This is a genomic window from Streptomyces sp. NBC_00078, from assembly GCF_026343335.1.
Taxonomy (GTDB): Bacteria; Actinomycetota; Actinomycetes; order Streptomycetales; family Streptomycetaceae; genus Streptomyces.
Window position 1 is genome coordinate 8,044,655 of record NZ_JAPELX010000001.1, and the last position, 111,677, is coordinate 8,156,331.

Annotated in this window: 114 protein-coding genes, 2 tRNA genes, 7 pseudogenes and 1 riboswitch (2 of these 124 running past the window's edge); of the genes and pseudogenes, 83 read left to right on the forward strand and 40 right to left on the reverse strand. The window is 70.7% G+C overall.

Annotated elements, in window-relative coordinates:
• Positions 1-474, reverse strand: partial view of an FAD-dependent oxidoreductase gene (locus OOK07_RS37340; RefSeq protein ID WP_266800876.1) — the start only. The gene continues 489 nt to the left of window position 1, outside the view; the window shows 474 of its 963 coding nt (coding positions 1-474); its start codon is at positions 472-474; its stop codon lies beyond the left edge, outside the window.
• 66 nt (positions 475-540) lie between these two features.
• Here OOK07_RS37340 and OOK07_RS37345 point away from each other — a divergent pair, with 66 nt between their 5' ends.
• The 3 genes from OOK07_RS37345 (at position 541) to OOK07_RS37355 (ending at position 3,882) form a co-directional block, all read left to right on the forward strand.
• Entirely contained in the window at positions 541-1,572 is a 1,032-nt protein-coding gene (locus tag OOK07_RS37345; RefSeq protein WP_266800878.1) for an oxidoreductase, read from the forward strand.
• Positions 1,573-1,619: 47 nt separating this feature from the next.
• Complete coding sequence (locus OOK07_RS37350) at positions 1,620-3,260, forward strand: ABC-F family ATP-binding cassette domain-containing protein (protein WP_266800879.1); 1,641 nt, start codon at positions 1,620-1,622, stop codon at positions 3,258-3,260.
• 151 nt (positions 3,261-3,411) lie between these two features.
• On the forward strand, positions 3,412-3,882 hold the full coding sequence (locus OOK07_RS37355; RefSeq protein ID WP_266800880.1) for a DUF1003 domain-containing protein: 471 nt from the start codon (positions 3,412-3,414) through the stop codon (positions 3,880-3,882).
• Positions 3,883-3,925: 43 nt separating this feature from the next.
• Here OOK07_RS37355 and OOK07_RS37360 read toward each other — a convergent pair whose 3' ends face one another.
• The 3 genes from OOK07_RS37360 to OOK07_RS37370 all read right to left on the reverse strand — a co-directional run bounded on the left by OOK07_RS37360 (position 3,926) and on the right by OOK07_RS37370 (position 7,904).
• Positions 3,926-4,489 (reverse strand): putative glycolipid-binding domain-containing protein, encoded by a 564-nt coding sequence (locus OOK07_RS37360; protein WP_266800882.1) that lies wholly within the window; start codon positions 4,487-4,489, stop codon positions 3,926-3,928.
• 110 nt (positions 4,490-4,599) lie between these two features.
• Complete coding sequence (locus OOK07_RS37365; RefSeq protein ID WP_266800884.1) at positions 4,600-7,050, reverse strand: Tex family protein; 2,451 nt, start codon at positions 7,048-7,050, stop codon at positions 4,600-4,602.
• Between the two features lie 266 nt (positions 7,051-7,316).
• On the reverse strand, positions 7,317-7,904 hold the full coding sequence (locus OOK07_RS37370) for a TetR/AcrR family transcriptional regulator (protein WP_266686609.1): 588 nt from the start codon (positions 7,902-7,904) through the stop codon (positions 7,317-7,319).
• Between the two features lie 105 nt (positions 7,905-8,009).
• Here OOK07_RS37370 and OOK07_RS37375 point away from each other — a divergent pair, with 105 nt between their 5' ends.
• Positions 8,010-8,825 (forward strand): oxidoreductase, encoded by an 816-nt coding sequence (locus OOK07_RS37375; protein ID WP_266800885.1) that lies wholly within the window; start codon positions 8,010-8,012, stop codon positions 8,823-8,825.
• Positions 8,826-8,872: 47 nt separating this feature from the next.
• Complete coding sequence (locus OOK07_RS37380; RefSeq protein ID WP_266686610.1) at positions 8,873-9,583, forward strand: SDR family oxidoreductase; 711 nt, start codon at positions 8,873-8,875, stop codon at positions 9,581-9,583.
• A gap of 336 nt (positions 9,584-9,919) precedes the next feature.
• Here the strand turns inward: OOK07_RS37380 and OOK07_RS37385 are convergent, their stop codons facing one another.
• Together OOK07_RS37385 and OOK07_RS37390 are read right to left on the reverse strand one after the other, a co-directional pair.
• Positions 9,920-10,051: an LPFR motif small protein gene (locus OOK07_RS37385; RefSeq protein ID WP_266800887.1), complete on the reverse strand. Its 132-nt coding sequence runs from the start codon at positions 10,049-10,051 to the stop codon at positions 9,920-9,922.
• 73 nt (positions 10,052-10,124) lie between these two features.
• Positions 10,125-10,994, reverse strand: coding sequence for an SCO6745 family protein (locus OOK07_RS37390; RefSeq protein WP_266800889.1), 870 nt, complete (start codon positions 10,992-10,994; stop codon positions 10,125-10,127).
• A 137-nt stretch (positions 10,995-11,131) separates the two neighbouring features.
• Here OOK07_RS37390 and OOK07_RS37395 point away from each other — a divergent pair, with 137 nt between their 5' ends.
• Both OOK07_RS37395 and OOK07_RS37400 read left to right on the forward strand, forming a co-directional pair.
• Positions 11,132-12,085, forward strand: coding sequence for a GlxA family transcriptional regulator (locus OOK07_RS37395; protein WP_266800892.1), 954 nt, complete (start codon positions 11,132-11,134; stop codon positions 12,083-12,085).
• A gap of 44 nt (positions 12,086-12,129) precedes the next feature.
• Complete coding sequence (locus OOK07_RS37400; RefSeq protein WP_266800894.1) at positions 12,130-12,780, forward strand: DJ-1/PfpI family protein; 651 nt, start codon at positions 12,130-12,132, stop codon at positions 12,778-12,780.
• On the opposite strand, the gene OOK07_RS37405 is transcribed toward OOK07_RS37400, so the two are convergent.
• Entirely contained in the window at positions 12,752-13,507 is a 756-nt protein-coding gene (locus OOK07_RS37405) for an enoyl-CoA hydratase/isomerase family protein (protein WP_266800897.1), read from the reverse strand. The two genes, OOK07_RS37400 and OOK07_RS37405, sit on opposite strands and share 29 nt — an antisense overlap.
• Before the next feature lie 300 nt (positions 13,508-13,807).
• On the opposite strand from OOK07_RS37405, the gene OOK07_RS37410 reads away from it, so the two are divergent.
• The gene (locus tag OOK07_RS37410) at positions 13,808-14,323 is read left to right on the forward strand and encodes an ATP-binding protein (RefSeq protein WP_266802193.1); all 516 of its coding nucleotides are present in this window, start codon (positions 13,808-13,810) and stop codon (positions 14,321-14,323) included.
• Positions 14,324-14,329: 6 nt separating this feature from the next.
• Here the strand turns inward: OOK07_RS37410 and idi are convergent, their stop codons facing one another.
• The 3 genes from idi to galE all read right to left on the reverse strand — a co-directional run bounded on the left by idi (position 14,330) and on the right by galE (position 17,264).
• Complete coding sequence (idi, locus tag OOK07_RS37415; protein ID WP_266800898.1) at positions 14,330-14,923, reverse strand: isopentenyl-diphosphate Delta-isomerase; 594 nt, start codon at positions 14,921-14,923, stop codon at positions 14,330-14,332.
• A 255-nt stretch (positions 14,924-15,178) separates the two neighbouring features.
• Positions 15,179-16,120, reverse strand: a complete 942-nt coding sequence (locus OOK07_RS37420) for a cation diffusion facilitator family transporter (protein WP_266800900.1) — start codon at positions 16,118-16,120, stop codon at positions 15,179-15,181.
• A 178-nt stretch (positions 16,121-16,298) separates the two neighbouring features.
• Entirely contained in the window at positions 16,299-17,264 is a 966-nt protein-coding gene (gene galE / locus OOK07_RS37425; RefSeq protein ID WP_266686621.1) for a UDP-glucose 4-epimerase GalE, read from the reverse strand.
• A 279-nt stretch (positions 17,265-17,543) separates the two neighbouring features.
• On the opposite strand from galE, the gene OOK07_RS37430 reads away from it, so the two are divergent.
• From OOK07_RS37430 to OOK07_RS37520, 20 genes are all read left to right on the forward strand, one after another.
• Positions 17,544-19,331, forward strand: coding sequence for a DUF5941 domain-containing protein (locus OOK07_RS37430; RefSeq protein WP_266800902.1), 1,788 nt, complete (start codon positions 17,544-17,546; stop codon positions 19,329-19,331).
• The gene (locus OOK07_RS37435) at positions 19,328-20,080 is read left to right on the forward strand and encodes a phosphocholine cytidylyltransferase family protein (protein ID WP_266686623.1); all 753 of its coding nucleotides are present in this window, start codon (positions 19,328-19,330) and stop codon (positions 20,078-20,080) included. Before OOK07_RS37430 ends, OOK07_RS37435 begins: the two co-directional genes overlap by 4 nt.
• Positions 20,068-21,129 carry an iron-containing alcohol dehydrogenase family protein gene (locus OOK07_RS37440; RefSeq protein ID WP_266686624.1) on the forward strand — a complete coding sequence of 354 codons (1,062 nt, stop codon included), beginning with the start codon at positions 20,068-20,070 and terminating at the stop codon, positions 21,127-21,129. Before OOK07_RS37435 ends, OOK07_RS37440 begins: the two co-directional genes overlap by 13 nt.
• On the forward strand, positions 21,107-21,886 hold the full coding sequence (locus OOK07_RS37445) for a CDP-alcohol phosphatidyltransferase family protein (protein ID WP_266686626.1): 780 nt from the start codon (positions 21,107-21,109) through the stop codon (positions 21,884-21,886). The genes OOK07_RS37440 and OOK07_RS37445 overlap by 23 nt, the downstream gene beginning before the upstream one ends.
• Before the next feature lie 32 nt (positions 21,887-21,918).
• On the forward strand, positions 21,919-22,764 hold the full coding sequence (locus tag OOK07_RS37450) for a glycosyltransferase family 2 protein (protein ID WP_266802195.1): 846 nt from the start codon (positions 21,919-21,921) through the stop codon (positions 22,762-22,764).
• A 122-nt stretch (positions 22,765-22,886) separates the two neighbouring features.
• The gene (locus OOK07_RS37455) at positions 22,887-23,816 is read left to right on the forward strand and encodes an ABC transporter permease (RefSeq protein ID WP_266686627.1); all 930 of its coding nucleotides are present in this window, start codon (positions 22,887-22,889) and stop codon (positions 23,814-23,816) included.
• Positions 23,698-24,606: an ABC transporter ATP-binding protein gene (locus OOK07_RS37460; RefSeq protein WP_405670298.1), complete on the forward strand. Its 909-nt coding sequence runs from the start codon at positions 23,698-23,700 to the stop codon at positions 24,604-24,606. The genes OOK07_RS37455 and OOK07_RS37460 overlap by 119 nt, the downstream gene beginning before the upstream one ends.
• A 357-nt stretch (positions 24,607-24,963) precedes the next feature.
• On the forward strand, positions 24,964-25,896 hold the full coding sequence (gene hpnC / locus OOK07_RS37465) for a squalene synthase HpnC (protein ID WP_405670297.1): 933 nt from the start codon (positions 24,964-24,966) through the stop codon (positions 25,894-25,896).
• A complete protein-coding gene (gene hpnD, locus OOK07_RS37470) occupies positions 25,893-26,843 on the forward strand; it encodes a presqualene diphosphate synthase HpnD (RefSeq protein ID WP_266686630.1) in 951 nt (316 codons plus the stop codon). The genes hpnC and hpnD overlap by 4 nt, the downstream gene beginning before the upstream one ends.
• Positions 26,843-26,983, forward strand: a complete 141-nt coding sequence (locus OOK07_RS43530) for a DUF6380 family protein (RefSeq protein ID WP_353962332.1) — start codon at positions 26,843-26,845, stop codon at positions 26,981-26,983. The genes hpnD and OOK07_RS43530 overlap by 1 nt, the downstream gene beginning before the upstream one ends.
• Positions 26,980-28,488 (forward strand): hydroxysqualene dehydroxylase HpnE, encoded by a 1,509-nt coding sequence (gene hpnE / locus OOK07_RS37475; RefSeq protein WP_405670296.1) that lies wholly within the window; start codon positions 26,980-26,982, stop codon positions 28,486-28,488. The genes OOK07_RS43530 and hpnE overlap by 4 nt, the downstream gene beginning before the upstream one ends.
• Positions 28,489-28,547: 59 nt before the next feature.
• The gene (locus tag OOK07_RS37480) at positions 28,548-29,615 is read left to right on the forward strand and encodes a polyprenyl synthetase family protein (RefSeq protein ID WP_266800909.1); all 1,068 of its coding nucleotides are present in this window, start codon (positions 28,548-28,550) and stop codon (positions 29,613-29,615) included.
• A 116-nt stretch (positions 29,616-29,731) separates the two neighbouring features.
• Positions 29,732-31,741 (forward strand): squalene--hopene cyclase, encoded by a 2,010-nt coding sequence (gene shc / locus OOK07_RS37485; protein ID WP_266800911.1) that lies wholly within the window; start codon positions 29,732-29,734, stop codon positions 31,739-31,741.
• Positions 31,741-32,382, forward strand: a complete 642-nt coding sequence (locus tag OOK07_RS37490) for a phosphorylase family protein (protein ID WP_266800913.1) — start codon at positions 31,741-31,743, stop codon at positions 32,380-32,382. Before shc ends, OOK07_RS37490 begins: the two co-directional genes overlap by 1 nt.
• 5 nt (positions 32,383-32,387) lie before the next feature.
• On the forward strand, positions 32,388-33,410 hold the full coding sequence (gene hpnH / locus OOK07_RS37495) for an adenosyl-hopene transferase HpnH (protein WP_266802199.1): 1,023 nt from the start codon (positions 32,388-32,390) through the stop codon (positions 33,408-33,410).
• A 4-nt stretch (positions 33,411-33,414) separates the two neighbouring features.
• Positions 33,415-34,590, forward strand: coding sequence for a flavodoxin-dependent (E)-4-hydroxy-3-methylbut-2-enyl-diphosphate synthase (gene ispG, locus OOK07_RS37500; protein ID WP_266800915.1), 1,176 nt, complete (start codon positions 33,415-33,417; stop codon positions 34,588-34,590).
• Between the two features lie 31 nt (positions 34,591-34,621).
• Complete coding sequence (dxs, locus tag OOK07_RS37505; protein ID WP_266800916.1) at positions 34,622-36,556, forward strand: 1-deoxy-D-xylulose-5-phosphate synthase; 1,935 nt, start codon at positions 34,622-34,624, stop codon at positions 36,554-36,556.
• A complete protein-coding gene (locus OOK07_RS37510) occupies positions 36,553-37,938 on the forward strand; it encodes an aspartate aminotransferase family protein (RefSeq protein WP_266800917.1) in 1,386 nt (461 codons plus the stop codon). The genes dxs and OOK07_RS37510 overlap by 4 nt, the downstream gene beginning before the upstream one ends.
• 92 nt (positions 37,939-38,030) lie before the next feature.
• Positions 38,031-38,705 (forward strand): helix-turn-helix domain-containing protein, encoded by a 675-nt coding sequence (locus tag OOK07_RS37515; RefSeq protein ID WP_266800919.1) that lies wholly within the window; start codon positions 38,031-38,033, stop codon positions 38,703-38,705.
• A complete protein-coding gene (locus tag OOK07_RS37520) occupies positions 38,702-38,827 on the forward strand; it encodes a DUF6126 family protein (RefSeq protein ID WP_266686640.1) in 126 nt (41 codons plus the stop codon). The genes OOK07_RS37515 and OOK07_RS37520 overlap by 4 nt, the downstream gene beginning before the upstream one ends.
• Before the next feature lie 37 nt (positions 38,828-38,864).
• Here OOK07_RS37520 and OOK07_RS37525 read toward each other — a convergent pair whose 3' ends face one another.
• Entirely contained in the window at positions 38,865-39,662 is a 798-nt protein-coding gene (locus OOK07_RS37525; protein WP_266800921.1) for a tyrosine-protein phosphatase, read from the reverse strand.
• Between the two features lie 169 nt (positions 39,663-39,831).
• Here OOK07_RS37525 and OOK07_RS37530 point away from each other — a divergent pair, with 169 nt between their 5' ends.
• The 4 genes and pseudogenes from OOK07_RS37530 to OOK07_RS37545 all read left to right on the forward strand — a co-directional run bounded on the left by OOK07_RS37530 (position 39,832) and on the right by OOK07_RS37545 (position 44,844).
• Positions 39,832-41,910, forward strand: a complete 2,079-nt coding sequence (locus OOK07_RS37530; protein ID WP_266800923.1) for an alpha-galactosidase — start codon at positions 39,832-39,834, stop codon at positions 41,908-41,910.
• A 395-nt stretch (positions 41,911-42,305) separates the two neighbouring features.
• Positions 42,306-42,466, forward strand: a riboswitch (cyclic di-AMP (ydaO/yuaA leader).
• A gap of 2 nt (positions 42,467-42,468) precedes the next feature.
• On the forward strand, positions 42,469-43,395 hold the full coding sequence (locus OOK07_RS37535) for a M23 family metallopeptidase (RefSeq protein ID WP_266686646.1): 927 nt from the start codon (positions 42,469-42,471) through the stop codon (positions 43,393-43,395).
• Positions 43,396-43,475: 80 nt separating this feature from the next.
• Positions 43,476-43,915 (forward strand): annotated as a pseudogene (locus OOK07_RS37540) (hypothetical protein).
• Between the two features lie 143 nt (positions 43,916-44,058).
• On the forward strand, positions 44,059-44,844 hold the full coding sequence (locus OOK07_RS37545; protein ID WP_266802201.1) for an SGNH/GDSL hydrolase family protein: 786 nt from the start codon (positions 44,059-44,061) through the stop codon (positions 44,842-44,844).
• A 118-nt stretch (positions 44,845-44,962) separates the two neighbouring features.
• Here OOK07_RS37545 and OOK07_RS37550 read toward each other — a convergent pair whose 3' ends face one another.
• The 5 genes and pseudogenes from OOK07_RS37550 to OOK07_RS37570 form a co-directional block, all read right to left on the reverse strand.
• Positions 44,963-45,583: a TetR/AcrR family transcriptional regulator gene (locus tag OOK07_RS37550; RefSeq protein ID WP_323178156.1), complete on the reverse strand. Its 621-nt coding sequence runs from the start codon at positions 45,581-45,583 to the stop codon at positions 44,963-44,965.
• A 378-nt stretch (positions 45,584-45,961) separates the two neighbouring features.
• Positions 45,962-47,140: a glutamate dehydrogenase gene (locus OOK07_RS37555; protein WP_266800924.1), complete on the reverse strand. Its 1,179-nt coding sequence runs from the start codon at positions 47,138-47,140 to the stop codon at positions 45,962-45,964.
• A complete protein-coding gene (locus tag OOK07_RS37560; protein WP_266800925.1) occupies positions 47,137-47,319 on the reverse strand; it encodes a thiamine pyrophosphate-dependent enzyme in 183 nt (60 codons plus the stop codon). Before OOK07_RS37560 ends, OOK07_RS37555 begins: the two co-directional genes overlap by 4 nt.
• Complete coding sequence (locus tag OOK07_RS37565; RefSeq protein WP_266800926.1) at positions 47,316-47,438, reverse strand: hypothetical protein; 123 nt, start codon at positions 47,436-47,438, stop codon at positions 47,316-47,318. The genes OOK07_RS37560 and OOK07_RS37565 overlap by 4 nt, the downstream gene beginning before the upstream one ends.
• 9 nt (positions 47,439-47,447) lie before the next feature.
• Positions 47,448-47,549, reverse strand: a pseudogene (locus tag OOK07_RS37570) (thiamine pyrophosphate-dependent enzyme); the annotation flags it as partial.
• A gap of 284 nt (positions 47,550-47,833) precedes the next feature.
• On the opposite strand from OOK07_RS37570, the gene OOK07_RS37575 reads away from it, so the two are divergent.
• Both OOK07_RS37575 and OOK07_RS37580 read left to right on the forward strand, forming a co-directional pair.
• Complete coding sequence (locus OOK07_RS37575) at positions 47,834-47,965, forward strand: hypothetical protein (RefSeq protein ID WP_266686651.1); 132 nt, start codon at positions 47,834-47,836, stop codon at positions 47,963-47,965.
• A gap of 122 nt (positions 47,966-48,087) precedes the next feature.
• Complete coding sequence (locus OOK07_RS37580) at positions 48,088-49,365, forward strand: MBL fold metallo-hydrolase (RefSeq protein WP_266800927.1); 1,278 nt, start codon at positions 48,088-48,090, stop codon at positions 49,363-49,365.
• 138 nt (positions 49,366-49,503) lie between these two features.
• Here the strand turns inward: OOK07_RS37580 and OOK07_RS37585 are convergent, their stop codons facing one another.
• The gene (locus OOK07_RS37585) at positions 49,504-49,818 is read right to left on the reverse strand and encodes a cupin domain-containing protein (RefSeq protein ID WP_266686653.1); all 315 of its coding nucleotides are present in this window, start codon (positions 49,816-49,818) and stop codon (positions 49,504-49,506) included.
• A gap of 303 nt (positions 49,819-50,121) precedes the next feature.
• Here OOK07_RS37585 and OOK07_RS37590 point away from each other — a divergent pair, with 303 nt between their 5' ends.
• From OOK07_RS37590 to OOK07_RS43850, 9 genes are all read left to right on the forward strand, one after another.
• Positions 50,122-51,447 (forward strand): IS4 family transposase, encoded by a 1,326-nt coding sequence (locus tag OOK07_RS37590; RefSeq protein ID WP_266800929.1) that lies wholly within the window; start codon positions 50,122-50,124, stop codon positions 51,445-51,447.
• 96 nt (positions 51,448-51,543) lie between these two features.
• The gene (locus OOK07_RS37595) at positions 51,544-51,936 is read left to right on the forward strand and encodes a helix-turn-helix domain-containing protein (protein ID WP_266800931.1); all 393 of its coding nucleotides are present in this window, start codon (positions 51,544-51,546) and stop codon (positions 51,934-51,936) included.
• A 75-nt stretch (positions 51,937-52,011) separates the two neighbouring features.
• Positions 52,012-52,422 (forward strand): VOC family protein, encoded by a 411-nt coding sequence (locus tag OOK07_RS37600; protein ID WP_266529600.1) that lies wholly within the window; start codon positions 52,012-52,014, stop codon positions 52,420-52,422.
• Between the two features lie 383 nt (positions 52,423-52,805).
• On the forward strand, positions 52,806-54,917 hold the full coding sequence (locus OOK07_RS37605) for an ATP-binding protein (protein ID WP_266800933.1): 2,112 nt from the start codon (positions 52,806-52,808) through the stop codon (positions 54,915-54,917).
• Positions 54,918-54,991: 74 nt separating this feature from the next.
• Positions 54,992-55,426, forward strand: a complete 435-nt coding sequence (locus OOK07_RS37610; protein WP_266686657.1) for a roadblock/LC7 domain-containing protein — start codon at positions 54,992-54,994, stop codon at positions 55,424-55,426.
• Between the two features lie 2 nt (positions 55,427-55,428).
• Positions 55,429-55,800: a DUF742 domain-containing protein gene (locus tag OOK07_RS37615; protein ID WP_266686658.1), complete on the forward strand. Its 372-nt coding sequence runs from the start codon at positions 55,429-55,431 to the stop codon at positions 55,798-55,800.
• A complete protein-coding gene (locus OOK07_RS37620; protein WP_266686659.1) occupies positions 55,778-56,377 on the forward strand; it encodes a GTP-binding protein in 600 nt (199 codons plus the stop codon). Before OOK07_RS37615 ends, OOK07_RS37620 begins: the two co-directional genes overlap by 23 nt.
• 60 nt (positions 56,378-56,437) lie before the next feature.
• Positions 56,438-57,019 carry a GAF domain-containing protein gene (locus tag OOK07_RS37625; protein WP_266800935.1) on the forward strand — a complete coding sequence of 194 codons (582 nt, stop codon included), beginning with the start codon at positions 56,438-56,440 and terminating at the stop codon, positions 57,017-57,019.
• A gap of 361 nt (positions 57,020-57,380) precedes the next feature.
• Positions 57,381-57,572, forward strand: a complete 192-nt coding sequence (locus OOK07_RS43850; protein ID WP_524540330.1) for a hypothetical protein — start codon at positions 57,381-57,383, stop codon at positions 57,570-57,572.
• On the opposite strand, the gene OOK07_RS37635 is transcribed toward OOK07_RS43850, so the two are convergent.
• Positions 57,569-58,174: a GOLPH3/VPS74 family protein gene (locus tag OOK07_RS37635; protein ID WP_266800937.1), complete on the reverse strand. Its 606-nt coding sequence runs from the start codon at positions 58,172-58,174 to the stop codon at positions 57,569-57,571. The two genes, OOK07_RS43850 and OOK07_RS37635, sit on opposite strands and share 4 nt — an antisense overlap.
• A gap of 448 nt (positions 58,175-58,622) precedes the next feature.
• Between OOK07_RS37635 and tdh the strand changes: the two genes are divergently transcribed.
• From tdh to OOK07_RS37665, 6 genes are read left to right on the forward strand one after another with little or no spacing between them, the layout of a single operon-like run.
• A complete protein-coding gene (gene tdh / locus OOK07_RS37640; RefSeq protein ID WP_266800938.1) occupies positions 58,623-59,651 on the forward strand; it encodes an L-threonine 3-dehydrogenase, zinc-binding type in 1,029 nt (342 codons plus the stop codon).
• Positions 59,652-59,670: 19 nt separating this feature from the next.
• On the forward strand, positions 59,671-60,864 hold the full coding sequence (gene kbl, locus OOK07_RS37645; protein ID WP_266802205.1) for a glycine C-acetyltransferase: 1,194 nt from the start codon (positions 59,671-59,673) through the stop codon (positions 60,862-60,864).
• A 36-nt stretch (positions 60,865-60,900) separates the two neighbouring features.
• Positions 60,901-61,803: a LysR family transcriptional regulator gene (locus OOK07_RS37650; protein WP_266800940.1), complete on the forward strand. Its 903-nt coding sequence runs from the start codon at positions 60,901-60,903 to the stop codon at positions 61,801-61,803.
• 41 nt (positions 61,804-61,844) lie between these two features.
• Positions 61,845-62,435, forward strand: coding sequence for a helix-turn-helix domain-containing protein (locus OOK07_RS37655; RefSeq protein WP_266800942.1), 591 nt, complete (start codon positions 61,845-61,847; stop codon positions 62,433-62,435).
• A complete protein-coding gene (locus OOK07_RS37660) occupies positions 62,432-62,965 on the forward strand; it encodes a GNAT family N-acetyltransferase (RefSeq protein ID WP_266800944.1) in 534 nt (177 codons plus the stop codon). Before OOK07_RS37655 ends, OOK07_RS37660 begins: the two co-directional genes overlap by 4 nt.
• Before the next feature lie 30 nt (positions 62,966-62,995).
• The gene (locus OOK07_RS37665) at positions 62,996-63,355 is read left to right on the forward strand and encodes an MmcQ/YjbR family DNA-binding protein (RefSeq protein ID WP_266800946.1); all 360 of its coding nucleotides are present in this window, start codon (positions 62,996-62,998) and stop codon (positions 63,353-63,355) included.
• A gap of 98 nt (positions 63,356-63,453) precedes the next feature.
• Here OOK07_RS37665 and OOK07_RS37670 read toward each other — a convergent pair whose 3' ends face one another.
• Both OOK07_RS37670 and OOK07_RS37675 read right to left on the reverse strand, forming a co-directional pair.
• Positions 63,454-64,380 carry a transketolase family protein gene (locus OOK07_RS37670; protein ID WP_266800947.1) on the reverse strand — a complete coding sequence of 309 codons (927 nt, stop codon included), beginning with the start codon at positions 64,378-64,380 and terminating at the stop codon, positions 63,454-63,456.
• 84 nt (positions 64,381-64,464) lie between these two features.
• Positions 64,465-65,184 (reverse strand): thiamine pyrophosphate-binding protein, encoded by a 720-nt coding sequence (locus OOK07_RS37675; protein ID WP_406313006.1) that lies wholly within the window; start codon positions 65,182-65,184, stop codon positions 64,465-64,467.
• A 64-nt stretch (positions 65,185-65,248) separates the two neighbouring features.
• On the opposite strand from OOK07_RS37675, the pseudogene OOK07_RS37680 reads away from it, so the two are divergent.
• The 3 genes and pseudogenes from OOK07_RS37680 to OOK07_RS37690 form a co-directional block, all read left to right on the forward strand.
• Positions 65,249-65,464 (forward strand): annotated as a pseudogene (locus tag OOK07_RS37680) (phosphotransferase); the annotation flags it as partial.
• Between the two features lie 169 nt (positions 65,465-65,633).
• A tRNA-Pro gene (locus tag OOK07_RS37685) sits at positions 65,634-65,707 on the forward strand.
• A gap of 89 nt (positions 65,708-65,796) precedes the next feature.
• Positions 65,797-65,925, forward strand: coding sequence for a hypothetical protein (locus tag OOK07_RS37690; RefSeq protein WP_266800949.1), 129 nt, complete (start codon positions 65,797-65,799; stop codon positions 65,923-65,925).
• A 206-nt stretch (positions 65,926-66,131) separates the two neighbouring features.
• Here OOK07_RS37690 and OOK07_RS37700 read toward each other — a convergent pair whose 3' ends face one another.
• Positions 66,132-67,154 (reverse strand): DNA-directed RNA polymerase subunit alpha, encoded by a 1,023-nt coding sequence (locus tag OOK07_RS37700; protein WP_266800950.1) that lies wholly within the window; start codon positions 67,152-67,154, stop codon positions 66,132-66,134.
• Between the two features lie 594 nt (positions 67,155-67,748).
• Here OOK07_RS37700 and OOK07_RS37705 point away from each other — a divergent pair.
• Together OOK07_RS37705 and OOK07_RS37710 are read left to right on the forward strand one after the other, a co-directional pair.
• On the forward strand, positions 67,749-68,906 hold the full coding sequence (locus tag OOK07_RS37705; protein ID WP_266802209.1) for a serine hydrolase domain-containing protein: 1,158 nt from the start codon (positions 67,749-67,751) through the stop codon (positions 68,904-68,906).
• Positions 68,903-70,471, forward strand: a complete 1,569-nt coding sequence (locus OOK07_RS37710) for an alpha/beta hydrolase (protein ID WP_266800952.1) — start codon at positions 68,903-68,905, stop codon at positions 70,469-70,471. Before OOK07_RS37705 ends, OOK07_RS37710 begins: the two co-directional genes overlap by 4 nt.
• Positions 70,472-70,525: 54 nt before the next feature.
• On the opposite strand, the gene OOK07_RS37715 is transcribed toward OOK07_RS37710, so the two are convergent.
• Positions 70,526-70,738, reverse strand: coding sequence for a hypothetical protein (locus tag OOK07_RS37715; RefSeq protein WP_266800953.1), 213 nt, complete (start codon positions 70,736-70,738; stop codon positions 70,526-70,528).
• 306 nt (positions 70,739-71,044) lie between these two features.
• Between OOK07_RS37715 and OOK07_RS37720 the strand changes: the two genes are divergently transcribed.
• Complete coding sequence (locus OOK07_RS37720) at positions 71,045-71,737, forward strand: M24 family metallopeptidase (protein ID WP_266800954.1); 693 nt, start codon at positions 71,045-71,047, stop codon at positions 71,735-71,737.
• Between the two features lie 270 nt (positions 71,738-72,007).
• On the opposite strand, the pseudogene OOK07_RS37725 reads toward OOK07_RS37720, so the two are convergent.
• Positions 72,008-72,226, reverse strand: a pseudogene (locus tag OOK07_RS37725) (maleylpyruvate isomerase N-terminal domain-containing protein); the annotation flags it as partial.
• 167 nt (positions 72,227-72,393) lie between these two features.
• Between OOK07_RS37725 and OOK07_RS37730 the strand changes: the two are divergent.
• Together OOK07_RS37730 and OOK07_RS37735 are read left to right on the forward strand one after the other, a co-directional pair.
• On the forward strand, positions 72,394-73,299 hold the full coding sequence (locus OOK07_RS37730) for a hypothetical protein (RefSeq protein WP_266800958.1): 906 nt from the start codon (positions 72,394-72,396) through the stop codon (positions 73,297-73,299).
• A gap of 127 nt (positions 73,300-73,426) precedes the next feature.
• Positions 73,427-73,612, forward strand: a pseudogene (locus OOK07_RS37735) (helix-turn-helix domain-containing protein); the annotation flags it as partial.
• A 161-nt stretch (positions 73,613-73,773) separates the two neighbouring features.
• Here the strand turns inward: OOK07_RS37735 and OOK07_RS37740 are convergent.
• Together OOK07_RS37740 and OOK07_RS37745 are read right to left on the reverse strand one after the other, a co-directional pair.
• Entirely contained in the window at positions 73,774-74,964 is a 1,191-nt protein-coding gene (locus tag OOK07_RS37740) for a flotillin family protein (RefSeq protein ID WP_266800960.1), read from the reverse strand.
• 12 nt (positions 74,965-74,976) lie between these two features.
• Positions 74,977-75,228, reverse strand: coding sequence for an NfeD C-terminal domain-containing protein (locus OOK07_RS37745; RefSeq protein WP_266802210.1), 252 nt, complete (start codon positions 75,226-75,228; stop codon positions 74,977-74,979).
• Between the two features lie 316 nt (positions 75,229-75,544).
• Here OOK07_RS37745 and OOK07_RS37750 point away from each other — a divergent pair, with 316 nt between their 5' ends.
• Positions 75,545-76,462, forward strand: a complete 918-nt coding sequence (locus OOK07_RS37750) for an SGNH/GDSL hydrolase family protein (RefSeq protein ID WP_266800962.1) — start codon at positions 75,545-75,547, stop codon at positions 76,460-76,462.
• Between the two features lie 134 nt (positions 76,463-76,596).
• Positions 76,597-77,751, forward strand: a complete 1,155-nt coding sequence (locus tag OOK07_RS37755; protein ID WP_266800963.1) for an acyltransferase family protein — start codon at positions 76,597-76,599, stop codon at positions 77,749-77,751.
• 246 nt (positions 77,752-77,997) lie between these two features.
• On the opposite strand, the gene OOK07_RS37760 is transcribed toward OOK07_RS37755, so the two are convergent.
• Entirely contained in the window at positions 77,998-78,465 is a 468-nt protein-coding gene (locus OOK07_RS37760; protein ID WP_266800965.1) for a winged helix-turn-helix transcriptional regulator, read from the reverse strand.
• A 101-nt stretch (positions 78,466-78,566) separates the two neighbouring features.
• On the opposite strand from OOK07_RS37760, the gene OOK07_RS37765 reads away from it, so the two are divergent.
• The 6 genes from OOK07_RS37765 (at position 78,567) to OOK07_RS37790 (ending at position 83,881) form a co-directional block, all read left to right on the forward strand.
• The gene (locus OOK07_RS37765) at positions 78,567-79,061 is read left to right on the forward strand and encodes a PaaI family thioesterase (RefSeq protein ID WP_266800966.1); all 495 of its coding nucleotides are present in this window, start codon (positions 78,567-78,569) and stop codon (positions 79,059-79,061) included.
• Between the two features lie 377 nt (positions 79,062-79,438).
• Positions 79,439-79,693: a hypothetical protein gene (locus tag OOK07_RS37770; protein ID WP_266800967.1), complete on the forward strand. Its 255-nt coding sequence runs from the start codon at positions 79,439-79,441 to the stop codon at positions 79,691-79,693.
• Positions 79,690-81,141, forward strand: coding sequence for an alpha-amylase family protein (locus tag OOK07_RS37775; protein WP_266800968.1), 1,452 nt, complete (start codon positions 79,690-79,692; stop codon positions 81,139-81,141). The genes OOK07_RS37770 and OOK07_RS37775 overlap by 4 nt, the downstream gene beginning before the upstream one ends.
• A gap of 57 nt (positions 81,142-81,198) precedes the next feature.
• On the forward strand, positions 81,199-81,861 hold the full coding sequence (locus OOK07_RS37780) for an NUDIX domain-containing protein (protein ID WP_266800969.1): 663 nt from the start codon (positions 81,199-81,201) through the stop codon (positions 81,859-81,861).
• 86 nt (positions 81,862-81,947) lie between these two features.
• Positions 81,948-82,931 (forward strand): aldo/keto reductase, encoded by a 984-nt coding sequence (locus OOK07_RS37785; RefSeq protein WP_266800971.1) that lies wholly within the window; start codon positions 81,948-81,950, stop codon positions 82,929-82,931.
• A 119-nt stretch (positions 82,932-83,050) separates the two neighbouring features.
• Entirely contained in the window at positions 83,051-83,881 is an 831-nt protein-coding gene (locus OOK07_RS37790; protein ID WP_266800973.1) for a DUF427 domain-containing protein, read from the forward strand.
• Here OOK07_RS37790 and OOK07_RS37795 read toward each other — a convergent pair.
• The 6 genes from OOK07_RS37795 to OOK07_RS37820 form a co-directional block, all read right to left on the reverse strand.
• Positions 83,844-84,371 carry an NUDIX hydrolase family protein gene (locus tag OOK07_RS37795; RefSeq protein ID WP_266802212.1) on the reverse strand — a complete coding sequence of 176 codons (528 nt, stop codon included), beginning with the start codon at positions 84,369-84,371 and terminating at the stop codon, positions 83,844-83,846. The two genes, OOK07_RS37790 and OOK07_RS37795, sit on opposite strands and share 38 nt — an antisense overlap.
• A gap of 24 nt (positions 84,372-84,395) precedes the next feature.
• Positions 84,396-85,535: an amidohydrolase family protein gene (locus OOK07_RS37800; protein WP_266800975.1), complete on the reverse strand. Its 1,140-nt coding sequence runs from the start codon at positions 85,533-85,535 to the stop codon at positions 84,396-84,398.
• A 1-nt stretch (position 85,536) separates the two neighbouring features.
• Positions 85,537-86,940, reverse strand: a complete 1,404-nt coding sequence (locus OOK07_RS37805) for a glutamine synthetase family protein (RefSeq protein ID WP_266800977.1) — start codon at positions 86,938-86,940, stop codon at positions 85,537-85,539.
• A gap of 40 nt (positions 86,941-86,980) precedes the next feature.
• Positions 86,981-87,790, reverse strand: a complete 810-nt coding sequence (locus OOK07_RS37810; RefSeq protein ID WP_266800979.1) for an SAM-dependent methyltransferase — start codon at positions 87,788-87,790, stop codon at positions 86,981-86,983.
• A 184-nt stretch (positions 87,791-87,974) separates the two neighbouring features.
• Entirely contained in the window at positions 87,975-88,826 is an 852-nt protein-coding gene (locus tag OOK07_RS37815) for a hypothetical protein (RefSeq protein WP_266800980.1), read from the reverse strand.
• 128 nt (positions 88,827-88,954) lie between these two features.
• Positions 88,955-89,206: a hypothetical protein gene (locus OOK07_RS37820; protein WP_266800981.1), complete on the reverse strand. Its 252-nt coding sequence runs from the start codon at positions 89,204-89,206 to the stop codon at positions 88,955-88,957.
• 148 nt (positions 89,207-89,354) lie between these two features.
• On the opposite strand from OOK07_RS37820, the gene OOK07_RS37825 reads away from it, so the two are divergent.
• The 10 genes and pseudogenes from OOK07_RS37825 to OOK07_RS37870 form a co-directional block, all read left to right on the forward strand.
• Positions 89,355-89,822 carry a potassium channel family protein gene (locus OOK07_RS37825; protein WP_266800982.1) on the forward strand — a complete coding sequence of 156 codons (468 nt, stop codon included), beginning with the start codon at positions 89,355-89,357 and terminating at the stop codon, positions 89,820-89,822.
• A 137-nt stretch (positions 89,823-89,959) separates the two neighbouring features.
• Positions 89,960-91,369 (forward strand): cytochrome P450, encoded by a 1,410-nt coding sequence (locus OOK07_RS37830; RefSeq protein ID WP_266800984.1) that lies wholly within the window; start codon positions 89,960-89,962, stop codon positions 91,367-91,369.
• 302 nt (positions 91,370-91,671) lie between these two features.
• A complete protein-coding gene (locus tag OOK07_RS37835; RefSeq protein WP_266800985.1) occupies positions 91,672-92,349 on the forward strand; it encodes a helix-turn-helix domain-containing protein in 678 nt (225 codons plus the stop codon).
• Between the two features lie 94 nt (positions 92,350-92,443).
• Complete coding sequence (locus OOK07_RS37840; protein ID WP_266800987.1) at positions 92,444-93,781, forward strand: M24 family metallopeptidase; 1,338 nt, start codon at positions 92,444-92,446, stop codon at positions 93,779-93,781.
• Positions 93,781-94,761 (forward strand): thiamine pyrophosphate-dependent dehydrogenase E1 component subunit alpha, encoded by a 981-nt coding sequence (locus tag OOK07_RS37845; RefSeq protein ID WP_266800989.1) that lies wholly within the window; start codon positions 93,781-93,783, stop codon positions 94,759-94,761. Before OOK07_RS37840 ends, OOK07_RS37845 begins: the two co-directional genes overlap by 1 nt.
• Entirely contained in the window at positions 94,749-95,729 is a 981-nt protein-coding gene (locus OOK07_RS37850; protein ID WP_266800991.1) for an alpha-ketoacid dehydrogenase subunit beta, read from the forward strand. The genes OOK07_RS37845 and OOK07_RS37850 overlap by 13 nt, the downstream gene beginning before the upstream one ends.
• Before the next feature lie 28 nt (positions 95,730-95,757).
• Positions 95,758-97,173, forward strand: a complete 1,416-nt coding sequence (locus tag OOK07_RS37855; protein ID WP_266800993.1) for an amidohydrolase family protein — start codon at positions 95,758-95,760, stop codon at positions 97,171-97,173.
• Positions 97,170-98,045: a cupin domain-containing protein gene (locus OOK07_RS37860; protein WP_266800994.1), complete on the forward strand. Its 876-nt coding sequence runs from the start codon at positions 97,170-97,172 to the stop codon at positions 98,043-98,045. Before OOK07_RS37855 ends, OOK07_RS37860 begins: the two co-directional genes overlap by 4 nt.
• Entirely contained in the window at positions 98,042-98,731 is a 690-nt protein-coding gene (locus OOK07_RS37865; protein WP_266800995.1) for an SDR family NAD(P)-dependent oxidoreductase, read from the forward strand. The genes OOK07_RS37860 and OOK07_RS37865 overlap by 4 nt, the downstream gene beginning before the upstream one ends.
• A gap of 23 nt (positions 98,732-98,754) precedes the next feature.
• Positions 98,755-98,919: pseudogene (locus OOK07_RS37870) on the forward strand (NAD(P)-binding domain-containing protein); the annotation flags it as partial.
• Positions 98,920-98,931: 12 nt separating this feature from the next.
• Here the strand turns inward: OOK07_RS37870 and OOK07_RS37875 are convergent.
• The 3 genes and pseudogenes from OOK07_RS37875 to OOK07_RS37885 form a co-directional block, all read right to left on the reverse strand.
• Entirely contained in the window at positions 98,932-99,264 is a 333-nt protein-coding gene (locus OOK07_RS37875) for a DUF3140 domain-containing protein (protein WP_266800997.1), read from the reverse strand.
• A gap of 49 nt (positions 99,265-99,313) precedes the next feature.
• Positions 99,314-99,566: pseudogene (locus OOK07_RS37880) on the reverse strand (hypothetical protein).
• Between the two features lie 137 nt (positions 99,567-99,703).
• On the reverse strand, positions 99,704-100,519 hold the full coding sequence (locus OOK07_RS37885) for an alpha/beta hydrolase (RefSeq protein ID WP_266800999.1): 816 nt from the start codon (positions 100,517-100,519) through the stop codon (positions 99,704-99,706).
• Between the two features lie 210 nt (positions 100,520-100,729).
• Here OOK07_RS37885 and OOK07_RS37890 point away from each other — a divergent pair, with 210 nt between their 5' ends.
• From OOK07_RS37890 to OOK07_RS37915, 6 genes are all read left to right on the forward strand, one after another.
• Positions 100,730-101,917, forward strand: a complete 1,188-nt coding sequence (locus OOK07_RS37890; protein ID WP_266801000.1) for a thiolase family protein — start codon at positions 100,730-100,732, stop codon at positions 101,915-101,917.
• Positions 101,918-102,039: 122 nt separating this feature from the next.
• Positions 102,040-102,813: a sulfite exporter TauE/SafE family protein gene (locus OOK07_RS37895; RefSeq protein ID WP_266801001.1), complete on the forward strand. Its 774-nt coding sequence runs from the start codon at positions 102,040-102,042 to the stop codon at positions 102,811-102,813.
• 140 nt (positions 102,814-102,953) lie between these two features.
• The gene (gene rpmG, locus OOK07_RS37900) at positions 102,954-103,118 is read left to right on the forward strand and encodes a 50S ribosomal protein L33 (protein ID WP_266801003.1); all 165 of its coding nucleotides are present in this window, start codon (positions 102,954-102,956) and stop codon (positions 103,116-103,118) included.
• Positions 103,119-103,164: 46 nt separating this feature from the next.
• The gene (locus OOK07_RS37905) at positions 103,165-103,422 is read left to right on the forward strand and encodes a type B 50S ribosomal protein L31 (protein ID WP_266801005.1); all 258 of its coding nucleotides are present in this window, start codon (positions 103,165-103,167) and stop codon (positions 103,420-103,422) included.
• 12 nt (positions 103,423-103,434) lie between these two features.
• Positions 103,435-103,557: a type B 50S ribosomal protein L36 gene (ykgO, locus tag OOK07_RS37910; protein ID WP_266801006.1), complete on the forward strand. Its 123-nt coding sequence runs from the start codon at positions 103,435-103,437 to the stop codon at positions 103,555-103,557.
• 120 nt (positions 103,558-103,677) lie between these two features.
• Positions 103,678-104,421 (forward strand): cobalt-precorrin-6A reductase, encoded by a 744-nt coding sequence (locus tag OOK07_RS37915; protein ID WP_266801008.1) that lies wholly within the window; start codon positions 103,678-103,680, stop codon positions 104,419-104,421.
• Between the two features lie 49 nt (positions 104,422-104,470).
• Here the strand turns inward: OOK07_RS37915 and cobF are convergent, their stop codons facing one another.
• Together cobF and OOK07_RS37925 are read right to left on the reverse strand one after the other, a co-directional pair.
• A complete protein-coding gene (gene cobF, locus OOK07_RS37920) occupies positions 104,471-105,244 on the reverse strand; it encodes a precorrin-6A synthase (deacetylating) (protein ID WP_266801010.1) in 774 nt (257 codons plus the stop codon).
• Positions 105,245-105,359: 115 nt separating this feature from the next.
• Positions 105,360-105,902, reverse strand: a complete 543-nt coding sequence (locus OOK07_RS37925; protein WP_266801012.1) for a DUF309 domain-containing protein — start codon at positions 105,900-105,902, stop codon at positions 105,360-105,362.
• Positions 105,903-106,001: 99 nt separating this feature from the next.
• Here OOK07_RS37925 and OOK07_RS37930 point away from each other — a divergent pair.
• Positions 106,002-106,075 (forward strand) — tRNA-Pro (locus tag OOK07_RS37930).
• A 668-nt stretch (positions 106,076-106,743) separates the two neighbouring features.
• Here the strand turns inward: OOK07_RS37930 and OOK07_RS37935 are convergent.
• Positions 106,744-108,216, reverse strand: coding sequence for an APC family permease (locus OOK07_RS37935; protein WP_266801014.1), 1,473 nt, complete (start codon positions 108,214-108,216; stop codon positions 106,744-106,746).
• Between the two features lie 76 nt (positions 108,217-108,292).
• Positions 108,293-109,027 carry a FadR/GntR family transcriptional regulator gene (locus OOK07_RS37940; RefSeq protein ID WP_266801015.1) on the reverse strand — a complete coding sequence of 245 codons (735 nt, stop codon included), beginning with the start codon at positions 109,025-109,027 and terminating at the stop codon, positions 108,293-108,295.
• A gap of 274 nt (positions 109,028-109,301) precedes the next feature.
• Here OOK07_RS37940 and OOK07_RS37945 point away from each other — a divergent pair, with 274 nt between their 5' ends.
• Positions 109,302-110,741, forward strand: a complete 1,440-nt coding sequence (locus tag OOK07_RS37945) for an amino acid permease (protein ID WP_266801017.1) — start codon at positions 109,302-109,304, stop codon at positions 110,739-110,741.
• A gap of 192 nt (positions 110,742-110,933) precedes the next feature.
• On the opposite strand, the gene OOK07_RS37950 is transcribed toward OOK07_RS37945, so the two are convergent.
• Positions 110,934-111,677 carry the end of an RICIN domain-containing protein gene (locus OOK07_RS37950; RefSeq protein ID WP_266801018.1) on the reverse strand. Its footprint extends 2,310 nt past the window's final position, so 744 of the gene's 3,054 nt are visible here — the last part of the coding sequence; its start codon lies beyond the right edge, outside the window; it ends in the stop codon at positions 110,934-110,936.

The window sequence follows — 111,677 nt, forward strand, 5'->3', positions numbered from 1 at the left end:
GGACACCGCCCGCTCCTCGACCACGCCGCCCGCCGTCAGCAGCCTCTCCCGCAGCCACGGCAGATGGGTCGACATGTCGATGAGCGGGAGCCGTGCCCACAGCCCTGACCCGGCGTACTCCTCGGGCGTGGAGGCCCGCAGCCCCGGGAGCCGGGCGACCGCCCACTTCACACCGTCGTCCAGGTCGGTTTCACCCAGTACGCCCTCGGCCATGCGTACGCCGGTGGTCTCGGGCCGCGCCGCCAACTCCTCGTAGAGAGCGAGGGATCGCAGCGCCCACGCGCGCGCCGCCCGGACCGGCTCGATCCGGTACGGCCACCACAGTGCCCCCGCAACGGCCGAGGTAGTCCGCTCGACGGGATCCCGCGTCCACACCCGCACCCGTACGCCGCGCTCGGCGAGAACGACGGCCGTCGTCAGCCCGACGACCCCGCCGCCGACCACGACGACATCGTTGTTCCGTGCGTTCTCCACGCAGGGACGTTAGCGGAATATGTCATGCCGTGCTCAGAGTGCTCCCACTCTGGGGATACTCACAGCATGTCTGCCGAGTACGCGACCTTCGGCCTGGCACCGGCGATGCGTGCCGGTGGAGTTCTCACCAACGGTGACTACCAGGTTCACCGGGACTTCGTGGACTTCATCGTCGAAGGACGCCCGCTGCTGTTCCAGCTCTCCGACCTCGACGCCGTCTCCCCACTCGCCTCCGACGTCCCACCCGCGATCTTCACCGAACAGGTCCGCGGCCTCCTCCTGGAGACGGATCCACCGCTTCCGGACGGCCGTTACATCATCTACGGCTGCCCCGAGTGCGCGGACCTGGCCTGCGGCGCGGTCACCGCGGTCATCGAGAGGGATGGCCAGGAAGGGGAGGACTACATCTGGCGGGACTTCGCCTGGCAGACCGCCGAACACGCCGACCCGGAACTCAACGGCTACCACGGGATAGGGCCCTTCCGTTTCCGGGGCGCCGAGTACCGCGAGGCGCTGTCGGCCCTGCTCGACGGCCCTTCCCGGGGCACGCGCCGCCGGGTCCTGCTGATCGGCGCCCGGGTCGCCCTGCTCGCCAAGCTCGCCGCCGCCCTGCGCACCATCGGCATCGGCGCCGACATCGCCCACGACGTGAACGGCGTCCACGCCGACGAACTGCGCGGCTACGGCGCGGTCGCCTTCGGCCGTGCGGTCACCCAGGAGGAACGTGCCGCCGTACGCCGCTCCTTCGAGCAGGCCGGCGTCGAGGTGGCGTACGTCGAAGGCCTCGCCCCGATCGTCCCCCTACTCGTGGCCCAGATCGAACACGCCGTGGACCGCAGCCCGGTGGAGCTGCGCCGACTGACCCGGCTGGTGGCGGCCGACGGCGAGGCGGGCGTCGAGGTCACCTCGCCCTGCCGGGTCCGCCTGACCGCGTACCGGCTGGACCGCCTCTACCGCAGCCATGCCCACGAGGTCTTCGACGGCGTCCTCGAACCGGGCCGCCATCGCATCGCCCTGGACGCCAGGGCGGTGAAGGGAGAGGCCTTCGTGGTGGCGCGGACGGCGGGGAGTGTGCTGGTGGAGGCCATGGCACGCTGAAACGCCGAGGCGGAGAGCGTGCGGCGGCCGTTAGGATCGACGTCCTGATGACTGCCACCCTCGTCGCCAAGAACCTCGCCGCCGGACACGGCGACCGCTCTCTCTTCGCCGGGCTCGACCTCGTCGTCGCGCCCGGCGACGTGATCGGGCTGGTCGGTGCCAACGGCGCGGGCAAGTCCACGCTGCTCAGGATGCTCGCGGGACTGCTCGCGCCCGAGCAGGGGGAGCTCAGGCTCTCCCCGCCGACGGCGTCCGTAGGCCACCTCCCGCAGGAGCCGGACCGCCGCCCCGGCGAGAGCGTCCGTGAGTTCCTGGCCCGCCGCACCGGCGTCGCCGAGGCCCAGCGCGTGATGGACGAGGCCACGCAGGCCCTGGTCGACGGCGCACCCGGCGCCGACGACGCGTACGCGACGAGCCTGGAGCGCTGGCTCGACCTCGGCGGCGCCGACCTGGAGGAGCGGTCGGAGGAGGTCGCGGACTCCCTGGGCCTGGCCGTCGGCCTGGACCAGCCGATGACGTCCCTGTCCGGAGGCCAGGCGGCCCGCGCCGGTCTCGCCTCCCTCCTCCTGTCCCGCTACGACGTCTTCCTCCTCGACGAGCCGACCAACGACCTCGACCTGGACGGCCTGGAGCGCCTCGAACGCTTCGTCTCCGGCCTCCGCGCCGGCACCGTCGTCGTCAGCCACGACCGCGAGTTCCTCACCCGCACGGTGACCAAGGTGCTCGAACTCGACCTGGCCCAGCAGCAGATCACCCTCTACGGCGGCGGATACGAGGCCTACCTGGAGGAGCGGGACGTGGCCCGTCGGCACGCCCGCGATGACTTCGAGGAGTACGCCGACAAGCGCGCCGCCCTCCAGGACCGGGCCCAGATGCAGCGCTCCTGGATGGACAAGGGCGTCAAGAACGCCCGCCGCAAGGCGAACAACGACAACGACAAGATCGGCCGCAAGTTCCGCAGCGAGGCCAGCGAGAAGCAGGCCGCTAAGGCCCGCCAGACCCAGCGCATGATCGAACGGCTCGACGTGGTCGAGGAGCCCCGCAAGGAGTGGGACCTGCGCATGGAGATCGCGTCGGCCCCGCGCTCGGGCGCCGTCGTGGCCACCCTGCGGGACGCGGAGGTACGACGCGGCGACTTCACCTTCGGCCCGGTCTCCCTCCAGATCGACTGGGCGGACCGGGTGGCGGTGACCGGGGCGAACGGCGCAGGCAAGTCGACCCTGCTGGGCGCCCTGCTCGGCCGGGTCCCGCTGGACGCGGGCCACGCCACCCTCGGCTCCGGCGTCCTGGTGGGCGAGGTCGACCAGGCCCGCAAGCTGTTCCACGGCACGGAGGCCCTGCTCGACGCGTTCGGCGACGCGGTGCCCGACACCGAACCGGCCGAAGTGCGCACCCTGCTGGCCAAGTTCGGCCTCAAGGCGGACCACGTCCTGCGCCCGGCGGCGACCCTGTCCCCGGGCGAACGCACCAGGGCCGCCCTGGCCCTGCTCCAGGGGCGGGGCGTCAACCTCCTCGTCCTCGACGAACCGACCAACCACCTCGACCTGCCGGCCATCGAGCAGTTGGAGTCCGCCCTCGACGCCTACGAGGGCACGCTCCTCCTGGTCACCCACGACCGGCGCATGCTGGACGCGGTGCATGTGACCCGCCGCCTGGAAGTCTCGGCAGGAAAAGTGACGGAGCGTTAGTCTCACTCCGGGCGCCCGACTCACCCCTCTCACCCCTCCGCTCGTCGATCTTGGTGCGGCAGGCAGTCGCAGCCGATCGCCCCAGGGACTGCGGTCGTCGGCCGCGTACCCTGACGGCGATTCTTCGTAGGCCATCGGTCAGGGAGTGGTGATGGGCGCCAAGGCGAACCGGTCGGGTGTGCGGATCGTGCACGAGCAGGCCCTCTTCACGCGGATACGCGGGACCCAGGACCGGATCGCGGACGCGATCACCGCCTTCGCCGGAACGATGCAGTTCGTGTATCTGCACGGCCTGTGGTTCGCGGTGTGGATCGTGTGCAACGAAGGGGTGTTCGGCGACGGGGCGGTCTGGGATCCGTACCCCTTCGGACTGCTCACCATGATCGTCAGCCTGGAGGCGATCTTCCTGTCCACCTTCGTGATGGTCAGCCAGAACCGTCAGGCGGCCCGCGAGAACGTACGCGCCGACCTGGACTTCGAGACCAACGTGCGCTCGGAGGTGTGGTCCGTCCACATGGGCCAAGCCCTCGGCGTCGACCCCGCGGAGGTCGAGCGACGTGTTCAGGAGCTCCTCGCGGAGAACCGCGCCCGGATGAACGGCACCGCCCGGCCCTCGGACTGAACATGATCACGCTGCTGTCGCCACCTGGATGTGCGCGCCCGTGTCAGCGTCGGCGCGTGGCCAGGCTCGGGTAGTCGAGGACGAATCCGTCGCCGTCGAACTCCAGGTCACTTCTGAAGGTGCCCGAGGAGTAGCGGACCCGGGTGCCCCGCTCGGTGGGACCGAGGTGGGTGTACGTCTGCTGTGAGGGCTGCACGGCCAGGTCCGGCACCGACACCCACGCCATCAGGAACTCGCGTTCGCCGGGCGTCTGATGGAGGCCGTGTCGCAGCACCGGCATGGTGTTGGTGAGCGGGCACAGACCCAGGTCGCAGTCGAGCGCACCGTCGACGCCCGGCAGCGGCTCGCCGTCCGCGGCCCACCGGCCATGACCGTCGTGCCGCAGGTCGAGGGTGCGGGTGCTGGTCCCGGTCTCTGCCGTGACGCTCAGCCGACGGGTCACGAAGTCCTCGCCCGCCTGGAGTTCGTACGAGATCCAGTACGGCTCCGGCACGACCCCGACCGCCCGTCCGCGGGCCCGCAGGGAGCCGTCGGAGAGTTCGGCCCAGGCGGTCTCGTATCCCTTGCTCTCGATGACGTCCCAGGTGATGACACGGGAGATGGCCATGCCGATCACTCTAGGCCTGAAAGGGCGCTGCACGCCCTTTCAGGGGTGCGGGGAACCGCGCGACCGGCCACAACCGGCCCGCGGTTCCCCACGGACTTCCCGCCCAAGGCTCAGCGCTTGCCGTTCTTGGGGTTCAGCAGCCCCGCCTTGCGCAGGGCATCGGCCATCGCACTGTTGGCCGGCGGCGCCGCCTGGCGCGACCCACCGCCCTGTCCACCGCGGCCGCCCTGACGCTGCCCCTGCCCCTGGCTCTGACGCTGCCCCTGGCCCTGGCTCTGACGCTGGCCCTGGCGCTGTTGGGGCGGACGCCCACCGCGCTGCGGACGGTCGTCGCCGCCGCCCTGCTGCTGACCCCGCTCGGCCGCCTCGTCGTCCAGCCGCAGCGTGAGCGAGATCCGCTTGCGCGGAATGTCGATGTCGAGGACCTTCACCTTCACGATGTCCCCGGACTTCACGACGTCCCGCGGGTCCTTGACGAACGTCTTCGACATGGCCGACACATGGACGAGACCGTCCTGGTGGACGCCGACGTCCACGAACGCGCCGAAGGCCGCCACGTTCGTGACGACCCCCTCCAGGACCATCCCGGACGACAGGTCGGCGATCTTCTCCACACCCTCCTTGAAGGTGGCCGTCCTGAAGGCCGGCCGCGGGTCGCGACCCGGCTTCTCCAGCTCCTTGAGGATGTCCGTGACGGTCGGCAACCCGAACGACTCGTCCACGAAGTCACCCGGCTTGAGCGAGCGCAGCGTCGCCGTGTTGCCGATGAGCGCGGCCACATCCTGTCCCGACGTCTTCACCATGCGCCGCACGACCGGGTACGCCTCCGGGTGCACGCTGGACGCGTCCAGCGGGTCGTCGCCGCCGCGGATGCGGAGGAAGCCCGCGCACTGCTCGTAGGCCTTGGGGCCGAGCCGTGCGACGCCCTTGAGCTGCGTACGGGACTTGAACGGTCCGTTGGCGTCGCGGTGCGCCACGATGTTCTCGGCCAGCCCGGAGGTGATGCCGGAGACACGCGCGAGCAGCGGGGCGGAGGCCGTGTTGACGTCCACGCCCACGCCGTTCACACAGTCCTCCACCACCGCGTCCAGCGAGCGCGACAGCTTCACCTCGGACAGGTCGTGCTGGTACTGGCCAACGCCGATCGACTTGGGGTCGATCTTCACCAGCTCGGCGAGCGGGTCCTGCAGCCGGCGCGCGATCGACACGGCGCCGCGCAGCGACACGTCCATGTCGGGCAGCTCCTGCGAGGCGAACGCGGACGCCGAGTAGACGGACGCGCCCGCCTCGGACACCATCACCTTGGTGAGGTTCAACTCCGGGTGCTTGGCGATGAGTTCACCGGCGAGCTTGTCGGTCTCGCGGGATGCCGTGCCGTTGCCGATGGCGATCAGGTCGACCGCGTGCTCCTTCGACAGGCGGGCCAGCCTGGCGATCGCCTCGTCCCACTTGTTCGCGGGCACATGCGGGTGGATGACGTCCGTGGCCACCACCTTGCCGGTGGCGTCCACAACGGCGACCTTCACGCCGGTACGGAACCCGGGGTCCAGGCCCAGCGTCCCGCGCGTGCCGGCCGGGGCGGCGAGCAGCAGGTCGCGCAGGTTGGTCGCGAACACCCGGACGGCCTCGTCCTCGGCCGCCGTGCGCAGCCGCAGCCGCAGGTCGATGCCGAGGTGTACGAGGATGCGGGTGCGCCAGGCCCAACGGACCGTGTCCGTCAGCCACTTGTCGCCGGGGCGCCCGCGGTCGGCGATCTGGAACCTGTGGGCGACGATCCCCTCGTACGACGAGGGCCCGTCCGTCGGCTCCTCCGGCTCCAGGACGAGGTCGAGGACCTCCTCCTTCTCGCCGCGCAGCATCGCGAGGATGCGGTGCGAGGGCAGCTCGGTGTACGGCTCGGCGAAGTCGAAGTAGTCGGCGAACTTGGCGCCCGCCTCCTCCTTGCCGTCCCGGACCTTCGCGGCGAGGCGGCCGCGCACCCACATGCGCTCGCGCAGCTCGCCGATCAGGTCCGCGTCCTCCGAGAACCGCTCGGTCAGGATCGCCCGGGCGCCGTCGAGGGCGGCCTGCGGATCGGCGACGCCCTTGTCGGCGTCGACGAACGCGGCGGCGGCCGCGAGCGGTTCGACGGTCGGGTCACTGAGCAGGCCTTCGGCCAGCGGCTCAAGACCGGCCTCACGCGCGATCTGCGCCTTGGTGCGTCGCTTTGGCTTGTACGGGAGGTAGATGTCCTCCAGGCGCGCCTTGGTCTCGGCGCCCCGGATCTGTGCCTCCAGCTCCTCGGTGAGCTTGCCCTGCTCGCGCACCGACGTCAGGATCGCCGTCCGCCGCTCCTCCAGCTCCCGCAGATAGCGCAGCCGCTCCTCGAGCGTGCGCAGCTGCGCATCGTCGAGCATCTCGGTCGCTTCCTTGCGGTAGCGGGCGATGAAGGGCACTGTCGAACCGCCGTCGAGCAGCTCCACGGCAGCTTTGACCTGCCGCTCCCGCACGCCGAGCTCCTCGGCGATCCTGCCTTCGATGGATCCCACGTTGATGGATCCGCTGGACCCGGGTGTCGTCACGATCCCCTACCGCCTTCTCACTGAGGTTGCGCGGCAATTGTGGCAGGTAGCACCGACAATCGTGGATCAGGGCGGCACCCGGGCGGGCCGGGTGTGACTGGGCGGGATAGTTGTCACCTGGGCGCGGTATCTGTCACCAGTGACCGGCAGCCAGGTCGCGCGCGGGGTGCTTCGCGTCATGCCGTGGTGGGTTCTGGCGGGCAGCAGCGCCTGTGCGCCGCCTTCGATGGCGCAGCCAGGTCCGTCACATGCGGCGAAGAGCAGGGCTACCGCACAGGTCCGACTTTCAGCAGCGCGAGGGCGTTGTGAACGCCTTGGTCGAGGACGTCGTCAGCCAGCCTGGGGTCGGCCAGGGCGCGGGAGAGTTGGAGCGTCCCGAGCATCATGGCGAAGACGCTGAGCGCCTGCGGGCGGGCCGAGGGCGGGTTGTCGGGTGCCAAGCGGGCGGCGATGTCGTCGATGACGGCCAGTACGCCCTCGGTGAACGCCTGCTTGGTCGCGTCCGCGCAACGTCCGATCTCGTCGAGCAGGGCGGCGGTCGGGCAGCCGTTCTCGGGATCGTCGCGGTGCTCGGCGGACAGGTACGCGCGGACGAACTGTTCGAGCCCGGCGCGGCCGGGCGCCAGCGCCTCAAGGTCCGCGTTCTGCGCGCCCAGCTGGTCGGCGACGGCGTTCGCGACGAGGTCCTCCTTGGAGGCGAAGTGGGCATAGAAGGCCCCGTTGGTCAGCCCCGCGTCCGCCATGAGCATGGAGACCCCGGAGCCATCGATGCCGTCCTTCTTGAACCGGCGGCCGGCCGCCTCGATGATCCGCTGCCGCGTCGCCTGCTTGTGGTCTTTCGCGTAGCGCGCCACGCGCTCCTCCTCCTCGCTCCGGCCGAGAGGCCGCTTGCCGCTCGCCCGCTCCTGTCCTAGAGTAATTGAATTACGACCATAATCCAATTGCTGAAGAGGCCCACCATGACCACAAACCAGCCAGTAGCACTCGTGACCGGAGCATCGTCAGGCATCGGCAAGGCGGCCGCGCTCGCGCTCGTCGACGCGGGATTCGAGGTCGTCGGAACGAGCCGCCAAGCCTCCGGGGACGCCCGCCGCGACGGCGTGACGTTCCTCGCCCTCGACGTGGCCAGCGACACCTCGGTCGCCAGCGCGGTCGACCGCGTGATCGAAAAGTTCGGGCGGATCGACGTCCTGGTCAACAACGCCGGCATCGGCTCCGCCGGCGCCGGCGAGGAACGCTCCCTCGCCCAGGACCAGCAGCTGTTCGACATCAACGTCTTCGGCCTGATCCGCATGACCAAGGCCGTCCTGCCGCACATGCGCGCCCAGGGCCGCGGCCGGATCATCAACATCTCGTCCGTGCTCGGGTTCGTCCCCGCGCCGTACATGGCCGCCTACGCCGCGTCCAAGCACGCGGTCGAGGGCTACTCCGAGTCCGTGGACCACGAGGTCCGCCAGCACGGCGTCCGCGTACTGCTCGTCGAGCCCGCCCAGACCAGGACCGCGTTCGAGGCCAACTCCCCGAAGCCCGCCACGCCTCTGCCGGTCTACGAGCACCAGCGGCAGGTCTTCGAGCGCGTGATGGGCGCGGCGATGAAGGACGGCGACGATCCCGCCACCGTCGCCAAGGCGATCGTCGCCGCGGCGACCGACCCGAAGCCGAAGCTGCGCTACCCCGCCGGGCCGACCGCCGGACGCGTCAGCACCCTGCGCCGCCTCGTCCCCTCCCGCGCCTTCGACCGGCAGATCCGCAAGCTCAACCAGCTGCCCGCCTGACCGACACCCCCATCCCCCGACGCCACAACCTGCACCAGGAGCCTTCCGTGGACCTGTCCACCAGCACCGCCCTCGTCACCGGAGCCAACCGGGGCCTTGGCCGCGCCCTCGCCACCGAACTGCTCGACCGCGGCGCCACCGTCTACGCCGCAGCCCGCAACCCCGACCAGGTCGACCTGCCCGGCGCCAAGCCGATCGCGCTCGACATCACCGACCCCGCCTCCGTCGCCGCCGCCGTCCAGGCCACCGGCGACGTCACCGTCCTGATCAACAACGCCGGCGTCTCCACCGGCGCCAACCTGCTCGCAAGCGGCCAGGACGCCATCCGCCTGGAGATGGACACCCACTACTTCGGCACCCTCTCGGTGGTCCGCGGCTTCGCCCCCCAGATCGCGGCCAACGGCGGCGGCGCGATCCTGAACATCCTCTCCGTCCTGTCCTGGCTCAGCTTCCCGCAGGCCGGCGCATACAGCGCCGCCAAGGCCGCGCAGTGGTCGTTGACCAACGCCCTGCGCGTGGAACTCGCCCAGCAGGGCATCCGGGTGGCCGGACTGCATGTCGGCTTCATGGACACCGACATGACCCGGGGGATCACCGAGCCCAAGTCCGACCCGGCCGACATCGCCCGGATCGCGGTCGACGGCATCGCCGCCGACGCCCACGAGATCGTCGCGGACGACCTCAGTCGCCAGGTGCAGTCCGGGCTGGCCGGAGGCGTCGCAGCCCTCTACCCGCAGCTGGCCGGGACTGCCCGCTAGGCAGCACTCAACATGGTGACCACGTGTCAAAGACTCCGCCGCACCGGAGGAAGCGCGACGGTCGCCGGGAACGAACGGCGAACCCGTCGTGCCGCAGGTGACTCTTCTCACCCATTTCAGGCGGGCCGCTCCGGTATCCGAACCCCCGCGGTAGCCGGCACCGCCATCCGCGCTCGCGCTGTCTGGCGTGAGCTCGGATGGCGGTCCTGGCCCGAGCAGGTGACAACTTCAGCGCCCAGATGGTGACAACCATCGCGCCCAACGGGGCGATGAAGTGCAGGCCACCGGAGGCGCTTGATGACAACTATCTCGCTCAGTCACACCGGGGCGGCGGAATCAGGCCCTGCGGCCACCCGCGGAGTCCGAGGCCCCGCCGAAGAGCCGGGCCACGGCCCGGAAGGGCAGGGTGACGACGGTGGCGATCGCGCCACCGATCTGGCGCAGGACGTCGGCTATTGCACGGAACACGAACTTCCCCTTCCCTCTCCCGGCCGCGGTGACCGGCGGAGATCCGGGTACCTCAGCTGCGGCGGAGCAATCTTCAGCCCTTGCCGATCAGGTCGTCGGGGAACGCGCCCGCGACGGCCGCGGCCCGCGCGAACCCCGCCCCCAGCTCCGTCAGACGAGCGACGCCCTCGGCGCCCAGGTGCTCGTACGGCGCCCGGTCCAGCCGGTCCGTCTCCGCCTCGATCTCCGCCCGCAGCGCGACGCCCCGCTCCGTCAACTCGCCCTCCGCGTCCAGCAGCCCGCGCTCCCGCAGCCGCCCGGCGGCGGCGTCCCACTCCTCCTGGCTCCAGCCGCGGCTGCCGAACACCCACTTCGGCGCCATGCCCTTCCCGGTTGCGGTATGGCTCACCATGGCCTCCAGCCCGTCGAGCTCCGCCGACATCAGAACGGCGAGATGTCCGTCGCCCCGGTGCTCGCGCAGCAGCGTGGCGGCGTGGAAGTACGCCAGGTGCGGCTCCTCGGGCACGGGCAGGTCGGCATACGCGGAGTACAGCGGCCGGGCCGGACGCCCACACGCCTCGGCGGCCCGCAGTGCCAGCCGTGCCGCCTCGGCCATCTCCTCGGACGCGACGGCCTCCTCGCCCAGCAGGCGGCGCAGGGTCGCATCGATGGCACGCGCGCGGGCGTCCAGGATCTGCCCGGGCGAGGCGGTCTCCCACACGGCGGGCACGAACCGTGCCACCAGCTCGTACTTGTAGTTGTAGAACGTCGCCGCCACCATGCCCGCCCCGACCGGCCCCAGGGCGGCCGCTCGCGTGGCGAAGTTGACAGCCCTCGGGTGGGTGATGCCGACAGCGCCCATTTCCCTGCTCAGATCAGGCGAGAAGTAGTACGTCGCGTGCAGGGAGTTGAGGGCGTTGTGGCAGCGGCGGCCGGCGTGCGGATCGATGGCGGCAGTAGTCATGACCCGAAGGTTACCGACTGGTTGGTACGGACTCCAGGGGGTCGTTGGATCGTCGTTGGATCGGCAGGGACAGGGTGGCAGGAAAGGTGGGGTCCTCGTCATTGCGGCCATCGGGCGGACCGCCAAGAATCGAGTGCATGCAGACCGTCCTGGTCGTCCTCTTCGACGACGTGCAGAGCCTCGACGTCACGGGCCCGGTGGAGGTCTTCAACGGCGCCGACGCGCACTGCCCGGGGACGTACCGCATCCGCACCGTCAGCCGGGACGGGCGGGCCGTGCGCACCTCCAGCGGCCTCACCCTCGTCCCGGACCACTCCTTCGCGGACGCCCCGCCCGCGCACATCCTGCTGGTCCCGGGCGGTGCGGGCACCCGGCGCCCCGACCCGGGCCTGGTGGTCTGGCTGCGGGAAAACGGCCCGCGGGCCGAGCGCCTCGTCTCGGTGTGCACCGGAGCACTCCTGCTCGCCGAGGCGGGCCTGCTGGACGGCCGCCGGGTCACGAGCCACTGGTCGGTGTGCGAGAAACTCGCCCGCGACCACCCGGCCGTGGAGGTGGACCCGGACCCGATCTTCATCCGTGACGGACAGCTCGCCACCTCGGCCGGCGTCACGTCCGGCATCGACCTCGCCCTCGCGCTCGTCGAGGAGGACGTCGGCCGCGAGATCGCCCTCTCCATCGCCCGCCATCTCGTCGTCTTCCTGCGGCGACCGGGAAACCAGGCCCAGTTCAGCGCCCAGCTCGCCGCACAGACGGCGCAGCGGGAGCCGCTGCGCCAAGTCCAGCAGTGGATCACCGAACATCCCGGCGCGGACCTGTCCGTGGACGTGCTCGCGGCCCGCGCCCGGCTCTCGCCCCGCCACTTCGCCCGGGCCTTCCAGACCGAGACCGGCATGACGCCGGGCCGCTACGTCGACCGCGTCCGTCTGGAACAAGCCCGCCGCCTGATCGAGGACACCTCCGACGGGATCGAGGAGATCTCCCGCGCCTGCGGCTACGGCACCCCGGAGGCGATGCGCCGCGCCTTCGTACGCACCCTCGGCGCGGCGCCCGCCGAATACCGGCGCCGATTCCGCCCGGCGCCCACCCACTGAGCAACGCGCACCCACTGAGCAATGCCCCACCGAAGGGGGAACCCATGCAGTTCGCGATCGTCCTCTACGACGGCTTCACCGCCCTCGACGCGGTCGGACCGTACGAGACCCTCGGCCGTCTGCCCGACTCCGAGACCGTGTTCGTCGCCGAGCGGACCGGCCCGGTCCGTACCGACAGCGGGAACCTCGCGCTCACCGCCGACAGGACTCTGGACGAGGTGGCGAACCCGGACGTCGTGATCGTCCCCGGCGGCCCGGGACAGACCGCGCAGATGCACAACAAGGCGCTGCTCGACTGGATCCGTGCCGCCGACGCCACGAGCACCTGGACGACCTCGGTGTGCACCGGCTCCCTGCTGCTGGCCGCCGCGGGACTCCTCGACGGCCGCCGCGCGACCTCGCACTGGCTGGCCCTCGACGAACTGAGGAAGTTCGGCGTCCGGCCCACGGGCGAGCGGGTCGTCACCGACGGCAAGTACGTCACCGCCGCCGGCGTCTCCTCAGGCATCGACATGGGGCTCGCGCTGCTCGGCCGGATCTCGGGCGACGTGGTCGCCCAGGCCGTACAGCTGGGCATCGAGTACGACCCGCAGCCGCCCTACGACGCGGGCTCCCCGCAGAAGGCGCCCGCGGACGTCGTCGAGCTCATCCGATCGAGGAGCCGGTTCATCCTCGGCCTGGAACCGACCACGTGAACCGCGGCTGACGGCGCTCGAGGAAAGCGGCGACGCCCTCCACGGTGTCGCCGCTGCCGCGCGCCTGCTCCGTCCAGTGCGCGTCCCGGTCGCCGCGCCCGCTCGCGAACTCCTTCGCCGCGGCCTGGGTGAGCTGTGAGCGGGACACCAGGATCCGGGTGAACTCCCCAACCCGCTTGGCGAGTTCGCCCTCGGGCAGCACCTCGTCCAGCAGACCGGTGCGCAGCGCCCGCCCGGCGTCGATCAACTCGCCGGAGAACAACAGGTACTTCGCGGTCGCCGGACCCACCAGCGACACCAGCCGCCGGGTGGAGGACGCCGGATACACGATCCCGAGCTTCGCCGGAGTCACCCCGAACAGCGACCCCTCCTCGGCGAACCGCAGGTCGCAGGCTGCCGCCAGCTGGGACCCGCCGCCGACACAGTGCCCGCGGACCGCGGCCAGCGTCGGCTTCGGGAAGGCGGCAAGGGCCTCCTCGGCACGCACCGCGAGCGTCTGCGCCTCCTCCGGCGACCCCCGCAGCGTGGAGATGTCGGCACCCGCGCAGAACGTCCCGCCCTCCCCGGTCAGCACCAGCGCCCGTACGCCCGGGTCGGCAGCGAGGGAGTGGAGCAGCGGCGGCAGGGCGGCCCACATGGCGGCCGTCATGGCGTTGCGCTTGGCCGGGTGGTGGATGACGACGGTGGCGACCGCGTCGGTGACGCCGTGCAGCAGCTGGGGCTCCATGGGCCGGATGCTAGTGCCCCACCCGGCGAACGCACGATCAAGGAGTCGGCCGCAGGTCCCGCGGATCACGACGACCCCCGGGATGAGGCGGACGAGAAGGCGGCCAAACCCGTACAACCCGAATAGTTCGCGAAGTCGGCTGAAGGGGGACAGGAGTAGTCCCACAACTGACCGTGTCATACGCCAACGGTCATAAGTGCTCGATACCTGCTGACTTCTGGTCAGTCCTCCGGGGTGGAGCGGGTCGTTATCAACACTCGACGGGTGGTGACAATCGAGCGCAAGGGGGGCGACCGGACGATGGACAACCACGGGCGCGGGTCCGGCCCACGCCCAGAAGGCGACGCCTACGCCGACGAGCCCCGTGACCCGGGGCCTGCGGACCCGCTGCCGTACGAAGGTGTCTGGAGGTTCACCGCTCCCGCCGTCGACGCCTCCGTCCCGCAGGCGCGACACGCCGTACGGGACCTGCTGTACCGCCAGGGTGTGCCCGTCTCCGACGACCTCGTCCACGGTCTGCTGCTGATCGTCTCGGAACTGGTCACGAACGCCGTCCGGCACGCGGCCCTGCTGTCGCCGGTACTTGCCGTGGAGGTCGCCGTCGGCGCCGAGTGGGTGCGGGTGTCGGTGGAGGACAACCACCCCTACCGCCCCACCGCCCTGGAGGCCGACCACGGCCAGACCGGCGGGCGAGGACTGCTCCTGGTGAGCGAGGTCACCCGGGAGGCGGGCGGGGTGTGCGACGTCGAGCACACGTCGAGCGGCGGCAAGGTGATCTGGGCCGCCCTGCCGCTCAAACCCGTACGGGTGCTCTGAAGGGGATCACCAGCCCGCCGACTGGCCGGTCAGCTCCTTGACCGCCGGACGGGCGGCGTCCAGCACGGTCATGAACCAGGACGAGAACGTGTCCTTCGCATGCCGCTCGGCCAGCTCCTCGGGGCTCACGAAGGCCGTCGCGCCGACCTCCTCCGGGTCCGGACGCAGCGGGGACTGCACCAGTCCGACGAACAGGTGGTTGTACTCCTGCTCGACCAGGCCCGACTCCGGGTCGGGGTGGTTGTAGCGGACGGTGCCCGCCTCGGCGAGCAGCGAGGGCGACACACCCAGCTCCTCGTACGTCCGCCGGGCGGCTGCCGCGAAGGGCGCCTCGCCCGGGTAGGGGTGGCCGCAGCAGGTGTTGGACCACACGCCGGGGGAGTGGTACTTGCCCTGCGCCCGCTGCTGCAGCAGCAGCCGCCCGCGCTCGTCGAAGAGGAAGACGGAGAAGGCGCGGTGCAGCTGCCCCGGCGGCTGGTGGGCGGCGAGCTTCTCCGCGGTGCCGATCGTGACGCCGTCCTCGTCGACCAGTTCCAGCAAAATCGCGTCTGCGGTGCCGTTCGACGGACTGTGCGTCGCGGTGGCAGGTGTGATCGGCATACCCATCCTTCACATCGGTCTTCGCGCCCCAAGTGTGCCGCACGAATCCGGCACTCCCGGCACTTCACAGCACGCCCGCATGTCCCGCGCGCGGCGCGGGACGCGGCCGTCACCGGTCACATGCCGGAAGAGGGGCCCGGTAGTTGATCGTGCCCGGTGGGATCAGCGGGGAACCGTCCGGGCAGTGCTGTGAGGCTTAACGACGCAGGGTCGCGCCGGAGGGCTGCATTTCGGCCAGGGGGCGCCTCATCTGCCTCAATGACACACCTTCACCTCGTGCTCCGCGTGCCCGCCCGGCTCCAGCTGGAAGGTGCAGTGCGCCACGTCGAAGTGGTCGCCCAGGCACCCCTGGAGCTCGTGGAGCATCTTCTCGTGGCCGATCGCACTGAGGACGTCGGAGTGGACGACCACGTGCGCGGAGAGCACCGGCATGCCGGAGGTGATCGTCCAGGCATGCAGGTCGTGTACGTCCTCGACGCCGTCCAGGGCCAGGATGTGAGCGCGTACGTCCGCCATGTCGACGCCCCTGGGGGCCGCCTCCAGCAGCACGTCCAGGGTCTCGCGCAGCAGCTTGAAGGTACGCGGCACGATCATCAGGCCGATGACCAGCGAGGCGATCGGGTCGGCGGTCTGCCAGCCGGTGGCGAGGATCACCACAGCCGAGATGATCACCGCGAGCGAGCCGAGCGCGTCCGCGGCCACCTCAAGGAAAGCCCCACGCACGTTCAGGCTCTCCGACTGGCCGCGCACCAACAGCGTCAGCGAGATCATGTTGGCGACCAGACCGATCAGACCGAACACGATGGTCAGCCCGCCCTCGGTGTCGGCGGGCGTGACGAACCGCTGGATCGCCTCGTACAGGACATAGCCGCCGACCCCGAGCAGCAGCAGGCAGTTGGCGAGCGCGGCGAGGATCTCGGCGCGGGCGTAGCCGAAGGTGCGGTTCCCGGTCGGGGGGCGGTTGGCGAAGTGGATGGCGAACAGAGCCATTCCGAGGCCGAGCGCGTCGGTCGCCATGTGGGCGGCGTCCGCGATCAGCGCGAGCGAGTCCGCGAGCAGACCGCCGGCGATCTCGACGACCATGACGCTGAGCGTGATCGACAGCGCCACACGCAGCCGCCCGCGGTACGCCGCCGCAGCCGTGCCGGTGGGCGGCGCATGCCCGTGCCCATGCCCATGATCGTGCCCAGCCCCCATGACAGCCGCCCTCCTACGCGTTGATCCGGAACAGCCCGCCCGGGATCACAGTGAACTACGGGTGGGGGGTACTGGGCAACGCGGCACTGAACACCGTTGTCATGTGCCCTGACCTGCGCAAACGATTGCAGGTCAGGGCGCCCTCAGCTCCCTTGCCTCGGTGTCACCGGCCTCGGTGTCACCGGCCGTGGTGCAGCAGCCAGCCCCGCCATGCCGAATCGACCATCTCGCGCACCCCGCGCCGGGCGGCCCAGCCCAGCTCCTCGGCGGCCCGGGCGGCGGAGGCGACCGCGCGGGGTGCGTCTCCCGGGCGGCGCGTCTCGACGAGGGGCGGCCTGCGGTCGCCGCTGACCTCGCCGATGACGGTGATCAGCTCGCGGACGGAGACGCCCTCGCCGCGGCCGATGTTCACGGTGAGGTCACCGCTGCGGTCGGCGAGCCGCCGGGCCGCCGCCAGATGCGCCTCGGCCAGGTCGGCGACATGGATGTAGTCGCGGATGCAGGTGCCGTCCGGTGTCGGATAGTCATCGCCGAAGATCCTGGGGGCCTCGTTCCGGGTGAGCCGGTCGAAGACCATGGGGACGATGTTGAAGACACCCGTGTCGGCCAGCTCGGGCGCGGCCGCCCCCGCCACGTTGAAATAGCGCAGGCAGACCGTCGAGATGCCGTGCGCCCGGCCCGCCGCCCGGACCAGCCACTCGCCGGTGAGCTTGGTCTCGCCGTACGGGTTCACCGGCGCGCACGCGGTGTCCTCCGTGATCAGTCCGACGTCCGGGTTGCCGTACACCGCCGCCGACGAGGAGAACAGGAACTTCCCCACCCCGGCCTCCGCGGCCGTCTCCAGGAGCGTGGCGAGACCGCCGACGTTCTCCCGGTAGTAGCGGGTGGGCTGCGCCACGGACTCGGCGACCTGCTTGCGTGCCGCCAGGTGTACGACGCCACTCACCCCGTACTCGGCGAAGACCCGCTTCAGCAGGTCGCCGTCGAGCGACGAGCCCTCGACGAGCGGGACGCCCGCCGGCAGCCGTGCGGGGTATCCGGCCGAGAGGTCGTCGAGCGCCACGACGCGCTCCCCGGCGTCGGTCATGGCCCGCACCACATGGGCCCCGATGTATCCCGCTCCGCCTGTGATCAGCCATGTCATGGTCGCCCACCCTATGCCGAGGGCGAAAGGCGTTCCTTAATGTCCCCGATGCCTGATGTGGGTATCGCGGTTTGTGGGCGGGACCCCGAATGGCCGATGATGATCGCGGCAAAGGCCAGTGGAGGCGGCGTTGATCAGCCCGTGAACGGGCGGTGAACGGCGCCCTCCGGGCATCCGATAGCCTCTGCCGACATGCCGCCCGACCGGTGCAGCCAACGGGGCGCCCCCACCATGCACATGACCGGCGCCAGCGCGCCGGCACCCAGGGAGTGAGTTCGGTTGTCGACCGCCATCCTCACCGGTCAGCCGGTCCCCGGATCGTCGATCGAGGGTGACCTGCGGTCGCTCGGCTTCGACGTACGGGTGGCCGCCGACGCCGCCGACGCCGAGACGCTCCTCGCCCAGGTTCCGGGCGACCAGCGGGTCGCCGTGGTCGACGCCCGCTTCGTGGGCCACCTGCACGCACTGCGCCTCGGGCTCACCGACCCCCGCTTCCCGCTCTCCGCGATCCCGGGCACCGTCACGGCCCAGGCGGCCGGCCGCCAGGCCCTGACCCGCGCGATGGCCCGCGAGAACTCCGCGGGCGGCGGTACGGCGGTCGCCGTGGACAGCCTCGCCGACCGCATGGTCACCGCCCTCGACGCCGACGGCGCCGACGTCCACCGTCCCGAGCTGGGCAGCCTGGTCGCCGCGGTCCCGGCCGATCCGCAGGCCCGCAACGAGGCACGGCAGGCCGTCGCGAACGTCGACGACGAGGCCGTACGCCTGAAGTCGGCGGTGAAGTCCCGCGACGGCTTCTTCACGACCTTCTGCATCAGTCCGTACTCGCGCTACCTCGCCCGCTGGTGCGCCCGCCGGGGCCTGACCCCGAACCAGGTCACCACCGCCTCCCTGCTCACCGCGCTGATCGCGGCGGGCTGCGCCGCCACCGGCACTCGCGTCGGTTTCGTCGCGGCCGGCATCCTGCTGATCTGCTCCTTCGTCCTGGACTGCACCGACGGCCAGCTCGCCCGCTACTCCCTGCAGTACTCCACGCTCGGCGCCTGGCTCGACGCCACCTTCGACCGCGCCAAGGAGTACGCCTACTACGCGGGCCTCGCGCTGGGAGCGGCCCGGGGCGGCGATGACGTCTGGGCCCTCGCCCTCGGCGCCATGATCCTGCAGACCTGCCGGCACGTCGTCGACTTCTCCTTCAACGAGGCGAACCACGACGCCACCGCCAACACCAGCCCCACCGCGGCCCTCTCCGACAAGCTGGACAGCGTCGGCTGGACGGTGTGGGTACGGCGCATGATCGTGCTCCCGATCGGCGAGCGCTGGGCGATGATCGCGCTCCTCACCGCGGTCACGACCCCGCGCATCACCTTCTACGTCCTGCTCATCGGCTGCGCCTTCGCGGCGACGTACACCACGGCCGGGCGGGTGCTGCGCTCGCTGACGCGCAGGGCGCAGCGCACGGACCGGGCGGCGCAGGCGCTGGCGGACCTCGCGGACAACGGCCCGCTCGCCTCCCTCGTGGCGGGTGCCACCCGCGCCCGCCTCGGCGCCCCGCTGCTGGTGGCGGCGGCAGGGACGGCCGTCCTCGCCGTGTCCCTCTTCTCCGGCGTGACCTGGGCGCCCGTCGCGGGCGCCGTCGTCTACACCCTCGCCGCCGGTCAGGCCCTGTACCGCCCCCTCAAGGGCGCCCTCGACTGGCTGGTCCCGCCGCTGTTCCGGTTCGCCGAATACGGCACCGTCCTGGTCCTCGCGGCCAAAGCGGACGTGAACGGCGCCCTTCCTGCGGCTTTCGGGCTGGTGGGGGCCGTCGCCTACCATCACTACGACACGGTGTACCGCATCCGCGGCAACGCCGGAGCGCCTCCGGCCTGGCTGGTGCGCGCCATCGGGGGGCATGACGGGCGGACGCTGCTCGTCACCGTTCTGGCCGCGGTACTCACCGCCTCGCAGTTCAAGGTCGCGCTCACGGCGCTCGCCGTGGCCGTCGCACTGCTGGTGCTCGTCGAGAGCATCCGCTTCTGGGTGTCCGCTGGGGCGCCCGCCGTACACGATGAAGGAGAACCCGCATGATCGGCCTCGTGCTGGCGGCCGGCGCCGGACGGCGTCTGCGCCCCTACACCGACAGCCTTCCCAAGGCTCTGGTGCCGGTGGGGCCCGCGGGCATAGAGGGCGAACCCACGGTTCTCGACCTGACGCTCGGCAACTTCGCCGAGATCGGGCTGACCGAGGTCGCGATCATCGTCGGCTACCGCAAGGAGGCCGTGTACGAGCGCAAGGCCGCCCTGGAGCAGAAGTACGGCCTCAAGCTCACCCTCATCGACAACGACAAGGCCGAGGAGTGGAACAACGCCTACTCCCTGTGGTGTGGCCGTGACGCCCTCAAGGACGGCGTGATCCTCGCCAACGGCGACACCGTCCACCCGGTCTCCGTCGAGCGGACGCTGCTCGCCTCCCGCGGTGACGGCAAGAAGATCATCCTCGCCCTCGACACCGTGAAGTCGCTGGCGGACGAGGAGATGAAGGTCGTCGTCGACGCCGAGAAGGGCATGACGAAGATCACCAAGCTGATGGACCCCGCCGAGGCGACCGGCGAGTACATCGGCGTCACCCTCATCGAGGGCGACGCCGCCCCGGAACTGGCCGACGCGCTGAAGGCGGTCTGGGAGACCGACCCGCAGCAGTTCTACGAGCACGGGTACCAGGAACTGGTGAACCGCGGCTTCCGGATCGACGTGGCGCCGATCGGCGACGTCAAGTGGGTAGAGATCGACAACCACGACGACCTCGCCAAAGGACGGGAGATCGCGTGCCAGTACTGACCCGGCTCATCCCCTCACCGCTCGTCGTCGACATCCGCCCGGGTGCCCTCGACGATCTGGCCGGGGTGCTCGCCGACGAGCGCATCTCGACCTCCGGCAAGCTCGCCGTCGCCGTCAGCGGCGGTTCCGGCGCCCGGCTGCGCGAGCGGATCGCCCCGACGCTGCCCGGCGCCACCTGGTTCGAGGTCGGCGGCGGCACCCTCGACGACGCGATCCGCCTGGCCGGCGACATGAAGGCCGGGCACTACGACGCGGTCGTGGGCCTCGGCGGCGGCAAGATCATCGACTGTGCCAAGTTCGCCGCGGCGCGGGTGGGCCTGCCGCTGGTCGCCGTACCGACGAACCTCGCGCACGACGGCCTGTGCTCGCCGGTCGCGACGCTCGACAACGACGCGGGCCGCGGTTCCTACGGTGTGCCCAACCCGATAGCGGCCGTCATCGACCTCGACGTCATTCGCGAGGCCCCGGTGCGGTTCGTGCGCGCGGGCATCGGCGACGCGATCTCCAACATCAACGCGATCGCGGACTGGGAGCTCGCGAACCGCGTCAAGGGCGAGAAGATCGACGGGCTCGCGGCCGCCATGGCCCGCCAGGCGGGCGAGGCGGTGCTGCGGCACCCGGGCGGTGTCGGGGACAACCGCTTCCTCCAGGTGCTCGCCGAGGCGCTGGTCCTCACGGGCGTCGCGATGTCGATCTCGGGCGACTCCCGCCCCGCCTCGGGCTCGTGCCACGAGATCAACCACGCCTTCGACCTGCTCTACCCCAAGCGAGCCGCCAGCCACGGCGAGCAGTGCGGCCTCGGGGCTGCCTTCGCGATGTACCTGCGCGGCGCCCACGAGGAGTCGGCCTACATGGCCGAGGTGCTGCGTCGGCACGGGCTTCCGGTGCTGCCGGAGGAGATCGGCTTCACGGTGGACGAGTTCGTCCGGGCCGTGGAGTTCGCCCCGCAGACCCGGCCCGGCCGCTACACGATCCTCGAACACCTAGACCTGAAAACCAACCAGATCAAGGACACCTACGCCGACTATGTCAAGGCCATCGGTAGCTGAACTCCGCCCGGTCGTCCACCCCGCAGGGGTCAAGGACCGGCGCAGCGGTGAGCACTGGATGGGACGCCTCTACATGCGTGAGGTGTCCCTGCGGATCGACCGCTACCTGGTGAACACCAGGGTCACGCCCAACCAGCTCACGTACCTGATGACCGTGTTCGGTGTGCTCGCGGTCCCGGCCCTGCTGGTGCCGGGGATCGCGGGCGCCGTGCTCGGTGTGGTGTGTGTCCAGATGTATCTGCTGCTGGACTGCGTCGACGGCGAGATCGCGCGCTGGAAGAAGCAGTACTCACTGAACGGCGTCTACCTGGACCGGGTCGGCGCCTACCTCACCGACGCCGCCGTCCTCGTCGGTTTCGGGCTGCGCGCCGCCGACCCGTGGGGCAGCGGCCGTATCGACTGGCTGTGGGCCTTCCTCGGCACCCTGGCCGCGCTCGGTGCGATCCTGATCAAGGCCGAGACCGACCTGGTCGGCGTCGCCCGGCACCAGGGCGGACTGCCGCCGGTCAAGGAGGCCGCCGCCGAGATGCGCACCTCCGGCATGGCGCTGGCCCGCCGTGCCGCCGCCGCTTTCAAGTTCCACCGGCTGATCCTCGGCATCGAGGCGTCGCTGCTGATCCTGGTCCTGGCGATCGCCGACCAGCTCCGCGGCGACCTGTTCTTCTCCCGTCTCGGGGTCGCCGTGCTGGCCGGCATCGCACTCCTGCAGACCCTGCTGCACCTGGTGTCGATCCTCGCGTCGAGCAGGCTGAAGTGAGCGCCACGAAGGTCGGCGCGGTGATCATCACCATGGGCAACCGCCCCGACGAGCTCCGCGCCCTCCTCGACTCGGTCGCCAAGCAGGACGGCGACCGCGTCGAGGTCGTCGTGGTCGGCAACGGCTCGCCGGTCCCGGACGTCCCTGAAGGTGTCCGCAGCATCGAGCTGCCCGAGAACCTCGGCATCCCCGGAGGCCGCAATGTCGGCATAGAGGCCTTCGGCCCCAGCGGCCGCGACGTCGACGTGTTGATGTTCCTCGACGACGACGGCCTCCTCGCGGGGCACGACACCGCCGAGCTGTGCCGCCGGGCCTTCGAGACCGATCACGAGCTCGGCATCATCAGCTTCCGCATCGCCGACCCCGACACGGGGCTCACCCAGCGCCGCCACGTCCCGCGGCTGCGCGCGGCCGACCCGATGCGCTCCTCCCGGGTCACCACCTTCCTCGGGGGCGCCAACGCCGTACGCACCCAGGTCTTCGCGGAAGTCGGCGGCCTCCCGGACGAATTCTTCTATGCCCACGAGGAAACCGACCTGGCATGGCGGGCTCTCGACGCGGGCTGGATGATCGACTACCGGTCCGACATGGTGCTGTACCACCCCACAACCGCGCCCTCGCGGCACGCGGTCTACCACCGCATGGTCGCCCGCAACCGCGTCTGGCTGGCCCGCCGCAACCTCCCCGCGCTCCTCGTCCCGGTCTACCTCGGGGTCTGGCTGCTGCTCACCCTCGTCCGCCGCCCCACGCGGCCCGCCCTCAGGGCGTGGTTCGGCGGGTTCCGTGAAGGCTGGACCACCGCGTGCGGACCGCGCAGGCCCATGAAGTGGCGTACGGTGTGGCGGCTGACCCGACTGGGCCGGCCCCCGGTGATCTGACAAGCTCGTTCCTGTGAGCGACTGCCGACCCCTACCCGGGTCGACCGCCGACCCAACCCGGTTCACGAGCTCTTGCCATTGCCCGCACGGGCTGCGCATCCCGAAGACGAAAGTTTCCACCAGTGAGTGAGTCAACGCACGACGGCACGGTCGCCCTGAGCGCGCCCGTATCGCCCGACGAGGGCCTCGTGGCGGAACAGCTCGCCGCCAAGTACGGGCTGACCGTGAGCGGCGCCCGGCCCTCCCTCGTCGAGTACGTCCGCCAGCTCTGGGACCGGCGTCACTTCATCCTCGCCTTCTCGCGGGCGAAGCTGACCGCTCAGTACAGCCAGGCCAAGCTCGGCCAGCTCTGGCAGGTGGCGACCCCGCTGCTGAACGCGGCCGTCTACTTCTTCATCTTCGGCGTCATCCTGAACGCCAGCCGGGGCATGTCGAAGGACGTCTACATTCCGTTCCTGGTCACGGGCGTCTTCGTGTTCACCTTCACGCAGAGCTCGGTGATGGCCGGCGTACGGGCGATCTCCGGCAACCTCGGCCTGGTCCGCGCGCTGCACTTCCCGCGCGCCTCGCTGCCGATCTCCTTCGCGCTGCAGCAACTCCAGCAGCTGCTGTTCTCGATGATCGTGCTGTTCGCCGTGGCGATCGGCTTCGGCAGCATCCCGGACCTGTCCTGGCTGCTGATCGTGCCGGTGCTCGCGCTGCAGTTCCTGTTCAACACCGGCCTGGCCCTGATCATGGCCCGCGCGGGCGCCAAGACCCCGGACCTGGCCCAGCTCATGCCCTTCATCATGCGTACGTGGATGTACGCGTCCGGCGTGATGTTCTCGATCCCCATCATGCTGGCCGACAAGCCGCAGTGGGTGGCGACCGTCCTGCAGTGGAATCCGGCCACCATCTACATGGACCTGATGCGCTTCTCGCTCATCGACGACTATGGCGCCGAGAACCTTCCCGATCACGTCTGGGCGGCCGCCGGCGGCTGGGCCGCGCTGTGTGCCCTCGGCGGCTTCGTGTACTTCTGGAAGGCGGAGGAGAGGTACGGCCGTGGCTGAGCACAACCCCGGGCAGCGGGACGAGCGGATCCCCACCGTCATCGCCGACGAACTGCACATCGTCTACCGCGTCAACGGCGCCAAGACCGGCAAGGGCAGCGCCACCGCGGCCCTCAGCCGCATCATCAAGCGAGGCGCAGACGACTCGGCGCGCGGGGTGCGCAAGGTGCACGCCGTCAAGGGCGTGTCCTTCGTCGCCTACCGCGGCGAGGCCGTCGGCCTGATCGGCTCCAACGGTTCCGGAAAGTCGACCCTCCTGCGCGCCATCGCCGGTCTGCTCCCGGCGGAGAAGGGGCGTGTCTACACCAACGGCCAGCCCTCGCTGCTGGGCGTGAACGCGGCCCTGATGAACGACCTGACCGGCGAGCGGAACGTCATATTGGGCGGGCTCGCCATGGGAATGTCCCGCGAGCAGGTCAGGGAGCGCTACCAGGACATCGTCGACTTCTCCGGCATCAACGAGAAGGGCGACTTCATCACCCTGCCGATGCGCACCTACTCCTCCGGCATGGCGGCCCGTCTGCGCTTTTCCATCGCCGCCGCCAAGGACCACGACGTCCTGATGATCGACGAGGCGCTGGCCACCGGTGACCGCAAGTTCCAGAAGCGCTCCGAGGAACGCATCCGCGAGCTGCGCAAGGAGGCCGGCACGGTGTTCCTCGTCAGTCACAACAACAAGTCGATCCGCGATACCTGCGACCGCGTCCTGTGGCTGGAACGCGGCGAGCTGCGCATGGACGGGCCCACCGAAGAGGTCCTCAAGGAGTACGAGAAGTTCACGGGCAAGTAGTCCACTCCGGCCTGGACGGACAGGCCAGGACGCTTCGCGGGGCCCCGCCGGAACTGTTCCGGCGGGGCCCCGCGTCTGCAAAGGAAACGTCAACTGGCGCCCGCCCCAGGAATCTTGAAGCCAATCGGTGTGTTGTTGTGATGTGCAGGACACCCCAGGGAAGCTCACTGCGTTGTACAACGTAAGCTGTACCGGTCCCGAAACGCGGCAAACCGGGGCGATAATGCGCGACACCCTCAAGCCGGACAGCCGGGCGGGCCGCCGGGCGGCGTGTCCGAAATAGTATGCATTGGGACAACAGTGTAGAACGGGAGATGTGACGGCAATGGCTACGGAAACTCCCCAGCTGTGCGCAGCATGTGCCGTCCCCGCGCCGGGCAGTCACCGGTGACGGGAACCGGCACGCCGCACACCGGTGACCCGGAGCGCGGCACGCTCGACAAGGCCGCGGGTGAGAACTTCCCCGTGGCGCCGTTCTTCCTGCCCAAGGCCTGGCGCGCCGACCTCATGGCCGTGTACGGCTTCGCCCGCCTCGTCGACGACATCGGCGACGGTGATCTGGCCCCCGGCGGCGCCGACGCGCGTCTGCTCGGCGTGTCGGCCGAGGAGGCCGGAAACCGCCTGCTGCTCCTGGACGCCTTCGAGACGGACCTGAACCGGGTCTTCGACTCGGCCCCGCGCCACCCCCTGCTGCGCCGCCTCCAGCCGACCGTCCGGCGTCACGCGCTGACCCCCGAGCCCTTCCTCGGCCTGATCGCAGCCAACCGCCAGGACCAGCTCGTCAGCCGCTACGAGACCTACGACGACCTGCTCGCGTACTGCGAACTCTCGGCCAACCCCGTCGGCCGCCTCGTCCTCTCCGTCACCGGCACGTCGACCCCCGAGCGCATCCGCCTCTCGGACGCGATCTGCACCGCCCTCCAGATCGTCGAACACCTGCAGGACGTCGCCGAGGACCTCGGCCGCGACCGTATCTATCTGCCCGCCGAGGACATGAAGCAGTTCCATGTGCTAGAGGCGGATCTCGCCACGCCGACCGCGGGCGCATCGTTGCGCGCACTGGTCGCATACGAAGCGCAACGCGCCCGCGATCTCCTGAATGAAGGCGCCCCCCTGGTGGGTAGCGTCCACGGCAGGTTGAAGTTGCTGCTTGCGGGGTTCGTGGCGGGGGGGAGGGCGGCGATCCGTGCGATCGACGCCGCGGAATACGACGTACTTCCCGGCCCGCCCAAGCCCGGCAGGGTCCAGCTGCTGCGCGAGGTGGGCGTGACTCTGCGAGGAGAGGGGTGATCCGGACCGTGGAGTCGGAACAACACGTGTCCGCACCGGTACTCGCCGCCTACAGCTACTGCGAGGCCGTCACCGGACAGCAGGCACGCAACTTCGCGTACGGCATCAGGCTGCTGCCGACGCCCAAGCGTCGCGCCATGTCGGCGCTGTACGCGTTCTCCAGGCGCGTCGACGACATCGGCGACGGCGCGCTGGCGGACGACGTCAAGGAGGCACGACTCGAGGGCACCCGTGCGCTGCTGGCCCGGGTGCGCGAGGGGGCGGTCGCCGAGGACGACATCGACCCGGTGGCCGTCGCCCTCACCCACGCCGCCGAAACCTTCCCGGTCCCGCTCGACGGACTGGACGAGCTGATCGACGGCGTGCTGATGGACGTCCGGGGCGAGACCTACGAGACCTGGGACGACCTGAAGGTCTACTGCCGCTGTGTCGCGGGCGCCATCGGGCGGCTCTCGCTCGGCGTGTTCGGCACGGAACCGGGGGCGCGCGGCGCCGAGCGCGCGCCGGAGTACGCCGACACGCTGGGGCTGGCGCTGCAGCTCACCAACATCCTCAGAGACGTCCGCGAGGACGCCGAGGGCGGTCGTGCGTATCTGCCCTCCGACGACCTCGCGAAATTCGGGTGCTCGGCCGGGTTCAGCGGGCCGACCCCGCCGGAGGGCTCCGACTTCGCGGGCCTCGTGCACTTCGAAGTGCGACGGGCCCGCGCTCTTTTCGCCGAGGGCTACCGGCTGCTCCCCATGCTCGACCGGCGTAGCGGCGCCTGTGTCGCCGCCATGGCCGGCATCTACCGCCGTCTGCTCGACCGCATCGAGCGCGACCCCGAGGCCGTGCTGCGGGGCCGGGTCTCGCTGCCCGGGCGGGAGAAGGCGTACGTTGCCGTCCGCGGCCTGTCCGGGCTGGACACCCGGCATGTGACGCGGAGGACCGTCAGGAGGCGGGCCTGATGGACAAACAGGGTCAAGGTGATTCCACCGGAGAAAGGCAGCACGCAACCCTCCGGGCGGGGACGGCGTCCCTGACTGCAACGGCCTGCTGTTGTGCACGGTTCAACCACGGCGGGCGCGCAGGGGAGGACGCACGATGAGCGAGGACATGCGGTCCGACGATTCGCCCGCGGATCCGGCGGGGCGTCCTGCAAGGGACGCCGTCGTGATCGGTGGCGGGCTCGCCGGCATCACCGCCGCGCTCGCGCTCGCCGACGCCGGAGTGCGTGTCACCCTGGTCGAGGGCAGGCCCAGACTCGGCGGCCTCGCCTTCTCCTTCCAGCGCGGCGAGCTGACCGTCGACAACGGACAGCATGTGTACCTGCGCTGCTGCACCGCCTACCGCTGGTTCCTCGACCGCATCGGGGGGACGGCGCTGGCGCCGCTGCAGGATCGTCTCGACGTGCCCGTACTCGACGTCGACAAGCCTGAGGGACGGCGGCTCGGCAGGCTGCGGCGCGACGCGCTGCCCGTGCCCCTGCATCTGGGGCGCAGCCTTGCGACGTATCCGCATCTCTCGCTCGCCGAGCGGGCCAGGGTGGGGCGTGCCGCGCTCGCGCTCAAGGGGCTCGACCTCGCCGATCCGGCCCTGGACACCCAGGACTTCGGCAGCTGGCTGACCGCGCACGGTCAGTCGGCGCGTGCCGTCGAAGCCCTGTGGGACCTGGTCGGGGTCGCCACCCTCAACGCGGTCGCGGGCGACGCCTCGCTGGGGCTCGCCGCGATGGTGTTCAAGACCGGTCTGCTGTCCGACCCGGGCGCGGCCGACATCGGATGGGCGCACGTCCCGCTGGGCGAACTGCATGACCGTCTCGCCCGCAAGGCGCTCGACTCCGCGGGCGTCCGTACCGAGGTCCGTACACGCGTCACCTCCCTCTCTGACGAAAACGGACGTCTGCGCGTTCAGGTTCCCGGCGAGGAACTCGAAGCGGACGCGGTCGTGCTCGCCGTACCCCAGCGCGAGGCCCACGCTCTTCTGCCGGCAGGCGCCCTCGACGCCCCTGACCAGCTGCTCGACATCGACACCGCCCCGATCCTCAACGTGCACGTCGTCTACGACCGGAAGGTGCTGAACCAGCCGTTCTTCGCGGCCCTCGGCACCCCCGTGCAGTGGGTCTTCGACCGCACCGACGCCTCCGGCCTGCGCGAGGGCCAGTACCTGGCGCTGTCCCAGTCGGCCGCCCACGACGAGATCGACGAGCCGGTCGCCGCGCTGCGCGAGCGCTATCTGCCCGAGTTGGAGCGGCTGCTGCCCGGCACCCGCGACGCAGAGGTGAAGGACTTCTTCGTGACCAGGGAGCGCACGGCGACGTTCGCTCCGACCCCAGGCGTCGGGCGGCTGCGGCCCGGCGCCCGCACCAGGACCCCGGGCCTGTACCTGGCCGGAGCGTGGACCGCCACAGGGTGGCCCGCGACCATGGAGAGTGCGGTCCGCAGTGGCGTGAGTGCGGCGGACGCCGCGCTGAGCGCCCTGGGCCGGCCCCGCCCGCGTCACCTCTTCGACTTCGAGGAGGCGGCGTACCGCATCTTCCCGGGGGACAACCCCCGGACTCCCGGCCGAAGGCTGGAGGGGACCGGCGCGTCCTTGCGAGGTGGGCGTCAGTGAAGGTCGATCAGCACGCGGCAGGCCCCCGCACCCCCGGTACCGCAACAAGAGGAGAGACTGTGCCCACTGTGCCCCCGGCCGAGACGGCTGCCGACGCGGTGGACGTGACCGCGCTCCTGGAGCGCGGCCGGACCCTTGCCACACCGGTACTGCGGGCGGCCGTAGACCGCCTGGCACCCCCCATGGACACCGTTTCCGCCTACCACTTCGGCTGGATCGACGCCGAGGGCAACCCCGCGGACGGGGACGGCGGCAAGGCCGTACGTCCCGCCCTCGCGGTGCTGTCCGCCGAGGTCACCGGAGCCGCCCCCGAGGTCGGCATCCCCGGAGCCGTCGCCGTCGAACTGGTCCACAACTTCTCGCTGCTGCACGACGACCTGATGGACGGCGACGAACAGCGCCGCCACCGCGACACCGTCTGGAAGGTGCACGGCCCCGCCCAGGCGATCCTGGTCGGCGACGCCCTGTTCGCCCTCGCCAACGAGGTCCTGCTGGAGCTCGGCTCGGTCGAGGCCGGCCGTGCCACCCGCCGCCTGACCACCGCCACCCGCGCCCTGATCGACGGCCAGGCCCAGGACATCTCCTACGAACACCGCGACCGCGTCAGCGTCGAGGAGTGCCTGGAGATGGAGGGCAACAAGACCGGCGCCCTGCTCGCCTGCGCCAGCTCCATCGGCGCCGTGCTCGGCGGCGCGGACGACCGCACCGCCGACACCCTGGAGAAGTACGGCTACCACCTGGGCCTCGCCTTCCAGGCCGTCGACGACCTCCTCGGCATCTGGGGCGACCCGGTCTCCACCGGCAAGCAGACCTGGAGCGACCTGCGCCAGCGCAAGAAGTCCCTGCCGGTCGTGGCCGCGCTCGCGGCGGGCGGTGCCGCCTCCGAGCGGCTCGGCGAGATCCTCGCCGCCGACGCCAAGAGCAGCGACTTCGAGACCTTCTCCGAGGAGGATTTCGCCTACCGCGCCGCCCTCATCGAGGACGCGGGCGGCCGCCAGTGGACAGCCCAAGAGGCACGTCGTCAGCACACCATCGCCATCGAGGCCCTGCACGCCATCGACATGCCCGACCGGGTACGGGACCGGTTCACGGCGCTCGCGGACTTCGTCGTCGTACGAAAGAGATGATCGTTATCGGTCGCACAAACCTCGCGTAGTCGCCGGCCGGTGTCGCGGGAAGAACGGCACCGGCCGACGGCGGACCCACAGCAGCACGACTCGCACGACTGCACTAAGGGGAAGCCATGACAGCGACGACCGACGGAAGCACCGGGGCCCTGCCGCCCCGAGCTGCCTCGGCCAGCGAAACCGCCAGAACGAACCCCGTGGCGGCCGGGGTGCGCGATGCCGCCGTACGCGCCGTACAACGCTCCACCGGCTTCCTGCTGTCCACGCAGGACGCCGAGGGCTGGTGGAAGGGCGACCTCGAGACCAATGTGACCATGGACGCCGAGGATCTGCTTCTGCGGCAGTTCCTGGGCATCCTGGACGAGGCCACCGCGCGGGCCGCCGCCCTGTTCATCCGCGGTGAGCAGCGCGAGGACGGCGCCTGGGCCACCTTCTACGGCGGGCCGGGCGAACTCTCCGCCACCATCGAGGCGTACGTCGCCCTGCGCCTGGCCGGCGACGAGCCGCAGGCGCCGCACATGGCGAAGGCCTCGGCCTGGGTCCGCGAGCGGGGCGGCATCGTCTCGGCCCGTGTCTTCACCCGGATCTGGCTCGCCCTGTTCGGCTGGTGGAAGTGGGCGGACCTCCCCGAACTCCCGCCGGAGCTCATCTACTTCCCCAAGTGGATGCCGCTCAACATTTACGACTTCGGGTGCTGGGCCCGGCAGACCATCGTGCCGCTCACGATCGTGTCCGCGAAGCGGCCGGTGCGGCCCGCGCCCTTCCCCCTCGACGAGCTGCACGCCGACCCGGACAACCCGAATCCGCCCAAGCCACTTGCTCCGGCGGCCAGTTGGGACGGTGCCTTCCAGCGTCTGGACAAGGCGCTGCACCAGTTGCGCAAGGTCGCGCCGCGCAGACTGCGCAAGGCGGCCATGAACTCGGCGGCCCGCTGGATCATCGAGCGGCAGGAGAACGACGGCTGCTGGGGCGGCATCCAGCCGCCGGCCGTGTACTCGGTGATCGCGCTGTATCTGCTGGGCTACGACCTCGAACACCCGGTGATGCGCGAGGGATTGGCGTCGCTGGACCGTTTCGCCGTGTGGCGCGAGGACGGTGCGCGGATGATCGAGGCCTGCCAGTCGCCCGTCTGGGACACCTGCCTCGCCACCATCGCGCTCGCCGACGCGGGCGTGCCGGCCGACCATCCCCAGCTCGTCAAGGCGGCGGACTGGATGCTCGGCGAGGAGATCGTCCGCCCCGGCGACTGGTCCGTGAAACGGCCCCAACTGCCGCCCGGCGGATGGGCGTTCGAGTTCCACAACGACAACTACCCCGACATCGACGACACCGCCGAGGTCGTCCTCGCGCTGCGCCGCGTCAAGCACCACGACCCGGAGCGGGTGGAGAAGGCGATCGGGCGCGGGGTGCGCTGGAACCTCGGGATGCAGTCGAAGAACGGCGCGTGGGGCGCCTTCGACGTCGACAACACCAGCCCCTTCCCCAACCGCCTGCCGTTCTGCGACTTCGGTGAGGTCATCGACCCGCCCTCCGCGGACGTCACGGCACACGTGGTGGAGATGCTGGCCGTCGAGGGCCTCTCGCACGACCCGCGCACCCGGCGCGGCATCGAGTGGCTGCTCGCCGAACAGGAGCCGGACGGCTCGTGGTTCGGGCGTTGGGGCGTCAACTACGTGTACGGCACCGGGTCCGTCGTACCCGCCCTCGTCGCGGCCGGCTTCCCCGCCTCGCACCCGGCGATCCGGCGGGCCGTCGCCTGGCTGGAGTCGGTCCAGAACGACGACGGCGGCTGGGGCGAGGACCTGCGCTCGTACAAGGACGTCAAGAAGTGGAGCGGTCGCGGAGCGTCCACCGCCTCGCAGACGGCGTGGGCGCTGATGGCCCTGCTGGCGGCGGGCGAGAAGGACTCCAAGGCCGTCGAGCGCGGAGTCGAGTGGCTCGCGGCCACCCAGCGCGAGGACGGTTCCTGGGATGAGCCGTACTTCACCGGGACCGGCTTCCCGTGGGACTTCTCGATCAACTACCACCTCTACCGGCAGGTGTTCCCGCTCACCGCACTCGGCCGTTACGTGCACGGAGAGCCCTTCGCCAAGAAGCCGCCGCTCGCCGAGGTCAAGGGGGGCTGATGACCACACAGCCCGCCCCGGCCCCGCTGCTGATCGCCTGCGCGCTCGGCATCGAGCGTCTCGCCCTGCGCATGAGCGACCGAGGGGGCGCCGGCGGTCCTGTCACCGTCCTGCGCACCGGCATGGGGCCCGAGGCGGCCGAGCGGTCCGTCACCCGGCTGCTGGCCGACCCCGCCCTGCGTGAGGCGGCCGTGCTGGCCACCGGCTTCTGTGCCGGGCTCGCCCCCGGGATGCACCCCGGCGATCTGGTCGTCGCCGAGGAGACCCGGGATCCGGACGGAACCGTTCCGTGCGTCGGGACCGACCTCCTGGTCAAGGAACTCGCACGGGCCCTGCCCGGGCGGGCCGTCCACACAGGGCCCCTGACCGGCTCTGATCACGTCGTCCGCGGTCACGAAAGGTCGGATCTGCTCGCAACCGGCGCGATCGCGGTCGACATGGAATCCGCTGCGACGCTGCTGAGCGCCGTACGCACAGGCGAGCGCCCGGTTGCGGCCGTACGAGTGGTCGTGGACGCTCCTGAACATGAACTCGTCCGGATCGGCACGGTACGCGGTGGAATATCAGCCTTCCGCGTACTTCGCTCCGTTCTTCCAGCCTTTTTCGAATGGCACCGTTCTTTGCTGCTCCCCCGGAGGTGAGCCAGATGGCCATGCCGCTGCGCCAGTCCATCAAGGTCGCTACGTACTTGGCTGAACAGAAGTTCCGCAAGCGGGACAAGTTCCCGTTGATCGTGGAGCTGGAACCTCTCTTCGCATGCAATCTGAAGTGCGAGGGTTGCGGCAAGATCCAGCACCCGGCGGGTGTGCTCAAGCAGCGCATGCCGGTCGCGCAGGCCGTGGGGGCGGTGCTGGAGTCCGGTGCGCCGATGGTGTCGATCGCCGGCGGCGAACCCCTGATGCACCCTCAGATCGACGAGATCGTGCGGCAGTTGGTGGCGAAGAAGAAGTACGTCTTCCTCTGCACCAACGCCATGCTGCTGCGCAAGAAGATGGACAAGTTCAAGCCCTCTCCCTATTTCGCCTTCGCCGTGCACATCGACGGGCTGCGGGAGCGGCACGACGAGTCCGTGGCGAAGGAGGGTGTGTTCGACGAGGCCGTGGAGGCCATGAAGGAGGCCAAGCGGCGCGGCTTCCGGGTGACCACCAACTCGACCTTCTTCAACACGGACACCCCGCAGACCATCATCGAGGTGCTCAACTTCCTCAACGACGACCTCAAGGTCGACGAGATGATGATCTCGCCCGCCTACGCCTACGAGAAGGCGCCCGACCAGGAGCACTTCCTGGGCGTGGAGCAGACCCGCGAACTGTTCAAGAAGGCCTTCGCGGGCGGCAACCGCAAGAAGTGGCGGCTCAACCACTCGCCGCTGTTCCTCGACTTCCTGGAGGGCAAGGTCGACTTCCCCTGCACCGCCTGGGCGATCCCGAACTACTCGCTCTTCGGCTGGCAGCGCCCCTGCTACCTGATGAGCGACGGGTACGTGCCGACGTACCGCGAACTGATCGAGGACACCGACTGGGACAAGTACGGCCGAGGCAAGGACCCGCGCTGCGCCAACTGCATGGCGCACTGCGGCTACGAGCCCACCGCCGTCCTCGCCACGATGGGATCCCTGAAGGAGTCCCTGCGCGCCATGCGCGAGACGGTCTCCGGAAACCGGGAGTGACGTCGTGACCGCCATTTCCTTGGGCGTCCCCGAGGTGCCGGCCCGTCCGATCGCCGAGCGGCGCCTGTCGCGGCAGATCCAGGTCGGGCCGGTGGCGGTCGGGGGCGGGGCACCGGTGTCGGTGCAGTCGATGACCACGACCCGTACGTCGGACATCGGGGCCACCCTTCAGCAGATCGCCGAACTCACCGCGTCCGGCTGCCAGATCGTGCGGGTGGCCTGTCCGACGCAGGACGATGCGGACGCGCTCGCCACCATCGCCCGCAAGTCGCAGATCCCGGTGATCGCCGACATCCACTTCCAGCCCAAGTACGTCTTCTCGGCGATCGAGGCCGGGTGTGCGGCGGTGCGGGTGAACCCCGGCAACATCAAGCAGTTCGACGACAAGGTGAAGGAGATCGCGCGGGCCGCCAGGGACCACGGCACCCCGATCCGGATCGGGGTCAACGCGGGTTCACTGGACCGGCGTCTGCTGCAGAAGTACGGCAAGGCGACCCCGGAGGCGCTGGTCGAGTCGGCCCTGTGGGAGGCGTCCCTCTTCGAGGAGCACGACTTCCGGGACATCAAGATCTCGGTCAAGCACAACGACCCGGTCGTGATGATCGAGGCGTACAAGCAGCTCGCCGCCCAGTGCGAGTATCCGCTGCACCTCGGTGTCACCGAGGCAGGTCCGGCCTTCCAGGGCACGATCAAGTCGGCCGTCGCCTTCGGCGCGCTGCTCTCGCAGGGCATCGGCGACACGATCCGCGTGTCCCTGTCCGCGCCTCCCGTGGAGGAGGTCAAGGTCGGCCTCCAGATCCTGGAGTCCCTGAACCTCAAGCAGCGCGGCCTGGAGATCGTCTCCTGCCCGTCCTGCGGGCGGGCCCAGGTCGACGTCTACAAACTGGCCGAGGAGGTCACCGCGGGCCTGACCGGCATGGAGGTCCCCCTCCGCGTCGCCGTCATGGGCTGCGTCGTCAACGGCCCCGGCGAGGCCCGCGAGGCCGACCTCGGCGTCGCCTCCGGCAACGGCAAGGGCCAGATCTTCGTCAAGGGCGAGGTCATCAAGACCGTCCCCGAGTCCAAGATCGTGGAGACCCTCATCGAAGAGGCCATGAAGCTGGCCGAGCAGATGGAGCAGGACGGGGCCGCATCGGGCGCCCCCACCGTCTCGGGGAAACCGGCAGTGACGGTGAGTTGAAGCAAGGCACGGACCGAGAGGGGGCCCGAGCGTGACGATGCTGGAGAACATCCGGGGACCACGCGACCTGAAGGCGCTGTCCGAGGCGGAACTCGGTGAACTGTCCGAGGAGATCAGGGAGTTCCTGGTGCACGCGGTGGCCAGGACCGGCGGACACCTCGGGCCCAACCTGGGGGTGGTGGAACTCTCCATCGCGCTCCACCGGGTCTTCGAGTCGCCGGTCGACCGCATCGTGTGGGACACCGGTCACCAGAGCTACGTACACAAGATCCTGACGGGCCGTCAGGACTTCTCCAAGCTCCGCGGAAAGGGTGGCCTGTCCGGCTACCCGTCGCGCGAGGAGTCCGAGCACGACATCGTCGAGAACAGCCACGCCTCCACCGCGCTCGGCTGGGCCGACGGCCTCGCCAAGGCCCGCCAGGTGCAGGGCGAGAAGGGACACGTGGTCGCGGTCATCGGCGACGGCGCGCTCACCGGCGGCATGGCCTGGGAGGCGCTGAACAACATCGCGGCCGCCAAGGACCGGCCGCTGATCATCGTCGTCAACGACAACGAGCGCTCGTACGCGCCGACCATCGGCGGCCTGGCGAACCACCTGGCCACCCTGCGCACCACCGACAGCTACGAGAAGGTGCTCGCCTGGGGCAAGGACGTGCTGCTGCGCACGCCCGTCGTCGGCAACACCGTCTACGAGTCGCTGCACGGCGCGAAGAAGGGCTTCAAGGACGCCTTCGCCCCGCAGGGCATGTTCGAGGACCTGGGTCTCAAGTACGTCGGTCCGATCGACGGGCACGACATCGGGGCCGTCGAGTCCGCGCTCCGGCGCGCGAAACGCTTCCACGGCCCGGTCCTCGTCCACTGCCTCACGGAGAAGGGCCGCGGCTACGAGCCCGCCCTCGCCCATGAGGAGGACCACTTCCACACCGTCGGCGTGATGGACCCGCTCACCTGCGAGCCGCTCGCGCCGTCCAACGGCCCCTCCTGGACCTCGGTGTTCGGGGACGAGATCGCCGCGATCGGGGAGGAGCGGGAGGACGTCGTGGCGATCACGGCGGCCATGTTGCACCCGGTGGGCCTCGGCAAGTTCGCCGCACGCTTCCCGGAGCGTGTGTGGGACGTCGGCATCGCCGAGCAGCACGCGGCGGTGAGCGCGGCCGGGCTGGCGACCGGCGGTCTGCACCCCGTCGTCGCCGTCTACGCCACCTTCCTCAACCGCGCCTTCGACCAGCTCCTGATGGATGTGGCGCTGCACCGCTGCGGGGTCACCTTCGTCCTGGACCGCGCCGGCGTCACGGGCGTCGACGGCCCGTCCCACAACGGCATGTGGGACATGTCCATCCTCCAGGTCGTGCCGGGGCTGCGCATCGCCGCTCCACGCGACGCCGACCAGTTGCGCGCCCAGTTGCGCGAGGCCGTCGCCGTCGACGACGCTCCGACGCTGGTCCGCTTCCCCAAGGAGTCGGTCGGTCCAAGGATCCCGGCGATCGACCGGGTGGGCGGACTCGACGTCCTGCACCGCGGCCCGGACACACCCGAGGTGCTGCTCGTCGCCGTCGGCGTGATGGCGCCCGTCTGCCTCCAGGCCGCCGACCTGCTGCAGGCACGCGGGATCTCGTGCACCGTCGTCGACCCCCGCTGGGTCAAGCCCGTCGACCCGGCGCTCCCGGGCCTCGCGGCCGAACACCGACTGGTGGCCGTCGTCGAGGACAACAGCCGTGCGAGCGGGGTGGGAGCCGCGGTGGCGCTGGCGCTCGGCGATGCCGAAGTCGACGTGCCCGTACGGCGGTTCGGCATCCCGGAGCAGTTCCTCGCGCACGCCAAGCGCGGTGAGGTGCTCGCCGACATCGGGCTGACGCCGGTGGAGGTGGCCGGCCGGATCAGCGCGAGCCTCGCCGTCAAGGAGGCCGAGGACACTCTGGTCGTCAAGGAGCAGGCGGACGGCCCAGTCAAGGAGAAAGCTGAATGACCAAGGAGTTCGACCTCGGCGCTCTCCTGGCCGAGCGCGGAGCCGAGCGCTACGAGCTGCACGGCAGGTACCTGAACCACCAGCTCCCGCGCATGCTGCACACCATCGGCTTCGACAAGGTCTACGAGCGCGCCGAGGGCGCCCACTTCTGGGACGCGGACGGCAACGACTACCTGGACATGCTGGCCGGGTTCGGAGTGATGGGCCTCGGGCGCCACCACCCCGTCGTCCGCAAGGCGCTGCACGACGTCCTCGACGCCCAGCTCGCCGACCTCACCCGCTTCGACTGCCAGCCGCTGCCCGGACTGCTGGCCGAGAAGCTGCTCACGCACAGCCCGCACCTGGACCGGGTGTTCTTCGGCAACAGCGGTACCGAGGCGGTGGAGACCGCGCTGAAGTTCGCCCGGTACGTCACCGGCAGGCCGAGGATCCTGTACTGCGACCACGCTTTCCACGGTCTGACCACCGGGTCGCTCTCGGTCAACGGCGAGGACGGCTTCCGGAACGGCTTCGCCCCGCTGCTGCCCGACACGGCCGTCCCGCTCGGTGATCTCGACGCCCTGGCGCGGGAGTTGAAGAAGGGCGATGTCGCCGCCCTGATCGTCGAGCCGATCCAGGGCAAGGGTGTGCACGAGGCCCCGCCCGGCTATCTCCGGGCTGCCCAGGAACTCCTGCGCAAGCACAGGGCGCTGCTCATCGCCGACGAGGTGCAGACGGGCCTCGGCCGCACCGGGGACTTCTACGCCTACCAGCACGAGGACGGCGTCGAGCCGGACCTGGTGTGCGTGGCCAAGGCCCTGTCCGGCGGCTATGTGCCGGTCGGCGCCACCCTCGGCAAGGACTGGATTTTCAAGAAGGTCTACTCGTCCATGGACCGGGTGCTCGTCCACTCGGCCAGCTTCGGCTCCAACGCCCAGGCCATGGCGGCGGGCCTCGCCGTGCTGTCCGTCATGGAGGACGAGCAGATCGTCGCGGGCGCGCGCGTGACCGGGGAGCAGCTGAGGTCCCGGCTTGCGGCGCTGATCGACAAGTACGAGCTGCTCGCCGACGTCCGCGGCCGGGGCCTGATGATCGGCATCGAGTTCGGCAGGCCCAAGTCGCTGAAGCTGCGCAGTCGTTGGACCATGCTGCAGGCGGCGCGCAAGGGCCTGTTCGCGCAGATGGTCGTCGTACCGCTGCTGCAGCGGCACAGGATCCTCACCCAGGTCTCCGGAGACCACCTGGAGGTCATCAAACTGATCCCGCCGCTGATCATCGGCGAGCAGGACGTGGACCGGTTCGTCGACGCCTTCACGGCCGTGATGGACGACGCACACAGCGGGGGTGGCCTGATGTGGGACTTCGGCAAGACACTGGTGAAGCAGGCGGTCGCCAACCGATAGGGCGGTCGCGAACCGATAGGCACAACGGCGGCTCTTTTGCCTCTGAGGCAAAAAATTTGCCGCAGAGGCAAGGCTCCGGCTGAATGGAGAGCATGAGCTCTCCAGAGGCAGAGGCAGAGGCAGAGGCAGAGGCAGAGCCGGAGCCCGGGCGCGCGGCACCGGGCTCGTCGGCCGGGCGGACGGAGTTCCTGCCCGCCGTCGCACCACAGCTTCGCGCGCTGCGCCGCCGGGCCTCCCTCACCCTGGAGACCGCGGCCCGCGCCGCCGGACTGTCACCCGCCCACCTGTCCCGGCTTGAGACCGGACAGCGCCAGCCGTCGCTGCCGATGCTGCTCGCCCTCGCCCGTATCTACGCTACGACCGTCTCGGAACTGCTCGGCGAGACGGTCGCCGACCGGGACGCCGTCGTACGCGCCACCGACATGGAACCGACCGTGGCGGGCGGCTGGACCTACTGGCAGGCCGGCGCGCCCGGCCGCGGCATGCAGGCCCTGCGCGTCCACGTACCGTACGGCTCGCAGGGCGACATCGTGCGCGTGCACCCCGGCGAGGAGTGGCTGTACGTCCTCCAGGGACGCCTGCGGCTGCGCCTCGGGGACACCACGCACCGGCTCACCGCCGGAGACAGCGCGCACTTCGACTCGCTGACCCCGCACCGGATCGCCGCCGAGGACCCCGACGGGGTCGAGCTCCTGTTCGTCCACACCCTTCTGCAGAGCCCCACGGCCACGCTGTGCCTGGGCCCGATCACCGGAGACATGCCATGAGCGACAGGAACATGGAGGAGAAGTTCCCGCGCGCCCTGTGGGTGCGCCTGATCATCTACATCGCGGTGGGGCATCTCTTCGCCGCCTTCATCTACCTGCTGTTCGCGGTGGGGGCGAAGTAGGCGAAGATCAGTGAGGCGGTGACGCCGGCTCACCGGCCTAGTCGAGGAGCCGCTCGCGCAGGCTCTCGCGGATTTGCGGGGTGAGCCCGAGGCCCTGCTCCAGGTAGGTGCCGACGTCGCCCCACGTCTCCTCGATGGTCTCGAAGGCGGCGGCCAGATACTCGGCGCGCGCCTCGAACAGGGGGCTGAGCAGTTCCATGACCTCGGGGGAGTAGCCGGCGGCGGAGCTGCCGCTGCGGTGCACCTTGTAGCGGCGGTGCTTGGCGTTCGACTCCAGGTAGTCCGCGACGATCGCCTCGCGTTCCACGCCCAGGGCGAGCAGCGTCACGGCTATCGACAGGCCCGCACGGTCCTTGCCCGCGGCGCAGTGCATCAGTGCGGGCACGCTGTCCTCGGCGAGTGAGCGCAGTACGTGGGCGTGCTCGGCGGTGCGCTCCCTGATGATCGTGCGGTAGGAGACGATCATGCGGTTGGCCGCCTTGCCGTCGCCGAGGATGCCGCGCAGCTGGTCGATCTCACCGTCGCGGACCATCTTCCAGAACTCGGAGCCGTCCGCCGGATCGGTCAGCGGAAGGTTCACGTTCCGTACGCCCGGCAGTTCGACGTCGGGGCCCTCCAGCTTCTGGTCCGCCGCATTGCGGAAGTCGAAGACCGTGTGCAGGCCCAGGGAGGCCAGGAAGGCAGCGTCCTCCTCCGTCGCGTGTGCGAGGTGGCCGCTGCGGAACAGCACCCCGTACCGCACCCGCCGTCCGTCCGTGGCCGGGAGCCCACCCACATCGCGGAAGTTACGGACTCCGGTCAGCTCCGGCTCGGTCGACGGGATCTGCTGCGTCACGGGGGCTCCTCCCACTCCGCCCGGCCGACGGGCTCGTCGTCGGGCACGCTTTCGACGATACGACATGGATTCCTCAGGCAATGAGTTGTCCACAGGCGTTGCCGAAAGGCCCCGAAGCACTTGATGATGTTGGGCATTGATCGCTCCTGTTCGGATGTGTGAGGGCTTGATGCTGGAGATCTCCGACAACGGCCGTACGTGGCTCCTCTCAGGGCCGACCAGCAGTTACGCCGTCCATCTCACCGAGGGGGACGAACTGCTGCACCTGCACTGGGGCCCCCGGATCGCGCTCGCCGACGCCGAGGCCCTCGCCGTCCGCCCGCTGCCCGACTACCGGCCCTTCGAGGCGCAGCTCGACGGCCACGAGGAGTACCCGGTCGAGGGCGGCCCCCGCTTCGCGCGGCCCGCCCTGTCGGTGCGCACCGACGAGCGGCGCGGCACCGAATGGCACTTCGAGGCGTACGAGGCCGACGGCGGGGACGATGGCGAGCTGCGCCTGCGCTTCCGTGACGGCGGGCTCACGCTCACCCTGCACTACCGCATGCGGCACGACGTCGTAGAACGCTGGGTGACTCTCGACAACGAAGGCACTGCCCTGGAGCTGTTGCGGGCAGACTCCGCCACCTGGACGCTGCCCGAGCGCGAGGACTGGCGGCTGTCCCAGCTGCACGGACGCTGGGCCGCCGAGTCCCGGCTGACCAGTTCCCTTCTCACCTACGGTGAGAAGGTCATCGGCAGCCGCCGCGGCCACACCGGGCACCAGCACCTGCCCTGGGTCGCGCTCGACACCGACGCCACCGAGGAGCGCGGCGAGGTCTACGGCTGCGCGCTCGGCTGGTCGGGTTCCTGGCGGATCACCGTCGCGCACCTCGCGGACGCGCGCGTGCAGATCACCGGCGGCGCCGGATGCGACGACTCAGGGCTGCTGCGCCTGGACGCGGGGGAGTCGTACACGACGCCCGTCTTCGCCGGCCTGTGGAGCGACGGCGGCTTCGGCGGCGCGAGCCGCGCCTGGCACGCCTATCAGCGCGCGCACGTCATCCCGGACGCGGACCGGGACCGGCCGGTGCTGTTCAACTCCTGGGAGGCCACCGAGTTCGACATCTCCGAGGAGCAGCAGGGGACACTCGCCCGGCGGGCCGCGGCGATCGGCGTCGAGCTGTTCGTGGTCGACGACGGCTGGTTCGGCAAGCGCACCAGCGACCGGGCCGGACTCGGCGACTGGACCCCCAACCCCGACCGCTTCCCGAAAGGCCTGAAGCCGCTCGCGGACTACGTGCACGCCCTCGGCATGCAGTTCGGCATCTGGGTCGAGCCCGAGATGGTCAACCCGGACAGCGAGCTCTACCGCGCCCACCCCGACTGGGTACAGTTCCAACCGGGACGAAAGCGGACGGAATTCCGCAATCAGCTCGTACTGAACCTGGCCCGGGAGGACGTCCAGGAGTACCTCTGGGGGCAGCTCGACGGGCTCCTGTCCAGCGCCCCGATCGACTACGTCAAGTGGGACTTCAACCGCTGCTTCACCGACGCTGGCTGGCCTGACGACCCCTACCCGCAGCGGCTCTGGATCGACCATGTCCGGGCGCTGTACGCACTGTTGGACCGGCTGCGCGCGGCCCACCCGGGCGTTGCCTTCGAGTCCTGCTCGGGCGGTGGCGGCCGCATCGACCTCGGGATCCTGAGCCGTACCGACCAGGTGTGGACCTCCGACAACACCGACCCGCTCGACCGGCTCGCCATCCAGCACGGCTTCAGCCAGATCCACCCCGCGCGCGTGATGGCAGCCTGGGTCACCGACAGCCCCAACACCCAGCTCAACGGGCGGGTCAGCTCGCTGCGTTTCCGCTTCGTCAGCTCCATGGCCGGAGTGCTGGGGGTCGGCGGAGACCTCGCCCAGTGGACCGAGGAGGAGCTCGCGGAGGCCGGCGAGTGGGTGACTCTCTACAAGGAGATCCGTCCGCTTGTGCAGCAGGGCGACCTGTACCGGTTGCGGGCGCCGCGGGGCGGGCTCAGTGCGGTGCAGTACGTGCGTGGCGACGAGGCGGTCGTCCTCGCGTGGCTTCAGGCACAGAGCTACGGGGAACCCGTGCCGGCGCTGCGACTGCAGGGCCTCGACCCGACAGCGTCGTATGAATGCCGCGAAACGGGCGAAGTTCACAGAGGTGCCGTACTCCTGCATCACGGACTGCGCACCGGGCTGCGCGGCGACCTCGACGCGGCAGTTTTCCGCCTGCGTCGCATCTGACCCGTCTGTCCGAATTAGTGCCTTGATTGGACTTCCGGCGCCTTCGGTCGCGTTAGCTCACTTTCGCTCATCTTCCTTCCTCTTCACGCCCCTGTGGTCCATTTTGCTTGCCTTCATTCCAACTCGCTCCGGAATGGGGACTCCTGGGCTGAGGGTGCGTGAGGAGCGTCATATTCGTGACCGAGCGTGGCGCGTCATGTCCACGTAATTCACGTGCTTTATAAGGGGGATTGGCCAAAGGAGCGATCTCGAAATTCACGCACGGTTACCGGGATTTCTCTCAAGGGATCAACAGAAACGTATTCGCAGGGAACCATCGCTTGTCCCTTTGCGTCCCGGTCGCTTACGTTCGCCACCAATCCGGACGGACGCCCAATCCTGCCGCCGCCCGGTGCCCGCACAACTCACCCGTGAACGGCAGGAGCGGGGGACCCACAGGTATCACCGCCTGTTCCGGTCTCCGGAACGGCTTGGGGTAAAGCCGCGTCATAAGCGCGGCCGGGCATCTCCAGCCCGCACCCGACAGCTCACCTCGTAGGCGCCGGAGAGGAATTCGTCATGCCCGCGAAGGGTAAGCACCGCCGTCCGAAGCCCCAGCGCTTCACCCGTTCCATCGCCGTCGCCGGTACCGGTGGCGCCGCACTCGCACTCCCGCTCATGGGTGCGACCGGCGCCCATGCCGCAACAACGCAGTCCGTTTCCCAGTCGGTTTCGCAAAAGGCCGTCCAGTCCCTTCCGGTCGTGGAGAAGAAGGCGGCCGAGAAGAAGAGCGCCGCGCACCACGCGGGCGTGCGGACCTATTCGGTGCGGGGCGGCGACTACCTTTCGAAGATCGCCGACGAGCAGCATGTCACCGGCGGCTGGAAGAAGCTCTACTCGGACAACCGCCGGGCCGTAGGCGACGACCCGGCGCTGATCCACCCGGGCCTGAAGCTCACGCTCGGCAAGAAGGCCACCACGACCACCAAGTCGTCGTCCCGGCCGTCTTCTTCGTCTTCTTCTTCCGCGCCCAAGGCGTCCTCGTCCTCGAACAAGACGACCGCCACGCAGACCTCCCAGTCCACCGGCACCTCCACCGGCTTCACCCTCCCGGTGTCCGGCGCCACCATCGGCACCGGCTACCACGTGGCCGGCAGCATGTGGTCCAGCGGGTACCACACAGGCGTCGACTTCGTCGTCCCGACGGGCACCCCCGTCAAGGCCGTCGGTGCGGGCACGGTCGTCTCCGCGGGCTGGGGCGGCGCGTACGGCAACCAGGTCGTCATCAAGCTCGCCGACGGCTACTACGCGCAGTACGGCCACCTCTCCCAGCTCTCCGTCTCGGCCGGCCAGACCGTGACGGAGGGACAGCAGATCGGCCTCTCCGGCGCTACCGGCAACGTGACCGGCCCGCACCTGCACTTCGAGATCCGCACCACGCCGGACTACGGCTCCGACGTGGACCCGGTCGCCTACCTCCGGTCCAAGGGCGTAGCGGTCGGCTGACCCACCGCCGACCACCCCCGCGCGGCTTCGCCAGAGCGTGGGGACGTAGCGCCCGACACGCCGCCGAAGGCCGGACCCCGATCCCCGGGTCCGGCCTTCGGTGCGTCCGGCTCCGCCTCTCCGCCGGAGCTGCCGCCCTCACCCCCGAGCCGACTGTCGGCGCCCCGCCCTGTGGCCGCCTCATCGCCCGCGACGACTTCCCCCGCGGACTCGCGCAGTGGGTCGTCGAGTTGGAGAACGGCGGTGCCGTCACCGCCTTCCGCGAGCTCCTGGACGTGGACGTTCCCGCAGACGCCACGGTCTGGTTCAGGCAGCGGCCACGACCACCTCACGACGTACGACGCCGGCTACGGCACCAACACGAACTCCACGACGCGGCTTAGCCGTTTCGCCGGCGAGGCTGGAGTCCGGTGCCGATCCGCAGCCGTACACGAGCGGGCGCTTCGCCTTCCGGAACACCTGGAGCCACTTCCCGGTCCGCGACTTCAGAGCCTCACGGTTCGCCTCTCAACATCCCTGATCGGAGGGTTATTCCGGGCTTGACCAACACTTAGACGTGGCTTATCTCACCGTCCGTCAACCCTTTATTACGGTCGCGTAGGTCACATTCGAAGGTGAATCATGGTCGATGTGGCAGACGATTCGAAGAATGACAGCAGATCAGTGATCGGGTCGTACGTTGCGGTGGGGGACAGCTTCACCGAGGGCGTCGGCGATCCAGGCCCCGACGGTGCGATGGTCGGCTGGGCCGACCGATTCGCGGTGCTTCTCGCGGACCGGCGGCCCGAGGGCGACTTCGGCTACACGAACCTCGCCGTACGCGGCAGACTGCTCGACCAGATCGTGGAGGACCAGGTTCCGCAAGCCATCGAGCTCGCGCCGGACCTGGTCTCCTTCTGTGCGGGCGGCAATGACATCATCCGGCCCGGGACCGACCCCGACGAGGTCGCCGAGCGCTTCGAGCGGGCGATCATCCGGCTCACCGAAGCCGTCGGCACCGTCATGGTGACGACCGGCTTCGACACCCGTAACGTTCCCGTGCTCAAGCACCTGCGCGGCAAGATCGCCACCTACAACGGTCATGTACGGGCTGTCGCCGACCGGTACGGCTGCCCCGTGCTCGACCTGTGGTCCCTGAAGACCGTCCAGGACCGCCGGGCCTGGGACGACGACCGGCTCCACCTCTCGCCCGAGGGGCACACGCGCGTGGCGCTGCGCGCCGGGCAGGTTCTCGGCCTGGAGGTCCCGGCCGATCCGGACCAGCCCTGGCCGCTGCTCCCGCCGCGCGGCACCCTCGACGTCCGGCGGGACGACGTGCACTGGGCGCGCGAGTACCTGGTGCCGTGGATCGGCCGTCGGCTGCGCGGTGAGTCGTCCGGGGACCACGTCACGGCGAAGGGCGCGCTGTCGCCGGACGACATCAAGATGCGGATCGCCTCGGTCGCCTGAGCGCGGCGGACGGTGGTGTGCGGGTTGTCCGGTCGTTCGGGTCGCTCCATCGTGCGGTTGCCCGAAGGCGCGAGAGTGATTCGTCTGTCGGCAGTGAGCCCCGCCCGGTTCGGGGGGCTCACTGCTCGGAGGTGGTCAACGCCGCCCGCTCCAGGTCCAGTTCCCGCGCCAGCGCCTCCTCCACCCACTCCTGTGCTCGCGCGCGCGACACCGCACCGGCGTACGACGTCATCTGAACGGCGAGCCCGTCCAGCAGGGCCGTCAGACGCAGAGCCGTACCTTGCGGGTCCGGGCAGCGGAACTCGCCCGCGGCCACGCCTTCCGCTATCACCTCGGCGATCGCAGCCTTCCACTCCCTGTCGAGGTCCCGCGTGACCTCCTGCAGCGCGGGCTCGCGCAGCGCAGCCGCCCAGCCCTCGATCCACAGGCGCCAGCCCTTGGCCTGGCCCGTCGGCGCGTACCAGCGAACCGCCGACCGCAGCCGCCGCAGCGCCGTGGTCCGGCGGCCGAGAAGCTTACGCAGATGCCCGAGGTCGTCCTCGGCCGCGAACGTGAACGCCGCGGCGACCAGCTTCTCCTTCGTCGAGAAGTGGTACAGCACCAGCGCGTTGCTCACGCCGAGCGCCGAGGCCACGTCGGCGATCCTGACCGCCGCCACGCCCCGCGCCTCGATCTGCCCGATGGCGGCCCGCAGTAGCTCCTCGCGCCGCTCGGCCACGCTCAACCGCACTCTCGCCACGCGGTCACCCTATTCCGTCGCCGCTCACGGTGCCGCGCGAGGCCATTACTTGGCGAGTTCGGCCGGGTACGGATCAGGCCACGCGATCGCCGCGTCATACTCCCCGCATCCCGCATCCCGCATCCCGCATCCCGCATCCCGCATCCCGCATCCCGCATCCCGCATCCCGCATCCCGCATCCCGCATCCGCTCAGGGCGGTGCGCCGTTCGTCGGCCATGAAGCCGTGGGTTGGTTCGGGCCGGCGGGCAGCGGGCGCACTCACTGCCGGAGTCCTTCACCGGCCAGCGGCCTTTCCTCCCGGTGGAAGGCCTTCCACAGCCGGGGTCTGACAGGGCGGGGGCCGAAGAGGGCCGGGGACCGCGGTTGGCGGGCCGCCGTCATCGGTACCAGCCGAACCGTTCCGCGATCACCGGCAGTCGGTCCGCGACGATGGCGTGCGCTGCCGCGCGCGGGGTCGTTCCGTCGGCCTCCGCGCGGGCCAGCATCTGCTCGATCAGGGCGCGCATCGAGCGGCGGGTGTGAGCGAACGCCTCCTCCGCGTCCGGGCCGATGTCGCCGAACAGGGTCCACCACCACCAGGCGTTCGTACCGGAGTTGACGACCACGTCGGGCAGCACGGTCACCCCGCGCGCGGCCAGCAGCTCCTCCGCCTCGGGCAGGACGGGCATGTTGGCCGCCTCGACGATCCAACGGGCTCTGATCTGCTCCTGGTTGGCGACATCGATCGCGTACGACACCGCCGCCGGCACGAGCACCTCCACCTCGGCCGACAGCCAGGCGTCGCCGGGCAGTTCGCGGTCGTCGGGGCGCAGGACCGTGCGGTCCACGGTGCCGTACGCGTCCCGCGCGGTGAGCAGCGCCTCGATGTCGAGGCCCGCCGGGTTGGCGATCGTGCCCTTGATGTCGGCGACGGCCACGACGGTGAGCCCCGCGCGCGCGAGGAAGCGTGCCGTGGCCCCGCCCATCGTGCCCAGGCCCTGCACGGCGACCCGCGTCCGCGTATACGGCACGCCCGCCCGGTCCAGGGCCGCCAGCGCCGACTCGGCGACCCCGCAGCCGCCGGCCAACTCGTCCAGGCCGATGCCGTCCACCTCGACCGCGAACGCGTCCGCGAGCCGCCGCCGCGCCTTCGCCTCGTCGTCCAACAGCGGATACATGGCCTGGATGGACGACACCAGACCCGCCTCCACGGCCGCCCGGTCCACCAGGTCCTGGGTGAGGCCGAGGTCCTCTCCGGTGGTCCAGAAGCTCTCGATGTACGGCTTCATGGCGCGCAGGTAGCGCACCAGCAGCGCGTACGCCCCCGGGTCCTGGGGATCACAGTCGATGCCACCCTTGGCGCCTCCGAGGGGGACGTAGCGGCCCTCCGGGTTGTAATGCAGCGCCTCCTTCATGGTCATGCCGCGGGCGAGCCCGGTGACCTCGTCCAGGGTGCAGCCCTCGCGCATGCGCAGCCCGCCGCTGGAGACGCCGCGCACCAGCCGGTCGACGACCAGGAATCCCTGGCGGCCGGTGAGGTGATCGGTCCAGGTGAGCGACATCAGGGGGGCGGTCATGCGATCTCCTCGCGGATGGTGACCAGGGTGGGTCCGGGGGTGTCGAGGGCCTCGGTGAGTGCGCGGCGGAATTCCTCGGCGCCGCACGCGCGCGTGCGGCCGCCGTAGGCGCGGGCCAGGGCCGTCAGGTCGACCGGCGGGAGGTCCATCGCGGTGGGGGTGTCCACGACTGCTCTCATCTCATCTCGTCGCGGATCTCGCCGTACTCGCCGTACTCGCCGTACTCGCCGTACTCGCCGTACTCGCCGTACTCGCCGTACTCGCCGTACTCGCCGTTGTCGAACACCACTATGGGCAAGGAGAGTCGGAGCTGTATCGCGGTGGCCGGTTCCTGCGCCGTGAACCGCAGCCCGCCGTCGCCGCTGAGCGCCCGCAGTTGTCGGCCGGGGCGCGCGACCTTGGCGCCGATCGCGGCGGGAAGTGTGTAGCCCGGGGGTGCCGAAGCCGGTCACTCGGAGGCCGGGACCGCGTGGGCGGACCTCCTCGCGTGCGAACACGCACGTCAGCTCCATGATGCCGTGCTGCTCGTCGCTCGTGGCGTCAGATCGGTGAGAAGGGCGGACATGGTGCCTCCATCAGGCCGCGGGGGTTGCTCACCGACTGACGATTACTGAATCGTACTGAATGGCAATTCAGTATCGGAAGCGGGGGCACACCCTGTCAACGTGCTGAACGGATCATCAGCAGCCTTCGGTGCGCATCGAGAAGGGAATGGACACCGACGGTCCGCGGTTCACCAAGCGGTGGGCCCGGTTCCTGCGGGAGGTGGGCACGGCGGTGTGCGGGGTGAGCCGGGAGAGCGGCAAGAGGACCTCTACTTCGTAGAGGCCTTGGTTGCCGCATCTTTGGGCTTTCCTTGGAAAGTGGCCGCCGAGCCCGGACGGCACAGGTGTTGTCGGAGGCGCCGACCATAATGGAATGCCTCACCCACTCCACCTGGAGGTACCGTGTCCGGTTTCCGTTCCCTGAGCTCCGGGCTCCGCGCGCTGCAGCCCGCGGCCTTCGGCGCGGACCCGAGCGGTGAGCGCCTTGCGCGCATCCGCAGATCGCCCCACTTCAAGGACGGGGTCTTCCAGAATCCCGGAGGCACCGCCCGGACGCGGCCCTCCGGTTCGACGGTCGACTTGGCGAAGGTCTTCTTCGACAAGGACGAGCGGCCCCGGCGCGCCCCCAGGGGCACCGTGCCGGTGCACCCCACCACGCTCGCCGACATCACGAAGCCGCCGGCCACCGGACTGCGGCTGACCTGGATGGGGCACTCCAGTGTGCTCGCCGAGATCGACGGTCAGCGGGTGCTCTTCGATCCCGTGTGGGGCGAGCGCTGCTCCCCGTTCTCCTTCGTCGGGCCCAAGCGGCTGCACCCGGTGCCGCTGCCGCTCGCCGCGCTCGGTCCGGTCGACGTGGTCGTCATCTCGCACGACCATTACGACCACCTGGACCTGCCCACCATCAAGGCTCTGGCCGGCATGGACACGCTGTTCGCCGTGCCCCTCGGCGTCGGCGCCCACCTCGAGTACTGGGGTGTCTCGGCCGACCGCGTGCGCGAGCTGGACTGGCACGAGGCGACCAAGGTCGGCGGCCTCACCCTGACGGCCACCCCGGCCCGCCACTTCTGCGGCCGCGGCCTGCGCAACACCCAGCACACCCTGTGGGCCTCCTGGTCCGTCGCCGGCGCCGAGCACCGGATCTTCCACAGCGGTGACACCGGCTACTTCGACGGCTTCAAGGACATCGGTGCCGAGCACGGGCCGTTCGACGCCACGATGATCCAGATCGGTGCGTACTCCGACTTCTGGCCCGACATCCACATGACGCCGGAAGAGGGCCTGCGCGCCCACCTCGACCTCCAGGGCGGTGAGCCGCACGGCGTGATGATGCCGATCCACTGGGCCACCTTCAACCTGGCGACGCACCCCTGGGCCGAGCCCGGCGAGGGCACGGTCGCGGCCGCACACGCCACCGGCTCCCGCGCTGCTCTGCCCCGCCCCGGCGAGCCCTTCGAGCCCACCGCGGAGACCGTCCCGTCCGAGCCGTGGTGGCGCGCCGTGGCACAGGCCCCGGCCGGCGGCTGGCCGGCCGCCAGCGGCCTGACGGAGGCGGCGACAAAGACGGCCGTCGCCTCCGCCGAGCGCGCTCAGACAGCCGCGGACGGCAGCGGGCAGGGGAAGGGGCAGGGGAAGTCGGCAGAGGGTACGGGCGAGCCCGAGACCGTGTCGGCGGGCTGACCTCGTCAGGGCGGGCACCGCTCAGACCGGCGCCCGGGCGGGTGGTGAGTCGCTCCGATGCGCCGGGGGAGCGGTCTGCGTTCCCGCCCTGGCGCGCTGCACGGCGACGCGCCGTCTCGGGGTAGTGAGAGCTGCGTGTCAGTTCGGTGCGGGTCCGTCGACGTTGAACGTGGACTGTCCGGTCCCGGCCCTGGTGACGATGATGTCGGCGGGCTCCGCGGAGGGGTTGCTCTCCCGGTGCACGGCGCCCTTCGGCACGTGGAGGAAGTCCCCGGGACCGGCGTCGACCGTGCGCGAGCCGTCCGGGCCGAACTCCATCCTGAGGGCCCCGGTGACGACGTAGATCACCGACTCGTGGTCGCCGTGATGGTGCCAGCCGGAGACCGCCCCGGGTTCCGTGCGGACGAATCCCGACCACATTCCCTCGGTGGCGAACGCCTCCTGCCGGTCCATCCCCTCAGTGCCCGGTCCGGGCCTTCGGTCACCGGGACGGGCCACGCGAACCTCATCGCGTCCATGATCCATGACCGCTCCTTCCGCGAGGGCCGTCGAGCGGCGGCCACGCCTTGTCGCCAGGCTAGTCCCAAGGCCGTGAAGTTATGGGTCCGGTGGGGTTGTCCAGGGGTCTTTGAGCTGTGGATTCGCCGGACGTGAGGAGCGGAGCCCCGGTAGAACTGGCAGTCGACCAAGACAAGCCGTTCACAAAGACCGGAGGCTCCGCTGTCCGGACAGTCTGCCATCACCCGTGCCGTCCGGGTGGCCGAAGGGCGCTTCGCGCCAGGTCATCTCGGCGAGCTCACCCAGCTTGTGCCCTTCGAGATGGTCGACGAGGCGCTGATGGCGACCAGGACGGTGCAGTCGCGGCTGCGGGACCTGCCCTCCCGGGTCGTGATCTACCTGATCCTGGCCGCGTGCCTGTTCCCGGAGGTGGGATACCCCGGAGTGTGGCGCAAGCTCACCGGCGCACTGGCCGGCCTGCCGCTCGCCGTGCCCTCGGCGAGCGCGCTGGCCCAGGCCCGCCGCCGTGTCGGCAGCAAGCCGGTGCGGTGGCTGTTCGACCTGCTGCGCGGACCGGCCCCGACCACGCACGGCCCCGGGGCCCGCTGGCGCGGGCTGCTGGTGGTCGCACTGGACGGCACCACGGTGACGGTTCCCGACACCCCTGCCGTCCTGACCGGGTTCACCAAGCAGGCGGGCAACCATGGCGGGACCGGCTACCCGCAGGTCCGCCTGCTGGCGCTGGTCGCCTGCGGCACCCGTACCCTCATCGACGCTGTGTTCGGTCCGACGACCTCGGGCGAGACCACCTACGCCCCGCGCCTGCTGTCCAGCCTCCGGCCAGGGATGATCCTGCTGGCCGACCGCAACTTCGCCGCCCAGAAACTGGTGGCCGGTATTGCGGCCACCAAAGCCGAGGTCCTGGTCCGGTTGAAGAACGGCCGCAGGATGCCGGTCCTGACCCGTTACCGGGACGGCTCCTACCTCTCCACCCTCGGCCCGGTGCCGGTCCGCGTCATCGACTGCGAGATCACCATCACCACCACCGCCGGGAAGCACACCGGCCTCTACCGGCTCGCCACCACCCTGCTCGACCACCACCGCCACCCGGCAGCCGGACTCGCCACCTTGTATCACCAGCGCTGGGAGATCGAAACCGCTTACCTGGAGCTGAAGTCGACCATCCTGGGCGGCCGAGTCCTGCGGGCCCGCACCGCCGAAGGCGTCACCCAGGAGATGTACGCACTTCTCGTGGTCTACCAGCTGCTGCGCACCGCCATGGCCGACGCCACCAGCACCCGACCGGGCACCGACCCCGACCGGGCCGGCTTCAGCATCGCTTTCCAAGCCGCCCGCGACCAGCTCATCCTGGCCGCGGGCGTCATTGCCGGCACCGTCATCGACCTGGCCGGCACGATCGGCCGACACGTTCTGGCCGCACTGCTGCCCGCACGGCGACTGCGGGTCAGCCCCCGCATCGTCAAACGCGCCATCTCCAAGTACCAGGCACGCGGCCCTCGCATCGACCGCACCAGCTACAAAGCCACCACCGGCATCGAAATCCTCGCGCCCGCAGGCCCTTGACAACGAAACCCAGCCGCAAACTTCACGGCCTTGAGGCTAGTCCCGGGCTGCCGGCACCGGAGGAGAGGCAGTCGAGAACCATGGTGTGATGGCGGCGTGAGCCGCGCCGCCGAAGAGACCAACCGCCGCATGCTCAGGGCCCGGGACGCGATGGACCGCGCCTACGCGCAGCCGCTGGACGTGCCGGCCCTGGCGCGGATCGCCCAAGTGTCCCCGGCCCACTTCGCGCGCACCTTCCGGGCCACGTTCGGCGAGACGCCCCACCGCTATCTGCAGCGCCGACGCGTCGAGCGCGCCATGTTCCTGCTGAGGGAGACAGACCGCAGCATCACGGACATCTGCTTCGAGGTCGGATTCGGCAGCCCGGGCACCTTCAGCCGCACGTTCCGCGACGTCGTCGGCCGGTCGCCGAGGGAGTACCGCAAGCAGGCCGTCGCCCTGGACGTCCCCACCTGTTTCACGATGGCGTGGATGCGGCCGAGCGCCTGAGAGTCTGCTCGGTCTTCGGCCGGCTGAGCAGTTTTGGATAAGTTTTCGTGGTGCCGGGCTCGTAGCGTGATGCACATGTTCACAGCAATCACGCACTCACAGATCTACGTCCTCGACCAGGACGAGGCGCTCGACTTCTACGTCGGCAAACTCGGCCTGGAGGTCAACACCGACGCCGACCTCGGTTTCATGCGCTGGCTCACGGTCAACGTTCCCGGCCGGCCGGACCGCGAGGTCCTGCTGGAGCGGCCCGGCCCGCCGCGGCTGTCCGAGGAAACCGCGGAACAGGTCCGAGACCTGCTGACCAAGGGCGCGACAGGCGGGTTCCTCATCTTCAGTACCGACGACTGCCGCAAGACGTACGAGACCCTGAAGGCCAAGGGTGTCGAGTTCACCGAGGAGCCCACGGAGCGCCCGTACGGAATCGACTGCGGTCTCCGCGACCCCTTCGGCAACAGCATCCGCTTCACCCAGCCGAAGGGCTGATCGATACTCTGTGTAACGTTCGGGGGTGAATTCCGGGGATGCGGGAGTGTCTTGAAATGGCCCCGGCGGAGCGACGGCGCAGCAGAAAAGGGAACTCGGTGAGGGCCGGGGAGCAATCGCTCCCCGGCCCTCACCGTTTCTCCGTGACCGCTTCTGACCAGCTCTGATCGATCCTTTGCCCGCCGAGATCGCCCGCCCGCTGGATTTATCGGTCTGTCGTACGAAGCCTCATACCAGAGCGGGACGCTTTGCGTGGGACTTTGTCAACTGCCCACCGCACATGTTGGGTTGACGACTACTGTGAGTGTCCATCGGGCGATGCGTGCCCGAACCGCGCAGCCCGCGCCCCAGGCACCGACGGAACCAGTACGACGAGGACACCGATGTCTCACCTTCGCGCACCGGCCGCACGCGCAGACCGCCGCGAGGGCGGGCGGCACGGACGGCCGGTCGCCCGTCCCGTTCCTTCGCTGCCCGAGACCCGCATTCGGCCCCAGCTGATGCGGCTCGCCGTGCTTCCGCCGATCGCGGTCGCCCTCAGCGCCGCAGCGGCGGTCCTGTTCACCGTGCGCTCCACCGGAGCACGGCCCGGCCTCACGCTGTGGGGCGTGCTCGCCGGCGCCGCCTCGGTGACCCTCGCGGGCATCCTGATCGCCACCGTGGCCGCCGACCGAGCCGCCAAGTCCGTGAGCGACCGCATCGGCGCCCTGCGCCGCAGCAGCGCCCGCGGTGAGGCCGATCTGCGCGCCCTGGTCGATTCACTGCGCCACGGCGAGGCCCCGCCCCGGCGCAGGCCGCGCAGCGGTCCGCCCGACGGCGCCGACGACTTCGAACTGCTCGCCGCCGATCTGACCCGAGCGCACGACGGCGCCGTCGCCGCCGTCGTGCAGGCCGCCCAGCTCTCCAGCCAGGCGGGCAGCGAACAGAAGCTCGAGGTGTTCGTGAACCTCGCGCGGCGGCTCCAGTCCCTGGTGCACCGGGAGATCTCGATCCTCGACGAGCTGGAGAACGAGATCGAGGACCCCGATCTGCTGAAGGGCCTCTTCCACGTCGACCACCTCGCCACCCGGATCCGCCGCCACGCCGAGAACCTCGCCGTCCTCGGCGGCGCCGTCTCCCGCCGGCAGTGGAGCCACCCCGTCTCCATGACCGAGGTGCTGCGCTCCGCCATCGCCGAGGTCGAGCAGTACTCCCGGGTCAAACTGGTGCCCCCGATCGACGGCACCCTGCGCGGCCACGCCGTCGCCGACGTCATCCACCTGCTGGCCGAACTCGTCGAGAACGCCACGGTGTTCAGCGCCCCGCACACTCAGGTTCTGCTGCGCGCCAACCTCGTCACCTCGGGACTCGCCGTCGAGGTGGAGGACCGCGGGCTGGGCATGCCGGTCGCCGAACAGAAGAAGATGAACGCCCTGCTCGACGACCCCGACCAGGTCAATGTCGCCAGCCTGCTCGCGGACGGCCGCATCGGACTGTTCGTCGTCTCCCAGCTCGCCCGGCGGCACGGCATCAACGTCCGCCTGCAGACCAACATCTACGGCGGGGTGCAGGCCGTACTCGTCGTACCGCAGGGGCTGCTGGGCTCGAAACCGGGAGTTCCCGCAGTCGCGCCCCAGCCGGAGGGTGTCCCGGGGGTGATGGGCGCGGCTGGTTCGCCCGTGCCGCCGCGATCCCCGCAACCCCACCTCCAGGCGCCGCCCGCACCCGAGGTCGCCACACCGCGCGTCCCGTCCGAGCCACCCGCGCCGCGCCGTCCGCACGGTGAGGCCACGCGCCCCGCGGCTCCCGCACCGAACGGCAATACGTCGGGAAGCGCCGGACCGGCACCGCTTCCCATGCGCGGCGCCCACCAGGAGCGGGTCAACCCTTCGGAGGCCGTGCCCGGCATCAGGCCGGAGGACCGGCGTCTTGTCGCGGACAACGCGGCCGCGCCGCCCACGCCCCGCACCGGCACCGTCCGCGGCACCATGGGCAAGCCCCAACTGCCCCGTCGCCGTGCCCAGGAACACATCGTGCCCCAACTGCGCGACGGCCCGGCACCACGCCAGGACAGCGAGTACCTCGGCGGCCACGACCCGGGTCTGATGGCGGCCTTCCAGCGTGGCATCGGCCTGGCAGAGGCCCAGCAGAACCTGGAGACGGAGCACACGGGGGCGATGTACACAGCGTCGGAGGACACGGTGGCGGTGCACACAGCGTCGGCGTACAGGGAGCCGGAACACACGACGGACTCGGCGCACCTGGAGCCGGAGCCCATGGAACAGGCGCCGCTCATTGACCTGCGTCCCCTCATGGACCCCGCTCACACAGAGCCCTCACCCATGCTCCCGACCTCGCCCCCGGACGCTCGCCACACGGACATCACCTCCACCTCCCGGTCGCTCTCCATCGACGTACCGCACATGGACCCGGCCCACATAGCCGAGGCGCGCCCCGCGTCCGCGCGCGGCACCGACCATCCCACCCGGCACGACGGGAGCGCACCAGCCGGATGACCACCCTCCCTTCCACCCCCGTCCCCACCCCCACCGCTCCCGCAGACCTTCGTACCCCAAGGAGTCGATCCACCATGGCGAGCGATGCGCCGACCGGCCATGTATCCGATCTCGACTGGCTGATGAGCGGCCTCGTGCAGCGCGTACCCCACACAACCAGTGCGGTGCTCCTGTCCTGCGACGGGCTCGTGAAGTCGGTCCACGGCCTCGACCCGGACAGCGCCGACCACATGGCCGCGCTGGCCTCCGGCCTCTACTCCCTCGGCCGCAGCGCCGGAGTCCGCTTCGGCGAAGGCGGAGACGTCCGCCAGGTCGTCGTCGAACTCAACTCGACCCTGCTGTTCGTGACCACCGCCGGCTCGGGCACCTGTCTCGCCGTGCTGGCAGGCCGCGAGGCCGACGCGGCGGTCCTCGGCTACGAGATGGCGATGCTGGTCAAGAGCGTCCGTCCCTACCTGGTCACCGCGCCCCGCCAGTACTCCGTCGAACCCACGGCGATGAGGCCTTGAGCGTGGCGACGGTCGGCGACGGGCCATGGCTCGACGACGCGGCCGGTCGGCTGGTCCGCCCCTTCACGGTCAGCAACGGCCGCACCCGGCCCACCATCGCGCTCGACCTCCTGTCGCACGTGATGGCCACGGGGGCCACCCCTCTCGGCTATCTCGGTCCCGAGCACGCGCAGGCGCTCGACCTGTGCCGCGCGCCCGTGTCGATCGCCGAGGTGGCCGCCCAGCTGAAGTTGCCGGCGGTGGTCACCAAGGTGCTCCTGTCGGACCTCGTCGACTGCGGGGCGCTCACCACGAAGCCCCCCGAGTTCCACCACAACCCGACTGACCGGGCCCTTCTGGAGGCAGTGCTCGATGGACTACGACGACAGCTCTGATCCCTTCCCCACCGCACTCAAGATCCTGGTGGCGGGCGGGTTCGGAGTAGGCAAGACGACCTTCGTGGGCGCGGTCAGCGAGATCGCGCCGCTCAGCACGGAGGAACTGCTCACCACGGTCAGCGCCGCGACCGACAGCCTTGAAGGGATCGAGAACAAGGTCGAGACGACGGTGGCCATGGACTTCGGCCGCATCACCCTCGACCCGGAACACGTGCTGTATCTGTTCGGCACACCCGGGCAGGAGCGGTTCTGGTTCATGTGGGACGAACTCTCCGAGGGCGCGCTCGGCGCGGTGATCCTCGCCGACACCCGGCGCCTGGACGAGTGCTTCGCCGCGGTGGACTTCTTCGAGCAGCGTGGCCTCGGCTTCATCGTCGCGATCAACGAGTTCGACGGCTCCCACCGCTACGACCCCGAGGAGGTTCGTGCCGCCATAGACCTGCCCCCGGAGATTCCCGTCGTGCCCTGCGACGCCCGGATCTCCAGTTCCGGAGTCCAGACCCTGCTCACCCTCGTCCGGCACCTCATCGCCCATGCCCCGGCACACGCGCCGAGCCACGGCGCCCACATGTGATCCCCGCACACCGCCACGGAGCCCGTATATGCCCTGCGTCCACAGTGACGGAGCCCGCCCATGACGTACGACCCGTCGCGCCCGGCCGGTCGTCTGCTGCTCACCCCCGAGGACAAGGAGGCCCCCGCCCGGGCCCGGCGCCTGAGCCGGATGGGCCTGGGAGAACACCCCGACCCCGCCCTCGACGCCTACGCGGACCACCTCGCCGAGCTCACCGGGGCGCCGTACGCCATGGTCAACTTCATCGACGAGAACCGGCAGTTCTTCGCGGGCCTGCACCTTTCGAACGTGGCGCGACCCGTGGTGAAGGCCGACGGCACCACACCGGTCCTGGGCCGTGAGCTGGCCCGCGACCACGGCTTCTGCCCGCATGTGGTCGTGCGGCGCAAGGCCCTGGTCCTGGAGGACGTCTGCGACTACCCGCGGTTCGCGGGCAATCCCGTCGTCGACGAGTTCGGCATCCGCTCCTATCTGGGCGCGCCGCTGATCGACAGCACGGGGATGGCGCTCGGCACCGTGTGCGTCGTCGACATCGAGCCGCGGCCCTGGGGGAAGCCCGGCCTGGAGACCATCAAGTCGTCGGCGGCGGATCTGGTGGCCCGACTGGAGCGCAGGGAGGCGGACGGGCTCCCGCTGCTCTGACGGGGAACCGCCGCCCGCCAGCCGACCGGTCCTGCACTCACGTACACGCGCCTCGTGGGACGTACCAGTGACGCCAGGCAGAAGATCCTCGGTGCCGCTCGCTCGTGCCCGGGGGGCGCTCACCGTCGTCGACGAGCACTGGGCCGCCCAGCAGCGCGACCGGGCCCGCGTCCTGGGCGGCGACGCAGCCGCGGCACCGGCTGCGCACGCTCTTGGAAGGGACGGAGGCTGGCCGGCGCGCCGGTCAGCAGGGCTGCGGCACCGTCTCAGGCTGTCTGTTCGGGAATCTCACCCCGGGCTGAGCAACCAGACCTAGGCCGTCCGCGGGCGACTGCGGGAGATCTTCCACGCGCAGGTCGACATGGGCGAAGCGGTGATCGCCGAGGCCCGGGAGCGCGGAGAGGCCACCGTGACCGACACGCGGGAGCCGGCCCGGGCGGTGGAGGCCCAGCTCGACGGCCAGGTGATGTGCACCAAGCTCTACAACAGCGCCCCGCCGGCTGAGCCGCTGTGGGACAACTGCCGGGCCCTGCTCGGGGCCACCGTCGTCTAGTATCCGCGCCAGACGTTGTCGAACGCGGCATCCTCGATCTGCCGGCGCTGGCGTACGGCCTCCAGTTCCATCACGGCTTCGCCCACGGCGGCCAGCACGGTCGTGAGCGCCTCACCGGCCAGGTCCGCAGCCTCCTCGGCCGGGGCGTCGTGGATCCCGGCGGTAGCGGCCAGGGCGGCGAGGACCGGTTCGCCCGCCGCCCAGCGCTCCTCAGCCCGCCGCCGGGCCGGAGAGTCGACCAGCTCGGTCCGCGCGGTGCGCAGAGGGATGCGGCGGCCGCGTGCCCGGGCCGTCACCCCCGTCCGCTCAAGATCGTCGACATAGGCCGAGGACAGTCCGCGGCCCCGCCGCCACAGCCAGTCCTCGACCGACTCGTAAGGCTCCTGCCGTACGAGCGAAGCGGCGGCCTCGTCCAACAGGCGGTCGCCCGTGGGCGACTGGGCGCTGGGCAGGATGCGGTCGTCGTCCAGCGTGAGCGCCAGCGCCTCGATGAGGTCGAGCACCTCGGCTGCGGCGAGTGCGAGCGACAGGTCACCCTGCTCCACCGGACGGCTGGGCGCCACGTCCAGGGCGACGATCGCGAGGTCCCGTGCGGTGTTCATGAGCGGCTCCACGTCAGTTGGCCGAGTGCGGGGCGAACGTATCGGGGCCGGCCGCTGGGGACCGGGTGTTCCCCGCCGATTGTCGCTGCTGCTGCGGTGCTGTGTGTCGTACTACGACCATGTGGTGCGGGAAGCCGATCCGCAGCACGGCGGCCGCCGCCGCGGCGACGATCACGGGCGGCAGGCAAGCAGGGCCTGCTGGTAACCGTGGTGCAGCAGCGGGGCGACGGCCAGGGGGCCCAAAATCTGCCGCAGTACCCGCCACCGGCCGACCGCTTCGAGCGAGCGATGGCCGGTGTGAAGCGGAGCTGCGGCGCGGCTTAAGAAATCCTCGATGGACCCCGGGCGGTGCCGTACGGCAGATTGCTGGGTGATTCCACCCCCCTCCCCGGCTGCGGGCGCGCTCGGCGTGCCCGCAGCCGGGACCTCACGCACAGGAGCCGTAGCGTTGAAGGCGCTGGTCAAGGAGAAGGCGGAGCCCGGGCTGTGGCTCGCGGACGTCCCGGAGCCCGCCGTCGGACCCGGCGACGTGCTGATCAAGGTGCTGCGCACCGGCATCTGCGGCACCGACCTGCACATCCGGGCCTGGGACGGCTGGGCGCAGCAGTCGATCCGCACCCCGCTCGTCGTCGGGCACGAGTTCGTCGGCGAGGTCGTGGAGACCGGGCGCGATGTCGCGGACATCTCCGTCGGCGACCGGGTCAGCGGCGAGGGCCATCTGGTGTGCGGCAAGTGCCGCAACTGCCTTGCCGGGAGGCGGCACCTGTGCCGGGCCACGGTCGGGCTCGGAGTGGGACGGGACGGCGCCTTCGCTGAGTACGTCGCCCTGCCCGCCGCCAATGTGTGGGTGCACCGCAGTCCCGTGGACCTCGATGTCGCGGCGATCTTCGACCCGTTCGGGAACGCCGTGCACACAGCGCTCTCCTTCCCGCTGGTCGGCGAGGACGTCCTGGTCACCGGCGCCGGGCCGATCGGCCTCATGGCCGCCGCCGTCGCCCGGCACGCCGGCGCCCGCAACGTCGTCGTCACCGACGTCAGCGAGGAGCGGCTGGAGCTGGCCCGCAAGATCGGCGTGAGTCTCGCGCTGAATGTGTCGAAGGCCGAAATCGCCGACGGGCAGCGGGAGTTGGGGCTGCGGGAGGGCTTCGACATCGGCCTGGAGATGTCCGGCCGCCCCGAGGCCATGCGCGACATGATCGCCAACATGACGCACGGCGGCCGGATCGCCATGCTCGGCCTGCCCGCCCAGGAGTTCCCGGTCGACTGGGCCCGGATCGTCACCTCGATGATCACCATCAAGGGCATCTACGGCCGCGAGATGTTCGAGACCTGGTACGCGATGTCGGTGCTGCTGGAAGGCGGCCTCGACCTGTCGCCCGTGATCACCGGCCGGTACGGATACCGCGACTTCGAGGCGGCGTTCGCCGACGCGGCGAGCGGCCGCGGCGGCAAGGTCATCCTCGACTGGACCCTCTGACCTCCACAAGGGATTGATGATGTTCGACTCCGTGCGCGACGACCTGCGCGCCACCCTCGACGAGATCCGCGCCGCCGGACTGCACAAGCCCGAGCGCGTCATCGGCACCCCGCAGTCCGCGACCGTCGCCGTCACCGCGGGCGGCCGCCCCGGCGAGGTCCTCAACTTCTGCGCCAACAACTACCTCGGTCTCGCCGACCACCCCGAGGTCGTCGCCGCCGCCCACGAGGCCCTGGACCGCTGGGGCTACGGCATGGCCTCCGTCCGCTTCATCTGCGGCACGCAGGAGGTGCACAAGGAGCTGGAGGCGCGGCTGTCCGCCTTCCTCGGCCAGGAGGACACGATCCTGTACTCCTCCTGCTTCGACGCCAACGGCGGCGTCTTCGAAACACTCCTCGGCCCCGAGGACGCGGTCATCTCCGACGCCCTCAACCACGCGTCGATCATCGACGGCATCCGCCTGTCCAAGGCTCGCCGCTTCCGCTACGCCAACCGCGATCTGGCGGATCTGGAACGGCAGTTGAAGGACGCCTCCGACGCCCGGCGCCGCCTCGTCGTCACCGACGGCGTCTTCTCCATGGACGGCTACGTGGCCCCGCTCGCCGAGATCTGCGACCTCGCCGACCGCTACGACGCCATGGTCATGGTCGACGACTCGCACGCCGTCGGCTTCGTCGGCCCAGGCGGCCGCGGCACCCCCGAGCTGCACGGCGTCATGGACCGCGTCGACATCATCACCGGCACCCTCGGCAAGGCGCTCGGCGGCGCCTCCGGCGGCTATGTGGCCGCCCGCGCCGAGATCGTCGCCCTGCTGCGCCAGCGCTCACGGCCCTACCTCTTCTCGAACACCCTCGCCCCGGTGATCGCCGCGGCCTCGCTGAAGGTGCTCGACCTGCTGGAGTCGGCGGACGACCTGCGCGTGCGGCTCGCCGAGAACACCGCGCTGTTCCGTCGTCGGATGACCGAGGAGGGCTTCGACATCCTTCCCGGTGACCATGCCATCGCACCCGTGATGATCGGCGACGCGACGAAGGCGGGCCGCCTCGCGGAGCTGCTGCTGGAGCGGGGCGTGTACGTGATCGGCTTCTCGTACCCGGTGGTGCCGCAGGGCCGGGCGCGCATCCGCGTGCAGCTGTCCGCCGCGCATTCGACCGAGGACGTGAACCGCGCCGTGGACGCCTTCGTCGGGGCGCGGGCGGAGCTGGAGGGCTGAGCCGCAGCACACGGGGCATTTGAGACAATCGATCTCATGATCGAAGCGCGGCGGTTGCACATCCTCCGTGCGGTGGCCGACCACCGCACCGTGACGGCGGCTGCCGCCGCGCTGTACCTCACCCCCTCCGCCGTCTCCCAGCAGCTGACGGCCCTGGAGCAGGAGACGGGCCACCGCCTGGTCGAGCGCGGCGCCAAGGGCGTACGGCTGACCCCGGCCGGCGAGATCCTGCTCAGCCACACCAACGCGGTCCTCGCCCAGCTGGAGCGGGCCGAGGCGGAGCTCGCCGCGTATGGCTCCGGCGCGGCCGGCACGGTCACCGTCGCCTCGTTCGCGACCGGCATCGCCCAGGTCGTGGCCCCCGCGATCGCCCGCCTCGCCGAAACGGCGCCGGGCATCCGCATCCGAGTCCAGGACGCGGAGGGCGACGCCAGCCTGCCGATGGTCCTGGACCGCCAGGTCGACGTCGCGGTCGCCGTCGAGTACCGGGGGGCTCCGCCGGCCGACGATCCGCGCCTGATCCACGTGCCGTTGTACGCCGAGCCCTTCGACGCGGTCGTCCCGGTGAGCCATCGGCTGGCCGACGCCGCCGAGGTCCCGCTGGCCGAGCTGGCCAAGGATCCGTGGATCGGCCCCTACCCCGGCAACCCCTGCCACGAAGTGGTGGTGCTGGCCTGCGAGGGCGCCGGCTTCCAGCCCCGTCTCGAACACTCCTCGGACGACTTCCGCGCCGTGGTGACCCTCGCCTCCGCCGACGCGGGCGTGGCCCTGGTGCCGCGATCGGCCCTGCGCGGAATGGACCTGACGGGCGTGGTCGTGCGCCCCGTGGACGGAGTGGCTCCCACGCGGCGGGTCTTCGCGGCGGTGCGGCGCGGTGCGGAGGAGCACCCCCTGATCCGTCCGGTCCTGGCGGCGCTGCAAGAAGCGGCCCGCACATAGCCTCACCCGCGCCGTGTCATTTATGGGATAGATTCCCGGATATGAAACAGACGCGAGGCGACGAGGAGGCCGCTCCGGACCCGGTGGACACCCGTCTCGGCGCGCGCCTGGCCGAACTGCGGGCCGAACACGGCTGGTCCCTCGGCGAGTTGGCGGAGCGCAGCGGGGTGAGCCGCTCGACCCTCTCCCGGGCCGAGCGCGCGGAGACCAGCCCCACCGCCTCGCTGCTGAACCGGCTCTGCCACGTCTACGGACGCACCATGTCCCAACTGCTCAGTGAGATCGAGGCCGAACCGGCCCAGCTGGTGCGGGCCGCCGGGCAACAGGTGTGGCGGGACACGGCCTCCGGCTTCCTTCGCCGCTCCGTGTCGCCGCCCCACGCCGGGCTGCGCGGCGAACTCGTCGAGGGCCGGCTGACCGCGGGCGCCGACATCGCCTACGACCGGCCGCCCGTGCCCGGGCTGGAACAGCACGTCTGGGTTCTGGAAGGAGCGCTCGACGTGACGGCACAGGACGTGGAACACCACCTCGACACGGGGGACTGTCTGCGGCTGCGAGTGTGGGGGCCTACGCGGTTCAGGTGCGCGGACCCCGACGGCGTGCGGTACGTACTGGCGGTGGTGCTGCCGTGAACGTGCACAGGCTGGAGCGCGGTGAACTGCACGCGCGCGTGGAGGAGTTGGCGGACCTCCTGGTCGACACCGTGGACGACGGCGCCTCCGTCGGCTTCCTCGCACCCCTCGACCGCGCGGAGGCGCTCGCCTGGTGGAAGGAGCGCGCCGCGGGCGTCGCCGCCCGGCAACTCGCCCTGTGGGCGGCGTACGACGGGGACCGGGTCGTGGGCACCGTCAGCCTGGCCTTCCCGGACAAGCCCAACAGCCGCCACCGCGCCGAACTGGTCAAGCTGATGGTGCACCGCTGCGCCCGAGGACGAGGTCTCGGCCGCAGGCTCCTGGCCACCGCCGAGAACGCGGCCGCGGCGGCCGGCATCACGTTGTTGCACCTGGACACCGAGACCGACAGCCTCGCGGAGGGGCTGTACCTCTCGGCGGGCTGGACCCGGATCGGTGCGATACCGGACTACGCGGCCGCCCCGGACGGCGTGTTGAGGCCGACGTCGATCTACTTCAAGCAACTGAACTCCGACGCTCTCACCAGGTGATTGTCAGTGGGAGCGGCTACGGTGCGAGGCATGTCGGATGCCGAAGACGTACGCCGTATCTGCCTTGCCCTGCCGGACACTACGGAGAAGATCGCCTGGAGCATGCCCACGTTCCGGGTCGCGGGCAAGATGTTCGCCACGCTGCCCGAGGACGAGACCTCCATCGCCGTGCGCTGCCCCAAGGAGGAGCGCGACGAACTGGTGCTGGCCGAACCGGAGAAGTTCTGGATCGCCGACCACGAGGCACAGTTCGCTTGGGTGAGAGCCCGGCTCGCCTCGATCGCGGACGAGGGCGAACTGCGCGACATCCTCGCCGACTCCTGGCGACAGGCCGCACCGCCCCGACTGCTCGACGCGTACCCGGAGTTGGGGCTCCCGGGGCACCCCTGAAAGTCCGTGCGGGTGCGGGTGCGGGTGCAGGTGCAGGTGCGGTCCGGGTGCGGAGGGCGGGGCCCCTGCCCGTCACGCCCACCCGCAATGGCCCCGCTTCAACCGACCTGCACAGCCGTCCGCCGTCCACCTGAGACCAACCCGCCGATCCGCTCCCGCAGCGACCGGACGTCCAGGCCGTGTGCGGCGATGTGTTCGTCGATTCGGCCGTACCTCCGCAGCTCGCGGCGCCCCACGCCGAGACCCAGCACGCGGTGCGGGAGATCGGAGAGTGCGTCGTTCGCGGCCGCGGTCGATGTGCCCGCAAGGTACGGCTCGACGAGGACGACGTCTGTTCCGGCCGTCTCCGTGGCCCGGCGCAGTGCTGCCGAGTCGAAGGGCCGTACGGTCGTCGCGTACAGCAGAGTCACATCGAGCCCTTCCGTGGCGGTGAGCACGGCATCCAGCGCCGGCCCGACGGCCACGACCACGCCGGAGCGTCCCTCGCGGACGGTGAGGAACCGCTCGCCGTCGACAGCGAGACCGACCGGGTTCGACTGCACGGACAACCGCACGTACACCTTGTCGTCGCCCGCGGCGACCGCATGCCGCAGCAGAGTCTCGGCCTCGTCGGGATGCCCGGGCACATGCACGGTCCAGCCGTCCAAGGTGTCGAGGAGCGCCACATCGCCGGGAGCCATGTGCGTGTACCCGCCGGCCGGCCAGTCGAAGGACGCGGCGGCACTCACCAGCACCGCGCCCACGTCCTGATGCCCCAGGTCCAGTTTGACCTGCTCGAACGGCCGCTCGACGAGGAAGCTCGCGAACGTGTGCAGCACGGGCCGCATCCCGGTCAGCGCCAGCCCCGCACCGGTCCCGATCAGCAACTGCTCGCGGATGCCGACGTTGACCACCCGGTCCGGATGCCGCCGCCGCGCCTCGGTGAAGCCGTCCTTGCCGATCTCGGCGAGGACGGCGGCGACCCGTGGATCCTCGTCGAGCAGCCGTGAGACGACGGGAGCGAAACGGTCACGCATGGTGTCCATGGAAGGTCGGGCCTTTCTCGTGGTCGAAAGAGGTGCCGTACGCGGCAGGTGCGGTACGGGGCCGGGCTCGGACGCGGGCGGCACTCAGGCGTTCTTCGGCTCCACCAGGGCCACGACGACGTGCGGGCGGCCCGGATGCGGAGCGGTGAAGGCGGCGTACAGCGCCTCGTGGTCACGGCCGTCGACGGTCACCGCGGACCAGCCCGCGGCCTCGAAACGCGCGGAGATGCCGCCGGGTCGCGCATGGCTGGCGGAGGAGTTGTCGACGACGACGGTGTGCAGCTGCTCAAGCCCGGCGGGCCCGGCAAAGGCGATCGCCTCGTGGTTGCTGCCCTCGTCCAGCTCGGCGTCTCCGACCAGCACCCAGATCCGCGGCTCACCCAGTCCCTGAGCCCGCAGTCCCAGCGCCGTACCCACACCGATCGGCAGCCCGTGCCCCAGCGACCCGCTGCCGATCTCGGCCCCCGGCACGAGCACACGGTCGGGGTGGTGCCCGAGCGGAGAGCCGTACGAGCCGAACCCCGGCAGCCAGTCCACGGGCACGAAGCCCTTGGCGGCGAGCACCGCGTAGTACGCCATCGGCCCATGGCCCTTGGAGAGCAGGAACCGGTCCCGCTCCGCGTCGCCCGTCCGCTCCGGCCCCACCCGCAGCACGCGGTCGTACAACACCCACAACACATCCAGCGTGGACGTCGCCGCCGGGCCGTGCTTCTCGTCGCCCGTCATCAGCCCCATGAGCCGGGGCAGGTCTTCGTACGCGTAGCCACGCCGCTGTTCCTCGGCGATCGCGTCAGTCATCGTCATGCGGACGATCGTGCAACCTCAACCAGACTTCAGGTCAAGCGCGTACCCGCGAGGGCCTCGCCGCCGGTCGTTGGCCGGCCGGGACCGCGCGACGCGGGCCGCAATATCGGAGGCCGACGGCGCGTTCGATGCTGCGGCTGTGACCGGACTGGGGGACGCGGCGCTGAGCGCCCCCGCATGGCGTCGCCCTCCGGTCTGGTTCCACGGCGACTTCCGCGCCGGCAACCTGCTGACCGTCTACGGGCACCTCAGCGCGGTCATCGACTTCGGCGGGCTCGGCCAAGCAGGAATCTAACGGGAGCCCGAAGGCTGGTCGCCGTCATTCCGGTGGTCAGGCCTGTCGCGCAACTCCAATCGGCCCGCGCAAAAGCCATGCACGACCATCGACCCGAGTGCGGTATGGTTTCCATGCACGTTCGGCCGGGGGAAACCCCAGGTCAGGCGGGCATCGGGACGTGGCGCAGCTTGGTAGCGCACTTGACTGGGGGTCAAGGGGTCGCAGGTTCAAATCCTGTCGTCCCGACTTTGCGAAGTCGTAGGTCAGGGGCCGTTTCAGAGAAATCTGAAACGGCCCCTTGATCGTTCTTGGGGACCGGTCGGGGATCAGCGCACTTGACGGGGTTGGCCACATTGGGCGGTTTCCCGCCGATCACGATCCAGTTCTCCGGGCTGGTCGGCGAGATCATGAGAGAGATCCCGGCCGACCGGGAGCCGCTGCCTCGGTTCAAGGTCCATCTCTGACGCACAGATGTGGGCCTCCGGCAGCGCCGCCACCCCTGCCCCCGCCAGCACGGCGCTCGCGAAACGGCAGCACGACCTGCGGCATCTGGCCCGGTCCACGTGGCTTGCGCGGGCGCGGACCCGGCCGAGGTCGCCCAGCGGGCGGGGGACGGCGTCGGGGTTCTACTGCCCCCGTACGCGAAGTGTCTCTATGACCTGCGTAGCGTTCAGTATTGCTCGGTCTCCACGAAACCCGCGTCCGCGTCGTTGTCGGCGCCGAAGGCGTCGGCTGCGGCGGTCGGGTTGAATCCGGGCGGGCTGTCCTTGAGGCCCAGGCCCATGCCGGCCAGCTTTTCCTTGACCTCGTCGATGGACTTCGCACCGAAGTTGCGGATGTCCAGGAGGTCGGCCTCGGAACGAGCCACGAGCTCACCCACGGAGTGGACGCCCTCGCGCTTGAGGCAGTTGTACGACCGGACGGTGAGCTCCAGCTCCTCGATCGGCATCACCAGATCGGCGGCAAGGGCGGCGTCCGTCGGGGACGGACCCATGTCGATGCCCTCGGCGTCGATGTTCAGCTCGCGGGCGAGACCGAACAGCTCGACCAGGGTCTTACCGGCCGACGCCATGGCGTCACGCGGACGCATCGCCTGCTTGGTCTCGACGTCGACGATCAGCTTGTCGAAGTCGGTGCGCTGCTCGACACGGGTCGCCTCGACCTTGTACGTGACCTTCAGCACGGGGCTGTAGATGGAGTCGACCGGGATACGGCCGATCTCCTGGCCCACCTGCTTGTTCTGCACGGCGGAGACATAACCGCGGCCACGCTCGACCGTCAGCTCCATCTCCAGCTTGCCCTTGCCGTTGAGCGTGGCGAGGACCAGGTCGGGGTTGTGCACCTCGACACCGGCCGGGGGCGCGATGTCGGCGGCGGTGACCAGACCCGGGCCCTGCTTGCGCAGGTACATCACGACCGGCTCGTCGTGCTCCGAGGAGACGACCAGCTGCTTGATGTTGAGGATCAGGTCGGTGACGTCCTCCTTGACACCCGGCACGGTGGTGAACTCGTGCAGAACACCGTCGACACGGATGGACGTGACCGCCGCACCCGGGATCGAGGAGAGGAGCGTACGACGCAGGGAGTTGCCGAGGGTGTAGCCGAAGCCCGGCTCCAGCGGCTCGATCACGAACCGGGAGCGGAACTCGTCGACGACCTCTTCGGTCAACGAGGGACGCTGAGCGATCAGCACGAGGTGTTGCCTCCAGTGGTTTGGCGCCGGCTATGTGACGCCGTGGACACCACGAAGGGTACGGGCGATACAGGCGATCCGGTCTCCGCAGAGGCCGAAACGCCCGTTTCCCCGACTCAGCGGGAGGGATTCGGGCCTCCCTTCAGCCCGCCGACCAGGCGGTAGCCGGGCCCCCATCAGCGTCTCCGACCGCGCCTGTCGGGCCCGGTGACACCACCCCAGGTCATCCGTTCGACAGGGGGAACAACCATGCCTGGCCCGGAGGCCGGCGGTCATGCCGCGCAACCGCGAAGAAGACAGCGACGGGCCGGATGAGGCGCTCATGGCGAACGTGCGCCGGCCTGCGGGCCATCGGCATCCGCGGGTGCACTGCCCGGAAGTGGGTGCCGAAGCAGCCGAGCCGGCGGCGTTTCTTTCCCCCCGGGGGGTATGCCCCATGTTCCGCACTGTGGCTGCCCCCACCCGCGAATGGGCTGTCAGCCCGAGTGCCCCCGCCGCGGCGCGTGCCTAGCGTTGTGGCGCATGGCACCCTCCCTGATCATCTCGATGCTGGGCAGACGCACAGGCGTGGCGGCCCTGTTGGCGGCCGTCGTCATGCCCGTCGCTCCGGCTGCCGCACAGCCGTCCGAGCCGCCCGCTGCCCGGCAGCACGCCGTCTGCGGACCGCACGGCGAACTGCGCCAGGCCCTGCGCACATTCACCGATCGCGACCGGATCACCGGTGCCGCGGTCCTGATCACCGACGCCGCGGGCGCATCCTGCGGGAGTTGGACCGAGACCGCGGGGACGGCCGACCTGAGCACAGGCCGCCCCATGAACGCCACCGACCGATTACGCGCCGGCAGCATCACCAAGACGTTCACCGCGACGGTCGTGCTCCAGCTCGCAGCCGAGAACCGGATCGCGCTCGACGCTCCCGTCGACCGCTACCTGCCCGGGCTCATCCGGCAGAACGGCTACGACGGCCGCCGGATCACCGTACGGCAGCTTCTGCAGCACACCAGCGGGTTGCCCGACTACCTCGACGCCCCCGAATGGGAGCACCCCGAACGCATCCGGTATCGCCACTTCGAGCCGCGCGAGCTCGTCGCCCGCGCCCTCGGCCTGCCGCGCCCGCAGGGTGAGTGGCACTACGCCACCACCAACTACCTCCTCGCCGGCCTGATCATCCGCGAGGTCACCGGCCACTCTCCGGAGGCGGAGATCACCCGCCGCGTGATCCGGCCCCTCGGGTTGCGTGACACGTACTGGCCCGGCGACGACACGCGCATCCACGGACCGCACTCGCGCAGCTACTTCACCGCCGAGGACGGCCAGCTCGTCGACGGCACCGCATGGAACACGACCTTCGGCGGGGTCGGTGGCGCCCTGATCTCCACACCCGCGGACCTGACCCGGTTCATCACCGCGCTTCTCGGCGGCCGTCTGCTGCCCGCGGACCAACTGGCCGACATGCGGCGGACGGTGGCCGCCGACCCCGACCGGCTGTGGCCCGGCGCCCGCTACGGGCTCGGCATGATCGCCTCCCCGCTGCGCTGCGGCGGCCTGTGGTGGGGGCATGCGGGGACCGTGCCGGGAGGCCACCGGGCGCTGACCGCCGTGGGCCCCGGCGGGCGGAGCGTCGCCGTCGCACTCAACGAGATACCGGCCACGCTCCAGGCCGAACAGGACTTCCTCGACACGGTCCAGACCGCCTTCTGCGAAGAGCGGCCTTCCGAAGGAACAGCACCAACTGAAGGGGAACATCAGTGATCCGCTCAGCCCGCTCGCTGCAGGGCGCTTCGACAACGGCGAGAAAGACCGCCCTGGGCCTGGCCGCCACCGCTCTGGCCCTCACCGCGCTGCCCGCCACGGTCCTTTCGGCCCAGGCGGCCTCCGACCCCCTCGCCCGCTACCACCACCAGCGCCTCGACTGGAAGAGCTGCGTGCTCGGCCCGAACGACGCGACCGGCAAGGAACTGGAGCAGGCGAACGCCCAATGCGCCGACGTGACCGTGCCGTTGGACTACAGCGACCCCGACGGCCGTACGATCACCGTCGCGATCTCCCGGATCCGCGCCACCGACACCGCCCACCGCGTCGGCCCGCTGCTGCTGAACGGCGGCGGCCCCGGCGGGCAGACGCTCGGTGACCCGCCGTGGGTGCGCAAGGCGATGAAGGAAGTCGGCGCGCGTTACGACGTGGTGGGCGTGGATCCCCGCTTCGTCGGCCGCAGCGCCCCGCTGGACTGCCACTGGCCGACCGGCTCCGCGTTCCGGGGGGCGGGCGTCGACCGCGCCGGGTTCGACCGCATGGCGGCGTTCTCCGAGGACCTCGCCCAGCGCTGCCGGCAGCACGCGGGTGGCATGCTGCCGTACGTCACCACCCGGAACACCGCGCGCGACATGGACGTCATCCGCGCCGCGCTCGGTGAGCGGCGGATCTCCTACCTGGGCTACTCGTACGGCAGCTACCTGGGCGAGGTGTACACCACGATGTTCCCCGGCCGCACCGACCGGGTCGTCCTGGACGGTGTCATAAACCCGGACCGGTACGGTCCCCGGCTGCTGCGGGGCACCGAGAAGGCCAACCGCCACGCACTGGAGGGCTGGGCCTCGTGGGCCGCCGCCCGTGACGCGACCTACGGCCTGGGCCGTACCCGTGGGGCGGTGCTGGCGGTCGTGGACCGCGTCCAGGCCTTCGCCGCCCGCACACCGTTGCGGCTCGGCGCCCACCGGGTGGACGAGCACATAGTGCCCCTCATCGTCTTCAACGGCCTCTCGCAGGACAACGACGCCGCTTACGGCGACTTCGCGCAGGGGGTACGGGACATGCTGCGCGCGGCGGACGGGCACCGGGTCATCCCCTCCCCGTGGCTCGCCGAGGCTCTCGACTTCGAGCTGACCGGGGCCGACTCCCACTACGGCAGCGTCCAGACGGCGATCCTGTGCGGTGACGTAGCCGCGCCGCGTGATCCGGAGGCATACTGGCGCGACGTCCAGCAGGCCCGCCCGCGGGACGCGTTGTTCAGCCCTGTCACGAACAACCTCAACCCCTGCGCCTTCTGGGACCCGCCCCGCGAGCGTCCGACCACCATCAGGGACGACCTCCCAGCCCTTCTCGTCAACGCCACCGGAGACCCGCGCACCACGTACGACGGCGCCACAGCGGTGCGCCGGACGTGGCCGTCCTCCCGCCTGGTCACCCTGCGCGGCGCCGATCAGCACGCGGTGTACGGCGTCTACGGCACCCCGTGCGTCGACGCCACGGTCAACACCTACCTCGCCACCGGCCGCCTCCCGGCCACGGACGTCACCTGCGGGGCACGCCCCATGTGAGCGCGGACTGCGCATGCGAAGCGGCCTGACAGCCGGCGACGTTCGTCCGTCCGCTCAGCCCGTCGGGGCGGGTGACTGCGGCGTTTCGTCGGCGGCTGTGGGCGCAGGGCGCGGATGACGGGCGGTGGCCGGTGGTGCGCCGGACCAGGGCCAGTGACAGAGCGGCGCGCCACGGATGGGCGGATACGCGGTGGTGGGCCAGGGGTGGAAGCGGGCGGCCTCGGCCACCACCGCGTACACCGTGTTCCCACCGGCGACGAGGGACATGTGCTCGCGCCGGCTCGACGCGGTGGGCCCACATCGGATGGGGCGCCCCGACGGTGTACATCGCCGCCGTCGTGGCCGTACCGGCGTGTCTTGTGGCCGTTCCGGGCACAGGCCGTCCGCGCCGCCCGACGGCCCGGGTCCACCGCGCCCAGCCGCAGGGGGAGCACACACCGAGCGTCCGTGCCGAGCGTCATACCGAGTCCCGTGCCGAGCCTCATGGCGAGTTCCTTGCCGAGTTCCGAGCCGAGTCCCGGCGGTGTCGAACTAGCTTGCCGGAGAGTGATCACCACCTCTACGGTCGGTCGCATGGCGGACGACGAACTCACGCGCGCGGCACGGCTGCTGGACGCCCAGGCCAAGGCCGAACGGCTTTTCGCGGAGATCGAGGAGCGCGGACTCGTCGCGCCGGGCGAGGGGGAGCGGGCGGTCAGCGACCGGATCCGGGACCTGGCCAACGAACTGTTCGGCACGACCCGGCACTGGCACAAGCGCATCGTGCGCTCGGGACCGAACACGCTCATGCCGTACCGGGAGAACCCACCGGACCGGGCGATCGGCGCGGACGACATCGTGTTCGCCGACTTCGGCCCGATCTTCGAAGAATACGAGGCCGACTTCGGACGGACCTTCGTCCTCGGCGGCGACCCGGACAAGGGACGGCTGCGGGACGACCTGGCGAAGGTCTTCGCGGCCGGCAAGCAGTACTTCAGCGGCGAGCCGGAGATCACTGGGCAGCAGCTGTACGCCGAGGTCGAGCGGCTGGCCGCCGAGTGCGGGTGGCAGCTGGGCGGCTGGCACGCCGGACACCTGGTCGGCGAGTTCCCGCACGAGACGATCGATGGCGCGGACACGGAGTCGTACATCACCCCCGCCAACGACACCCCGCTGCGCCGCACCGACAAGGCCGGGCGCCGCTGCCACTGGATCCTGGAGATCCACCTCATCGACCGGGAGCGGGAGTTCGGCGGCTTCTACGAGGAGCTGCTCACGCTCGGCTGAACCCGCACGGGCGGTGTCCTCACAGGCCTAAGGCGCCGCCTTCGACGAGGATCAGCAGCCCGAGGGCGATCAGGACCAGCGGGAGCAGGACGTGTCCCCACTTGCTGAGCGCGCTGGCGATGAGCGGACGCGTCGCGAAGAACCGGCCTGTCGCGACCAGAGGGCCCGGGTCGTCAGCCCAAGTGAGATGCCGACTCCCGCGGGGAAGCGCGCCATGGTTCACCTGGTCCGTCGGAGACCTGGGGCGTGCGTCCGTGGCCGCCGGCAGATTGCTCGCGCCGTACGGACCGTGGCTCTGGTGCTCGCCTTCGGCTGTCTGAGCGCCGTCGAATGGTCCGTCCAGGCGAGACGCGCGATCTGGTGGGCGACGCTCCAGCCGGGCGCCGGGGTGGCGAGCGCCCACTGCTCGGCGCTCAACTCGGCCACCAGCCGGTCGAGTTCCTCGCTCTCCTCGCGCAGGTCGTCGAACACGGGCGTCGGATCGGACACGGGAACGCTCCCCTCGCGCATGGCGGCACCGAAGAAGACAAGCAAGCACGCTTGCATAATTGTGGCCGTTCGGTGCACGACCCGGGGCGAGGGCTGCGCGGACCCTGTGTGCTCAATACACTCGGCGATCGCGCCCATCGCGGCGCACACTCGCATATCGGGGACGAATGATGAGCAACTGGAACCCGGGCGGACAGCCGCCCCAGGGGCCGCAGCCCTACCAGCCGCAGCCACCACAGCCCTATCCGCCCCAGCCCTACGTGCCGCCACAGCCCCAGCCGCCCTACCCGGGGCCGCCGGTGCCGCCGCCGGGCCGGCCGGTCACCCGGCTGCGGCGGCGGATCGGCCCCATCCACACCGCGCGCAGGGTCTTCACCCCGTCACGGCCGGGCATCGTCTCGGATCCTGAGGTGGCGCGGATGCGGAAGATCAGGACCCTGGTCGGCGTGGGCGCGTTCCTGTGGATGTCCTACGCCTACAAGCTCGCCCCCAAGCTCAGCGATGCGGCGGACGATCAGGTCGACAAGTCGTGGACCAGCGCCCTCGTGCTGGCGGCGACCCTCCCGGTCGTCGTCGGCGTCCTGTACGGCCTGGCCGCTCCGGCGGCGCGACGGGACCTGCTGCGCCGGGCGGGGCGGTGCTTCGGCGCGATCGTGGCCATGATGGCGGCGGCCTCCGTCTTCCCGATCATCGTGCTCTCAGGGTTCTTCGAGGGCCAGGAACCCCTCGTGGAGGGCCACTTCACCGTGACGAAGGGCCTCATCCTCGCGTTCACCCTCTTCGTCCTCTTCTGGGTGACGCCGTTCGTCGTCTGGGGCGTGGGACTCGCCGTCCAGCACGTGTTCCGCACCGCGGACATCCACGAGACGGTGCCGCCGCTGCTGATCATGGCGTTGGCGTGGGAGATGGCACTGATCGACATGTTCACCGGCGCCCACGAGGGCGTGCCGACGGTGATCCGGTACGTGTTCATCCTGGGCGCCCCGCTCTCCGTCATGGCGGTGGGCCTGTGGGAGCTGCACCGGCTGCGCGTGCACTACGGGCTGGGGATGCGGGGACTGCTGATGCGCTAGGAACGGCGCCTCGCAGGACGTACTAGTGATCTGGTTTTGAGGTCGTGGGTCGCCACGTGAGGCGTCCCCTCTTTCAGATTGCGGCGTTCTGCTGCGGCGGGTAGCGCGCTCGCGCTGTGCTGCGTGGATGGGCGATACCCGGCTGGAACCTGTCGTGTTGTCGGAGGCCGAGCGGCTGACGCTGGAGAGCTGGGCCAAGCGCCGCTCGACCGCCCAGGGACTGGCCGTTCGCGCACGCATCGTGCTGGCGTGCGCGAACGGCTGGAACAACACCGTGGTCGCCGCGCGACTCGGTGTCGGCAGAGATACCGTGCGCCGCTGGCGCACAACCCGAAGAGTGGATCAAGGTCTGGAACGACGATGCCAGGCCCTTCAAATGGACCAAGACCGCCGACCAGATCCTCGACCGCATCTGCCGCTACTGCGACAGGATCTCCGAATCTGCCGCTACTGCGACAGGATCTCCGAACCGGATCACTGGTCCACGTCCACCGGGCCGTCGTCCGTCTTGCGGTCCTTGCCCGAGCGGAGCTGGAGCAGGCCGTTGGTGTTGCTCTCGTCGGGACGGCGGTTTTCGCTGGTGTCCTGGTTGCCCAGGTTCTGCCGGACCGAGTCGAGGATGGTCAGGCCCTGGGACACCAGGCCCGCGGCGATCTCGCCCAGGCCGTCAGCGCCGTTGAGGACGTTGACATTGGCGCCGGCCAGACCGCCGGCCGCCTCCTTGACGATCTGCGGGAGCTGGTCGATGAGCATCCGGTCGAGCGCGACCCGGTCGTAGGAGGCAGCCGCCTCCGCCTGGATCTTCATGCGCTGCGCGTCGGCGGCGGCGAGCACCTTGATCCGCTCGGCCTCGGCCTCGGCGGGCTTCACGATCTCGGCCACCAGCTGCTGCTGGCGGAGCTTGGCCTGGCGCAGAGCCAGATCCGTCTGGGCGTCGAGCACCTCCTGCTGGGCATGAGCCTGTGCCAGCGGCCCGGCCTGGGAGGCCTTCGCCTGTGCGCGGTCCACCTCGGCCGAGTACTCCGCCTTGACCACGGCGGTCTGCCGGGCGTACTCGGCCTGGTTGCGGGCCGCCGCCTGCTCCGCCTCGACGGAGGCCTGGGTGGCCTGCGCCTGGGCGATCTGGGCCTGCCGCTGGATGGCCGCCTTGTGCGGCGCGGACATGGCCTCGATGTAGCCGACCTCGCCGTCGTCGATCGACTGGATCTGCAGTGAGTCCACGATCAGGCCGATCTTCGCCATCTCGACCTTCGAGGTGTCCAGGACCTCCGCGGCGAGCTTCTGCCGCTCCGTGACGATTTCCTCGACCGTCATCGAGCCGATGATGGCGCGCAGGTGGCCCGCGAAGATCCGGCCGGTCAGCACCGACATCTGGTCCTGGTCGGAGAGGAACCGCTGGCCGGCGTTGATGATGCTCTCGGTGTCGTTGCCGACCTTGAACGCGATGACGGCGCGGACGTGCAGTGCGATGCCCTGCTTGGTCACACAGGTCTCGGTGACCTCGGCCTCACACATCGACAGGGTGAGGAAACGGGTCTTGCGGAAGATCGGGAGCACGAACTTTCCGTGCCCCGTCACCACTCGGAACGGCGCGCCCCCCAGTCCCCGTCGCCCGCCCGAGATCAACATCGCCTCGTCGGGAGCGGGAACGCGGTATCCGAACATGCTGCTTACTCCTCAATCTGCGCCCGCGGCGTCGCCGCCGAGCGCGTCCAATGGATCCACCCACTCGATGACGCCGACCTCACGACATCCACGCGACTCGATCACGAGCACCGTCGCCCCCGTGGGCAGGGGATCTTCGGACCAGGCGAGAAAGGTTTCGGAACCGCCTCTGACCCGGACCAGTACCTCGCCGGGGCCCGCGGATCCGCGGGTTCCGATGAGAACCGTGCCCGTGCAGCCGATCACGGCTTCGTCCTGCGGCATCATGGCCGCTCTTCTATGTTCTGGCCCACGATTCAGACGATAGACCTACCTGGGTCGGGGACCCAACGGGCCCGCCGGTTCCGACTGCGTCACAGGGACGTATCGTCTCTGTCCGGCGGGGAGTTCGGCCCGCGCGCCATGATCGATTCCTGTCCACGACGGCTTCTGTCTCCGGTGCGGCAGCTGCTTGTGTCCTGCCTCTGGCCCCGGGGACATACCGAACGGTATACAGGCTCCGTCGCGTGTGAGGCCCGCGCCCCTTGGTGCCGGCTCCGCGCGACGTCCATGTCTCAGGGGCCTCAGGGGGAGGATTCGCATGGCGGACGACACGGGTTCGGGCACAGCTGTGAGACGTCGGCGGCGCGGGATCGCGATGGGGGCGGCACTCGGCGGCTGTGCCCTCGTCGCCGTATCGACGACTCCTGCCGCGGCGCACGGCGGGGGAGGCGGCCGCGACACTCGCTACGTGTCGCTCGGGGACTCGTACACGGCGGGCCCGCTCATCCCGACGCAGGTGGACGCGAACTGCGCCCGCTCCGACCACAATTACCCCTCGATCGTGGCGGCGGAGCGCAGGGTGACCTCGTTCAAGGACGTGAGCTGCAGCGGAGCGACGACCGAGAACATGTGGAAGGCACAGGGCACCAACGACCCGCAGCTGAACGCGCTGCACCGGGACACCGATCTGGTGACGGTCCAGATCGGCGGCAACGACGTCGGATTCGGCTCCATCATCGCCACCTGCGCTCATCTCGGCCCCCAGGATCCGGCAGGGGACCCGTGCCGGCGCTACTACGCCTCCTCCGGGATCGACCAGCTGGCGGTCGACATCGCGCGGACGGCGCCGAAGGTCGACGCGGTGCTGCGGGCCGTGCGCGCCAGGGCACCGCACGCCCGGGTGCTCGTCGTCGGCTACCCGGACCTGCTGCCCGACGACGGCAGCGGCTGCTACCCCTCGGTGCCGTTCGCGGCGGGGGACTTCCCCTATCTGCGGGACACCGGCAAGCGACTGAACCTGATGCTTGACCTGGTCGCCGAGTGGAACCGCGTCACGTACGTCGACACCTACGGCCCCACGCGGGGCCACGACATGTGCAAGGCGCCCGCGGACCGCTGGATCGAACCACTCCAGCCGGCCTCGCCCGCTGCCCCGGCGCACCCGAACGCCAAGGGCGAGGAAGCGATGGCGCGTGCCGTACTCGAACGTCTGGGCAAGCGGCACGGCCGTCGCTGAGCGGTGCGCCACCGATGTTCGTCGGCATTGGTGTGACGTTGGGTACGGGACGGAATGAAAGGAGCTGAACGGGCAACGTTCCCCTTCATGCCCCGTTTCACGCCCCGTACTCACAGCCCCCGGCAGGTGATTCGATGACGACGGCGACCAGGGCGCCCCGGCCGCCGTCCGCCACCGAAACCGCCGCCACCCCCGAGAGTCCCTCGTCCGCCGCGGCGCCCTCACTGCCGTCCCTCACCGGGCTGCGCTGGGTCGCCGCGCTGCTGGTCTTCGGACTGCACGTGAACAACTTCCGCTATTTCGACGGAACCGCCGGCCGCACGGTGAACTGGGCGTTCGGGGCCGGCGCCACAGGTGTGTCGTTCTTCTTCGTGCTGTCCGGGTTCGTCCTGACCTGGTCCGCCCGTCCGGGCGACCGGGCACCCGCGTTCTGGCGGCGGCGCATCGCGCGCATCCTGCCGGTCCACCTGGTCACCGCCGCGATCGCGCTGCTCATGGCCTACACGCTGGCCCACCAGACGAAGCCGACGCTGCGCCAGGGGCTGGCAAATGTCCTGCTGGTGCATTCCTGGTGGCGCCCGTGGTGGCAGACACTGGACCCGGTCAGCTGGTCACTGGCCTGCGAGGCCTTCTTCTACGCCGCCTTCCCGCTGCTTGCCCTTCTGCTGCGCCGGCTCGGCGGGCGGGGAGCGGCGGCGCTGGCCGGGGCGTCGGTGCTGGCGGTCCTGGCACTGGCCTGGGTGGACACGCACCACCGGCTCGGCCAGCCGATCGACTCCCTCCCCGCCGCGCGTCTGCCCGAGTTCGTCCTCGGGGCCGCCGTCGCCCGGCTGGTGCTGCTCGACCGGTGGCGCGGACCCGGCCTGGAGGCCTCGCTCGCCCTGGCGATCATCGGCTACTTCTTCGTCCCGCAGGTCACCGTCGGCTACCCGGCCACCACCTGCACCGTCATCGGCTTCGCACTGCTCATCCCGGCGGCGGCCGTCGCGGACCTGCGCGGCCTGCCGTCGCTGTGGCGCCACCGGCGACTGGTACGGCTGGGGGAGCTCTCGTTCGCCTTCTACATGGTCCACCTGCTGGTCCTGCGGGCCGGGACCAACCTGCTCGGCGTCAAACCCCGCTACGGCGTGACGGAGGGCCTGACCGTCACCGCCGTAGCGTTCGCCGTCTCCCTCGGCCTGTCCTGGATCCTGTACGAGGCGGTGGAACGGCCCGGTAGACGCCTGCTGCTGCGAGGCCGCCGCCGCACCGACACGCGCCTGCCGGCCGGCGGGCAGCCGGACGCCTAGCACGCAGCCTCCATGCCCCTCAGCCGGGTGTGCTCTCGCGCAGGACTCGGCGCGCCCGGCGACGCGGCGGTGCCCGGCAGTGGGGTCCGGGTCCTCGCCGCACGGCCGACCGCCGGCACTTCGAGGAGGTCGTCGGCCGTGAGGTCCACCATGGCGGCCCGCGTCGTCGCCGCAGTGCCCCCGTCGCCGCGGTACTCACGGTGACGGGGCTTGTCGGCGACGGCCGGACGGCGGCCTTGGCGCGGCTCAGCCGCGCGGACGGGCAGCCGGTCCCGGCGACACCGTGACCTCTCGCGGGGAGAGCGCCGTGTGGTCGTCGGGGCACTCGACCACCACCCGGACCGGGGCGCCGCAGTCGCGGTGCCGGATGTCCAGGACCGGCCCCTCGGGATCGCCGACGTAGGTCTCGCCCCACTGCCGCAGGGCCACCAGGACGGGCCACAGGTCGCGGCCCTTGGGTGTGAGGCGGTACTCGTGCCGGGTCCGGCTGCCGCGCTCCTGGTAGGGGACGGTGGCCAGGATCCCGGCCGCGACCAGCTTGCGCAGCCGGTCGGCGAGGACCGCCTCGGAGAGCCCCATATGACGGCGGAAGTCGTCGAAGCGACGGACCCCGACGAAGGCGTCGCGCACGAGCAGCAGCGTCCACTTCTCGCCGACCAGGTCGAGGGTGCGCTGGACCGTGCAGTTCTCGGTGCTCGTCTCGAGCCACTTCATACCGCCCATCGTAGGGCACCTGGCTTCGTCATTGACAGTCAGCGGAGGAGACAGCTAGCTTCGAGAAGCAGAGTCAGAGGCCAGGGAGGAACGAAAGCCGCATGGACCGCTCTCGTACGTACGACTGGGACGACCCCGCGATCTCGGCGGCCGCCGTCGGGCAGGGCTCCGGCCTGCACTTCCTGCGGGAGCTACTCGCCGGTCGGCTGCCCGCGCCGCCGATCGCCGCCACTCTGGGCATGGACCTCGAAGAGGTGGACCACGGGCACGCCGTGTTCTCCATCGTGCCGGGGGAGGAGCACTACAATCCCATCGGCAGCGTCCACGGAGGGATCTACGCGACGATGCTCGACTCGGCGGCCGGCTGTGCCGTCCAGTCCACCCTGCCGCAGGGCATGGCCTACACCTCGCTCGACCTGACGGTGAAGTTCCTGCGCCCGATCACGGCCGGCACGGGCAAGGTCCGCGCCGTCGGCAGTGTCCTCAGCAGCGGCCGGCGCACCGCCCTCGCCGAAGCTCGGCTCCTCGACCCGGCCGACCGCCTTCTGGCCCACGCGACCAGCAGCTGCATGCTGTTCCCGGCACCGGCCGTCTGAGCCTCCCCTCCCGTACCGCTCGGTGCTGTTGCCGCCTTTCGTCCATGGGGGACATCAGCGCGTCCGACGGACAGGGAACCCACCCCTCCGCCGCCCACCCATTGCGGGCGCGCCCGGTACGCCGGAGTCTGGGAGCAACGCCGGGCCGGCAGGGCCTGCCCTAGGGAGGCGGCGATGGTGTCGGACAGCGGTGCGGCGGGTGCCGAACGGCAGCGGCTCCAGGAGGCCGACGCGGCCCGGGCGGGTTGGCGCCGGTGGGGCCCCTACCTCAGTGAACGGCGTCAGTGACGAGGAGCAGCGGCTGTGCTTCGCGCTCGCCCTGTGGAACGGCCGGGACCCCCGCGACCTTCCTCGTCGGTCAGGACGGCCACCGACCGGTGCACGGCGCACAGCCCAAGTTCGCCAAGGACCCGCACTGGAAGGACCTGATCCTCTTCTACGAGTACTTCCACGGCGACAACGGCGCGGGCCTCGGCGCGTCCCACCAGACCGGCTGGACCAAACTGGTGGCGGCCACCGCGACGCTGTTCCACGTGGTCAGCGCCGACGACGGGCAGCGCGGCGGCCGGGACTCCCTGCGGCCGGTCGACGAACGCTTCACCGGCTCGGGTGACGAGGAGCCCCTGTCATGACGGTCGTGTACGAGATCAACACCCTTGTCTGGCTGGGCGAGTTGGGCGGACGGTACGGGCGGCGGGTCACCCTGGGCGACGTACCCGCCGAGGTCTGGGACGAGGTCGCGCGGCCCGGCGTCGACACCATCTGGCTGATGGGCGTGTGGCAACGCAGCCCGGCCGGCCTCGCGATCTCCCTGCGCGACGAGCCCCTGCGCGCCTCGTTCCGCGACGCCCTGCCCGACCTCACCGAGGCGGACATCTCAGGATCCCCGTACTGCGTACGCGACTACGTCGTCGACGCGACCCTGGGCGGGGCGGCCGGGCTGGCCGAGGCCCGCTCGCAACTGGCCGCCCGGGGACTGCGGTTGATCCTCGACTACGTCCCCAACCACGTGGCCCCCGACCACCCCTGGCTCACCGCACGCCCGCACCGCCTGGTCCGCGGCACACGCGACGACCTGGCCGGCGCGCCCGATGCCTTCGTCGAGGTCGCCGGGCAGATCTACGCCCGTGGCCGCGACCCGTACTTCGCACCCTGGCCGGACGTCGTCCAACTCAACGCCTTCAACGACGACTTGCGTACGGCCGCCGTGGACACGCTCACCTCCCTCGGCGACCAGGCGGACGGTGTGCGCTGCGACATGGCGATGCTGATGATGAACGACGTGTTCGCCAAGACCTGGGGGGACAGGGCCGGACCGCACCCCGCCGAGGACTTCTGGCCGTACGTCATCGAGCGCGTACGCGCGCACCACCCGGACCTCCTCTTCGTCGCGGAGGCGTACTGGGACCTCGAACGGGCCCTGCAGCAACAGGGCTTCGACCACTGCTACGACAAGCGGCTCTACGACCGTCTCCGCCACGAGGACGCCGCCTCGACCCGCGCCCACCTCCAGTCGGACCCCACCTACCAGCACGGCCTGGTCCGCTTCCTGGAGAACCACGACGAACCCCGTGCGGCCGCCGCCCTTCCCGACGCCGCCCGCCACCGCGCCGCGGCCGTCACGGTCGCCACCCTGCCCGGCGCGACGCTCTGGCACGAGGGCCAGTTCGAGGGCCGCCGGGTACGCCTGCCGGTGTTCCTCTCCCGCCGGCCGCAGGAACCGGCCGACGAGCAGCTACGTGAGTTCTACGGCCGGCTGCTCCCCGCCGCGGCCGCCGTGCGCGAAGGCGACTGGCGCCTGCTCACCGCCACCGGCCGGCCGGACAACGAGACCCACCGCACCCTCCTCGCCTGGAGCTGGACCGGACCCGGCTCCCGCCACCTGGTGATCGTCAACCACTCCGACGCCCCGGCGCAGGGACACGTGCCCCTGCCCTGGCCCGACCTGGCCGCCCGCCCCTGCCGGCTGACCGACCTGCTCTCGGCACAGACGTACGACCGTAGCGGCGACGACCTGCTCGCTCCGGGCCTGTTCGTCGACCTGCCCGCCTGGCATACCCACGTACTTTCCCTGGCCTGACCGGCGGCCGTGGTAGACAGCGACCATGACCTACGCACGCACGGCCGGCTGTCCGCGATGACCGCCGGCATCGACACCCCGGACCGCCGCGGACGCACCGGCCTGGACCGGACCGGCCTGGATCTGACCGGCAACCCCCGCGTGAAGGTGCGGGACGTGAAGCTGCTCTCCAGCCACTGGTACGTGGAGCGCGCCACCACCTTCGAACTCCAGCGTGCCGACGGCACCTGGAGCACGCAGCAGCGCGAGACGCACGACCGCGGCAACGGCGCCACCATGCTGCTGTACGACACCGACCGCGAAACCGTCCTGCTCACCCGGCAGTTCCGCTTCCCGGTGTATGTCAACGAACACCCCGACGGCATGCTCGTCGAGACGCCGGGCGGACTCCTCGACGACGATGACGAGCACCCCGAACTCGCCGTGCGGCGCGAGGTGGTGGAGGAGACCGGGCACACCATCGGCGAGGTCCAGCACGTCTTCGACGTCTACATGAGCCCGGGCTCGGTCACCGAACGAGTCAGCTTCTACGCCGCGGCCTACGGCCCCTCGACCCGCACCCACGAGGGCGGCGGCCTCGCCGAGGAGGGCGAGGACATCGAGATCCTCGAACTGCCCTTCCGCCGGGCCCTGGAGATGATCCGCAGCGGCGAGATCGCCGACGCCAAGACCATCATGCTGCTGCAGTGGGCGGCCCTTGAGGGACCGTTCGCCACCTAGCCACGCGCACCCTTGACTTCGCGTGCGCTTCAACATGAAGACTCCCGTTCGTACCCGGACACCCGGGTGCGAACGGGAGGACACCCATGAAGTACCGCACGATCGGAACCGACCCGAACCACCGCCGTGAGGTGAGCGTCCTCGCCCTGGGGGCGATGCTCATGGGCTCACGGACGGACGAGGAGACGTCCTTCGCCGTGCTCGACCGGTACGTCGAGGCCGGCGGCACCTTCATCGACACCTCCGGCAACTACGCCTTCTGGGAGGACGGAGGCCAGGGCGGCCAGAGCGAGGAACTCCTCGGGCGGTGGCGGCGCAGCCGCGGCATCGGCGACGAGATCGTCATCGCCACCAAGCTCGGCGCCCGCCCGCTCGCCCCCGGCACCAGCTACGTCGACAACCCGGAAGGCCTGTCCGCGAAGGTGATCCGTGAGTCCGCCGAGCGCAGCCGGGAACGGCTCGGCGTGGAGAGGCTGGACCTGCTCTACGCCCACATCGACGACCCCACCGTCCCCCAGCGCGAGACCGTCGAGGGCTTCGCCGCACTGGTCGCCGAGGGCACGGTCGGGCTGCTCGGCGTGAGCAACCAGTCCGTCTGGCGGGTGGAGCGGGCACGTGCCCTGGCCGCCGGGGGCGGGCTGCCCGGTTACGAGGTGCTCCAGTACGAGCACAGCTATCTGCGCCCCCGGACCGACGTGCCGTCCGACCTCTTCCCCGACGGCACCCTCGGCGCGGCGGGCCCCGATCTGCTCGGCTATCTGCGGGCCGAGCTCGGCCTGACCCTGGTCGCGTACTCGCCGCTCCTGAAGGGCGCCTACGTCCGCCCCGACCGGCTGTCGTCCGACTACGACCACCCGGGCACCCCGGCCCGCCTCGCGGCGCTGCGGGACGTGGCCCGGGAGACCGGGGCCACCGCCAACCAGGTCGTCCTGGCCTGGCAGCTGGGCGGAGCCCTCCCGATCATCCCGCTGGTCGGGGCGTCATCGGTGGCCCAGCTGGAGGAGAACCTGGCGGCCGTCGACCTGGACCTCACGGCGGACCAGCGCGCCCGGCTGGACGCGGCGCACTGACAGAGGAGCACTCGGCCTCCGCGGCCCGGGGGCGTCAGGCCGTCGAACGGCTCAAGGTCCGTGGGCCCCACCATGGCGTACCCCTGGCGGGCTCCCCTCCGCTGTGCCTGACTGGACACATGAGCCCACTTCCCACAGAGCGGTCCCTGAGCACCACCCCCGAAGGCCTCATGTGGGAGCCCAGCGAGCGCTGGGTGCGCGGCCGTAAGGGCGATGTCACCGTCGTCGACAGCCGGCACCCCGTGCTCGTCTGGGAGCCCGACCTTCCCGTACCGCAGTACGCCTTCCCGCGCGCGGACGTCCGCGAGGACCTTCTGCGCCCCGCCAAGAACCCGCACATCGGCACACACACCGGATCGCAGGTCTTCTACGACCTCGAAGCCGACGGCGAGCTGGTGGCGAACGCCGCCTGGACCTTCGCGGCCGACGACCTGGCCGGCCACATCGCCTTCGAGTGGTTCCGGCGCAGCGGCAGGGGACTCGACCACTGGTACGAGGAGGAGGAAGAGATCTTCATCCACCCCCGCGACCCGCACAAACGCGTCGACGCCATGACCAGCAGCCGCCACGTACAGATCGAGATCGACGGCCTGCTCGTCGCGGACACCCGCCGACCGGTGCTGCTGTTCGAGACCGGCCTGCCCACCCGGTACTACATCCCGCCCGAGGACGTCCGCCTCGACCTGCTCGTACCCACCGACCACCACACCGGCTGCCCCTACAAGGGCACCGCCCAGTACTGGTCGAGGCACGGCGGGGCCGACGTGCCGCCCAACCTCGTCTGGAGCTACCCGGAGCCGCTGCCCGCGGTGGGCCCGGTCCAGGGGCTGCTCGCCTTCTTCAACGAGGCGGTCGACATCACCGTGGACGGGGAGCGGCTGGAGCGCCCCGTCACACCGTTCAGTGCGATGCTCAGACCGCGCAGCCCACGTGGGCCAGCGCCTGCTTGAGCAGTACTCCGTGGCCGCCCGGCATCTCGCTCTCCACCGCGGGCGACACGGCCTCCTGCGGGCTGAACCAGACCAGGTCCAGAGCGTCCTGCCGGGGCCGGCAGTCGCCGGTGACCGGGACGACGTAGGCCAGGGACACCGCGTGCTGGCGCGGGTCGTGGTACGGCGTGACGCCGTGCGTCGGGAAGTACTCCGCGACGGTGAAGGGCTGCAGGGACGCCGGGATCCGGGGCAGCGCCACCGGGCCGAGGTCCTTCTCCAGGTGACGCAGCAGGGCGTCACGGACCCGCTCGTGGTGCAGCACCCGCCCGGAGACCAGCGTCCGGCTGACCGTCCCGTCCGGGCCGATGCGCAACAGCAGGCCGACGCTGGTGACTTCGCCGCTGTCGTCGACGCGCACGGGCACGGCCTCGACGTACAGGATCGGCATACGGGCGCGTGTGAGTTCGAGGTCGTCGGCGCTCAGCCAGCCCGGCGTGGTTTCGGTCATGTCAGACATTGCTTGATCATACTTTCAGGTGGTGCCGGACAGGCGGTAGACCCGGCGGGCATTGTGTGCTCCTGCCCACTCGGCGATGCGCAGCGCGTCGGGCAGGCTCAGTTCGTCGGCCTCCACCCGGTCCTGCAGCAGACCGGCCAGACCCTGGCGGAAGGCGAGCGCGCCCAGACAGTAGAACTCGGCCACACCGTACGCGTCGGAGCTGTACAGCAGCTTGCGGAACGGTGTGATCTCAAGGGCCTCCTCCAGGACGGCACGGGCGCGTGCCGGGCCGACGTAGTGAAGGGTGAGGCCCACATCCAGGTACACGTGCTCGAAGACCGCGGCCAGGTAGGCGGCCTGGCGCTGGTAGGGCCAGCAGTGCAGCAGGAGCACCGGGATCGTGCCGCTGGTCAGGTGCAACCAGTCGGTGAGGTGGGTCGGGTCGACCCGGTGCAGACGGATGTCGTTGTCGCCGAAGCCGGTGTGGAGCTGGAGCGGGAGGCCGAGGTCGACCGCGGTCCACAGCAGATGCCGTACGAGCACGGGATCGTCCAGCCGGCCACCGCGCGCCTGCCAGCGCCCGGCCGCCGCGGTGACCTCCGCGGCCGAGGGGCGGGCGGGGTCCAGGTCGAAGCCGGTGCGGTAGGCGGCCACGGACTTGACCGCCACCACACCCGGCCGCCCCACAGACTCCCGCGCGGCCGTGCGAAAGGCGTCGGCGTACTCGTCGGGCTCGACCCCCTTCGCCGCGACCGCCTCGGCGACGCCCTCCAGCCGTACGACCTCGTGGGCCCTGCCGCCGGCGATCCCGGCCAGCTGCGCCGGAGTGGTGAGGCCCTCCGGCGCGTACCCGGTGTCCACGCAGAACGTGCCCGTCCCCGAGGCGGCGAGGAAACGGCGCTGTACCTCGTGCCGGCCCAACTCGGCCCGCCGATCCAGGTACACGTCGGCCGGCGCGTGGCGCGGAAGGTCCAGCAGCGGGGCGCAGTGGCGGCGGACCGCCACGCCGACGGGGCTGTCGAAGGGCGAGATCCCGGGCCATGCGGCCCCCTCGGTGATCAGCTCCTCGAAGCCCTCCCGGGTCAGGTCCGCCGTGACCACACCATGGCAGTGGTGGTCCACCAGCGGCAGCGCGGCGAGCGCCTCCTGGACAGCCCCGCCGGCCGCGCCCACGTCAGTACTTCCAGCGGTACGCCGCCGCGACCCGCTCGTCGTCCAGCCCGTGGACCGCCGCGATCTCCCCCTGCCGTACGGCGATCACGGCGTCCGCCAGGACCGGCCCGAGCGCGGCCCGCAGCCGTTCGTCCTTGCGGAACTCCTCGACGGACTCGATCAGCGAGGTCGGCAGGCGTCGTACGCCTCGGGCGGCCGCGTCCGCGAGGTCGAGACGGGCCGGATCGCCGGCGATCTCCTCGGGCAGGGGAGTGGACGACGTCAGGCCCTCCAGCCCGGCCGAGAGAAGACAGGCGAGGGCCACATACGGGTTGGCGGCCAGGTCGACCGGCTTCACCTCCAGGTTCGCCACCCGGTCGCGCAGGCCCGCCGTCCCCGTGACGACCCGCAGCGCGGCCTCGCGTGTCTCGCGGCCCCAGGCGGTGAACACCCCGGCCCACTGGGAGGGTTTGAGCCGCAGATAGCTCGCCGGGCTGGGCGCGGTCACGGCCGTGAGGGCCGGCAGGTGACCGAGCACTCCGGCCGTGAACGACTCGGCGTCGGCCGTCATGCCGTACCGGCCCTCGCCGCCGGCGTGCAGGTTGACGCCCTCACGCCAGGCGGAGAGGTGGACATGGCCCCCGTTGCCGACGCCCTGTGCGAAGACCGCCGGGGCAAAGGAGACCACGAGCCCGTGGCGCCGGGCCACCGCCCGGATCGTCTGCCGCACCAGAACGCTTCGGTCGGCCGCCGCCACCGGGTCGAGGGCGCCCACCGAGATCTCGAACTGCCCGGCCGCGTACTCGGGATGGATCTGCTCGACGTCCACACCCTGCGTGGCCAGCGCGGACAGCAAGTCGGCGGTGTAGTCGCTCAGTTCGACCTGACGTGTGGCGCTGTACGCGGGCCCCGAGAGTGCGGGGACGAACTCGCCGCCCTCCGCCGGGCCTTCCCCGACGGCCCACTCGATCTCGATGGCGGCCTTGAAGGTGAGGCCGTGCCCTTCGGCGGCCTCGACGAGGATGCGGCGCAACGCGGTGCGGCTGCACCCTGGATGCGGCTCGCCCTCCTGCGTGATCCGGTCGACCGGCGCCCACGCCCAGCCGGGCTGCGCGGCCAGGGCGACGAGTTGGTCGAGGTCGGGGTAGAGACGCAGGTCGCCGTCCGGGGAACCGAGAACGTCGGTGGAGACGATGGAGTCGTTCGCCAGGAACGTGTCGAACACCGGTGACATGCCGACGCCCCAGGCCGCGGCCGAGGCGAGCCGGGCCGTCGGGACCGACTTCACCCGGGCCACACCCGCGGTGTCGACATACGACAGGACGACGCCGTGCACTCCTTGACCGGACAGCTCCTGCGCGAGCGCCCGGGCCCGCTCGACGTCACCGGGGCGTCCGCCGGGGACGGGATCGGCAAGGGTGGTCATAAATCCTCCACTGGCACGTCGGCGACGGTCTGCACGGGTGTCAGGGTTTCACGGCCACCGCGCCGAACTGCGGTACCGCGGTGGGCGATCCGGCATCGGCGCGCCACTGCGAGCACGACACCAGGCCCGGCTCCAGGAGGTCCAGCCCCTCGAAGAACGCGGCGATGTCCTCGCCGCTGCGGGCGGTGATCGGCGGGGTGGCGTTCTCGTTCCAGAACTTCATGGCCGGGATCTGGCCGGCACCGCCGAGGTCGGCGTCGAAGGTGGGGTGGGTGAGCACCAGGAAGCTGCCCGAGGACACCTCGGCCATGACGTTCGCCACGATCTCCCGCGCCTTCTCCGTGTCCAGCACGAAGTTGAGGATGCCCAGCATCATCACCGCGACCGGCTTGGTGAAGTCCAGTATTCCGGCGGCGCGTTCGAGGATCGCGGCCGGGTCGTGCACATCGGCGTCGACGTAGTCGGTGACGCCCTCGGGGGTGCCGGTCAGCAGGGTGCGGGCGTGGGCCAGGACGATGGGATCGTTGTCGACATACACGATCCGCGCGTCGGGTGCGATCCGCTGGGCGATCTGGTGGGTGTTGTCCGCCGTGGGCAGGCCCGTGCCGATGTCCAGGAACTGCCGCACGCCACGCTCTTCGGCCAGGAACCGCACCGCCCGGCCCAGGAATTCGCGGTCCGCGCGGGCGATGTCCCGGATGACCGGGAACATCCCGGCGACCTGTTCGCCGACCTGCTGGTCGACCTGGTAGTTGTCCTTGCCGCCGATCCAGTAGTTCCACACACGCGCGTTGTGCGCCACTCCGGTGTTCAGCCTCGCCGACCCGCCCGGGGTGTGGCTCTCACTCACGACTCAGCTCCTTCGCACGCACCTGTGACCGTCGTCGCCATTGTGCCGCCCGGTGATCACGCTGTCCCGGGAATCGGCTGATCAAGTGTGCGGAATCGGCTCTGCGGTGTCGGGCGCGGGGAACCGGCAGTGCGGTGTCGGGCTCTCTCTGCGGGATCGGCCGTGCCGATCGCGTCGGGTTTGGTCAGCCGGTTCGGCCGGGGCCCGCGGCCGGTGTCTTCCCGGAGAGGACGTCCTTCAGTCGCGGGGTGCCCTTTTGGACGGCCTGCTCGGTGGACTGGTGCTCGTCCCCGTCGAGCCCGCCGGCGGTGACGGTGATGGCGTCGTCGCCGACGCGTACGACGGCGACGTCCAGGGAGAGGGTGGCGGGCGAGCCGTTCGAGGTGCCCTGCACCGTCACGTGCAGATCCTGCCGCGCGTCGCCCACGTCGGGCAGCGAGCCCTTGGTCACCTGGACGGTCCGCTTGCCGCCCTTGGCGTCGATCGCGGTGAACTGGTCGCACGTGACCGGCAGCGTCTTCAGCCAGGCCCAGGATGCGTCGAGGCGGGCGTGGTCGTAGGCGGCGACCTGGTAGAGGAGGCGGGAGTCGCCCTGCTCGAACCCGGTCAGCGCGGACGCGCCGGACGGCTTGCCCAGCAGGTCGTCGTCGTAGAGCGCGTCGAGGAGTTTCTGGCAGTCGGCGCCGTTCGCCTTCGCGGTGAGCAGGGCGGCGACGTCGACCTTGCCGATGAGGAGGGTGTCGCCCCACTGGGCGGCGTCCTTGACCTGGTTCCAGTCGTCCTCGATGTCGCCCTCGGTGATCAGGGCGGCCCGTGCGCCGGTTTCGGTGAGGCGGGCGGAGGCCGAGGGAGTGGGGGTCTTCGCGGCCAGGGGCGAGGCGGGCCGGGACTCCTCGGCAAGGGGTGACGCGGCGGCGTCGGAGGCCTTGGAACCGGAGCTGTCACCGTCGTCCGAACAGGCCGCGGTGGTCAGCAGCGCGGCCGCGGCCAGCGCTGAAGCCAGCACGCGTACGGGGAGGGGCGGACGTCGGGTCATGGCGGATGCCTCCAGAGAAGCCGCGACAGACAGGAGCTGTCCTCAGCGCACCATCGGCGGCTCCGGCCCACCAGCGCACCGGGCCGTTCGGGGGAGCGCCCGGCCGGGGCGGGGCGGAGGCGAGCCGGTCAGGGCGTCTCGGGGGCGGGACCGGCGGCCCGCACCTGCACCCGCCGTCCGCCGCACTCGGGGCAGACCGCCTCCGTGAGCGGCGAGCGGACGGCCCGGCCCGCCTCGTCCACGTACTCCTGGGTGGTGAGGCCCGAGGTATCCAGGGGATCGGTGAAGAACATGACCCGGAAGCCGGCCTCCCAGGCGTGACCGCACTCCCCGCAGGCGAACGCGAAGGTGTCCGCCACCTCGCGGGGTTCCGCCGCCATGGGACCGCCCTCCTGCCGTGGCCCGCCGACTCCTGCCCTCAGCCCACAACGCCGCAGCTCGGACGGCAACTCGAACGCCCCGCCCGACATGCCCGCACACCCGCACCCGACCACACTGACCCCATGCCGATGAATCCCAAGGAGTGACATGCTGCCCGGATTCCTCGCCAGGGCGGTCGAGTCATTGTTCGGCCGGGAGGGCCGCTCGCTGCATCTGAAGGCGGCGGGCGCCGCGACGGCCGTCCTCGGCGTGGTGATGCTCATCGGCTCGTGGGCCGTCATCGTCGCCGAGTACGACGCACCGCGCGCCAATCTGCGGACGTACCCGCAGGCACTGTGGTGGTCGATCGAGACGGCGACCACCGTGGGGTACGGCGACTTCTTCCCGGTGACCTTCGGCGGCCGCATCGTCGGCACGGTCATGATGATCGTCGGGATCACGACATACGGCATGGTCACCGCCGCCCTGGCGACCTGGTTCGTCGGGCGGGAACAGAAACGTCGTCACCATCTCGCCCATCGTGCCGAGGAGTTGAGCGAGGAGACCGTCCGCGCCCTGCACGAACGCTTCGACCGCATCGAGCGGATGATGGCCGGGAAGGACGAACGCGAATGAGGGCTTGAGCACGCCTGCTACCGGCGAGTACCCCACCCTGTCACCTGCCGGACACCTGAGGTACGGTCCCTCCCGAGTCCGCAAGCACCCACAGGTTGCGGACCGTTACGGACGGTGTGGACGGGGGCGGCGGAAGCATGGGATTCCACCTGGTCGACGAAGGCGGCGAAGGACATGCGGAGTCCGACGGCACGCCGCTGGAGGCCCTCGCCCCCGAGCCCCTGCTGACCCGGGACTACGAGACGCGTCCCGCACTCGTCTACGAGCGGCTGCGCGAGCGCCACGGCCCGGTCGCTCCGGTCGATCTGCTGGGCGTGCCCGCCTGGCTGGTGCTCGGCTACCGCGAGTCGCTCCAGGTCCTCCAAAACGACGCCGGCTGGCCCAAGGGGCTGGAGAACTGGCGGGCCCGCACGGAGGGCCGGGTGCCCGCGGACTGGCCGCTCGGCCCGTCCCTCGAGGTCAACCACGTGCTGATCCAGGGCGGCCCCGGCCACCGCACCCTGCGCGACGCCTGGGACCTGGCCCTGCGCACCTTCCAGGACCCGCGCAACCCTCAGGCCAAGCGGCTCAAGTCGGCCGTCACCGGCTACGCCGACGAGCTGATCACCCTTCTCGCGCACGGCGGCCGTACGGGCGTGGCCGACCTGTCGGCGCAGTTCTCCCGCCCCCTGCCGCTGATGGCGGCGAGCCATCTGCTCGGCTTCCCCGGCTCGCAGGGCGACGAGGCCCTCATGGACATGTGGCGGGTACTGGACGCCGGCCCGGACGCGGAACCCGCCCTGGCACGCCTGCTGGTGACGCTCTCCGAACTGGCCGCCGCCAAGATCGAGAAGCCGGGCGACGACTTCCCCTCCCACCTGCTCGCCGCCCACCCGGACCTCTCGGTCGACGCGCTGGCCAGGGAACTGTTCATGCTGCTCGGCATGACCTCCGACCACGTCGGCATCCTCATCTCCAACACCGTCGTCGAGGTGATCTCCGGGGATGCCGACGGCGGAGTGCGTACCGCCCAGTCCGCCGGCATGGTCCGGGAGGCCATGAACCGCGTGGTCATGCGCAAGCCGCCCCTGGTCAACTTCGTGCCGAGGTTCGCGGCCGAGGACAGCCGGCTCGGGAACTACACGATCCGCGCCGGCGACCCCGTGTGGGTCTCGCCCGCCGCCGCGCACGCCGACCCTCTCTTCGCCGGCCGGATCGCGCCGGGCTCCAGCATCAGCAGCCGGGCCCATCTGTCATGGGGCGCGGGCCCCCGTCAGTGCCCGGCCCGCGAGCTGGCGTCCACCATCGCGGCGGCCGGCGTGAGCCGCGTCTTCGAACGGTTCGGGCACCTGGAGCTCGCCCTGCCCGTCGACCAACTACCCTGGCGCTCCTCGCCGTTCATGCGAGGACTGCGCTCGCTGCCCGTGCGCTACGAGCTCTCCGGACCGGCGCTGCGGGTACCGAAGGCGCCCGGCCTGCCCGCCGCACCCGCCGCACCGGACCAGGCCGCCAGACGGCGGTCCTCGCTGTGGCGGTACCTCGCGGGACTCATCCGGTCCGGAAACTGACCGTCGGCCCGGCCCGCACAGGGTGACCGGACTGCCGGCCCGCACAGGGTGACCGGACCGCGGTACGGCTGATCGTCACCGATATCGAGGGCACGCTCCCGGACGACGCCAGGCGGATTCCGCCCGGGCTCCGGGAGACGCCGGCCGGACTGCGCAGGCGCGGTGTGCTGTTCAGCATCGAGCTCGCCCCTGTTCGGTCGAGCGCCGGCGCGAGGACTTCGGCCTCACCCGAGACCCTGGCGCCACGGACGGCCCCGGCTGTTCAATGGTGCTGAACATGTCCGTTCCGGAGAGGAGCCGCCGTGTCTCCCGCCGCCGTGCCGCCCGTCGGCGCGCGCATCCGGCAGGCCCGCCTCGCGAAAGGCGTGAGCCTGCGCGCCCTCGCGCGTGATGCCGGAGTCTCCGCGAGCCTCGTGTCCCAGATCGAGACCGGCAAGAGCCAGCCGTCCGTGAGCACCCTGTACGCCATCACCACCGCACTGTCGATATCCGTCGAGTCGCTCTTCGACGCCTACGAGGACGGGATCGCCGCGCCCCCGGCCGTGACCGCGTCCGCCGGACCTGCTGCTCCCGCCACCGTCCTGCACGCCCTCGCCGCCTTCGCCGCCGATCCGGGGCGGCGCATCGGACCGCTGGTCACGCCTGGGGAGCGGGAGGTGCTGGAGCTGGACTCGGGGGTCGTGTGGGAGCGGCTGGGGCATGTTCCGGGCACGGACGTCGACTTCCTGCGGGTGACCTACCGGCCCGGTGGCTCCTCCTCCAGCTCCGGCGGCCTGATGCGGCACGCGGGCACCGAGTACGGCTGTCTGACCTCCGGCGCACTCGTCCTCACCCTCGGCTTCGACGAGTACACGCTGGGTCCCGGCGACGCCGTCTGCTTCGAGTCGACCACCCCGCACCGCTACCGCAACGACGGCGCCGAACCGGCCGTAGGGGTGTGGTTCGTGTTCGGCCAGGGCGCCGGTCAAGCCGTTCAGTAGCGGGCGTTCAGTTGCAGGCGTACAGGAGCAGGCGTTCAGTAGCACTTGACACTCACGCGGCACGGTCGTCTACTCCGAAGTGGGGGTGGTCGCCATGGCGATCCGGACCTTCGGACCCAATGCCGTCGACTGGGAAGAGCGCATCGACCTGGACCGGCTCCGCAAGGAGCGGCTGGCCAGGCTCCACGAGACGCTGAACGGCTCGTCGCTCGGCGCCGTGCTCAGCTTCGACTTCGCCAACATCCGCTATATGACCGCCACGCACATCGGCACCTGGGCGATGGACAAGCTGATCCGCTTCGCACTGCTGGTGCGCGGCGGTGAACCGGTCGTCTGGGACTTCGGATCGGCCGCCCGCCACCACCAGCTCTACAACCCCTGGCTCGACTACAGCGACGGCAAGGGCGGCGGCCCGCCCACCGGCGCCCGGGCGGGGATCTCCACACTCCGCGGTGCCTTCCACCCCGACGCCCGGATCGCCGAGGAAGTCGCCGCCAGGATCGCCGAGGAGCTGCGCGAGCACGGGCTCGCGGGGGAGCCGCTCGGCATCGACGTCGCCGAGATGCCGATCCTGGCCGCCCTGCGTGCCGAGGGCATCGACGTCGTCGACGGCCAGCAGGTCCTCCTGGAGGCCCGCCGCACCAAGACCCGCGACGAGATCTCCCTGCTCACCCAGGCCTGCGCGATGGTGGACGCGGCGTACGAGGAGCTGTACGGCTACCTCCGCCCGGGGGTCCGCGAGAACGAGTGCGTCGGACTCGTCAGCAAGGTCCTCTACGACCTCGGCAGCGAGTACGTCGAAGGCGTCAACGCCATCTCCGGCGAGCGCTGTTCGCCCCACCCGCACGTCTACAGCGACCGCCTGATCCGCCCCGGCGACCCCGCCTTCTTCGACATCCTGCACAGCCACCTCGGCTACCGCACCTGCTACTACCGCACCTTCGCCGTCGGCAGCGCCTCGCGCGCGCAACAGGACGCCTATGTCCGCTGCCGCGCGTACATGGACCAGGCCATCGCTCTCGTCCGGCCAGGTGCCACCACCGCCGACATCGTCCAAGTCTGGCCGCGTGCCGAGGAGTTCGGCTTCGCCGACGAGACAGCCGCGTTCGCCCTGCAGTACGGCCACGGGGTGGGCCTGTCGATCTGGGAGAAGCCCATCTTCAGCCGACTGGTCTCCCTCGACCATCCCGAAGTCCTCCAGGAGGGCATGGTGTTCGCCCTGGAGACCTACTGGCCGGCGGCGGACGGCTGGTCGGCGGCCCGTATCGAGGAGGAGCTGGTCGTCACCGCCGACGGCTGCGAGGTCATCACCAAGTTCCCGGCCGAGGAACTGCTGGTCGCGGGCCGCAAGTACTGGACGGTCGGCGGCGAGCTCAACACCCGCCGCGAGTCCCAGTCCCACCTCAACACCCGTAACAACGGGAGCACTTGATGGTCGGCCGCGACGAACTCCTCACGCTCTACGAGCAGATGGCCGTCATCCGCCGTACGGAGAAGGCCGCCCACGACCTGTTCCTGTCCGGCCTGGTCAAGGGCACCACCCACCTCGCCGCCGGGCACGAGGCCATCGCCGTCGGCACGAGCGCCGCCCTGCGCCCCGACGACTACGTCTTCGCCACCTACCGCGGTCACCACCACGCGATGGCCCGCGGCGCCACGCCCGAGGAGTGCCTCGCCGAACTCATGAGCCGCGCGACCGGGTTGTGCAAGGCCAAGGGCGGCTCCATGCACCTCACCAAGGCCGACGCGTTCATGCTCGGCTCCTACGCCATCGTCGGCGCCCATCTCCCGATGGCGGTCGGCGCCGCCTGGTCGGCCCGGCTGCGCGGGACCCAGCAGGTGGCCGTCGCCTTCTTCGGTGACGGCGCGACCAACATCGGCGCCTTCCACGAGGCCCTCAACCTGGCCGCCGTATGGAAGCTGCCCGTGCTGTTCGTCTGCGAGAACAACCTGTACATGGAGTACACGCCCATCGCCGACGTCACGGCGGTGGCCCGGCCCGCGGCCGACCGCGCCCCCTCGTACGGCATCCCGGGCGAGGCCGTCGACGGCAACGACGTCGTCGCCGTCCACGAGGCGGTGACGCGGCTCGCACGACGGGCCCGAGCAGGAGACGGGCCCGCTCTCCTGGAGGCCGAGACCTACCGCCACTACGGGCACAGTCGCGCCGACCCGGCCGCCTACCGTCCCGCCGAGGAGGTCGAACGCTGGCTCAAGCACGACCCGTTGGACCTCGCGCGCGGACGCCTTGTCGAGCTGGGGGTGCCCGAGGAGACGGTCACCGCGGCCGACGAGCGTGCCCGTGACGTCGTACAGAAGGCGGTCGAGGCGGCGAAAGCCGCGCCGCCGCCGGATCCGGGCGAGGCGCTGACCGACGTGTGGGCGGACGGGGGTGCGGCGTGGCGGACGTGATCAGCTATCGGGAGGCGGTCGCCGAGGGCATCGCGCGGGAGATGCGCCGGGACCCGGCCGTCGTGTGCCTCGGCGAGGACATCGGCGAGGCGGGCGGGGTGTTCAAGACGACCGTCGGGCTGCTGAAGGAGTTCGGGCCCGAACGGGTGTGGGACACGCCCATCTCCGAACAGGCCATCGTGGGTGCGGCGATGGGCGCCGCGATGACCGGGATGCGGCCGGTTGCGGAGATCATGTTCTCGGATTTCCTCGCCTGTTGCTGGGACTACCTCGCCAACGAGATACCCAAAGTGAGGTACATGACGGGCGGTCAGGTCACCGTCCCGCTCGTGGTGCGCACCGCCAACGGCGGCGGCCTCGGCTTCGGCGCCCAGCACTCGCAGGCCACGGAGAACTGGGCGCTGACCGTCCCCGGGCTGAAGATCGCCGCCCCCGCCACGCCCGCCGACGTCATCGGCATGATGGCGGCGGCGATCCGCAGCGACGACCCGGTCGTGTTCTTCGAGCACAAGGGACTGCTGGCGAGCAAGGGAGCCCCCGCGCCGCCGGGGCACGTGGTCGAGCTGGGGCGGGCGGCCGTCGTGCGTGAGGGCGCCGACGTGACGCTGGTCGCCCTCGCCTCCATGGTGCCGCTGGCGTCGAAGGCCGCCGACGTCCTCGCCGGCGAGGGCATCTCGGTGGAGGTCGTCGACCTTCGCTGTCTCGTCCCACTCGACGTCTCCACCGTCCTCGCCTCTCTCGACAGGACCTCGCGGCTCGTGACCGTCGAGGAGAACCCCTATCAGGGCGGCTGGGGCGCCACCCTCGTCTCGGTCGTCGCCGACGAGGGGTTCGGAATGCTGGACGCGCCCGTGCGCCGGGTGGCGGGGGAGTGTGTGCCGCTGCCGTTCGCCGACGTACTGGAGGAACAGGTCATCCCCACCGTGGACAAGGTCGTGGCGGCCGTCCGGAGTCTCGCCGCGTACTGAACACCCCTGACCCTGAGGAGGAAGCGCGATGACCGATCGGATACTGCTTCGCGCGGGGCACGTGATCTCGATGGATCCCTCCGTCGGGGAACTGCCGAAGGGAGACGTCCTCATCGAGGACGGCAGGATCGCGGCCGTGCAGCCGGAGATCAGTGCGGACGCCGAGGTCCTCGACATGACCGGGCGCATCGTGATCCCCGGCTTCGTCGACAGCCACCGCCACACCTGGGAGGCCCCCATCAGGGGCGTCGCCCCCGATGCCACCCTGGACGACTACTTCGTCGACATCCTCGACACCTTCGCCCCGCTGTACACCCCCGAGGACGTGTACGCGGGAAACCTCGCCGGCGCTCTGGAGTGTCTGAACGCCGGCATCACGACACTCGTCGACTGGTCCCACATCAACAACACGCCCGAGCACCCGGACGCCGCGATCCAGGCGCTCGGCGAGACCGGCATCCGCGCCCAGTACGCCTACGGCAGCGCCAACACCTCCCTCGCCGACTACTGGTTCGAGAGCAAGATCGCGATTCCCGGCGACGACGTCCGCCGTATCCGCGCCCAGCACTTCGCCTCCGACGAAGGCCTGCTGACCATGGGGCTCGCCACCCGCGGCCCCGGCTTCTGCGTCAACGACGTCGTCACCTCCGAGTGGGCCCTGGCGCGCGAGCTGGACATCCCGATCACCGTGCATGTGGCGATGGGGCGGCTCGCCGGCCGCTTCGGCATGGTCAGGCGGCTGCACGACCTGGGGCTCCTCGGCCCGGACACCACCTACGTCCACTGCTGCTACCTCAGCGAGGAGGAGTGGCGGATGGTCGCCGACACCGGTGGCACGGTGTCGATCGCGCCCCAGGTGGAGACGCAGATGGGGCACGGCTGGCCGCCCGTGATGAGCGCGATCGAGCACGGACTGCGGCCCTCGCTCAGCATCGACGTCGTCACCACCGTGCCCGGCGACATGTTCACCCAGATCCGCGCGGCCTTCGGCGCCGAGCGGGCCCGGGTCAACGCGGACTGCTGGCAGGCCAACATGCCGGTACCCAGCACCATGTTGACGGCACGTCAGATGCTGGAGGTCGCCACGAGCAACGGCGCGCATGTCGCGGGACTGGAGCACCGCACCGGTTCCCTGACCCCCGGCAAGCGCGCCGACGTCGTCGCCCTCGACGCCACCGCGCTGAACATGACGCCGGTGCACGACGCGGCCTCCGCGGTCACGCTGTGCGCGGACGTCTCCAACGTCGAGACGGTCATCGTCGACGGCGTGGTCCGCAAGCGCGACGGCAGGCTGACGGCCGACGTCGCGCGGGCCCGACGGCTCGTCGAGGAGTCCCGCGACCGGCTCCTGGCGGCGAAGGAAGCGGTGGCGCAGGAAGCGGTGACGAAGGAAGCGATGGCGAAGGAAGAAGGGAAGGCGAAGGAGGGGAAGCCGACCGTATGACCCGGCATCTGGTGCGGCGGGCCGCCGACGCGGCCGAGCCGCCGTACGACGCGCACGGCCACCGGCGCCGCACGCTGGTCGGTGAGGCCGACGGCAGCGTGCACACCGGCTTCGGCCTCTGCGAACTGCGGCCGGACGGTGGGGTGCCGGCGCATGTGCACTCGTACGAGGAGAGCTTCCACATCCTCGACGGGACCGTGATCCTCGACGTGCCCGAAGGCTCGTACCTTCTCGAAGAGGGCGACTACGGCATCCTCCCGGCCGGCGTCCCGCACGCCTGGCGCGGCGCCGACGACACGGCCGCACGCTGGGCGGACATGCTCGCGCCGGTGCCAAGGGCACGCTACGCGCACGACACGCAGCCCGTGCCCGGCCTGTCTGCGAGGCCGCCCGTCCGCATCGACGTCCGCGACCCGCGCACCCGCTCCTTCGGCCACTTCGAGCCCGCCCAGATGGACCCGGGCAAACAGTCCCAGGACCTCCTGGCCGTCTCGGCGAGCATGCGCACCGCACTGCTCGTCTACAGCGGCATCACGGTCAAGATGATGGTCGACAGCGACCTCGGCGCGGTCGCCTCCACGATGTTCATGGTGCAGTACGCCCCCGACGGCGTCGCCGGCACGCACGACCACCCCTTCGAGGAGACGTACCTGTTCCTCCACGGCGAGGCGGACGCCGTGTTCGACGGCGAACGGTATCGGCTCGGACCCGGCGACTGCGCCTGGGCGGGCGCCGGTTGCGTGCACGGCTTCGCCAACGCCGGTCAGGGGGCGCTGCGTTGGCTGGAGACACAGGCGCCGCAGCCGCCGCCGCGTCATTCGTACCGGTTCACTCGCGACTGGGAGTACCTGAGGGAGGCCCTGGAGTCATGAGCAGCGTCCTGGTCGTCGGCGGCACGTCCGGCATCGGCCGAGAGTTCGCCCTCGTCCGTGCAGAGCAGGGCGACGAGGTCGTCCTCACCGGCCGCGACCCCGGTCGAGCCGACGCCGTCGCCAAGGAGCTCGGCGCCCGCGGCCTCGCCCTCGACCTGTCCCGGCCACGCGAGATCGCGGGGGCGTTGGCGGACGTCGGACACGTCGACCACCTGGTCCTCGCGGGCGTCTCCCGTGACGAGAACAGGGCGACCGACTACGACATAGCCGCCGCCCTCGAACTGGTCACCCTCAAGCTCGTCGGCTACACCGAGGTCGTGCACGTGCTGCGGCAGCGGATGACCGACGACAGCGCGATCGTGATCTTCGGCGGTCAGGCCAAGGAGCGCCCCTACCCCGGCGCGACGACGGTCGCCACGGTCAACGCGGGTGTACGCGGCCTGGTGAACACCCTCGCGGTCGAACTCGCGCCGGTCCGGGTCAACGCCGTACATCCAGGTGTCGTGGGCGACAGCCCCTACTGGCGGGGCAAGCCGGAGGAGGTGCTGTCCGGTCTGCGCGCGAGGACCCCGACCGGTCGGCTCGCCACCATGGCGGACGTGGTGGACGCCGTGGACTTCCTGCTGCGCAACAGGTCCGTCAATGCGGTGGAGCTGAGTGTGGACGGGGGGTGGCTGCTGGGGTGAGCGACACGGAAGCGCGCGTCGCGGTGATCGGCACGGGCCGGATGGGCGCGGCCACGACGATGCGGCCGCGTGCGGCTGGGTGCTCGGTGACGGCGTACCACCGCACGCGCGCCAACGCCGGGGCCACCGTCACCGGCACGGCACGCGAGGCCGCCGCGTCGGCGGACGGCGTCCTCGCCTGTCTCGGCGACGCCAGCCAGTCATGGCTTCAGCGGGTCGTGGCCGATCGTCATCAGCCGGTGCCGGCGGTCGGAGTCCTCAGCCACGGGCTCGTTCTCCGGGTCCGCCTGCTCCTCGACGGTGTCCACGACCTCGTACATCACTCGGAGGTCGTCGTCGGTGAGGTCGGTGCGCCGTTTCTGCAGGATGGCGAGGACGTGCTCCCCGACGGGGTTGCCCGCCTGGTCGGGCAGGGGCTCCGCCACCTCGCCGGTCTCACTGACCCGCAGCCAGGCCGCCAGTTCCTGTGAGGTCATGTTCACCACGCGGTGGAAGTCCTCCCACAGCGCGTCGAGTTCGAGGGCGTCGGTCATCGTGTCCCCCTTTCCGTACGTGTACGTATGTGCTTCTGCGCTTGGCCGGTCAGTTGTCGCGCGGCCAGGTCCCGGCGTCGAACATCCACCGCTGCTTCTCGAGCTCGGCGGTGAGGGAGATCAGCAGGTCCTGGGTGACCGGATCCGGCGCTCGGTCGCGAGCGGAACCGCGGGCCCACGATGTTCCGGTGCGCCTGCTTCCCGATCAGCGAGAGCCCGGGAAGATCCACGAGCGTGCTCTGAAGCGCCTCCTCGGCGACCTTGCGGGCCGGTGCCGGGAGGGCGCTCTTCACCACCGTCACAGGTGCTTCTCCTTCTGGCCGGTGCCTGCGGGTACGGACCGGCTGGTGCCCGCAGGTACCGGCGCGGGTGCCCAGGGCGGACCAAGGCAAACGCGACGCCCGGTTGGCGGCCTGGTCTCAGTCCGTGGATGCGCCGTTCAACTCGTGGGCGCGCCCAGGCCGTCGAGGAACCGGGTCAGGTCCGCGAAGACCTCCGCCCTGTTCGTCTCGTTGAACACCTCGTGCCGGGCACCGGGGTAGATCCGCTCGGTGAGGTTGCCGCCGCTGAGCTGTTCGACGCCGATACGGCTGCCGGCCGGCGGGACGAGCCGGTCGTCGTCGCCGTGCAGCCACAGCAGCGGAAGCCGGTCGACGTCGCCGCCCTCGGCGACGGTCTGCAGAGTTCGCGCGAAGGCCTGCAGGGTCGGCCGCTTCATCGGACCGTGCCAGACCAGCGGATCCACGGCATACGCCGCTCCCACCGCCGGGTCACGGGAGAGCGAGGCCGGGCTGATGGGCGTGTCGGGGATCTCGTCGAGCGCGAGCAGCCGTCCCGGCAGCTCCCAGGCGCCGATCACCGGCCCGGACAGTACGAGGGCCGCGAGCTCGGCGCCGTGGCGCTGGGCGTAACGGGCCGCGATCAGTCCGCCCATGGAGTGACCGATCAGCACGACCGGCACGCCCGGGTGCGCGGACCGGGCCAGTCCCGCCACGGAGTGCACATCGCCGACCACGTCCTCGAAGTCCTCGATCAGCACCCGCTCGCCCGCCGACCTGCCGTGGCCCGTGTGGTCGGGCCCGAAGACGGCCGCGCCGTGCCCGGTCAGGACACCGGCCAGCTCCTCGTACCGGCCGATGTGCTCGCCGTAGCCGTGGGCGACCAGAGCGATGTACCGGGGCCGCCCGTGGGGCCACTCGCGGACGGTGATCGAGCCGCGGATGCCGGGCAGGACGTGCTCGTGGGCGTCGGCCATGTGTCCTCCAACTGCGTCGGTGGAAGGTTCCGGCGATCTTCCCAGGGGGCGGAGCAGAGGTCTATAGTCCAAAACTAGCACCGCTAATTAACGTCCTTCGGGTCCGGGCCACCGAACGTGCCCCGTAGGTCGAACAGTCCGGACAGCCTCGTTGGGCCTCGTGGAGGCCTCGTCGAGCCTGGTAGAGCGTCGTCGGTCAGGAGTCCTGTCGTGCGTCCCGTCCACTTCGCGGCCGCCCGCCGCACCCCCATCGGCAAGCTGCGCGGCGCCCTGTCCTCCGTGCGCCCCGACGACCTCGCCGCACACGTGATCCGCGCCCTCGTCGCGGACGTCCCCGCCCTGGATCCGGCCCGCATCGACGACGTCTACTGGGGCGCCGCCAACCAGGCCGGCGAGGACAACCGCAACGTCGCCCGCATGGCCGCGCTGCTCGCGGGCCTCCCCGAGTCCGTCCCCGGGGCCACGGTCAACCGCCTGTGCGCCTCCGGCCTGGAGGCGGTGACGTCGGCCGCCCGCACCATCGCCGCCGGAGAGTCCGACATCGTCCTCGCGGGTGGCTCGGAGTCCATGAGCCGCGCTCCCTTCGTCCTGCCCCGCCCCGACGAGGCCCTCCCGCAGCGCATCGAGACCGTCGACACCCGCCTTGGCTGGCGCCTGGTCAACCCGGCGATGAAGGACCACCACGGCCTGTTGTCCATGGGCGAGACCGCGGAGGAGGTCGCCGGGCGCCACGGTGTCAGCCGTGAACGCCAGGACGCGTTCGCCCTGCGCAGCCACCAGCGCGCCGCTGACGCCCGCAAGAACGGTCACTTCGACGACGAACTCCTGCCCGTGGAGCGCCCGGACGGTGTGCTCGTCGACGCCGACGAGTGCATTCGCGAGGACACGTCGTACGAGAAGCTCTCGCGGCTGAAGCCCGTCTTCCGTGACGGCGGCACGGTGACGGCGGGCAATGCCTCACCGATGAACGACGGCGCCGCGGGCCTCCTCCTGGTCAGCGAGGAGGCCCTCGACGACCTGGGCCTGGAGTCACTGGGCCGCTATGTCGCCGGTGCCTCGGCCGGAGTCCATCCCGACGTGATGGGCATCGGTCCCGTCCCCGCCACCCGCAAGGCCCTGGCCCGCACCGGCTGGAGCATCGGCGACATCCAGGAGGCCGAGTTCAACGAGGCGTTCGCCGCGCAGGCCCTGGCCTGCGTGGACCAGCTCGGCATCGACCCGGACCTGGTCAACCCGAGCGGCGGCGCGATCGCCCTGGGACATCCGCTCGGCTGCTCGGGAGCCCGGATCCTCACGACACTGCTGCACCGCATGCGCCGCGCAGGGTCAAAGCGAGGGCTGGCGACGATGTGCGTGGGGGTCGGGCAGGGCAGTGCGGTGCTGGTGGAGAGGCACTAGCGCAGCCAAGGGCGTGATGTCCGGGACCGGCATGGTGTGCGGTGGAGTTCCTGCAGCGCAGGGGCCAACCTGCGAGACGGTACTTACAGGACCGGTTGTCCGCACATAGCATCGGTCTCCGCATGGACACGATGACGCTCTGGCACATATCCGGCTGGGAGTTCGCCGCCCTCGCCTTCGCGGCCCTCCTCGTCGGCTTCTCGAAGACCGCGGTGAGCGGGGCCAACACGGTGAGCCTCGCCGTCTTCGCGGCGGTCCTGCCCGCCCGCGCCTCCACCGGAGTACTCCTGCCCATCCTGATCGTCGGCGACGTCCTCGCGGTCCTCACCTATCGGCGGCACGCCCACTGGCCCACGCTGTGGCGGCTGTTCCCGGCGGTCGCGGCAGGCGTCGCCGTCGGCACGCTGTTCCTGGTCTGGGCCGACGATCGAGTCGTACGGACGTCGATCGGCGCGATCCTGCTGCTGATGGCGGGCGTGACGGTGTGGCGGCGGCGTACGACGGAGCCCGACGAGGAGCCGGACTCGGTCGCGACGAAGTCCGGCCGGGTCAAGGCACGCTCGTACGGCGTCCTCGGCGGCTTCACCACGATGGTCGCCAACGCGGGCGGCCCGGTGATGTCGATGTACCTGTTGTCGGCGGGCTTCCGCAAGCTCGGCTTCCTCGGGACGTCCGCGTTCTTCTTCCTGATCGTGAACGTGTCGAAGGTGCCCTTCAGCGCCGGCCTCGGCCTGATCGACGGCCACTCGCTGCTCCTTGACGCCGCGCTCGCGGTGTTCGTCATACCTGGTGCGTTCTTCGGCAAATGGGCTGTGAACCGAATCAACCAGCGGCTCTTCGAACAACTCGTGATCGCGGCGACGATCGTGGGCGGCCTGCAGCTGCTGCTGCGCTAGCCGCCGTCTGCACACTGCCCTGGTGCGTCGGCCAGTGCTCCGCCGGTGTGCGGGAATGCGATGGCGGCATGCGGTGTTGGACGGGATGTGGTTGACATGCTCGGATCAAAGATCCGTGGTGTGGGCGAAGGGAGGACCTCATGGCACGCAGCACCGTGCGCCCAGTCGTCACGCTGAAGTCGACGGCCGGAACCGGTGTCACTTACGTGACCCGCAAGAACCGCAAGAACCACCCCGACCGGCTGGTCCTGCGCAAGTACGACCCGGTTGCGGGCGAGCACGTCCCGTTCCGCGAGGAGCGCTGACCGAACCCGCGCCATTGCGGCGCAGGCTCTTGAGGAAGGAAACCCCATGAAGCCCCGCATTCATCCCGACTCCCGGTTCGTGGTTTTCCGCGACCGCGCCGCGGACGTCGCGTTCCTGACCCGTTCCACCGCCGACTCGTCGAAGACGATCGAGTGGGAGGACGGTCGCTCGTACCCCCTGATCGACGTCGAGATCTCCTCTGCGTCCCATCCCTTCCACACGGGCAACACGCGGGTCATGGACACCGCGGGCCGAGTGGAGCGCTTCGAGCGTCGCTACGGCCGTGCCGGCACGCGTGACTAGGAGAGCAGAACCATGAAGGTGCGCAAGTCCCTGCGCTCACTGAAGTCCAGGCCCGGGGCCCAGGTGGTCCGCCGACGCGGTGTGGTCTTCGTCATCAACAAGAAGGACCCCCGCTTCAAGGCCCGCCAGGGCTGACGAAGATCCACACATCAGGAGGGCCGCCCCGCATCCCGCCGGGCGGCCCTCCCGTCATGTGCTCCCCTCAGGGCGGGCCCTGCACGCCCGCCCCCGCACTCGACCTCGTACGCTCGCCCCATGCCCCCCCACGTGCTGATCCTCGGTGGCACCGCCGAGGCCCGCGAACTGGCCGCCGTGCTCGCGGCACGCCCCGGCGTGCGGGTCACCACCTCCCTCGCGGGGCGCGTGACACGGCCCGGCGCCCTGGCGGGAGACGTGCGTGTCGGAGGCTTCGGCGGGGCGGCAGGGCTGGCCGGCTGGCTGCGTGAACAGCACGTGGACGCCCTCGTCGACGCGACGCACCCCTTCGCCGAGACGATCACCGCCAACGCTGCGCAGGCCGCGGCGGCCAGTGGAGTGTCCGCGGTCGTGCTGCGCCGCCCCGGCTGGCAGCCGGACCCCGAGGACCGCTGGCACCTGGTCACGTCGCTGGGCGCCGCGGCCGACGCGCTGCCGCGGTTCGGCTCCCGGGCCTTCCTGACCACCGGCCGCCTTGGTCTGTCGGCTTTCGCACACCTCACGGAGATGCACTTCGTCGTACGGTCGGTGGAGCCCCCCGAGCCGCCGGTGCCGCCGCACACCGAAGTACTGCTCGCGCGCGGGCCGTTCACGGTCGCCGACGAGACGACGTTGCTGCGCGAGTACCTGATCGACGTCCTGGTCACGAAGGACAGCGGGGGAGAGGCGACGGCCGCCAAGCTCACGGCCGCACGCCAACTCGGGCTTCCCGTCGTGGTCGTACGTCGGCCGCCCCTGCCGAGGGGCGTGAGCGCGGTGCCGAACGTGGCAGGTGTCCTCGCGCGGTTGGGCTTCAACTCCTAGAGGGACAAGGGAGGAGGGAAGTCGGATACAGGCCGAGCGCCGCTTGGGCTCACTCCCTTGGGTTACGGCGCAGCAGATACGTGTCCATGATCCATCCCTTGCGCTCCCGGGCCTCGGCCCGCAACCGCTCGATCCGCGGCGCGGCCTCGCCGATCGGCCCGGAGACGAGGATCTCGTCCGGGGTGCCTATGTACGCGCCCCAGTAGATGTCGATGTCCTGGTCGGCGTACTGCCGGAACGTCCGATGGGCGTCCAGCATCACCACCACGTCGTCGACCCCCTCCGGGAAACCCTCGGCGAGCCGCCGCCCCGTGGTGATCTGGACGGGCCGGGCAACCCGGTTGAGCCCCGTACGATGGCGGGCGACGAGTGCGGAGACGCTGCTGATCCCGGGCACGACGTCATACTCGAACGTCAGGCTGCCCCGCCTCAGGATCTCCTGCAGGATCCCGAGCGTGCTGTCGTACAACGCCGGATCCCCCCACACCAGGAACGCGCCGCTCTCGTCCTCGCCCAGCTCCTCGGCGATCAACCGCTCGTAGATGTCGGCACGGGCACTGCGCCAGTCCCCGACGGCGGGGGAGTAGGCCGCACCCCCCGCGCTCCGGTCCCGCTCCGGATCCCGTGCCTCGACCACCCGGTACGGCGCCCCGTCCGGTAGGTGCGCGTCGAGCATGTCCCGGCGGAGCCGCGTGAGATCGTCCTTCACCTCACCCTTCTCGAGGATGAAGAACACGTCCGTGCTCCGCAGCGCCCTGACCGCCTGCAGGGTGAGCTGGTCGGGGTCGCCCGCGCCGATACCGATCACATGAATCTTTCGCACACCCCGAGTCTGCCGCACGCCACTGACAGTCCGTACACCGCGTCGGCACCGAGCGAATACGGCACGGGCGCGGCATGGCCGCAGCACGGACGCGGGCCTTGCGGCGCAGGTGTTGTCACGGCACCTGCCCGCGCAGCCGCGGCGCCCGCGCCCCGGCATCGACGGCCAGGCCGCCGCCCTCCACGTCGTCCGCCAGCTCACGCGCCCAGCCGGCCAGCCCCACCAGGTCCATCCCGTACGGCCGCTGCCGCCCCGGTTCCGCCGCCCACTCCGTCACGGCCCCGGCGCCCCGCCGCAGCAGCCGGGCGCCGCCCGCCACATTGCCCCGGGCGGCATGGGTGAGCCCCACGGAGACCTGCGCCAGGCCCCGCCACAGCCCCCGCTCCTCCTCGGGCCCGGACTTCCAGGCATCCTCGAACACCTCGTGCGCGTGGAAGGGCTGCCCCGCGTCGAGCAGCTCCTGTGCCTCGGCGACGGTCTGCTCCGGCGTACGTACGACACCCTCGGGCTGCCGGGCCACCCCCTCGGCGCCGTACGGCAGGGGCCGCCCGAGCCCGTCCCGCGGCCGGGCATTGCGCGCCCGCCCCTCGCCGTCCCGGTCCCGCGCCCCGGCCACCCGGCCCGACGGCGCGCTGCTCCTGCGTCCCGTGCTGCCCATACGTCCGATTGTCCCGCGCCCCGGGTCCGCTTCGGCGCCAGCCCGGACGTGGGGTAAAGTGCAGTCCGCGCGATCACGCGGTTCACCGCGGAAGCGCACCGGGACGTGGCGCAGCTTGGTAGCGCACTTGACTGGGGGTCAAGGGGTCGCAGGTTCAAATCCTGTCGTCCCGACTGGAGACAGTCGCAAGGTCAGGGCCGGTTTCGGAGGCATCCGAAACCGGCCCTTGATCATTCTTGGGGACCAGTTGGGGACCGGCGTCCTTGACCGAGGCCAGCGGGTCATGACGACCTGGCTCGGCAGTGAGCGTGGTGCGCGCGGCACGCCGAGGTGTTCGGGATCAACTGACCGAGGCGGTGGGTGAGGAAGTGGGACATCGCCAGGATGCCGTCACGCTCGGTGCGTACCGCGATGCTCTGAAATGTCGCCGTGCCTAACGGGGAAATGGGGATGAGCCCACGCTGGAATCGGGCGAGTTCAGGGCGCACCTGAAGGGCTGGAGTTCCTGCGGGCCGGAATCTCGGGGCAGACGGTAGCGCGCACAGCGGCTGGTTCGCGGAGACGTCCATATGTTTCCGATGACCGCGCATGTGGGGTGTGTGGCGATTCTGGAGCCGGTGGCCAAGGGCTCCTGACCTGGAGTTTCGTCGATGGCTGGGCGGGTCGGTCTGTTTCCGGTCAGTAGGAGGCCGGCGTCGTGATCGCCCGCGGCGCTCAGGAGGCCGTGGTCGTCAGCCTGCCGAGCCCGTATGTGCTCCGGTCCGGGCAGGAGCAGTACCCCGTCCGGCCGCGGTGACGGCAGCGAGCTCCTTCCGGCCTGACAGTGGTCGGCACCTTCGGCTCACTCCGCGTCGGCGACGACAGAGCCCACCCGCTCGGCCAGGCCGGGATCACGGCGGACCAGGAGGATCGCGTAGCCGACGGCTGCGAGCAGGGTGGCCAGGGCCGCGTACGGGAACCAGCTGTACGGAGCGGGCTGGCCGGGCTTGGCGAGGTAATAGAGCGGAACCAGGATGGCGAGGGCGCCGATCGCGGGCAGCACGAGGTGCCGGACGGTCCGGAACTCCTGCGGGCGGTATCTGCGGTAGTACAGCGGCAGGGCGATGTTGGACGCGAGGTAGACCAGCAGGATCAGGATGGCGCCGAGGCTTGAGGACTCCGTGAAGAAGACCACGGGGTTCATAGAACCGCTGCCGGACCCGAGCAGGTGGCCCAGGCCCCAGCCTCCGATGATCAGCAGCGCGGTGACGGTGAAGGTGACGATCGCGTTGTTCGGCGTACGGCGCGTGGGGTGGATGTAGCCGAAGAAGGACGGCAGCAGTCCCTCCCGCCCGGCGTTGAACACCAGGCGGGCCTGGGAGTTGATGCCCGCGATCAGCACGCCCAGGGTGGAGGTCAGGCCGCCGACGTAGGCGAGGAGCGCCAGCGCGCCGAGCGCGTGCTGGGCGACGTCGATGAAGGGGATCCGGGAGGCGCCGAGCCGGTCCACGTCGTATCCGAAGCCGGTCACGGTGGCGTAGGAGAAGAGGATGTAGCTCACGGTCATGATCGCGACGGAGGAGAACACGGCGCGGCCGACGTTGCGCCGTGGGTTCTCCGTCTCCTCCGCGAGTGCCGCCGAGTTCTCCCAGCCGATGAACAGGTACACCGCCAGCGGGAAGCCGGCCGCCAGCCCCTTGAGTCCGTGGGTGAGGTGGCCGGGCAGGAACGGGGCGGCGGAGAGGTCGCCGCGGTGCTCGACGATCGTCGCGACCGAGACCACGACGAGCACCAGCATCTCCACACCGAAGAAGTAGCCGGCCCACTTGGTGGAGACCACGATCCCGCGCAGCATCAACACCACCGACAGTCCGGTCAGCAGCAGTGTCCAGATGATCCACGGCAGGTCCACGCCCGTGTAGTGGTACAGGGTGATCTGCACGAAGCCGCCCGAGATCGCGATCACCGAGGCCATGGCGACGATGTAGCCGAGCCCGGCAAGCAGGGCCGTGGTCACCGCGCTGACCGGCCCGAAGGTCTTGCCGACGAAGGTGATGAAGCTGCCTGCGGAGGGGTGTGCCCGGGAGAACTCGGCCAGCGTGTTGCCGAGCAGCGCGACCGCCACGCCCGCCGCCACGATGGTCAGCGGGGACGCGACCCCGGCGGTGGTGGCCAGGAAGGCGAAGCCGAAGAAGAAGCTCATCGCCGGGCCGACGTTGGCCATCGTGGCGGCGGCGATGTCCGCCATGCCGAGGACGCCGCCGCGCAGCCGCTGGGGCGCGCCGGTGACGGGGCCCGACGTCGACGACGGGCCGACAGCTCCGGGGTCCGGCATGGCGACAGCTCCTTCTGTGGGGTGGCGGCACAGGGAAGGGAGAGGGAGGGGGAGGGGGATGAAGGGGGAGAAGGGATCAGTTCAGGCCCGCGTGCCGGTGTGCCTTCACCGCGTGTACCGCCGGGTCCATCGCGCCAAGGGTGAGTTCGTCGAGCAGGTCGGCGTGACAGCGGTTGCGGGCCCGTACGACCGCGGGGGCCGGCGCGGGCCCCAGCAGACACTGCCGGCCGAGGAGATCGGCGGCGAACTCGCGGATCCCGGTGCCGCCGAGGGTCTCCGCGAGGTCGAGGTGGAAACGGGTCTCCAGTTCCAGGAGCCGGGCCGGATCCTCGGCCAGGTCCATCTCCTCGACCAGCGCCCGCAGTCCGTGGAGCCGCCCGTCCGGGACCTCGCCCGTGCTGTGCGCCACGAGACCGCATTCGAGCAGCAGATGGAAGGAGTCCAGCGCGGCCGCCTCGTCGGCGTCGTGCAGCACGGCGACGAGGGAGTCCCAGTCGGCCGCGACGAAGGTTCCGCCCGCCCGGCCCCGACGGCGGTCGAGCAGGCCGTCCTGGCACATGGCCTCCAGCGCGCGGCGCACGGTGATCTCACTGATCCCCAGCTCCTCGGCGAGGACGCCCGCGTCCGGCAGCCGGTCTCCCGGCGCCACGGACCTCAGACGCACCCGCAGGGCGATCCTGGACCGGACGAGCTCCGCTCCCGTGGGCCCACGGCTTGCCAGGACGCGGGTGTCCCATGCCCCACCGACCGGCGCGGACCGGGCGGGCACCGGCTGGTTGTAGGGACCGAACTTGCCCGCTGCATTCACCACGAAGCCACCCTAACGGCCTGTCGAGCGCGGGCAGGGCCCGCGGCGACGGCATCCGCACGGAGGGTTCTCGCGACCGTGCCGCGGTGTGGTGCATGGGGCTCCCCAGGGGACCGGAACACGGGGACGACACGGTGGCAGCCACGAGGACGGAAGACGCCGTGCGTGCTCCACGGAAAATAGGGCAAGGTGAACAGTTAAACAAGTCTTGTTCTTTTAGATCGCACTGAACTAATTTCCAGGGGCCCTGGTCCGCACTCCCTCCATGGATGTCGAGATGACCACAACCGTCCCCAAGAGCCCTCCCACAGAGCCTGAGTCCGGCCTCCAGGCCGGACTCAAGAACCGCCACCTGTCAATGATCGCGATCGGCGGTGTCATCGGCGCCGGCCTGTTCGTCGGGTCCGGCTCCGGCATCGCCGCCGCCGGTCCCGGCATCCTGATCTCGTACGCCCTCGTCGGCGTCCTGGTCGTCCTCGTGATGCGCATGCTCGGCGAGATGGCCGCGGCCAACCCCACCTCCGGCTCGTTCTCCGCCTACGCCGACCGCGCGCTGGGCCGGTGGGCCGGCTTCACCATCGGCTGGCTGTACTGGTTCTTCTGGGTCGTGGTGCTCGCCGTCGAGGCGACCGCCGGGGCCAAGATCCTGGCCGGCTGGATACCGGCGGTCCCGCAGTGGGGCTGGGCCCTGATCGTCATGCTCGTCCTCACCGCCACCAACCTGGTCTCGGTCAGCTCCTACGGCGAGTTCGAGTTCTGGTTCGCCGGCATCAAGGTCGTCGCGATCGCCGCGTTCATCGTGATCGGCGGCCTCGCCATCTTCGGCCTGCTGCCCGGCTCGGACCACCCGGCGAGCGGCTTCTCCAACCTCACCGCGCACGGCGGCTTCCTGCCGAACGGACCCGGAGCGATCCTCACCGGCGTCCTGATGGTGGTCTTCTCCTTCATGGGCAGCGAGATCGTCACGCTGGCGGCGGGCGAGACCGCGAACCCGCGGGCCGCCGTCACCAAGGCCACCAACAGCGTGATCTGGCGGATCGCGGTGTTCTACCTGGGCTCGATCCTGATCGTGGTTTCGCTGGTGGGCTGGGACGACCCGGCCATCCTCAAGGACGGCTCGTACGTCGCCGCCCTGAGCTCCGTCGGCATCCCGCATGCCGGCGAGATCATGAACGCCATCGTGCTGACCTCGGTACTGTCCTGCCTCAACTCCGGCCTGTACACGGCCTCACGCATGGCCTTCTCCCTCGGCCGACGCAGTGACGCCCCGGCCGCGTTCGGCCGGACGACGGTCCGTGGCGTCCCGCGCTCGGCCATCCTCGCCTCGGTGGTCTTCGGCTTCGTCGCGGTCGCCTTCAACTACCTGTGGCCGGACACCGTCTTCCAGTTCCTGCTCAACTCCTCCGGTGCGATCGCCCTGTTCGTCTGGCTGGTGATCTGCTTCTCCCAGCTGCGGATGCGCAAGATCATCGAGCGGGAGTCGCCGGAGAAGCTGGTCGTCCGGATGTGGCTCTACCCCTACCTGACCTGGGCCACCATCGCCCTCATCACCTTCGTCCTGGGCTACATGCTCACCGACACGGCCGATGGCGGCGGCCGCGACCAGGTCGTCCTGTCCACCCTGGTGGCTCTGGCCGTGGTGGTCTTCGCCGTGGTCCGCCAGCGCAGGGCAGTCCGGAACGGGACGCGCACGCCGGACCGCGCCACGGCGTCGTAGGGGCGGCTTCCGTCCCCCGTCACCTTCCGGACGGCTCCGATCTTGGGGCTCCCACCCGCCGCGACCGGGAGCCGAGGAGTGCACCGGATGACACCGCACAGCTCGCGGCAGCACCCGCCCCAGGCCGCTGACCAGTCGTCAGCGGCCTGGGGGCCCTCAGCCGTCAGGCTGCGGGTGACGGTCGGGAACGGATCACGCCGGTACCAGCTGCCATTGCTGGTTGGCGCCTCCGCCGGCGGTGTACTGCACGACCTTGGCGCCGTCGCCGGTGTCCCAGTTGTAGTCGTCCGCCATGAGTCCGCTGTCGTGGCTGACGATGGTGAAGTACCCGTCGTCGGTGGGGCGTAGGTACCACTGCTGGTTGCTGCCGCCGGTGGATGTCCACTGCTGAAGCTGGAGCCCGACGGTCGAGGAGTAGCCGTCGACATCGAGTGCCTTGCCGCTACTGACGTAGGTCAGTGTGTACGCGCCGCCGGGGGCGGTGTTGACGGTCCAGGCGCCGCCGTCCGCCTTCTGGACGATCTTCGCGCCGTCCAGGGTCGACCCGTCGGCGACGGCGAGGGCCTTGCTGCTGTTGCGGTTGACGATGCGGTAGTTCGTGGCCGTCACCGGTTGGTTGGCGATCTCGAAGCGGTCGACGGTGCCCCAGTCGTGCGTCGCGGCGTCCCGCTTGGTGCCGGTGACGCGCACCCGGATCGTGTGCTTGCCGGAGGCGAGCCGGGGGCTGGTCCACACCGGGGCGTCGCCGGTGCGCGCCGTCGAGTACAGGTCGACCAGCGCCTCGGCTCCGCCGTCGACGGTGACGCCCACCATGCCGTGGCTCGGCGCGGTCACGGCGTGCAGTGTGACGCCGGTGCCGACGAAGCTCAGCGTCGCCGTGTCGCCCGTGGTGTCGCTGTAGGAGTTCGTGCCGGCGTACGGGCCGCTCTCGTCGCT

Bases quoted from the DNA above. Each gene is read 5' to 3' on its own strand.
- OOK07_RS37345 (WP_266800878.1), top strand. From the start codon at position 541: ATGTCTGCCGAGTACGCGACCTTCGGCCTGGCACCGGCGATGCGTGCC.
- OOK07_RS37350 (WP_266800879.1), top strand. From the start codon at position 1,620: ATGACTGCCACCCTCGTCGCCAAGAACCTCGCCGCCGGACACGGCGAC.
- OOK07_RS37355 (WP_266800880.1), top strand. From the start codon at position 3,412: ATGGGCGCCAAGGCGAACCGGTCGGGTGTGCGGATCGTGCACGAGCAG.
- OOK07_RS37360 (WP_266800882.1), bottom strand. From the start codon at position 4,489: ATGGCCATCTCCCGTGTCATCACCTGGGACGTCATCGAGAGCAAGGGA.
- OOK07_RS37375 (WP_266800885.1), top strand. From the start codon at position 8,010: ATGACCACAAACCAGCCAGTAGCACTCGTGACCGGAGCATCGTCAGGC.
- OOK07_RS37390 (WP_266800889.1), bottom strand. From the start codon at position 10,994: ATGACTACTGCCGCCATCGATCCGCACGCCGGCCGCCGCTGCCACAAC.
- OOK07_RS37395 (WP_266800892.1), top strand. From the start codon at position 11,132: ATGCAGACCGTCCTGGTCGTCCTCTTCGACGACGTGCAGAGCCTCGAC.
- OOK07_RS37400 (WP_266800894.1), top strand. From the start codon at position 12,130: ATGCAGTTCGCGATCGTCCTCTACGACGGCTTCACCGCCCTCGACGCG.
- OOK07_RS37405 (WP_266800897.1), bottom strand. From the start codon at position 13,507: ATGGAGCCCCAGCTGCTGCACGGCGTCACCGACGCGGTCGCCACCGTC.
- OOK07_RS37410 (WP_266802193.1), top strand. From the start codon at position 13,808: ATGGACAACCACGGGCGCGGGTCCGGCCCACGCCCAGAAGGCGACGCC.
- idi (WP_266800898.1), bottom strand. From the start codon at position 14,923: ATGCCGATCACACCTGCCACCGCGACGCACAGTCCGTCGAACGGCACC.
- OOK07_RS37420 (WP_266800900.1), bottom strand. From the start codon at position 16,120: ATGGGGGCTGGGCACGATCATGGGCATGGGCACGGGCATGCGCCGCCC.
- galE (WP_266686621.1), bottom strand. From the start codon at position 17,264: ATGACATGGCTGATCACAGGCGGAGCGGGATACATCGGGGCCCATGTG.
- OOK07_RS37435 (WP_266686623.1), top strand. From the start codon at position 19,328: ATGATCGGCCTCGTGCTGGCGGCCGGCGCCGGACGGCGTCTGCGCCCC.
- OOK07_RS37445 (WP_266686626.1), top strand. From the start codon at position 21,107: ATGTCAAGGCCATCGGTAGCTGAACTCCGCCCGGTCGTCCACCCCGCA.
- OOK07_RS37450 (WP_266802195.1), top strand. From the start codon at position 21,919: ATGGGCAACCGCCCCGACGAGCTCCGCGCCCTCCTCGACTCGGTCGCC.
- OOK07_RS37460 (WP_405670298.1), top strand. From the start codon at position 23,698: ATGGCGCCGAGAACCTTCCCGATCACGTCTGGGCGGCCGCCGGCGGCT.
- hpnC (WP_405670297.1), top strand. From the start codon at position 24,964: ATGTGCCGTCCCCGCGCCGGGCAGTCACCGGTGACGGGAACCGGCACG.
- OOK07_RS43530 (WP_353962332.1), top strand. From the start codon at position 26,843: ATGGACAAACAGGGTCAAGGTGATTCCACCGGAGAAAGGCAGCACGCA.
- hpnE (WP_405670296.1), top strand. From the start codon at position 26,980: ATGAGCGAGGACATGCGGTCCGACGATTCGCCCGCGGATCCGGCGGGG.
- shc (WP_266800911.1), top strand. From the start codon at position 29,732: ATGACAGCGACGACCGACGGAAGCACCGGGGCCCTGCCGCCCCGAGCT.
- OOK07_RS37490 (WP_266800913.1), top strand. From the start codon at position 31,741: ATGACCACACAGCCCGCCCCGGCCCCGCTGCTGATCGCCTGCGCGCTC.
- hpnH (WP_266802199.1), top strand. From the start codon at position 32,388: ATGGCCATGCCGCTGCGCCAGTCCATCAAGGTCGCTACGTACTTGGCT.
- OOK07_RS37510 (WP_266800917.1), top strand. From the start codon at position 36,553: ATGACCAAGGAGTTCGACCTCGGCGCTCTCCTGGCCGAGCGCGGAGCC.
- OOK07_RS37515 (WP_266800919.1), top strand. From the start codon at position 38,031: ATGAGCTCTCCAGAGGCAGAGGCAGAGGCAGAGGCAGAGGCAGAGCCG.
- OOK07_RS37520 (WP_266686640.1), top strand. From the start codon at position 38,702: ATGAGCGACAGGAACATGGAGGAGAAGTTCCCGCGCGCCCTGTGGGTG.
- OOK07_RS37530 (WP_266800923.1), top strand. From the start codon at position 39,832: ATGCTGGAGATCTCCGACAACGGCCGTACGTGGCTCCTCTCAGGGCCG.
- OOK07_RS37535 (WP_266686646.1), top strand. From the start codon at position 42,469: ATGCCCGCGAAGGGTAAGCACCGCCGTCCGAAGCCCCAGCGCTTCACC.
- OOK07_RS37555 (WP_266800924.1), bottom strand. From the start codon at position 47,140: ATGACCGCCCCCCTGATGTCGCTCACCTGGACCGATCACCTCACCGGC.
- OOK07_RS37560 (WP_266800925.1), bottom strand. From the start codon at position 47,319: ATGAGAGCAGTCGTGGACACCCCCACCGCGATGGACCTCCCGCCGGTC.
- OOK07_RS37585 (WP_266686653.1), bottom strand. From the start codon at position 49,818: ATGGACCGGCAGGAGGCGTTCGCCACCGAGGGAATGTGGTCGGGATTC.
- OOK07_RS37600 (WP_266529600.1), top strand. From the start codon at position 52,012: ATGTTCACAGCAATCACGCACTCACAGATCTACGTCCTCGACCAGGAC.
- OOK07_RS37605 (WP_266800933.1), top strand. From the start codon at position 52,806: ATGTCTCACCTTCGCGCACCGGCCGCACGCGCAGACCGCCGCGAGGGC.
- OOK07_RS37610 (WP_266686657.1), top strand. From the start codon at position 54,992: ATGGCGAGCGATGCGCCGACCGGCCATGTATCCGATCTCGACTGGCTG.
- OOK07_RS37620 (WP_266686659.1), top strand. From the start codon at position 55,778: ATGGACTACGACGACAGCTCTGATCCCTTCCCCACCGCACTCAAGATC.
- OOK07_RS37625 (WP_266800935.1), top strand. From the start codon at position 56,438: ATGACGTACGACCCGTCGCGCCCGGCCGGTCGTCTGCTGCTCACCCCC.
- OOK07_RS43850 (WP_524540330.1), top strand. From the start codon at position 57,381: ATGGGCGAAGCGGTGATCGCCGAGGCCCGGGAGCGCGGAGAGGCCACC.
- OOK07_RS37635 (WP_266800937.1), bottom strand. From the start codon at position 58,174: ATGAACACCGCACGGGACCTCGCGATCGTCGCCCTGGACGTGGCGCCC.
- kbl (WP_266802205.1), top strand. From the start codon at position 59,671: ATGTTCGACTCCGTGCGCGACGACCTGCGCGCCACCCTCGACGAGATC.
- OOK07_RS37650 (WP_266800940.1), top strand. From the start codon at position 60,901: ATGATCGAAGCGCGGCGGTTGCACATCCTCCGTGCGGTGGCCGACCAC.
- OOK07_RS37655 (WP_266800942.1), top strand. From the start codon at position 61,845: ATGAAACAGACGCGAGGCGACGAGGAGGCCGCTCCGGACCCGGTGGAC.
- OOK07_RS37665 (WP_266800946.1), top strand. From the start codon at position 62,996: ATGTCGGATGCCGAAGACGTACGCCGTATCTGCCTTGCCCTGCCGGAC.
- OOK07_RS37670 (WP_266800947.1), bottom strand. From the start codon at position 64,380: ATGGACACCATGCGTGACCGTTTCGCTCCCGTCGTCTCACGGCTGCTC.
- OOK07_RS37675 (WP_406313006.1), bottom strand. From the start codon at position 65,184: ATGACGATGACTGACGCGATCGCCGAGGAACAGCGGCGTGGCTACGCG.
- OOK07_RS37705 (WP_266802209.1), top strand. From the start codon at position 67,749: ATGCCCGTCGCTCCGGCTGCCGCACAGCCGTCCGAGCCGCCCGCTGCC.
- OOK07_RS37715 (WP_266800953.1), bottom strand. From the start codon at position 70,738: ATGTCCCTCGTCGCCGGTGGGAACACGGTGTACGCGGTGGTGGCCGAG.
- OOK07_RS37720 (WP_266800954.1), top strand. From the start codon at position 71,045: ATGGCGGACGACGAACTCACGCGCGCGGCACGGCTGCTGGACGCCCAG.
- OOK07_RS37730 (WP_266800958.1), top strand. From the start codon at position 72,394: ATGATGAGCAACTGGAACCCGGGCGGACAGCCGCCCCAGGGGCCGCAG.
- OOK07_RS37740 (WP_266800960.1), bottom strand. From the start codon at position 74,964: ATGTTCGGATACCGCGTTCCCGCTCCCGACGAGGCGATGTTGATCTCG.
- OOK07_RS37745 (WP_266802210.1), bottom strand. From the start codon at position 75,228: ATGCCGCAGGACGAAGCCGTGATCGGCTGCACGGGCACGGTTCTCATC.
- OOK07_RS37750 (WP_266800962.1), top strand. From the start codon at position 75,545: ATGGCGGACGACACGGGTTCGGGCACAGCTGTGAGACGTCGGCGGCGC.
- OOK07_RS37755 (WP_266800963.1), top strand. From the start codon at position 76,597: ATGACGACGGCGACCAGGGCGCCCCGGCCGCCGTCCGCCACCGAAACC.
- OOK07_RS37760 (WP_266800965.1), bottom strand. From the start codon at position 78,465: ATGAAGTGGCTCGAGACGAGCACCGAGAACTGCACGGTCCAGCGCACC.
- OOK07_RS37765 (WP_266800966.1), top strand. From the start codon at position 78,567: ATGGACCGCTCTCGTACGTACGACTGGGACGACCCCGCGATCTCGGCG.
- OOK07_RS37775 (WP_266800968.1), top strand. From the start codon at position 79,690: ATGACGGTCGTGTACGAGATCAACACCCTTGTCTGGCTGGGCGAGTTG.
- OOK07_RS37780 (WP_266800969.1), top strand. From the start codon at position 81,199: ATGACCGCCGGCATCGACACCCCGGACCGCCGCGGACGCACCGGCCTG.
- OOK07_RS37785 (WP_266800971.1), top strand. From the start codon at position 81,948: ATGAAGTACCGCACGATCGGAACCGACCCGAACCACCGCCGTGAGGTG.
- OOK07_RS37790 (WP_266800973.1), top strand. From the start codon at position 83,051: ATGAGCCCACTTCCCACAGAGCGGTCCCTGAGCACCACCCCCGAAGGC.
- OOK07_RS37795 (WP_266802212.1), bottom strand. From the start codon at position 84,371: ATGACCGAAACCACGCCGGGCTGGCTGAGCGCCGACGACCTCGAACTC.
- OOK07_RS37805 (WP_266800977.1), bottom strand. From the start codon at position 86,940: ATGACCACCCTTGCCGATCCCGTCCCCGGCGGACGCCCCGGTGACGTC.
- OOK07_RS37815 (WP_266800980.1), bottom strand. From the start codon at position 88,826: ATGACCCGACGTCCGCCCCTCCCCGTACGCGTGCTGGCTTCAGCGCTG.
- OOK07_RS37820 (WP_266800981.1), bottom strand. From the start codon at position 89,206: ATGGCGGCGGAACCCCGCGAGGTGGCGGACACCTTCGCGTTCGCCTGC.
- OOK07_RS37825 (WP_266800982.1), top strand. From the start codon at position 89,355: ATGCTGCCCGGATTCCTCGCCAGGGCGGTCGAGTCATTGTTCGGCCGG.
- OOK07_RS37830 (WP_266800984.1), top strand. From the start codon at position 89,960: ATGGGATTCCACCTGGTCGACGAAGGCGGCGAAGGACATGCGGAGTCC.
- OOK07_RS37840 (WP_266800987.1), top strand. From the start codon at position 92,444: ATGGCGATCCGGACCTTCGGACCCAATGCCGTCGACTGGGAAGAGCGC.
- OOK07_RS37845 (WP_266800989.1), top strand. From the start codon at position 93,781: ATGGTCGGCCGCGACGAACTCCTCACGCTCTACGAGCAGATGGCCGTC.
- OOK07_RS37855 (WP_266800993.1), top strand. From the start codon at position 95,758: ATGACCGATCGGATACTGCTTCGCGCGGGGCACGTGATCTCGATGGAT.
- OOK07_RS37860 (WP_266800994.1), top strand. From the start codon at position 97,170: ATGACCCGGCATCTGGTGCGGCGGGCCGCCGACGCGGCCGAGCCGCCG.
- OOK07_RS37865 (WP_266800995.1), top strand. From the start codon at position 98,042: ATGAGCAGCGTCCTGGTCGTCGGCGGCACGTCCGGCATCGGCCGAGAG.
- OOK07_RS37875 (WP_266800997.1), bottom strand. From the start codon at position 99,264: ATGACCGACGCCCTCGAACTCGACGCGCTGTGGGAGGACTTCCACCGC.
- OOK07_RS37885 (WP_266800999.1), bottom strand. From the start codon at position 100,519: ATGGCCGACGCCCACGAGCACGTCCTGCCCGGCATCCGCGGCTCGATC.
- OOK07_RS37895 (WP_266801001.1), top strand. From the start codon at position 102,040: ATGGACACGATGACGCTCTGGCACATATCCGGCTGGGAGTTCGCCGCC.
- rpmG (WP_266801003.1), top strand. From the start codon at position 102,954: ATGGCACGCAGCACCGTGCGCCCAGTCGTCACGCTGAAGTCGACGGCC.
- OOK07_RS37905 (WP_266801005.1), top strand. From the start codon at position 103,165: ATGAAGCCCCGCATTCATCCCGACTCCCGGTTCGTGGTTTTCCGCGAC.
- ykgO (WP_266801006.1), top strand. From the start codon at position 103,435: ATGAAGGTGCGCAAGTCCCTGCGCTCACTGAAGTCCAGGCCCGGGGCC.
- OOK07_RS37915 (WP_266801008.1), top strand. From the start codon at position 103,678: ATGCCCCCCCACGTGCTGATCCTCGGTGGCACCGCCGAGGCCCGCGAA.
- OOK07_RS37925 (WP_266801012.1), bottom strand. From the start codon at position 105,902: ATGGGCAGCACGGGACGCAGGAGCAGCGCGCCGTCGGGCCGGGTGGCC.
- OOK07_RS37935 (WP_266801014.1), bottom strand. From the start codon at position 108,216: ATGCCGGACCCCGGAGCTGTCGGCCCGTCGTCGACGTCGGGCCCCGTC.
- OOK07_RS37945 (WP_266801017.1), top strand. From the start codon at position 109,302: ATGACCACAACCGTCCCCAAGAGCCCTCCCACAGAGCCTGAGTCCGGC.